The sequence below is a fragment of the Paenibacillus dendritiformis genome (assembly GCF_021654795.1).
Classification (GTDB): Bacteria; Bacillota; Bacilli; order Paenibacillales; family Paenibacillaceae; genus Paenibacillus_B.
Genome location: NZ_AP025344.1, coordinates 2,304,556 through 2,419,898, shown reverse-complemented (window position 1 = coordinate 2,419,898; position 115,343 = coordinate 2,304,556). Strand labels below are relative to the sequence as shown.

The 115,343-nt window shown below is 56.9% G+C and carries 107 protein-coding genes and 2 riboswitches (2 of these 109 only partly in view); of the genes, 13 read left to right on the top strand and 94 right to left on the bottom strand.

Annotated elements, in window-relative coordinates; genetic code table 11:
• Positions 1-169, top strand: the end of a protein-coding gene (locus tag L6439_RS10570; RefSeq protein ID WP_213469666.1) for an NAD(P)-dependent oxidoreductase. The gene continues 470 nt to the left of window position 1, outside the view; 169 of the gene's 639 nt are visible here — the last part of the coding sequence; its start codon lies beyond the left edge, outside the window; its stop codon occupies positions 167-169.
• A 239-nt stretch (positions 170-408) separates the two neighbouring features.
• On the opposite strand, the gene L6439_RS10565 is transcribed toward L6439_RS10570, so the two are convergent.
• Complete coding sequence (locus tag L6439_RS10565; protein WP_213469665.1) at positions 409-597, bottom strand: hypothetical protein; 189 nt, start codon at positions 595-597, stop codon at positions 409-411.
• 183 nt (positions 598-780) lie between these two features.
• On the opposite strand from L6439_RS10565, the gene L6439_RS10560 reads away from it, so the two are divergent.
• Complete coding sequence (locus L6439_RS10560) at positions 781-1,656, top strand: DegV family protein (protein WP_168180301.1); 876 nt, start codon at positions 781-783, stop codon at positions 1,654-1,656.
• A 62-nt stretch (positions 1,657-1,718) separates the two neighbouring features.
• Here the strand turns inward: L6439_RS10560 and L6439_RS10555 are convergent, their stop codons facing one another.
• Positions 1,719-3,068, bottom strand: a complete 1,350-nt coding sequence (locus tag L6439_RS10555; protein ID WP_213469664.1) for a nucleobase:cation symporter-2 family protein — start codon at positions 3,066-3,068, stop codon at positions 1,719-1,721.
• Complete coding sequence (locus tag L6439_RS10550) at positions 3,065-3,661, bottom strand: xanthine phosphoribosyltransferase (RefSeq protein WP_168180303.1); 597 nt, start codon at positions 3,659-3,661, stop codon at positions 3,065-3,067. The genes L6439_RS10555 and L6439_RS10550 overlap by 4 nt, the downstream gene beginning before the upstream one ends.
• 204 nt (positions 3,662-3,865) lie before the next feature.
• A riboswitch (purine riboswitch) is annotated at positions 3,866-3,966 on the bottom strand.
• Positions 3,967-4,328: 362 nt separating this feature from the next.
• Here L6439_RS10550 and L6439_RS10545 point away from each other — a divergent pair.
• Positions 4,329-4,970 (top strand): NAD(P)-dependent oxidoreductase, encoded by a 642-nt coding sequence (locus L6439_RS10545; protein WP_213469663.1) that lies wholly within the window; start codon positions 4,329-4,331, stop codon positions 4,968-4,970.
• An 81-nt stretch (positions 4,971-5,051) separates the two neighbouring features.
• Here the strand turns inward: L6439_RS10545 and L6439_RS10540 are convergent, their stop codons facing one another.
• The 4 genes from L6439_RS10540 to L6439_RS10525 form a co-directional block, all read right to left on the bottom strand.
• Entirely contained in the window at positions 5,052-5,384 is a 333-nt protein-coding gene (locus L6439_RS10540; protein WP_213469662.1) for a four-helix bundle copper-binding protein, read from the bottom strand.
• Positions 5,385-5,561: 177 nt separating this feature from the next.
• Positions 5,562-6,455: a DUF72 domain-containing protein gene (locus L6439_RS10535; protein WP_213469661.1), complete on the bottom strand. Its 894-nt coding sequence runs from the start codon at positions 6,453-6,455 to the stop codon at positions 5,562-5,564.
• Positions 6,456-6,525: 70 nt separating this feature from the next.
• Positions 6,526-7,587 (bottom strand): dihydrodipicolinate synthase family protein, encoded by a 1,062-nt coding sequence (locus L6439_RS10530; RefSeq protein WP_213469660.1) that lies wholly within the window; start codon positions 7,585-7,587, stop codon positions 6,526-6,528.
• 1 nt (position 7,588) lies between these two features.
• A complete protein-coding gene (locus L6439_RS10525) occupies positions 7,589-8,605 on the bottom strand; it encodes an NAD-dependent epimerase/dehydratase family protein (protein WP_213469767.1) in 1,017 nt (338 codons plus the stop codon).
• Between the two features lie 310 nt (positions 8,606-8,915).
• Between L6439_RS10525 and L6439_RS10520 the strand changes: the two genes are divergently transcribed.
• The gene (locus tag L6439_RS10520) at positions 8,916-9,563 is read left to right on the top strand and encodes a nitroreductase family protein (RefSeq protein WP_168180308.1); all 648 of its coding nucleotides are present in this window, start codon (positions 8,916-8,918) and stop codon (positions 9,561-9,563) included.
• A 97-nt stretch (positions 9,564-9,660) separates the two neighbouring features.
• Here L6439_RS10520 and L6439_RS10515 read toward each other — a convergent pair whose 3' ends face one another.
• The 5 genes from L6439_RS10515 to L6439_RS10495 form a co-directional block, all read right to left on the bottom strand.
• Positions 9,661-10,053 carry a YuzC family spore coat inner layer protein gene (locus L6439_RS10515; RefSeq protein ID WP_213469659.1) on the bottom strand — a complete coding sequence of 131 codons (393 nt, stop codon included), beginning with the start codon at positions 10,051-10,053 and terminating at the stop codon, positions 9,661-9,663.
• A gap of 111 nt (positions 10,054-10,164) precedes the next feature.
• Complete coding sequence (glsA, locus tag L6439_RS10510; protein ID WP_168180310.1) at positions 10,165-11,106, bottom strand: glutaminase A; 942 nt, start codon at positions 11,104-11,106, stop codon at positions 10,165-10,167.
• Between the two features lie 121 nt (positions 11,107-11,227).
• Positions 11,228-11,620 carry a DnaJ family domain-containing protein gene (locus tag L6439_RS10505; RefSeq protein ID WP_213469658.1) on the bottom strand — a complete coding sequence of 131 codons (393 nt, stop codon included), beginning with the start codon at positions 11,618-11,620 and terminating at the stop codon, positions 11,228-11,230.
• 11 nt (positions 11,621-11,631) lie between these two features.
• Positions 11,632-12,471, bottom strand: a complete 840-nt coding sequence (locus L6439_RS10500) for an alpha/beta fold hydrolase (RefSeq protein ID WP_213469657.1) — start codon at positions 12,469-12,471, stop codon at positions 11,632-11,634.
• A 179-nt stretch (positions 12,472-12,650) separates the two neighbouring features.
• A complete protein-coding gene (locus tag L6439_RS10495) occupies positions 12,651-13,121 on the bottom strand; it encodes a DUF3939 domain-containing protein (RefSeq protein ID WP_168180319.1) in 471 nt (156 codons plus the stop codon).
• Between the two features lie 220 nt (positions 13,122-13,341).
• Between L6439_RS10495 and L6439_RS10490 the strand changes: the two genes are divergently transcribed.
• Positions 13,342-14,145 carry an SDR family oxidoreductase gene (locus L6439_RS10490; protein WP_213469656.1) on the top strand — a complete coding sequence of 268 codons (804 nt, stop codon included), beginning with the start codon at positions 13,342-13,344 and terminating at the stop codon, positions 14,143-14,145.
• Positions 14,146-14,362: 217 nt separating this feature from the next.
• On the opposite strand, the gene metE is transcribed toward L6439_RS10490, so the two are convergent.
• The 5 genes from metE to L6439_RS10465 form a co-directional block, all read right to left on the bottom strand.
• Positions 14,363-16,681 carry a 5-methyltetrahydropteroyltriglutamate--homocysteine S-methyltransferase gene (gene metE, locus L6439_RS10485; protein ID WP_213469655.1) on the bottom strand — a complete coding sequence of 773 codons (2,319 nt, stop codon included), beginning with the start codon at positions 16,679-16,681 and terminating at the stop codon, positions 14,363-14,365.
• A 331-nt stretch (positions 16,682-17,012) separates the two neighbouring features.
• A riboswitch (cobalamin riboswitch) is annotated at positions 17,013-17,201 on the bottom strand.
• Between the two features lie 113 nt (positions 17,202-17,314).
• The gene (locus L6439_RS10480; protein ID WP_213469654.1) at positions 17,315-17,605 is read right to left on the bottom strand and encodes a HesB/YadR/YfhF family protein; all 291 of its coding nucleotides are present in this window, start codon (positions 17,603-17,605) and stop codon (positions 17,315-17,317) included.
• Positions 17,606-17,682: 77 nt separating this feature from the next.
• Positions 17,683-20,085: a heavy metal translocating P-type ATPase gene (locus L6439_RS10475; RefSeq protein ID WP_213469653.1), complete on the bottom strand. Its 2,403-nt coding sequence runs from the start codon at positions 20,083-20,085 to the stop codon at positions 17,683-17,685.
• Positions 20,086-20,207: 122 nt separating this feature from the next.
• Positions 20,208-20,411: a copper ion binding protein gene (locus L6439_RS10470; protein ID WP_213469652.1), complete on the bottom strand. Its 204-nt coding sequence runs from the start codon at positions 20,409-20,411 to the stop codon at positions 20,208-20,210.
• Between the two features lie 66 nt (positions 20,412-20,477).
• A complete protein-coding gene (locus tag L6439_RS10465; protein ID WP_374043140.1) occupies positions 20,478-20,858 on the bottom strand; it encodes a metal-sensitive transcriptional regulator in 381 nt (126 codons plus the stop codon).
• 206 nt (positions 20,859-21,064) lie between these two features.
• Here L6439_RS10465 and L6439_RS10460 point away from each other — a divergent pair, with 206 nt between their 5' ends.
• Entirely contained in the window at positions 21,065-22,018 is a 954-nt protein-coding gene (locus tag L6439_RS10460) for an L-lactate dehydrogenase (RefSeq protein ID WP_168179662.1), read from the top strand.
• A 40-nt stretch (positions 22,019-22,058) separates the two neighbouring features.
• On the opposite strand, the gene L6439_RS10455 is transcribed toward L6439_RS10460, so the two are convergent.
• Complete coding sequence (locus L6439_RS10455; protein ID WP_168179663.1) at positions 22,059-23,084, bottom strand: P1 family peptidase; 1,026 nt, start codon at positions 23,082-23,084, stop codon at positions 22,059-22,061.
• A gap of 227 nt (positions 23,085-23,311) precedes the next feature.
• Between L6439_RS10455 and L6439_RS10450 the strand changes: the two genes are divergently transcribed.
• From L6439_RS10450 to L6439_RS10435, 4 genes are all read left to right on the top strand, one after another.
• Positions 23,312-24,166: a carbon-nitrogen hydrolase family protein gene (locus L6439_RS10450; protein ID WP_213469651.1), complete on the top strand. Its 855-nt coding sequence runs from the start codon at positions 23,312-23,314 to the stop codon at positions 24,164-24,166.
• A 14-nt stretch (positions 24,167-24,180) separates the two neighbouring features.
• Positions 24,181-24,843 carry a GNAT family N-acetyltransferase gene (locus L6439_RS10445; RefSeq protein ID WP_168179665.1) on the top strand — a complete coding sequence of 221 codons (663 nt, stop codon included), beginning with the start codon at positions 24,181-24,183 and terminating at the stop codon, positions 24,841-24,843.
• Positions 24,844-24,927: 84 nt separating this feature from the next.
• Positions 24,928-25,608, top strand: a complete 681-nt coding sequence (locus L6439_RS10440; protein WP_213469650.1) for a GNAT family N-acetyltransferase — start codon at positions 24,928-24,930, stop codon at positions 25,606-25,608.
• A 109-nt stretch (positions 25,609-25,717) separates the two neighbouring features.
• A complete protein-coding gene (locus L6439_RS10435; RefSeq protein WP_213469649.1) occupies positions 25,718-25,909 on the top strand; it encodes a hypothetical protein in 192 nt (63 codons plus the stop codon).
• Positions 25,910-27,297: 1,388 nt separating this feature from the next.
• On the opposite strand, the gene L6439_RS10430 is transcribed toward L6439_RS10435, so the two are convergent.
• The 5 genes from L6439_RS10430 to L6439_RS10410 form a co-directional block, all read right to left on the bottom strand.
• Positions 27,298-28,152: an SMP-30/gluconolactonase/LRE family protein gene (locus L6439_RS10430; RefSeq protein WP_213469648.1), complete on the bottom strand. Its 855-nt coding sequence runs from the start codon at positions 28,150-28,152 to the stop codon at positions 27,298-27,300.
• Positions 28,153-28,559: 407 nt separating this feature from the next.
• Positions 28,560-30,059 carry a nicotinate phosphoribosyltransferase gene (locus L6439_RS10425; protein ID WP_168181455.1) on the bottom strand — a complete coding sequence of 500 codons (1,500 nt, stop codon included), beginning with the start codon at positions 30,057-30,059 and terminating at the stop codon, positions 28,560-28,562.
• A 57-nt stretch (positions 30,060-30,116) separates the two neighbouring features.
• Entirely contained in the window at positions 30,117-30,659 is a 543-nt protein-coding gene (locus L6439_RS10420; protein WP_168181454.1) for a cysteine hydrolase family protein, read from the bottom strand.
• Between the two features lie 88 nt (positions 30,660-30,747).
• Positions 30,748-31,167: a PaaI family thioesterase gene (locus L6439_RS10415; RefSeq protein ID WP_213469647.1), complete on the bottom strand. Its 420-nt coding sequence runs from the start codon at positions 31,165-31,167 to the stop codon at positions 30,748-30,750.
• 149 nt (positions 31,168-31,316) lie between these two features.
• Positions 31,317-33,047: a long-chain-fatty-acid--CoA ligase gene (locus tag L6439_RS10410; RefSeq protein ID WP_213469646.1), complete on the bottom strand. Its 1,731-nt coding sequence runs from the start codon at positions 33,045-33,047 to the stop codon at positions 31,317-31,319.
• A 578-nt stretch (positions 33,048-33,625) separates the two neighbouring features.
• Between L6439_RS10410 and L6439_RS10405 the strand changes: the two genes are divergently transcribed.
• A complete protein-coding gene (locus L6439_RS10405; RefSeq protein WP_168181451.1) occupies positions 33,626-34,624 on the top strand; it encodes an electron transfer flavoprotein subunit alpha/FixB family protein in 999 nt (332 codons plus the stop codon).
• 102 nt (positions 34,625-34,726) lie between these two features.
• Here L6439_RS10405 and L6439_RS10400 read toward each other — a convergent pair whose 3' ends face one another.
• The 59 genes from L6439_RS10400 to L6439_RS10110 all read right to left on the bottom strand — a co-directional run bounded on the left by L6439_RS10400 (position 34,727) and on the right by L6439_RS10110 (position 100,445).
• Positions 34,727-35,143 carry a YlbF/YmcA family competence regulator gene (locus L6439_RS10400; RefSeq protein WP_168181457.1) on the bottom strand — a complete coding sequence of 139 codons (417 nt, stop codon included), beginning with the start codon at positions 35,141-35,143 and terminating at the stop codon, positions 34,727-34,729.
• Positions 35,144-35,294: 151 nt separating this feature from the next.
• Complete coding sequence (miaB, locus tag L6439_RS10395; protein ID WP_213469645.1) at positions 35,295-36,848, bottom strand: tRNA (N6-isopentenyl adenosine(37)-C2)-methylthiotransferase MiaB; 1,554 nt, start codon at positions 36,846-36,848, stop codon at positions 35,295-35,297.
• Between the two features lie 267 nt (positions 36,849-37,115).
• On the bottom strand, positions 37,116-37,685 hold the full coding sequence (locus L6439_RS10390) for a phosphate propanoyltransferase (RefSeq protein WP_213469644.1): 570 nt from the start codon (positions 37,683-37,685) through the stop codon (positions 37,116-37,118).
• A gap of 1,091 nt (positions 37,686-38,776) precedes the next feature.
• On the bottom strand, positions 38,777-39,643 hold the full coding sequence (locus tag L6439_RS10385; RefSeq protein ID WP_168181042.1) for a 2-oxoacid:ferredoxin oxidoreductase subunit beta: 867 nt from the start codon (positions 39,641-39,643) through the stop codon (positions 38,777-38,779).
• Positions 39,644-39,645: 2 nt separating this feature from the next.
• On the bottom strand, positions 39,646-41,379 hold the full coding sequence (locus tag L6439_RS10380) for a 2-oxoacid:acceptor oxidoreductase subunit alpha (RefSeq protein ID WP_168181041.1): 1,734 nt from the start codon (positions 41,377-41,379) through the stop codon (positions 39,646-39,648).
• Between the two features lie 209 nt (positions 41,380-41,588).
• Positions 41,589-42,548 carry a dipeptidase gene (locus L6439_RS10375; RefSeq protein ID WP_168181040.1) on the bottom strand — a complete coding sequence of 320 codons (960 nt, stop codon included), beginning with the start codon at positions 42,546-42,548 and terminating at the stop codon, positions 41,589-41,591.
• 109 nt (positions 42,549-42,657) lie between these two features.
• On the bottom strand, positions 42,658-42,918 hold the full coding sequence (locus L6439_RS10370; protein ID WP_006286829.1) for a stage V sporulation protein S: 261 nt from the start codon (positions 42,916-42,918) through the stop codon (positions 42,658-42,660).
• Positions 42,919-43,288: 370 nt separating this feature from the next.
• On the bottom strand, positions 43,289-44,083 hold the full coding sequence (locus L6439_RS10365; RefSeq protein ID WP_213469643.1) for a TIGR00282 family metallophosphoesterase: 795 nt from the start codon (positions 44,081-44,083) through the stop codon (positions 43,289-43,291).
• A gap of 71 nt (positions 44,084-44,154) precedes the next feature.
• A complete protein-coding gene (gene rny / locus L6439_RS10360) occupies positions 44,155-45,702 on the bottom strand; it encodes a ribonuclease Y (RefSeq protein ID WP_168181038.1) in 1,548 nt (515 codons plus the stop codon).
• Between the two features lie 326 nt (positions 45,703-46,028).
• Positions 46,029-46,691: a RecX family transcriptional regulator gene (locus tag L6439_RS10355; protein ID WP_168181037.1), complete on the bottom strand. Its 663-nt coding sequence runs from the start codon at positions 46,689-46,691 to the stop codon at positions 46,029-46,031.
• Positions 46,692-46,845: 154 nt separating this feature from the next.
• Entirely contained in the window at positions 46,846-47,904 is a 1,059-nt protein-coding gene (gene recA, locus L6439_RS10350; RefSeq protein WP_168181036.1) for a recombinase RecA, read from the bottom strand.
• Between the two features lie 244 nt (positions 47,905-48,148).
• Positions 48,149-49,405 (bottom strand): competence/damage-inducible protein A, encoded by a 1,257-nt coding sequence (locus L6439_RS10345; protein WP_213469642.1) that lies wholly within the window; start codon positions 49,403-49,405, stop codon positions 48,149-48,151.
• A 129-nt stretch (positions 49,406-49,534) separates the two neighbouring features.
• Positions 49,535-50,113, bottom strand: coding sequence for a CDP-diacylglycerol--glycerol-3-phosphate 3-phosphatidyltransferase (pgsA, locus tag L6439_RS10340; protein WP_168181034.1), 579 nt, complete (start codon positions 50,111-50,113; stop codon positions 49,535-49,537).
• Positions 50,110-51,438 carry a 30S ribosomal protein S12 methylthiotransferase RimO gene (rimO, locus tag L6439_RS10335; protein ID WP_213469641.1) on the bottom strand — a complete coding sequence of 443 codons (1,329 nt, stop codon included), beginning with the start codon at positions 51,436-51,438 and terminating at the stop codon, positions 50,110-50,112. Before rimO ends, pgsA begins: the two co-directional genes overlap by 4 nt.
• A gap of 364 nt (positions 51,439-51,802) precedes the next feature.
• Complete coding sequence (locus L6439_RS10330) at positions 51,803-52,297, bottom strand: YajQ family cyclic di-GMP-binding protein (RefSeq protein WP_213469640.1); 495 nt, start codon at positions 52,295-52,297, stop codon at positions 51,803-51,805.
• A gap of 103 nt (positions 52,298-52,400) precedes the next feature.
• Positions 52,401-52,565 carry a hypothetical protein gene (locus L6439_RS10325; RefSeq protein ID WP_006678365.1) on the bottom strand — a complete coding sequence of 55 codons (165 nt, stop codon included), beginning with the start codon at positions 52,563-52,565 and terminating at the stop codon, positions 52,401-52,403.
• Between the two features lie 155 nt (positions 52,566-52,720).
• Positions 52,721-53,638: a helix-turn-helix domain-containing protein gene (locus L6439_RS10320; RefSeq protein WP_213469639.1), complete on the bottom strand. Its 918-nt coding sequence runs from the start codon at positions 53,636-53,638 to the stop codon at positions 52,721-52,723.
• Positions 53,639-53,688: 50 nt separating this feature from the next.
• Entirely contained in the window at positions 53,689-54,453 is a 765-nt protein-coding gene (locus L6439_RS10315) for a DUF3388 domain-containing protein (RefSeq protein WP_168181030.1), read from the bottom strand.
• A 237-nt stretch (positions 54,454-54,690) separates the two neighbouring features.
• Positions 54,691-54,945, bottom strand: a complete 255-nt coding sequence (locus tag L6439_RS10310) for a DUF3243 domain-containing protein (RefSeq protein ID WP_168181029.1) — start codon at positions 54,943-54,945, stop codon at positions 54,691-54,693.
• A gap of 101 nt (positions 54,946-55,046) precedes the next feature.
• Positions 55,047-55,793 carry an elongation factor P 5-aminopentanone reductase gene (gene ymfI / locus L6439_RS10305; protein WP_168181028.1) on the bottom strand — a complete coding sequence of 249 codons (747 nt, stop codon included), beginning with the start codon at positions 55,791-55,793 and terminating at the stop codon, positions 55,047-55,049.
• 116 nt (positions 55,794-55,909) lie between these two features.
• Positions 55,910-57,193, bottom strand: coding sequence for an EF-P 5-aminopentanol modification-associated protein YfmH (gene yfmH, locus L6439_RS10300; protein WP_213469638.1), 1,284 nt, complete (start codon positions 57,191-57,193; stop codon positions 55,910-55,912).
• 3 nt (positions 57,194-57,196) lie between these two features.
• Entirely contained in the window at positions 57,197-58,480 is a 1,284-nt protein-coding gene (yfmF, locus tag L6439_RS10295) for an EF-P 5-aminopentanol modification-associated protein YfmF (protein WP_168181026.1), read from the bottom strand.
• Between the two features lie 270 nt (positions 58,481-58,750).
• On the bottom strand, positions 58,751-59,500 hold the full coding sequence (gene sleB, locus L6439_RS10290) for a spore cortex-lytic enzyme (protein ID WP_168181025.1): 750 nt from the start codon (positions 59,498-59,500) through the stop codon (positions 58,751-58,753).
• 236 nt (positions 59,501-59,736) lie between these two features.
• Positions 59,737-62,334, bottom strand: coding sequence for a DNA translocase FtsK (locus L6439_RS10285; RefSeq protein WP_213469637.1), 2,598 nt, complete (start codon positions 62,332-62,334; stop codon positions 59,737-59,739).
• A 181-nt stretch (positions 62,335-62,515) separates the two neighbouring features.
• Positions 62,516-62,725, bottom strand: a complete 210-nt coding sequence (locus L6439_RS10280) for a YlzJ-like family protein (protein WP_168181023.1) — start codon at positions 62,723-62,725, stop codon at positions 62,516-62,518.
• The gene (locus L6439_RS10275) at positions 62,725-63,549 is read right to left on the bottom strand and encodes a ClpP family protease (protein WP_213469636.1); all 825 of its coding nucleotides are present in this window, start codon (positions 63,547-63,549) and stop codon (positions 62,725-62,727) included. The genes L6439_RS10280 and L6439_RS10275 overlap by 1 nt, the downstream gene beginning before the upstream one ends.
• 185 nt (positions 63,550-63,734) lie before the next feature.
• Complete coding sequence (locus L6439_RS10270; protein WP_168181021.1) at positions 63,735-65,411, bottom strand: ribonuclease J; 1,677 nt, start codon at positions 65,409-65,411, stop codon at positions 63,735-63,737.
• 223 nt (positions 65,412-65,634) lie between these two features.
• On the bottom strand, positions 65,635-66,507 hold the full coding sequence (gene dapA, locus L6439_RS10265; RefSeq protein ID WP_213469635.1) for a 4-hydroxy-tetrahydrodipicolinate synthase: 873 nt from the start codon (positions 66,505-66,507) through the stop codon (positions 65,635-65,637).
• Between the two features lie 53 nt (positions 66,508-66,560).
• Positions 66,561-67,778: an aspartate kinase gene (gene dapG, locus L6439_RS10260; protein ID WP_168181019.1), complete on the bottom strand. Its 1,218-nt coding sequence runs from the start codon at positions 67,776-67,778 to the stop codon at positions 66,561-66,563.
• A gap of 76 nt (positions 67,779-67,854) precedes the next feature.
• Positions 67,855-68,895 carry an aspartate-semialdehyde dehydrogenase gene (locus tag L6439_RS10255; protein ID WP_213469634.1) on the bottom strand — a complete coding sequence of 347 codons (1,041 nt, stop codon included), beginning with the start codon at positions 68,893-68,895 and terminating at the stop codon, positions 67,855-67,857.
• Positions 68,896-68,985: 90 nt separating this feature from the next.
• Positions 68,986-69,576 carry a dipicolinate synthase subunit B gene (locus L6439_RS10250; RefSeq protein ID WP_168181017.1) on the bottom strand — a complete coding sequence of 197 codons (591 nt, stop codon included), beginning with the start codon at positions 69,574-69,576 and terminating at the stop codon, positions 68,986-68,988.
• Positions 69,573-70,475, bottom strand: a complete 903-nt coding sequence (gene dpsA / locus L6439_RS10245) for a dipicolinate synthase subunit DpsA (RefSeq protein WP_168181016.1) — start codon at positions 70,473-70,475, stop codon at positions 69,573-69,575. Before dpsA ends, L6439_RS10250 begins: the two co-directional genes overlap by 4 nt.
• Positions 70,476-70,658: 183 nt before the next feature.
• On the bottom strand, positions 70,659-71,117 hold the full coding sequence (gene dut / locus L6439_RS10240) for a dUTP diphosphatase (RefSeq protein WP_168181015.1): 459 nt from the start codon (positions 71,115-71,117) through the stop codon (positions 70,659-70,661).
• A complete protein-coding gene (locus L6439_RS10235; RefSeq protein WP_213469633.1) occupies positions 71,092-72,360 on the bottom strand; it encodes a M16 family metallopeptidase in 1,269 nt (422 codons plus the stop codon). The genes dut and L6439_RS10235 overlap by 26 nt, the downstream gene beginning before the upstream one ends.
• A gap of 59 nt (positions 72,361-72,419) precedes the next feature.
• Positions 72,420-73,433: a polysaccharide deacetylase family protein gene (locus L6439_RS10230; protein WP_213469632.1), complete on the bottom strand. Its 1,014-nt coding sequence runs from the start codon at positions 73,431-73,433 to the stop codon at positions 72,420-72,422.
• A gap of 155 nt (positions 73,434-73,588) precedes the next feature.
• A complete protein-coding gene (pnp, locus tag L6439_RS10225; protein ID WP_168181012.1) occupies positions 73,589-75,790 on the bottom strand; it encodes a polyribonucleotide nucleotidyltransferase in 2,202 nt (733 codons plus the stop codon).
• Between the two features lie 296 nt (positions 75,791-76,086).
• On the bottom strand, positions 76,087-76,356 hold the full coding sequence (gene rpsO / locus L6439_RS10220) for a 30S ribosomal protein S15 (protein WP_087441395.1): 270 nt from the start codon (positions 76,354-76,356) through the stop codon (positions 76,087-76,089).
• A 172-nt stretch (positions 76,357-76,528) separates the two neighbouring features.
• The gene (locus tag L6439_RS10215) at positions 76,529-77,506 is read right to left on the bottom strand and encodes a bifunctional riboflavin kinase/FAD synthetase (RefSeq protein ID WP_168181011.1); all 978 of its coding nucleotides are present in this window, start codon (positions 77,504-77,506) and stop codon (positions 76,529-76,531) included.
• 171 nt (positions 77,507-77,677) lie between these two features.
• The gene (gene truB / locus L6439_RS10210; protein ID WP_213469631.1) at positions 77,678-78,592 is read right to left on the bottom strand and encodes a tRNA pseudouridine(55) synthase TruB; all 915 of its coding nucleotides are present in this window, start codon (positions 78,590-78,592) and stop codon (positions 77,678-77,680) included.
• Positions 78,589-79,587 (bottom strand): DHH family phosphoesterase, encoded by a 999-nt coding sequence (locus L6439_RS10205; RefSeq protein ID WP_213469630.1) that lies wholly within the window; start codon positions 79,585-79,587, stop codon positions 78,589-78,591. Before L6439_RS10205 ends, truB begins: the two co-directional genes overlap by 4 nt.
• A 69-nt stretch (positions 79,588-79,656) precedes the next feature.
• Positions 79,657-80,013: a 30S ribosome-binding factor RbfA gene (gene rbfA / locus L6439_RS10200; protein WP_168181008.1), complete on the bottom strand. Its 357-nt coding sequence runs from the start codon at positions 80,011-80,013 to the stop codon at positions 79,657-79,659.
• A gap of 58 nt (positions 80,014-80,071) precedes the next feature.
• A complete protein-coding gene (infB, locus tag L6439_RS10195) occupies positions 80,072-82,654 on the bottom strand; it encodes a translation initiation factor IF-2 (protein WP_213469629.1) in 2,583 nt (860 codons plus the stop codon).
• Positions 82,647-82,970, bottom strand: a complete 324-nt coding sequence (locus L6439_RS10190) for a L7Ae/L30e/S12e/Gadd45 family ribosomal protein (RefSeq protein WP_168181006.1) — start codon at positions 82,968-82,970, stop codon at positions 82,647-82,649. The genes infB and L6439_RS10190 overlap by 8 nt, the downstream gene beginning before the upstream one ends.
• Positions 82,963-83,274 carry an RNase P modulator RnpM gene (rnpM, locus tag L6439_RS10185; protein ID WP_168181005.1) on the bottom strand — a complete coding sequence of 104 codons (312 nt, stop codon included), beginning with the start codon at positions 83,272-83,274 and terminating at the stop codon, positions 82,963-82,965. The genes L6439_RS10190 and rnpM overlap by 8 nt, the downstream gene beginning before the upstream one ends.
• A gap of 81 nt (positions 83,275-83,355) precedes the next feature.
• Positions 83,356-84,459 carry a transcription termination factor NusA gene (gene nusA, locus L6439_RS10180; RefSeq protein ID WP_168181004.1) on the bottom strand — a complete coding sequence of 368 codons (1,104 nt, stop codon included), beginning with the start codon at positions 84,457-84,459 and terminating at the stop codon, positions 83,356-83,358.
• 119 nt (positions 84,460-84,578) lie between these two features.
• Positions 84,579-85,040, bottom strand: a complete 462-nt coding sequence (rimP, locus tag L6439_RS10175; protein WP_168181003.1) for a ribosome maturation factor RimP — start codon at positions 85,038-85,040, stop codon at positions 84,579-84,581.
• A 210-nt stretch (positions 85,041-85,250) separates the two neighbouring features.
• Positions 85,251-89,561: a PolC-type DNA polymerase III gene (locus L6439_RS10170; protein ID WP_420540579.1), complete on the bottom strand. Its 4,311-nt coding sequence runs from the start codon at positions 89,559-89,561 to the stop codon at positions 85,251-85,253.
• Between the two features lie 279 nt (positions 89,562-89,840).
• Entirely contained in the window at positions 89,841-91,289 is a 1,449-nt protein-coding gene (proS, locus tag L6439_RS10165; RefSeq protein WP_213469628.1) for a proline--tRNA ligase, read from the bottom strand.
• Between the two features lie 70 nt (positions 91,290-91,359).
• A complete protein-coding gene (rseP, locus tag L6439_RS10160; RefSeq protein WP_213469627.1) occupies positions 91,360-92,634 on the bottom strand; it encodes an RIP metalloprotease RseP in 1,275 nt (424 codons plus the stop codon).
• Between the two features lie 161 nt (positions 92,635-92,795).
• Entirely contained in the window at positions 92,796-93,944 is a 1,149-nt protein-coding gene (locus tag L6439_RS10155; protein ID WP_168181000.1) for a 1-deoxy-D-xylulose-5-phosphate reductoisomerase, read from the bottom strand.
• Positions 93,945-94,013: 69 nt separating this feature from the next.
• Positions 94,014-94,811, bottom strand: a complete 798-nt coding sequence (locus tag L6439_RS10150) for a phosphatidate cytidylyltransferase (protein WP_168180999.1) — start codon at positions 94,809-94,811, stop codon at positions 94,014-94,016.
• Positions 94,812-94,829: 18 nt separating this feature from the next.
• Positions 94,830-95,597, bottom strand: a complete 768-nt coding sequence (locus L6439_RS10145) for an undecaprenyl pyrophosphate synthase (RefSeq protein WP_168180998.1) — start codon at positions 95,595-95,597, stop codon at positions 94,830-94,832.
• Between the two features lie 102 nt (positions 95,598-95,699).
• Complete coding sequence (gene frr / locus L6439_RS10140; protein ID WP_168180997.1) at positions 95,700-96,254, bottom strand: ribosome recycling factor; 555 nt, start codon at positions 96,252-96,254, stop codon at positions 95,700-95,702.
• Positions 96,254-96,982 (bottom strand): UMP kinase, encoded by a 729-nt coding sequence (pyrH, locus tag L6439_RS10135; protein WP_133380667.1) that lies wholly within the window; start codon positions 96,980-96,982, stop codon positions 96,254-96,256. Before pyrH ends, frr begins: the two co-directional genes overlap by 1 nt.
• A 118-nt stretch (positions 96,983-97,100) precedes the next feature.
• Entirely contained in the window at positions 97,101-97,754 is a 654-nt protein-coding gene (gene tsf, locus L6439_RS10130) for a translation elongation factor Ts (protein WP_168180996.1), read from the bottom strand.
• 142 nt (positions 97,755-97,896) lie between these two features.
• On the bottom strand, positions 97,897-98,595 hold the full coding sequence (rpsB, locus tag L6439_RS10125) for a 30S ribosomal protein S2 (RefSeq protein WP_168180995.1): 699 nt from the start codon (positions 98,593-98,595) through the stop codon (positions 97,897-97,899).
• 168 nt (positions 98,596-98,763) lie between these two features.
• Entirely contained in the window at positions 98,764-99,357 is a 594-nt protein-coding gene (locus L6439_RS10120) for an endolytic transglycosylase MltG (protein ID WP_168180994.1), read from the bottom strand.
• Complete coding sequence (locus L6439_RS10115; protein WP_168180993.1) at positions 99,350-99,955, bottom strand: hypothetical protein; 606 nt, start codon at positions 99,953-99,955, stop codon at positions 99,350-99,352. The genes L6439_RS10120 and L6439_RS10115 overlap by 8 nt, the downstream gene beginning before the upstream one ends.
• Positions 99,956-100,115: 160 nt before the next feature.
• Positions 100,116-100,445 carry a hypothetical protein gene (locus tag L6439_RS10110; protein ID WP_168180992.1) on the bottom strand — a complete coding sequence of 110 codons (330 nt, stop codon included), beginning with the start codon at positions 100,443-100,445 and terminating at the stop codon, positions 100,116-100,118.
• 510 nt (positions 100,446-100,955) lie between these two features.
• On the opposite strand from L6439_RS10110, the gene L6439_RS10105 reads away from it, so the two are divergent.
• The gene (locus tag L6439_RS10105) at positions 100,956-101,276 is read left to right on the top strand and encodes a transposase (RefSeq protein ID WP_172879205.1); all 321 of its coding nucleotides are present in this window, start codon (positions 100,956-100,958) and stop codon (positions 101,274-101,276) included.
• Positions 101,273-102,208, top strand: coding sequence for an IS3 family transposase (locus L6439_RS10100; RefSeq protein ID WP_213471791.1), 936 nt, complete (start codon positions 101,273-101,275; stop codon positions 102,206-102,208). Before L6439_RS10105 ends, L6439_RS10100 begins: the two co-directional genes overlap by 4 nt.
• Positions 102,209-102,699: 491 nt before the next feature.
• Here L6439_RS10100 and L6439_RS10095 read toward each other — a convergent pair whose 3' ends face one another.
• From L6439_RS10095 to flhB, 12 genes are all read right to left on the bottom strand, one after another.
• Positions 102,700-104,106, bottom strand: coding sequence for a flagellar assembly protein A (locus tag L6439_RS10095; RefSeq protein ID WP_168180991.1), 1,407 nt, complete (start codon positions 104,104-104,106; stop codon positions 102,700-102,702).
• 55 nt (positions 104,107-104,161) lie between these two features.
• Positions 104,162-104,947 carry a FliA/WhiG family RNA polymerase sigma factor gene (locus L6439_RS10090; RefSeq protein ID WP_168180990.1) on the bottom strand — a complete coding sequence of 262 codons (786 nt, stop codon included), beginning with the start codon at positions 104,945-104,947 and terminating at the stop codon, positions 104,162-104,164.
• A 15-nt stretch (positions 104,948-104,962) separates the two neighbouring features.
• Positions 104,963-105,394, bottom strand: a complete 432-nt coding sequence (locus L6439_RS10085; protein WP_237096810.1) for a hypothetical protein — start codon at positions 105,392-105,394, stop codon at positions 104,963-104,965.
• 2 nt (positions 105,395-105,396) lie between these two features.
• Entirely contained in the window at positions 105,397-105,891 is a 495-nt protein-coding gene (locus L6439_RS10080; RefSeq protein ID WP_213470337.1) for a chemotaxis protein CheD, read from the bottom strand.
• Positions 105,884-106,474, bottom strand: coding sequence for a chemotaxis protein CheC (locus L6439_RS10075; protein ID WP_168181043.1), 591 nt, complete (start codon positions 106,472-106,474; stop codon positions 105,884-105,886). The genes L6439_RS10080 and L6439_RS10075 overlap by 8 nt, the downstream gene beginning before the upstream one ends.
• 37 nt (positions 106,475-106,511) lie before the next feature.
• Positions 106,512-106,973: a chemotaxis protein CheW gene (locus L6439_RS10070; protein WP_168180987.1), complete on the bottom strand. Its 462-nt coding sequence runs from the start codon at positions 106,971-106,973 to the stop codon at positions 106,512-106,514.
• A 33-nt stretch (positions 106,974-107,006) separates the two neighbouring features.
• On the bottom strand, positions 107,007-109,103 hold the full coding sequence (locus L6439_RS10065; RefSeq protein ID WP_213470335.1) for a chemotaxis protein CheA: 2,097 nt from the start codon (positions 109,101-109,103) through the stop codon (positions 107,007-107,009).
• 102 nt (positions 109,104-109,205) lie between these two features.
• On the bottom strand, positions 109,206-110,540 hold the full coding sequence (locus L6439_RS10060; RefSeq protein WP_213470333.1) for a protein-glutamate methylesterase/protein-glutamine glutaminase: 1,335 nt from the start codon (positions 110,538-110,540) through the stop codon (positions 109,206-109,208).
• A 137-nt stretch (positions 110,541-110,677) separates the two neighbouring features.
• On the bottom strand, positions 110,678-111,583 hold the full coding sequence (locus L6439_RS10055; protein WP_420540590.1) for a MinD/ParA family protein: 906 nt from the start codon (positions 111,581-111,583) through the stop codon (positions 110,678-110,680).
• A gap of 7 nt (positions 111,584-111,590) precedes the next feature.
• Positions 111,591-112,952 (bottom strand): flagellar biosynthesis GTPase FlhF, encoded by a 1,362-nt coding sequence (gene flhF / locus L6439_RS10050; protein ID WP_213470329.1) that lies wholly within the window; start codon positions 112,950-112,952, stop codon positions 111,591-111,593.
• Positions 112,949-114,982, bottom strand: a complete 2,034-nt coding sequence (gene flhA, locus L6439_RS10045; protein ID WP_168177920.1) for a flagellar biosynthesis protein FlhA — start codon at positions 114,980-114,982, stop codon at positions 112,949-112,951. Before flhA ends, flhF begins: the two co-directional genes overlap by 4 nt.
• A 26-nt stretch (positions 114,983-115,008) precedes the next feature.
• A protein-coding gene (gene flhB / locus L6439_RS10040; protein ID WP_168177919.1) for a flagellar biosynthesis protein FlhB crosses the window boundary here: on the bottom strand, positions 115,009-115,343 show its final stretch. 802 nt of this gene lie beyond the right edge of the window; 335 of the gene's 1,137 nt are visible here — the last part of the coding sequence; its start codon lies beyond the right edge, outside the window; the stop codon is at positions 115,009-115,011.

Genomic DNA, 115,343 nt, shown 5'->3' with positions numbered 1-115,343 from the left:
GCTTGTTCGCTTGCCGTTCGTCAAAGATGGGCCCTGCAAAGGCAATATCAAAGTCAATCTGTACGATATGCCCGGGTCGTCGATAACGAACTCGGATATTGCGGCTTTCCTCATCCGTGAGCTAGAGGACCCTGCTTGGATAAGACAAACGCCTTTCATCTCACATTGAAGATCTGACGGCATCTGCATGCTTCTTACCAGGCTCTTGTACATATAACATATAGACAGAGGCAGCGGAATTCCAACCGAATTCCGCCGCTCCTGCTCTTCCCCTCGTGCCGCTTCAGGCTGAGCCGAGGGGAGAATGATGCTAAGCGCCGCAGGCAGCATTCCTTCCCCGGAGGGCCCCCCTCCGCGCGCTTATAAGCTATCCTCCGGCACGCATTGCCGCATTGCCGTTGCGCGCCTTCAAGCGGTGCACGCGTCAATCCGTTCCTGGACGGCTTGATAGCATTTCTTGCATACCTTCAATTCCTTGCCGTCGGACTTCGCCCGGCTGTAAAGCAGCTTGATTCGCGTGCTGGCGCAGACGGGACAGGTTCCTCTCCCGCGCGCCGGCAGCCTCCAGAGCGATTTGCCCCGTTTGTTTTTCGCCATGCTCCCTCTCACCTCCCCTTCCCCATTCTCCGCGCGAGGACACCCCGCAACCGGTTCGTTTACGGGTATGAGGAAGGAGCGCCGAATATGACGCGGGATTTCGCCGTCCGCGCATTTTTCGCATCGAATCCGGGCAAGTCATGGTATGATAAGAGAAAAAGCTTGTTAAGGAGAGGTATCCTCATGAATCAAGTTCGTATCCTTACAGACAGCGCGATCGATCTTCCCCGGTCCGTCCTCGAGGAGCTGAACATCACGGTGCTGCCGATCATCGTAACCCTCGATCAGAATCAATACGAGGACGGCGTTACTATACAACCGAAGCAAATGTTCGACGGCATGCGCCAGGGGCTCGTGTACAAAACATCCCAGGTTCCGATGGAGCGGTTCCAGCAGACCTTCGCGGCGATCGCGGAAGCCGGCGAAGAAGCGATCTACATTGCCTTCTCTTCGGAGTTATCGGGTACATACGCGTCCTCGCGGATGATGCTCGAGATGGTGCAGGAGGATTATCCCGACGCATCGATAGATATCATCGATTCCAAATGCGCCTCATTGGGCTTCGGCCTCGTCGTCGAGCAAGCGGCGCGCTGGGCGGCCGAAGGCATGTCCCGCGAGCGTCTCGTGTCCAAGGTGCGCGCCTTGGCCGCCGGGATGGAGCATGTATTCACCGTAGATGATCTGGAATACTTGTACCGCGGGGGGCGGGTCAGCAAATCTTCCGCCGTGATCGGCGGCCTGCTGAACATTAAGCCGGTGCTGCATGTGGAGGACGGCAAGCTTATCCCTGTGGACAAGGTTAGAGGGAGGAAGAAATCGATTCAGCGGCTGGCCGACCTGATGGAGCAGCGCGCCAACCTGGATGACAAGGATCAGCTTATCGGGATCGCTCACGGCGACGACCCGGAAGCGATGGAGATGCTGAAGCAAATCATCAACGAACGGTTCGGCATGCATAACATCATGACCGGCTCGATCGGCTGCGCGATCGGCGCCCATTCCGGTCCAGGCACGCTCGCCCTGTTCTTCCGCAACCGCGCCTATACGGAAGCCGAATAATCCGGCAAAAACAGAAGCCCCGCTCCAGAAGAAGGATGCGGGGCTTTGCTTTATTTTCGGCTTCAGGCGACGATGATCTCCTCTTCGGACTCCTCCGTCTTCGCCTCCGCCGGCTGCGGCTTCACGCCGTTGAACAACAGATTCATGACGAGCGCGGTGAACGTCCCTGCGACGATCCCGTTATCGGTGAGAATCCGCACCGTGTCAGGCAAGCTGTCGAAGATGCCCGGCGCTACCGTGACGCCAAGTCCCATCCCGACCGAACAGGCGATGACGAACAGATTCTCGTGACGGTTCAGGTCCACTTGGGATCCGATCATGCGCAGGCCGCTGGAGATGACCATGCCGAACATCGCGACCATCGCCCCGCCCAGCACCGAATCGGGAATAAGCAGCGTGAGCGCCGCGATTTTCGGCACGAAGCCGAGCAGCATGAGCAGGCCGCCCGCGACGACGATGACGTCCCGCGTCTTGACGCGGCTCATCTGGATGAGGCCGACATTTTGCGAGAAGGTCGTGTACGGGAACGCGTTGAACAGTCCCCCGATGAAGATGGCCAGCCCTTCGGCCCGATAGCCGCGGGCCAAGTCTCTCGAATCGAGATCGCGGTCGACGATCTTGCTTAGGGCCATAAATACCCCGGTGGACTCGGCGATGCCGACCATCGCGACGATAATCATCGTCAAAATCGCGGTCGGATTGAACTTCGGCGTCCCGAAATAGAAGGGCTGCACGGCATGGAACCAGCTCGCGTCCAGCACGGGGGCGATATCGACCTTGCCCGTCAGCGCCGCGGCCAGCGTCCCGATCAGCAAGCCGATCAAGACCGAGATGGCGCGCATGAAGCCCTTGGAAAATTTGTTAAGCAGCACGATAAAAATAAGCACGCCGAACCCGAGCAGCAGATTGTCCGGGCTGCCGAAGTCCGGACTTCCCTGTCCTCCGCCCAGATTGCCGAAGGCGACCGGGATGAGCGTAATGCCGATGATGGTGACGACCGACCCGGTCACGACCGGCGGGAAGAAGCGAATCATCTTCCCGAACCATCCGCCGAACAGAATGACGAACAGCCCCATCGCCAATATCGACCCGTAAATATACGGTATGCCGTACTCCGAACCGATGGCGATCATCGGCATCACCGCCTGGAAGGCGCAGCCGAGGACGACCGGCAGGCCAATTCCGAAGAAGCGGTTCGTAAAGACTTGCAGCAGCGTCGCGATGCCGCACATAAGCAGATCGATCGCGACGAGGTAAGTGGTCTGTTCCTGGGTGAAGCCGAGCTGGCTGCTGACGATCAGCGGCACGATCACCGCGCCGGCGTACATCGCCAGCACATGCTGGAGACCGAGCGAGAAGGTCTTCAGCGGATGGCGGTGCCTTTGGAACACCTTGTTGTCCACCATGCTCATTCGGCGGCCACCTCCTGCGCCTCATCGACGAAGGTCACGGTTCCGTCCTCAAGCGAGGCGACGCGGACCAGCGATTCGACGCGGTAGCCGGCAGCCAGCAAATGATCGCGGCCAGGCTGGAACGACTTCTCGATCACGATGCCGAAGCCGACGACAGCCGCCCCGGCTTGCTCGACGATGCGGGCCAGGCCGGAGGCCGCTTCGCCGTTCGCGAGGAAATCATCGATGATGAGGACGCGATCATCCGGCGAGAGAAATTTTTTGGATACAGTCACTTCATTCGTCTCTTGCTTCGTGAAGGAATATACCTTCTCGACAAAAATATCGTCGCGCAGCGTCAGCGACTTCTGCTTTCTCGCGAAGATGAGCGGCACATTGAGCACCAGCGCCGTCATTAAACCGGGCGCGATGCCGGACGATTCGATCGTCAGCACCTTCGTAATCCGCTCGCCGCCGTAGCGCTTCACGAATTCTTCCCCGATTTCCTTCATAAGCACCGGATCCATCTGATGGTTCAAAAATGAATCCACCTTGAGCACGCGGTCGCTTAGCACCAATCCCTCTTGCAGCACTTTGTCCTGAAGCCGTTTCACTGTTCATGTTCCCCTTTCGATATTGGCAGCCTGTCCATCTTTTCCGCATTTGATGCACCCTGCAATGACAAAAAAGCCCGCGCCGCCCATTCCGCAAGGAAATGAGAGGCACAGGCTGAGGGAACCGGCCGCATCATGCCGGCTGACGGCATGATCGGCAACGGCAGCGGGCCGGCCGAGCGGCGCGGACGCCCCTCGCGGCAAGCTGTCGAATCGGGTTCCCGTAGTCCAATCATTTCCGGTGATCGGGTAGAAACATGCAGGCCGATTCCTGCACATATACGAGAATAAAGAGTCGCTGCTAATAATAGGCGTCTCCCCTGCCTGGCATCGGCAAAGGAAGCCGCATGGTGTCGAATGAATATGTCGAGAAGTATACAACAAGTTTGCTGGAATGGGAAGAGAAAATTTCTGAAAATCCAGCGCGCCCGCATGAGGCGCTCTTGCCTGAGACCGAACCGGGATTGGCCTGCATCCGGTTATGCTCCGCATTCGGGGGAAGGAATAAAAAATGAAGCTTGACAGCAGCGACGAGATGTAACTATAATGGTTACAACAAATGACTTTCATAGGCCTGATGCAAAGTGAGTTTGTGAATATGTTGTATCTGAATGGGTTACAACATAGGTAGCATAATGTACCAATGACAAGAAAAGGAGCGATTTCCATGAACATCGGAATTATCGGAGCGACCGGCAAAGCCGGCAGACGCATTATGGCAGAAGCATTGGAGCGGGGACATCAAGTAACGGCTATCGTGAGAGACGCGTCCAAGCTGGCGGATCTGTCCACCCCGCGCGTATTGGAGAAGGACGTGTTCCAGCTTACCGCTAACGACCTGCAGCCCTTCGACGTCGTCGTCAACGCGTTCGGCGCGGCGCCGGGCAGCGAGCATCTTCATGTCGAAGCCGGACGGGTGCTGATCGAAGCGCTGAAGAATGCGCCGAACACCAGATTGATCGTCGTGGGGGGAGCAGGCAGCCTGTTCGCCGATGAGCAAGGAACGGTCCGGGTCATGGATACGCCGGACTTCCCGGCGGAATACCTTCCAACGGCGAAAAATCAAGGACAGAACCTGGAGGATCTGCGCGCCAGCTCCATCAATTGGACGTTCATCAGCCCTTCCGCCTTCTTCGATCCGGAAGGACCGCGCACAGGCAAGTATGTAACCGGCAAGGAACAGCTTCTCATCAACTCGGCGGGCCAAAGCTATGTCAGCTATGCCGACTACGCGATCGCCCTCGTGGACGAAATCGAACAGCCTCGCCATCTGAAGCAGCGGTTCACCGTCGGCTCGGAATCCAAATAAGGAACCTGGACAAGGGGGGCGGCATGCCCCTCTTTTTCCTTGTCTTTGTGCAAAATATCCGCTTCCCTAACACTATTCCGCCTATGCGGCCGCCATCTCGCGGCATTTCTTCGCGCAAGCCTCGCAGGCCTCGGCGCAAGCCTGGCAATGCTCATAAGCATGGTTCCGGCATTCGTCCGCGCATCGCTCGCAAATATCGGCGCATAGCGCGCAGGCCTCCTTCAAATGCTCGCTATTCCGCGTCATGAATTGGTCGGCCAGGACGCAGGCGTCCGCGCAATCCCGCGTCAGCCGGATGCAGTCGGTCATCGGCCTCACCTCTTCCTCCTGCAGGCATGCATCATAGCACTGGTTGCATTTCTTCATGCATTCGAGACATTCCCGGATGCATCTCATCATCGGTTCGGTCGTCATATGGTTAGGCCTCCTGTTCATGGCTGTCTCTTTCCGTGATGCGGCTTCGTCATCGTGCCTATATCCTTTTTACACCGTGCTACCGGACATGAAACCTCGCCCATCCCGCAAGCCTGGCCACGCAGAACAGGGATGGCCCTCAGACCATCCCTTCCCCTATAGCTGCCGCCCCTTCGGTTACGGCGTATCCCCGAACAGGCTCATCTGCTCCCACTCCGGTCCGATGGACGGAGGTTCCATGCCGAGCAGACGCATCAGCTGGAGCGCATTCGGAGCGGCGTCCCCGCCGGAGTTATTGTTGAAAATAACGCAGCACTGCTCCGTCTCGGCCAGCATAGCGAGCAGCCGCTCCTTCCAATCCAAGAGTTCCTGCTCGTTGTAGCGGTACAAATAGCGGACCTCCCGCCAGTTCGCCTGGCCTTGCCCTTGCCAGCCGGATGCGTTCCGGCCATGCAGGCGAACCAGCGTCTGTCCTTTGTCGGTCGGCACCGGCACGATCGGAATCGAGCCTTCGCCGGCTTGCGGCTCGTCGCAGACGCTGTGAATCCAGCCTTCCTCCCGCATGAACGCCAACGTCCGCTCGCGCATCTCCGGCGCGAACCAGCTCTGATGCCGGAACTCGAGCGTGATCGGCAGCGAGCCCATCCACTGCCGGGTGCGGCGCAGGATGTCGACATGCTTCCTCACGCAGTGGAACCAGGGCGGGTACTGGAACAGCACGGAATGGAGCTTCCCGGCGGCATGCAGCACCTCGGCCGCCTCCCGGCAGGCCCGGAACATCGCTTGCGCATTATCATACGGGATGCGGCCCCGCGTATGGCCCGTCATCCCTTGGTACGCCTTGACGACGAAGCGGAATCCGTCGGGAGTCTGGGCCGCCCAGCTCTCCATCCGCTCCGGCGACGGGAGCGCGTAGAAGGAGCTGTCCATCTCGACGACAGGGAAGCGCTTGGCGTATTCCGCCAGCTTCTCCGGCCCTTTCGTTCCCGGCGGGTAGATATCATGATCCCCCCAGCCGGCCAATCCAATCTGAATGCGATCCGAGACGGGTTGTTCGGTCATGTCCGGCATAGCATCGACACTCATTTCCTGAAGTTGTTGTCCGCATCATGCAGATACCCGTATCATATCATATTCGCATTCAGGACAGCCATTGCTGCAGATGCGCCTTCACGAACGCATCATCGCTCCAATGCGGATAATCCCGCTGGATGCGGTCGATCTCCTCCGCCTGGCCGGGAGAGAGCGTCTCCTCCGGATCGAGGCACCATATGCCCGGAAGGAGCCCCTGCCGGCGCAGCACCTCGTGAATGCCGGGAATGCAGCCGGCGAACTGATGGGCCGCATCGAACAGCACCGCGTTGCAATCGGTCACCTCGATATTGCGGGTCAGCCATTCCGTAGCGATCGAGCCGGAAGTCCGCACCGTCTTGATCGACTGGAGCAGTTCCGCCGCCTTGCGGGTCCAGACGGCCCAATGGCCGAGCAGGCCGCCGACGATGCGCTTCTCCACCGTCTCACCGTTCACCTGGAACCTGAACACCGTCAGCAGATCATTGATAATGTTGTCGTCATTGCCGGTATAGAGCGCAATCTCGTCGCACCGCGGCGACTCGCATACCGCGCGCGCGACATCGATCGTCTGGTACCGGTTGAAGGGCGCCATCTTGATGGCGACGACGCCGGGAATGTCGGCGAACGCTCTCCAGAACGAATAGCTGAACACCCGCCCCCCCACCGACGGCTGCAAATAAAAGCCGAACACCGGCAGGACCGCGGCAACCCGTCTCGTCCGCTCCAGCAGTTCCTCTTCGGAATAGCCGGATAGCCCGCCCATGCTGAGCAGACCGGCATGGTAGCCCAGACGAAGCGCCGTCTCGGCTTCCTGCACCGCCTGCTCCGTCGGCCCGCACAGTCCGGCGACCATCAGGAACGGCCTAGCGAGCCGGGCCCGTTCGACCTCCTCCGCGGCCAAAGCCAGCACCTTCTCATAGAGACGGTGCTTCGGGTCGCGGATTTCGAACTGCGTCGAATGCACGCCGATGGCGATGCCCCCGGCGCCCGAAGCCGCATAATAGCGGGTCAACGCCCGTTGATAGCGCACATCCAGTTCCCTGCGTTCGTTCAGAGCCAACGGATGGGCCGGAATGCACAGGCCGTCGTGCAGCGCTCGCGTCAGCTCTTCTGTCCAGTTCGAAGCCATATCAGAATTTTCCCTCCCGCTCCTGGAAATGCGTCGGCTTGTTGATCGTCTTGCCGTCCCGCTTCACCCATGCCGCCGTCCAGTCGAACAGCGTCTGCAGAGCTACGGACGGATACCCGAACCGCTGCATGGCCGCTGACGCGTTGCTGAGCAGCGCCTCGGAAGACTCCTCGGACGTATAGATCGGCTGCTTGCCGAGCCGTCTTCCCAACTCTTCGGCCGCATAACGGACCGATACCGTCTCCGGACCCGTCACGTTATAGACGGCCGGCGGCGTACCGCATGCGAGCAGCGCCCGGATCGCAATCTCATTCGCATCCCCCTGCCAAATGCAGTTGAAATGCCCCATCGTCAGATCGACCGGCTGTCCGGAAGCGACCGACTTCGCGATTTCCAGCAGCACCCCATAGCGCAAATCGATAGCATAATTCAACCGGTAAATGCAGATTGGCGTTCCGTACGCTCGCGAAAAATGCTCGAACATCCGTTCACGGCCAAGGCAGGATTGTCCGTACTCCCCGACCGGCGCGGGGGACTGGCTCTCGCAAGCTCCCCCCTGCTTCACCGGCGTAAGCGGATACACATTGCCGGTCGAGAAGACGACGATGCGGGACGACCTGAACTTCCGGGCAACCCGTCCCGGCAAGTACGTGTTCATCGCCCACGTCAGATGCTCCTTCCCCGTCGTTCCGAACTTCGTGCCGGCCATGAAGATGACATTGGGCACATCCGGAAGCGCTTGCAGTGCCTCGTCATCGAGCAGATCGCAGGAGATCGCTTCTACCCCGCCCGCAGCCAGCTTATCCATCAGACCCGGTTCCGAGAAACGCGATACGGCGTACACCTTTTTATCCACGCCGGCTGCGCGCATCGCCTCGACCGCCAGCTTCGCCAGCGTGGGGCCCATTTTGCCTCCCGCTCCAAGCAGCATAATATCGCCGTCCAGACGGCGCACATCCTCGATCAGCCGCCGGGATGGAGTAGACAGCATTTGTTCCAATTGTTCTTCCGAATGAATCAACGGTTGCTCCGTTTGCATCAACACGGGTAATTCCTCCCTCCGATGAGTAGCTTGATAAGCATTGCCTCTGCTTCCATCATACGGGGGGCCCGCGAAGGAAAACAAATCTTTAAATCGTCTATAAATGGCTCCGCGGCAGTATGGGAGACAATGATGGACGAATCAACGACAGCCCGCTTCCTCCCCTGCCATAGCGTAATTACATTACATATGTTACTATAATATAGTTAGTATTGAGCAAATGGATTAACCGGGGCTGCCTCAGCCCATGCTACACACGTAGACATTAGGAAGGATGATGATTAGGATGAACCAACAGCACCCTGCGGCCACGGCCGCCGAGACGATGCGCGCCCGGCATTCGGTGCGCAAATATGTTCCGGGCGTGCGCATCCCGGAAGCAGCCATGAATGAAATCCTGCGCTTGGCCGGAACGGCCCCGTCCTCATGGAATTTGCAGCATTGGCGCTTTCTCGTGATCGAGGAAGAGGAGAACAAGCGGGCCCTGCTGCCGATCGCGAACAATCAGCAGCAGATTGTCGACTGCTCCGCCGTCGTTGCCATTCTGGGCGACACGCAGGCGAACTTGGTCGCTGCCGATATCTACGGCGCCCAACTGGCGGCCGGCTCGATTACGCAGCAAGTGCATGACACGCTGGTCGGCAATATTAACCGGGCCTATTCGTCATCGCCTCAAGTGGGCGTGGAGGAAGCGATCCGCAATGCCTCCCTCGCCGCCATGCAGCTTATGCTCGCGGCAACCGCCGCAGGCTACGCCTCATGCCCGATCGGCGGCTTCCGCCGCGACGAGCTGATCAAGACGTTCCGCATTCCGGAGCGCTATGTCCCGGTTATGCTCGTCACGATCGGACAAGCGGCTGCCCCTGCCCATCCGACCGGGCGCTTCCCGCTGGAGCAGACCGTCATTCGGGAACGGTTCCCGGAACAGCCTTAATCTTTTCTCGCGCAGAACGAAGCGCCGGCACCCTGTTGCAGGGCGCCGGCGCTTCTGCGCTTATGACAGCCGGGAGGGGCACACCCGGGTTCACGCGTCACTCCGGTTCGCTCCACCGCATCTTCACATCCAGCTCGCAGCAATCGTTCGGGTCGGTATCGGGCCGCAGCGCGATCCGGATGCCGCCCGGCGTCACTTTGACCGCGATCGGGACCGAGATCCCCGTTGAGCGGAGCAGCCGCAGCACCTCCTGCTCGTGGCCGCGCTGAGCCGCATCCATCACCGAGGCGGCCAGCCTTCGATCCCTCTCGATGCCGGACAGCAGCTCCATCGCCTGCCGGGACAGCTGCTTCGAGATCGAGGCGGAGGCGACGAACTTATCGGGCTTCACCGCCGGATAAGGATCAGGCCGGGAAATCGGCGAGGTTCCGCTCGCTGCCGCGCTTCCGGACGCGGATGGATAGCGGGGTCCGGGCACATAAGACGCCATGGCGGACACTCCTTCCGTAGACAGGAATACACCAGCCTATGCGCCAGGCGGCCGGGCCGTGCGGAACGAGGGCCAGACGGCGCCCCGCCGGAGCGCAATCACCGCGGCCGCTCAGAAGATGCTCCATTCGAATCGTTCGGACAGCAGAGACAGGATGTGCACGCCGGCTACGCTATTCCCCTTCTCATTGAGCGCCGGGCCATAGACGCCAATGCCCAACTGGCCGGGAATGAGGGCCATGATGCCCCCGGACACGCCGCTTTTCGCCGGAATCCCGGCTTCAAGCGCAAATTCGCCCGACGCGTTGTACATCCCGCATGTCGTCATGAACGAGGTCGCAATCTGAACGTATCTTCTCGGAATATAGCAATGCCCCGTATCCGGGTCGCACCCCCGGTTGGCCAGCACGAGCGCCATCCGCGCCAGCTGGCATGTCCGAACCTCGATGGCGCATTGCCGGAAATAGACGTCGAGCGTCGCTTCCACGTCCCCGTCCAAAATGCCGTTATCCTTCAAATAGTAAGCCAGCGAACGGTTCCGGTAAGCGGTCTCCCGTTCGCTCTCGTAGATTCGCCGGTTCCAGGTGATGCCGGGATCATCGGCCAGCATCCGGATAAATTCCAGCAGCCGCTCCGACTTCTCCTCGGGAGTCCGGCCTTCGATCAGCGAGGCGATCGCGATCGCGCCCGCATTGATGAACGGGTTGAAAGGCTTCCCGGGATCGACCAGCTCCAGCTTCAAAATCGAATTAAAATCATCCCCGGTCGGCTCTTTGCCCACCTTGGCGAAGACCCCGGCCTCGCCGCTGTCCAGGAGCGCGAGCAGCAGCGAAAACACCTTCGAGACGCTCTGCATCGTGAACGGCTCCTCCGTCTCGCCGGCCCTCAACCGTTCTCCCCGTAATCCGCACAGCGAAATGCCAAGCGCATCCGGTCTTGCTTCGGCGAGACCCGGAATATAGGTCGCCACCTTGCCGGCATCCGCCATCCGCCGGCTCTCCTCCAGCCACTCCGGCAGCATCTGTTCCAATTCATTCCAATGTGCTGCTATCACACCGCGTCATCCTTCCCTTGCTTCACGCATTGATGTCCATAGCGTGTCTAGGCAGGCGGCATTCCATACGCTCCCTGCGCGCCGCTCGCGCCATTCGAGCGAGGGACAGCCGCCCTCCCCCCTAACGCTTCTTCCGGCCGGATCCGGACAGCTTGTCGCGGATGCGGCCCTCGTATCGGTAATATGCTTCATTCGCCGCCCAACCGCGATCCTCCGACATCTTGGCCAGCCGCACCTGGCGCTCGCTCAGACGCCGGCGGATGCCGTCGCGGGCCTCCTCATCCGTGCAGGCCGCCAGCAATGACTCCAGCCGGACAATGTCCTGGCGCAGTTTTTGCCGCTCGGGCAGCAGTCCCGCGTTATCCAGCAGCAAATAACCCGCGCGAAGATGCTCCGGCACATGCGACAGATCCCGCAGCTTCAACGGCTTGCCCTTGCCTTGCAGATCGTCGAAGAACCCCTCTTCCATCGCCTCTTCGATTTTGCGTTCGGCAATCCAACTCAATATGCTCATCCGGGTTCCTCCTATAGCTTTCTAAATTCCTTGACCAGATTGATAAAGAGAGGCTTTTCCTCCAAATAAGGGAAATGGTTGCTGTCATGGAACACAACCAGTTGCGAATTCGGCAGATGCTCCTGTATTTCCTGCGAAAAAGGAAGAGGACATTGGGTGTCATGTTCCCCGCAATAAATGATCGACGGCGTCAGAACGCCAGTAAGCATGCCGGTAATATCGTAATTCGGCAGTTCGGCATGCGAATAATAGTCCAGCCTGCGCTGAACGACTCGCCCGCTGCTCGGTTCAGAGAAATAATAATCGAAATGTTCCGGCTTGTGCAAAGACATTTCCGTCCATTCTCTCCCAGCCCTCGCTCGCTCTTCTCTGGTCGATTCCGCGGATTTCATGATCGCAAATAATTCGCGCAGCCTTGCATTCAGCGGGCTTCCCGGGCAGTACATGCTGCCTTCATGCTCCATATACCGGTTCGAGGCCGCTGCGCCGCCAACCAGCATTTTCGTCAACGAACCCGGGTGGCGGATCGCATACACCAGTCCAAGCATTCCGCCTGTCGAATGACCGGCATAGCTCCATTGTTCCAGCCCTAACGCTTCCCTGACCGCTTCTAAATCTGTGCATGTCTCGTCCATGCCAAGCTCATGCTCGGATTTTATTTTACACGAATTGCCCGCCTCTTTTAAATTGATGAGATACACCCGAAAGTGTTCCGTGAACCTGTCTGCAAAATAGTAGCCTCGCTCATTAAATTCGCTGTACAAATGCGCAATGCATAACGGCTCGCCCTGACCTTGCGTAAAGATCTCGAATACGCCTCTGGCCGTATCCAGCAGTTCTGCGGTCCACATCAGCTATTCACTCCATTCGTTCTCGCCTGTCCGGCCTGACCGGATGATATATCAAGCCGTCATGTCCCCATAAAAAACCGAAGCTCCCGTGGCGGGAACTCCGGTCTGCTGGTCTTGACGCAATGAGCGGCGGGAGCCGCTTGTTCCGGCTTTGGCCGCGCCGCTGCCGTGCGCCAAGGTTATTGCAGCCGCCCCGGCCAGTCCGGCTCATGGGTCAGCATGAACTGCTCTGTCGTCAAGTAGAGCGGAATCGGCGGCTTCTCTTTTAAATAATGCCGTTCGATCAGCTTGTCATAGTGGACTTGGCGGTTCCGGGTGCCCGGAATGACCGGCAAATCGTCGTGATTCTCCAAATAATCGTCAACTGCCGCCTGCACGGTGTCAAGAGACAGCGGAATATGCTTGTCTTGTTCCTCAAAAATCTCATAGGTCATACGGGACATATAAAAGCGCTGATCCGAAATTCCGCCGAGGTAACGCTTCAATCGGGACAAATCAATGCTTTGGTCGGGACGGAGCAGCGTGGTTCGGGGTATCTGCTCCTGCATATCCTGCTCATACTGGAGCACCGCCCGCTTCACCTCGTCCAACGTGACATGAACCGCTTCGTGCCGGGGGGCAGAAGGCTTGCGCCGCTTGAACCACCGCATCATCGAACCCACCTTTCTCCCGTTCCTGTAAAGTCTTCAGGAAGCAAGTATATTGTATTCGCTTACAGTTCCATTATAACATGGAATGCCTTTGCTTTCCTCTATTTTCGGACCTATTTACAGAGGTCATAGGCAGCAATACGAAGGGGCGGTCCGATCGCGGCAGGCAGCCTGCCGGTATGATCGGCCTCCCGCGGAAGCAGCGAGAGGAGTTGTGGATATGGACCAGCAGCAGCCCCAGCAAGAGCACGCGCCGATGGAAGGCGTCGCGATCGTAACCGGAGCCGGGTCAGGCATCGGACGCGCCGCCGCCCTCCGCTTGGCGGAAGCGGGCATGACCGTCGCCCTGCTCGATCGGAAGGATGATCGTGCCTATGAGGCGGAGCGGCAGATGAACGCCCGGTATCCCGGGCGGGCCATTGCGTACGATGTCGACCTGAAGGAGGCTTCCCGCGTCGAGAACGCGATCGAGGAAGCCGCATCGCACGGGCCGATCCGGGCCGTCTTCGCGAATGCGGGCATCAACGGGATGCTGTCCTCGATCGAGGACATGGAGGTGGAGGATTGGGAGGATACGATCCGAACCAATCTGACCGGGACCTTCGTTACCGTAAAATACGCTCTCCCCTATTTGAAGCAGCATGGCGGCAGCATCGTCATAACGAGCTCGATTAACGGCAGCCGCAAGTTTTCCGGGTTCGGGATGAGCGCCTACAGCACATCCAAAGCGGGCCAGGCCGCCTTCGCCAAGATGGCGGCGCTTGAGCTGGCCCGCTATCGGATTCGCGTGAATGTCATCTGCCCCGGGGCCATCGAGACCCATATCAGCGAGAATACGGACCGCAGACCGTCCGTAGACCGCATCTCGATTCCGGTCGAATACCCCCAGGGCAGCCAGCCTCTTGCGCATGGGCCCGGCAAGCCCGAGCAGGTCGCCGATCTGGTGGCGTTCCTCGTATCCGACGCCTCCAGCCATATTACGGGCGCCCAGATCGTCATTGACGGAGCGGAATCGCTCCTGTAGCCAGCGGGCCGCCCAGCCGCCGCATAGCCCCGCGCAGGCGGAAGCTCCGTGACGGGAAGCGCCATGGCTCGAAGCGCGGCCGGCCAGGCAAGCGCGGGCTATCCCCATCGCGGCTGTCACGCGGCTCCGGGTCCGCCGCTTCATCGTGAGCCGGAACCCGCCTCGCCCGTGGCCGATCCGCCCGCGCTTGGCTGCCCGTGGCCGGAGCCCGCCCCGCTTACCGCTTCGCCGACGCGGAATGGGCCTGCCGCACCGCTACCGTCGCTTCCACCATATTCTTCAGCGCGGCAACGGTCTCCGGCTCATTGCGCGTCTTGAGTCCGCAATCCGGGTTAATCCAGAACGATTCGGCCGGCAGCACCGTCAGCGCGGTCTCAATGAACCGCTTGATCTCCTCGACCGGTGGAACGCGCGGGCTGTGAATATCATAGACGCCCAGGCCAATGCCGAGCTCATAGCGCTCCTTCCGCAGCGTGTCGACCATGTCGCCGCCGCTGCGAGCCGTCTCCAGCGAGATGACATCCGCATCCATGCGGCGAATCGTCTCCACCATATCGGAGAAGTCGCAGTAGCACATATGCGTATGAATCTGCGTATCCGGACCGGCTCCGTTCGTCGCCAGCAGGAAGGCGAGGACCGCCCATTCCCGGTAGCGCCCCGCATCCTCGGGCTTCAGGGGCATCCCTTCCTTCACGGCCGGCTCATCGACCTGGATCATGCCGATTCCCGCCCGCTCCAGCTCACGAATCTCCTGGCGCAGCGCATAGGCCAATTGATAAGCGCACTGCTCGCGCGGTACGTCGTCGCGCACGAAGGACCAGTTGAGAATCGTGACCGGGCCGGTCAGCATTCCCTTCACGGGACGCTTCGTCAATGATTGGGCGTATGCCGTCTCCGTCACGGTCATCGCCTCGCGGAAGGCGACATCGCCGTACAGAATCGGCGGCTTGACGCAGCGCGAGCCGTATGATTGCACCCACCCGAACTTCGTGAAGACGAAGCCGTCCAGCTTCTCTCCGAAATATTCGACCATATCCGTCCGCTCAAATTCCCCGTGCACGAGCACATCGAGGCCGATCTCTTCCTGAATTCGCAGCCAACGCTCGATTTCTTGGCGCAGGAACGTCTCATACGCCTCGGCGCTCGATTCTCCCTTGCGGAAGCGGAGCCGGGCCTTGCGAATCTCCGCCGTCTGCGGAAGACTGCCGATGGTCGTCGTCGGGAGCGGCGGCAGCTCCGGCCAACGGAGGCGCTGCGCTTCGCGCCGCTGCTCATACGGCGCGCGGCGGCCGCCATCGGCTTCCGCATCGCGGATGAGGCGCTCGACCGCCTCGACGGCATGCGGTCGCTTCCGCGCCGGCTCCTCGCGCCAGGCGAGCACGTCGGCCGCGCTCGCTGCCAGCTGCGCGGCGCTGTCCGCCGTCGGCTCGGACAGATGGGCGGCCAGACGCGCCGTCTCGGCCAGCTTCTCGTCCGCGAACGCGAGCGCGCCGCGAATATAGCCCGGCAGATCCCGCTCCCGCTCTGCCGTCAACGGCACATGCAGCAGACTGCAGGACGGCTGCACGATCCAGTGCGCGCGCGGCACGATCGGCTCGATCGACTCCAGCCAGGTTGCCGCGGCAAGCAGGTCGGTCCGCCAAATATTGCGCCCGTCGATGAGGCCGAAGGCGATGCGCTTCCCGGCCGGAACCCCGGTCTGGCGAAGCGCCGCTTCGTTCCGTTCCTTCCCGTGGACGAAGTCGAGGCCGCAGACATCGACCGGGAGCTGCAGGAACGAATCGAGCCCCGAGACCGAATCGAAGTATGTCTGCACCCAGAGGGTCAAGCCCGGCGCCGCTTGACGGAGCCGCTCGTACACGGCCTGGGCCGCCTGCCAATCGTCCGCCGTCATCGGCTTCACGAAGGCCGGCTCATCAAGCTGCACGCAGGAGACCCCTTCCGCCTCCAGCTCATGCAGAATCCGGCCGTATACCTCGGCGAACTGATCAAGCACCTGCCGGAGCTCGCCCTGCGGGATGCCCTTGATGGAGCGGACATAGGTGTACGGTCCGACCAGGACCGGCTTCCCTTCGATGCCCAGCTTCTCCTTCGCTCTCCGGTACGAGGCGAGGGGACGGTTCTCGGTCAACACCGGCCGCTTCCCTTCCCACTCCGGGACGATATAGTGGTAGTTCGTGTTGAACCATTTGGTCATCTCGCAGGCGACGGCCTTCTCCGTGCCGCGAGCAAGCGCGAACATCAGGTCCGCCGTCACCGGGCCGCCCTTATAGCCGAACCGCTCCGGGATCAGTCCGAACATGACGGTCATATCGAGAACATGATCATACCAGGAGAAATCATTGACGGGAATATAGTCGATGTCTTCCTCCTTCAACTTCGCGAGACGCAGCAATTCGACCCGTTCCATTTCGGCCTCCAGCTCGGCCCGCGTCAGCTTGCCTGCCCAATACTGCTCCAACGCTTTCTTCCATTCCCGGTCGTATCCGATGCGCGGATATCCGGACACACTCGTCTTCACTTGCCCTTTCGCCATGTCGCTTCTCCTCTCCTTATGCGGAACTTCCTGCCGGGAGTGCAGGGAAGACATATTCAATAATTCTCATCTGTTAACAAGGAATTAAAATCGCAATGCACCCTGCCGCAGGTGTTCGCACTCCTTCGGGACCGGCTCTCTCCCGCGACCTCCACGCAGAGGGCCGTTATCCCAATACGCAAGCAAAAAAGGACATCCCTGCTCTAAGAAGCATAGAGATGTCCCGCAAACGTCCATAACGGAGCAACGAATAAGACCCGTGCGTGCTCATACGTGCATGCGAACCGAGTTATCCAGTCTACGAACACTTCCCTATCTCCCGTAGGTACATACAGTGCTGTCAGAACAGGCAGGTCTCCTGGCTTCAGCATCATCGGTGACGGCAGCCTTCCCGGTCGTACGACCAGTGGCTTCCCGAGCCGCACCTCGTCTGTTACAGTGGCGGGACCGCGCCGGCTTCGAACCGGCTTCCCTATTAAGCTTTGCCGTGACGCAAAGCACCTGTTCCCCTTATGTGGCTGAATCGGACTGCGCCTCAGCACAGGCCGCAGTCCGATTGAGAATGATTATATACGCAAGCGCGCGGAATGACAAGTACTTTTTGCCAATGGTTTCCTGTCGCGGACGTGCCCGTCAGATCGTCATTCCGTCATGGACGATGACGATGTCCTCGCCGTTCGCATCCAGCACCAGCTCGCGGTTGTCCAGGAACCACAGATCGTTCTCCTCCATGAAGAACGTAATTCCCTCAACGGTCTCCGACACCGCCGGATGCCGCGGCTGATCCTTCATAATCCCGAAGGAATAGGGACCGGATGCGCTGAATCCGCTGTATCGCACGAAGATGCGCACGGTATCCCCTGCTGAATAGCCCCACTCTGATTGAAAGCGTTGAATCGCTTCCGCTGTCACCCGTAAGTGCATGCTCGTTCCCCCTCATTCTAATGACCGTATTCCGATCATACCATGCGGGCCGGGCGTTGAAAACCTCGACTTTCCGGTTACAGCTTGACGCGCTGCAGCCGGAGCGCATTGAGGACGACCGATACGGAGCTGAAGGCCATCGCCGCTCCCGCTAGCCAAGGCGCCAGCAGGCCGGCCGCCGCCACCGGGATGCCGAGACTGTTGTAGACGAGCGCCCAGAACAGATTCTGCTTGATGTTCCGCATTGTCCGCCGGCTCATCTCCATCGCGTCCGCGATGCCGTTCAAGTCTCCGCGCATCAGCGTCACGCCGGCCGTCTCCATGGCCACATCGGTGCCCGTGCCGATCGCGAACCCGATATCCGCCGCGGCGAGCGCCGGCGCGTCGTTGATCCCGTCGCCCACCATGGCGACGACGGCCCCGTTCCGCTGCAGCTCGCGGACATGCTGCGCCTTCTGTTCGGGCAGGACCTCGGCGAACACGTCGTCCAGCCCGACCTGGGCGGCGATGGCCTGCGCCGTTCGCTCATTGTCTCCCGTCATCATGACGACGCGGATGCCCATGCCGTGCAGGCGGCTGATCGCGGCCTTCGACGATGCCTTCACTTGATCCGCTACGGCCGCGATCCCTTCCCAGCGCCCGTCAACCGCGATGAGCATCGCCGTCTTGCCCTCGATCTCCAGCCGCTGCAGCTCCGATTCCGCCTCCTCCGCGTCAATGCCCTGCTTGCGCAGCAGGTTTCGCGTGCCGATGACGATCTCATGCCCGTCAACCTGGGCCATAATGCCGAAGCCTGGCTCCGCCTGGAACGATTCCGGCGTGACGGCCGGCAGGCTTCGGGCGTCAAGGCCCTTCACGATCGCCTGAGCGAGCGGGTGCTCGGACCGCCGTTCGGCGGCCGCGACCCAGATCGCCAGCTCTCGCTCGCGTTCCGGATCATTCGCGATGAAATCGGTCAGGGAAGGCTCGCCCTCGGTTACGGTGCCCGTCTTGTCAAGCGCGACGGTCTGGACGCGGTACGCTCCTTCCAGCTGCTCGCCCCCGCGGAAGAGGATGCCGTATTCCGCGGCACGCCCCGTTCCCGCCATGATCGAGGTCGGCGTAGCGAGCCCCAATGCGCAAGGACAGGCGATCACGAGCACGGCAATCAGCTTCTCCAGCGCCTCCCCGAAGTTGCCCGGCGCAATGGCGAAGTACCACAGCCCGAAGACGATGACGGCGATGCCGACGACGATGGGAACGAAGACGCCGGATATTTTGTCGGCAATGCGCTGTATCGGCGCCTTCGAGCCTTGCGCTTCCTCGACGATGCGGATAATTTGCGCCAGCGCGGTCTCGGCGCCGACCTGCGTCGCTTCCATCGTGAAGGCGCCCTGTGCGTTCACCGTCGCGCCGTACACCCGGTCGCCAGGCTGCTTCTCGACCGGCACGCTCTCGCCGGTCAGCATCGATTCATCGACGGTCGACGTACCGTCGATCACGATGCCGTCGACCGGTATTTTCGAACCGGGGCGCACGATGACACGGTCGCCGGCCTGCACGTCATCCACCGGCACCTCTTGCTCGATGCCGTCGCGGATGACGGTGGCCATCTTCGCCCGCAGGCCGATCAAGGCGCGTATCGCCTGCGAAGAGCGGCCCTTGGCCGCCGCTTCGAACCATTTTCCGAGCAGGATAAGCGTAATCAGCACCGCGCTCGTCTCGAAGTACATGTCCGGATGATGAGATCCCCCCCGTACCCATTCCCATACGAGATAGACGCTGTAGAAATAGGCCGCCGACGTCCCGAGCGCCACGAGCACGTCCATATTCGCGCTGCCGTTGCGCAGCGCCTTGTAGGCTCCGCTGTAGAAGCGTGCGCCGATAATGAACTGGACGGGCGCGGCCAAGATCATCTGCACCCAGGGGTTCATGAACCATTCCGGCACCCAGATCCACGAGGTGAAGGAGAAATGCCCTACCATCGACCAGAGCAGCGGCACCGACAGGATAGCGGAGACGATGAAAGAATTGCGCAGCCGCACCGCAGTCCGGTTCGGCGCCGCCTCCGCCCCCGCTTCGCCCGTCTTCACCTTGCCCTTATAGCCGAGCTGCTCGATCTTGCGCAATATATCTTCCGGACGCGAGCCGGTGAAGGTGATGCGGGCCGATTCGGCGGCCAGATTGACATTGGCGGAATCGACCCCCGGCAGACGCTTCAACCCTTTCTCGATCCGGGTCGCGCACGCCGCGCAGGTCATCCCCTCGATGTCTACATCAATCGTCTCCGCCGGAACCTTGTAGCCCAGCTTCTCGATCTTATCCGTTACCTGCTGAAGCGAGAGCTGGCCATCGTCATATTCCACCGTCGCTTGCTCTGCCGCCAAATTCACGTTCGCCTTCACGACGCCGTCCATTCGGCTCAGCCCCTTCTCGATTCGGGTCGCGCATGCGGCGCAGGTCATTCCTTCGATTTTTACGGTCTGCTGCTTGGATGCCATTCTGTGTCACTCCTTTATGTCAGTATACCCCTATACCCTATATATCAATCGAAAAAGAAAACTCCCCGCAAGGAGTTCCTGTATCACGGATGAGGCGAGCCTCCCAACTCCGGTTCGCCGGCTCAGGAGACGACATCGTAGCCTTGATCCTCGATCGCTTCCCGGATGGTCTCCGGCTGAACCTTGGCCGCATCGTACGTAATCTTCACCTGCTTGGAGCCGAGATCGACCTGCGCCTCGCCGCCGGCCTCCCGAACCGCCTTCTCCACCGCCTGCTTGCAGTGTCCGCAGGTCATGCCTTCCACTTTCCAAGTTACTTCAGTCATTGTCAATTCCTCCCCAGATTGGATTAGAGGTGTTCACAAAAGGTCCGGCCTTTTAAACACGCCCTCTTATTTCAATAATTTGTGTATCGTAACCAGCAGTTCGTCAATGACTTCATCATCGCCTTCCTGAAGACGTTCGACGACGCAGCTCTTCATATGGCCTTCGAGCAGAAGCCGCCCGACGGAGTACAACGCCGATTGAATCGACGCGATCTGATGCAGCACATCATCGCAATACGTATCCTTGTCGATCATCGACTTGACGCCGCGCACTTGCCCTTCAATGCGGTTCAGACGGTGAATCAGCTTCTTCTTCATCTCGGCCGAATGATGGCTCTTCCGTTCGCCCGTTGCCTCCGGACGATGGCATTCTGCCTCGCCGTCCGCAGCCTCCATAGCGTTGGCTGATTCCTCGTTGCCGGTTAACGCGTCTTCTCGGGAACTCATGTTATCACCACCTCTTGTTTTCATCATAGCATACCCCCCTACCCTATTCAACATTTGTTTTTGATTTTTTTTCAGCTCAATTTGAATTGTTACCCGCAAATTGTTTACAATTTAAACTATCAGCATGACTGCCGATTCGTTGCATACGGCCCCGTATATGCTTGAATTTACATGCGTACATACGTACATAAGGAGGCACTATCAGCATGAGTGAAGTCACGAAAGTATCACGCGTAGCGCTCGTCGGGTCCGGCTTCGTCGGATCGAGTTACGCCTTTGCCCTGTTCAACCAAGGGCTTGCGGCCGAGCTGGTTATTATCGACGCCAACCGGCCGAAGGCCGAAGGAGACGCCATGGATTTGAACCACGGGCTGCCGTTTGCGTCGAATATGCGCATTTGGGCCGGCGACTACAGCGATTGCAAAGACGCTGATCTGGTCGTCATCACCGCAGGAGCCAATCAGGCTCCCGGGGAGACAAGACTCGATCTGATCGGCAAGAACGCGAAAATCTTCCAGTCGATCGTCCAATCGGTCATGGAGAGCGGCTTCAACGGCCTGTTCCTTGTCGCGACGAATCCGGTCGATGTGTTGACCTATGCGACCTGGAAATATTCCGGCCTGCCGGCAAGCCGCGTTATCGGGTCGGGCACGATTCTGGACACCGCCCGGCTGCGCTATCTGCTCGGCGAACGTCTGGAGGTCGACCCGCGCAACGTTCACGCTTATATTATGGGCGAGCATGGGGACACGGAGCTTCCGGTATGGAGCAACGTCAGCATCGGCGGCCAGCCGCTGGCCGACTACCGCAAGACGCACGGCAAGCCGACCGATGAGGAGCTGAACCGCATCTTCATCAATGTGCGCGATGCGGCCTATCACATCATCGAACGTAAAGGCGCCACCTACTACGGCATCGCCATGGGGTTGGCCCGCCTCACGAAGGCCATCCTGAAGAACGAGAATTCCGTGCTCTCGGTCTCGACGCTGCTGACCGGAGAATACGGGCTCGAGGATGTCTATCTCGGCGTTCCTGCGGTCGTCAACCGCCAAGGCATCCGCGATGTGTACGAGCTTCATCTCTCCGAAGAGGAGAAGCAGAAGCTTCACCACTCCGCTTCCGTGTTGAAGCAAGCGATCGCATCCATCTTCCCGTCCTGAGCCTGAGCGCGCCGGCAACATATCCGGCGCGCTTTGCCCTTTATTGCGGCGGCTGCGCCGTCCAGTCGCGCGCCGCCGGAACCCCTCCCGCGGATTCGGCGGCCGTCGCCGCATTGATAATGGCATAAGCCAGCGTCTCCGCGGCCCACATGCCGGCGAGATCGACCGAGGCGTCCACGCCCCCTGTCGTCATGGCGAACACCGTATCGCCGTCGAACATCGTATGCACCGGGAAAATGGTTCTCGCGAGCCCGTTATGCGCCATCTCCGCCATCTTGTTCATCTCTGTCTTCGTGAGATTGGCGTTGCAGGCGACGACGGCAATCGTCGTGTTGGTGCCCGGCTTCACCGCGGCAAAAGGCTTGTCCAATCCGGACAGATAGCGAAGCGGCGCGAGGAAGGTGCCCGGCTCGTCGCCCCTGGCTCCCGCCGCCGTCCCGCCATGCCCGGGATGCCGGATCTCGCCCACCGCGTTCACGGCGACCGCCGCTCCTACGACAAGCCCATTCGGCAGCTTCACGGAAGCGGTGCCGAAGCCGCCCTTCATCGCCCGTTCCGGCCCCGCATATTTGCCGACCGTCGCTCCCATGCCCGCGCCGGCGTTCCCTTGTGCCGGTGGGGAGGAATTGGCCGACGACGCAGCGGCGTAGCCCATCGCGGCTGTCGGCGCCGCGTCGGGCCGGCCGATCGCGAGATCGAACAGAATCGCGCTTGGCACGATAGGGACCCGCCCTACCCCGACATCGAACCCAATGCCGCGTTCCTGCAAATACCGCATGACCCCGTGAGCGGCTTCAAGCCCGAACGCGCTCCCCCCGCTCAGGCAGACCGCATGGACATGCGGCACCATCGCGGCAGGCTGAAGCAGCTCGGTCTCGCGCGTGCCGGGGGCGGAGCCGCGCACATCGACGCCGCATACCGCGCCCTCCTCCGCCACGATGGCCGTGCAGCCGGTCAGCGCGGTCTCGTCCTGCGCATGGCCGACCCGAATGCCCGGCACATCCGTGATGCTGCCGGGATAAGGCAGGACCTGCCGCGCTTCATGATGCCCGTATTGTGATGTCATGTATGAACTTCCCCTTCCGCCTGTCGAAATGATCCTCTTTATAGCTTCGCGATAGCGGCCGCCGCCTCCTTTTTTTCGGAACGAGATCGGCTCTGTGTCGGCCTTCGAACCGGCCCGGCCCGCGATAGCAAGCTCCAGGCGCCCGCCCGCAAGAAATGGTTGCTCTCCGCGGCCGTTCTGGTCATAATGAGAGAGATCTTTATTTTTTCCTTGTTGGAGGTGTTCCTATGAAAATGCGCGTATCTGCCGTCCAGTACCATCTGCATACGATTGCATCCTTTGATGAGTTCGCGAGACAGGTAGAGCACTATATCCGGACCGCGGCGGAATTCGAGGCGGAATTCCTGCTCTTTCCCGAGTTCATGACGACCCAGCTCATGTCGATTGGAACCGAAGGTCGCGAGGCGCTCGCAATTGGCGAGCTTCCGGGCTATACCGATGCCTACCTTGACCTGTTCAGACGGTTGGCCAAGCAGTACGGTATGTATCTGATCGGGGGCACCCATGTCATCGAGCGGGAAGGCAAGCTGTACAATATGGCTCACCTGTTCCGCCCTGACGGCACCGTCGAGGAGCAGGCGAAGCTCCATATTACTCCGACCGAGGTCACGGAATGGAATATGGCCGCCGGGGAGGGCGTGCGCGTCTTCCATACCGAAAAGGGCACTATCGCCATTCTCACCTGTTATGATATCGAATTTCCCGAGATCGTCCGCATGGTGCGCGCCCAAGGAGCCGATGTCATCTTCTGCCCGTCATGCACCGATGATCGGCAGGGCTTCTACCGGGTCCGCTACTGCTGCCATGCCCGGGCGATCGAGAACCAAGTATACGTCGTCGCCACCGGAACCGTCGGCTCCTTGCCGACCGTTGATTTCATGCGGGCCAATTTCGGCCAGGCGGCCGTTATCGCCCCGAACGACATTCCGTTCCCGCCGCGCGGCATTCTCGTCGAAGGAGAGATCAATAACGATATGATCGTGACCGCGGATCTGGATCTGTCCTTGCTGAAGCAGGTAAGAGAACGCGGCTCGGTGACGACATGGCGCGATCGCCGCACGGATCTGTACCCGGATTGGTAAAGGGGGCAGCGGCGATGCTCCGGCAATCGATGTATGTGCTGCATGAAGGCAAGCCGAAGGGAGTAACGATTCGCAATTACAGTCTGGCCGATGCCGACGCGCTCATTGACATCCAGCGGGCCTCGTTCCCGCCGCCCTTCCCGGAGGAACTGTGGTGGAACCGAGAGCAGATCGGGGAGCATGTGTCCCGCTTTCCGGCGGGGGCGCTCTGCGCCGAGATGGACGGGCAGCTCGTCGGGTCGATGACGGCCCTTGTGCTTCCGCCTGCCGCCGATGCCGAGCACCTGTCCTGGGAAGCGGCGACGGACAACGGGTATATCCGCCACCACGATCCGGCGGGGCGGACCTTGTATGTCGTCGATCTGTGCGTCCGTCCCGAATACCGCAAATATGGAATCGGGCAGTGGATGATGCAGGCGATGTACGCCACGGTCGTCCATCTCGGACTGGACCGGCTTCTGGGGGGAGCCCGCATGCCCGGTTACGGTGCCGTCGCGAATGAGATGAGCGCCGAACAGTACGTGCGGGAGGTCATGGAAGGCCGGCGGCGCGATCCGGTTGTCAGCTTTTTGCTCCGCTGCGGCCGCACGCCCGTCGCGGTCGTGCCCGATTATTTGGAGGATGGGCAGTCGGCCAATTACGGCCTGCTGATGGAATGGCGCAACCCGTTCTTGTGATGGCGTTCCTTGTTGACCCATTGGAACACGCATTCGTAATGATTCGATTTGAAGAGAGATAATGAGGAAAGGTGTTGAATCCGCATGACCCAGCTTCGCTATGAACGTATCCAATCGATCGAAGATCCGCTGTTTGCCCAAATGCATGCTTTGATGGGCCGAATTTTTCCGAAGGAAGAGGTGCTGGAATTCGATCTGTGGCGGGAACCGCTGGAGGACCCCGATATCCGCGTCTTTGTCGCCGTGCTTGACGGACGTGTCGTCGGCGCGACCGAATACCGCTATGTGGAAGCGCTGCAGGTGGCGATGACCGATTTCACTATCATCGGCGAGCCGGGGCTCGGCATCGGGCGCTTCCTGTACAAGCAGCGCGAGCGCGATTTGCTGAGCGTGGCGGAATCGGCTGGCCAGCCGCTCATCGGCATGTTCGCCGAAATCTACGACCCCTACCGGGTAGGCGACTTCTCCTTCGGCGGCATTCGTCCGATGGACCCGGTCGTCCGGCGCGAGGTGCTCTCCCATCTCGGATACGAGCGCCTCGACTTCCCTTACGTTCACCCGTCCTGGTCGAACGACGGGGAGGCCGTCAGCGGACTCGACCTCTGCTTCATGCCGATGCAGGACGGGATGAGTTCCGTTCCGGCCTCGCTCGTGGCTGAGTTCCTGCAATGGTATTACGCCGTGCTGCCGAATAAACCGCAGGCATGGCTCGCTATGATGGAAGGCTTGAAGCAAATGGAACAGATTGCCCTGCGCCCGCTCTAAGACGGCCGCAGGCAGAGATTGGCGGCAGCTGTGCAGCCGTGCCCGCGTACCGGGAATGACGCTGTGGGGCATTGCGAGAGCGCTGCTGCCGTTCCCCCATGGCGGGACCATGAACCGACATCGTCTGATCCGGTTCATCGCTGGCGTCCGCCCCAGCCCGTCGATACCGGTCAGCAGATGGGGAACGCTGGAGTATTTTGCGCTTTCCCGAGAAATAGTCCATTTCCCGCTCCTCCTGCTGACCGTACGCAAGAAGAGGCGCCGCGAGTCGTGGCGCCTCTTTCAGATTATCGAACAATGATTTTGGCGAGATAGGCCGCCGGACAGCAAAAAGTCGAACAGTTGATCCGCGAAGTCGAACAACTGGTCCACGAACCGCAAATTAGATAGGGCTGACCCGTTTCGTCCTCATCGTATCCCCTCATCTCATCGTCGAAGATGATATAAACTCGCAAATAGCGTAAGGGGCACACCCTCTCCCCATGCTGCAGTTGATCCTGAACGCCGGCATGGAAGCCTCCTTGGCTTTGCCGATCGTAATAAGTGCTTCCACGTACGCCGGATCGGCCCGCCGGGGACGGAGAGGTCCACTTCGCAGGCGTACTCTCCCGCCCCGCACCTCCGGTCATCCACTCCACTAAAGCTGCAGTATCTCACGCCACTCTATTCATCCACTCCACTAAAGCTGCAGTATCTCCCACCACTCTAGTTACTGCTTCACTATTACTGCAACATCTCACGCCACTCTAGTCACCTGCTCCACTAAAGCTGCAGTATCTCACGCCACTCTATTCATCCACTCCACTAAAGCTGCAGTATCTCCGACCACTCTAGTTACCTGCTTCACTATTACTGCAACATCTCACGCCACTCTAATCACCCCGCTCCACTAAAGCTGCAATATCTCCCACCACTCTAGTCACCTGCTCCACTAAAGCTGCAGTATCTCACGCCACTCTAGTTACCTGCTTCACTATTACTGCAACATCTCACGCCACTCTAGTCACCTGCTCCACTTAAGCTGCAGTATCTCACGCCACTCTAATCATCCCGCTCCACTAAAGCTGCAGTATCTCCCACCACTCTAGTCACCTGCTTCACTATTACTGCAACATCTCACGCCACTCTAGTCACCTGCTCCACTTAAGCTGCAGTATCTCACGCCACTCTAATCATCCCGCTCCACTAAAGCTGCAATATCTCCCATCACCCTTGTCACCTGCTCCACCAATACTGCAAAAATGCAGCATTTTCATTGACACGAAGCTGTGAAAATAGGATTGCTGCAAAACTACAGCAATTACCCTAAGGCAAGGCATAAATAGCGCCCAAAATGGCGAAATAATGTAATTTTGCAGGAATTCCCCGGGATTTAGCCTCTTGAGGTTAAAAATGCTGCGCCTGTGCAGCAATTTCTTACGGGGGCTAGCTTTCTTCATGCGCAGACTATCTAGCTTCATGCAGGGAGCAGCACGCCCCAACCTGACCTAACCTAAACTGTCCTGCCTCCCCCGTCCCCCCCTTCATAAAGAAAAAAAGACTGTCGACAGGACTTTATCGACAGTCTGGAGGAGGCGCCACGACCCGTGGCGCCTCTTTTCGTGTATTCGCTTGGTTGTCTCATATCATTCTTCGCCCGGTTGTCCGGGCACGGTTCACAGCACGAATCCGCCGCCGTGCCGGAGGCCGCTAGACAAGCCCGAACAATCTCCGGCAGCGGCCCGGACGATCGGCAACGAAGCGTTCGATATTGCCCTTATCCTTGATCGTGACATATACGGTCCGCCCGTCCTCGCCTCCGAACGTCAGGTTCGTGCACTCCTTGCCCAGCAGTTGAACCTCTTCGACCAGTTCTCCTCCCGGCGACAAAATGGCTACAGTTCCTTTGCCGAACCGGGTTACATACAGATAACCCTCGACATCGCAGCGCATGCCGTCAAGACCGTAATCCGGGAACTGATGGAATAAGCGCTTATTGGATACGTTCCCGTCCTCCGACAGATCATACACCCATATCCGGCGCTGCACCGACTCGTTCACATACAGCAGACGGTCGTCGGGGCTGACCTCGATTCCGTTCGTCGTTCCCATTCCCGCTTCCAGGCGCGTCGTCTTCCCGTCGGGATCGATCCGCCACAGCTGTCCGGTGTTGTCTCCCCAATTCGGATCGCTGGCGAACAGCACATCGCGCGATGAGATCGCGATATCATTCGGCTGATTCATCGCCGGCTCCTCCGCCAGCACGTCCAGCCGGCTCTCCGCCCAAGAATAGCGGTAAATGCGGTGCCTTTTATAATCCGCCATGAACATGTCGCCGGCCCGATTGAACCGGATCCCGTTCGCGACGCTTCCTTCCGGAAGCTCCAGAAAGACGCTGCTGACGCCTTCCGGCGTGACCTTCCCGATCGTTCCCTCGCGTTCGTAATTCACGGCATACAGATTCCCTTCCTTGTCGCAGGCCGGCCCCTCGACGCCGCCCGTAAATCCATGCGGCGGAGTGAACTGCTCGCTGCGGCGTCCTTGCCCCAGATCCTTCATACTCATCGTCCTCTCTCTCCGGTTCGGACGAGAGAAGTTCGGCTGTCTGCGCTATCTCGTCTGTCTCTATCGAACATCCCGTCCGCTGATATGTTCCTTTGTCGTTGCCGGATGCTGCATTAATCGGCAAGACCAACCTTTTCCCCACGAATTACCACAAGTTAACACTAATACAGTATACATTGCTGCGTTATCGAAAATTACAGGATTGTCACGCTATCGGTTCTCCTGCCATTCATGACATCCCGGAAGATGCGTACTTCCCGCCTTTGCATGTGAATTTCATCACCTTATCGGCCAACCGAACCGAAATCACAGGCGGCGATGGAAAGACGTACCGGAACCTCCAAGCAAACACTCCGGGCCAGGCTTCCAGCAGGATTCGCATTTCCGCTTCGGCCCTTCGATTCCACTTAATGGCCGTTGGCGCCGTCGTCCCCGTTCTCCCGCAAAATACGCGTCCGTTGCTCTTGCTCCTGCACGTAAGACTCGATCATGTCATGCTTCAACTGCCATGCCTTCGTGCTGATGTCGACGTGGTAGCGCTCCGGATTCGTCTTGCGCAAATATTCCGGCCAGAACAGCTGCAGCTGCTCACGGTGATACTCGCGTATCTCGTCCAGCGGCGGCCGTTCATACACCAGCATCCCGTCCCGGTAGATCGGATGCAGCAGCTTCTCGGCGTCGTAATGCTCCACATATTTATGAAGATATGGATGTATCGGATCGAAAAGCTTGATCTTGGCGCGGCGCTCGACGTCATCCTCTTCCGTCAGGCAGATGTAATCGGCGATCGCTTTTTTCTTTTTCTTATGGATGATGCGATAGACGTCCTTCTTGCCCGGCGTCGTCACTTTTTCCGGATTGGCCGAAATCTTGATCGTTGGCTGCATTACCCCGTCGACCTCGCGGGATACCAGCTTGTACACCCCGCCGAGAGACGGCTGATCCGCCGCGGTAATCAGTTGCGTGCCGACGCCCCACATATCTATGCGGGCCCCCTGCAGCTTCAGATCCGAGATTGTGTACTCGTCCAAATCGTTGGAAGCGACGATCTGAACCTCGTTCAAGCCGGCCTCATCCAGCATCCGGCGGGCTTCGATCGACAAATATGCCAAATCGCCGCTGTCGAGGCGGATCGCCTGCAGCTTCTTGCCTCGCTTCTCCAATTCCTTGCCGATCTGGATCGCATTCGGAATGCCGCTGTGCAGCGTATCATAGGTATCCACCAGCAGGGTCACCTGGTTCGGGAGCGCCTCGGCGAATGCCTGGAACGCCTCTTGCTCGTTCTCGAAGCTCTGCACCCAGGCATGCGCGTGCGTTCCCTTCGTGGGGATCCCGAAGCGGCGGCCCGCCAGCATGTTGGAGGTCGCATGGAAGCCCGCCAGATATGCGGCCCGAGCTCCCCAGAGGGCGGCATCCGCTTCCTGAGCACGTCGCGTTCCGAATTCCATCAAAATGTCATTGCCTGCCACATATTTGATCCGGGATGCCTTCGTCGCGATTAAGGTCTGGAAATTCATAAAATTAAGTAGTGCCGTCTCGATCAGCTGCGTCTCGAAGATGCGCCCTTCCACGCGAATCAGCGGTTCATTCGCGAACACGAGCGTTCCTTCCCGCGCCGCATCGATGTTGCCGGTGAAGCGGAAGTTGCGCAGTTCCTGCAGAAACGCTTCCTCGTACTCCTCCTCCTGTTCACGCAAATACGCGATATCCTCCTCCGTGAAGCGGAGCTGTTCCATATACTCGATAATCCGCTCGAGGCCGGCGAACACGGCGTACCCGTTATGGAAGGGCAGCTTCCGGAAAAAGGCTTCGAACACCGTCTTCTGATTATGCGTGCCATGCTTCCAATGCGCATACATCATATTGATCTGATATTTGTCGGTATGCAATGCCATTGATGCATTCATTTATTCATCCTTCTTTCTGACATCCTTTGCCTATCCTCGGCCGAAGCCGCAAATCCATCAGTATCCGCTGACGACTTGAGCGCCCAGCGTATTGCGGACATGCTCCAGCGCCCAGCGATGCGCGTCGGCATTGAATGAAGCGACCGCATCCTCATGCACGACGATCCGATAACCGAGATTATACGCTTCAATCGCCGTATGCAGCACGCAAATATCCGTGCACACCCCAACCAGGTGGACTTCCTTCACCCCGCGCGCCCGCAGCCGCATGTCGAGATCGGTGCCGCAAAAGGAGCTGTACCGGGTTTTGTCCATCCAGTATATCGCCGAGGCATGGCGTTCATGCACCTCCCGCAGCGCGCCGTACAGCTCGCGGCCTTCCGTCCCGCGAATGTTGTGCGGCGGGAATAGCGCGGTCTCCGGATGATACGGGTCCTGCTCGTCGTGAACGTCCACGGCCATGACCACGAATTCGCCTTGGGCGGCGAATTGCTGGGTCAGTTCCGCAATCCGGCGTTCAATGTCAATAGCCGGCTGTCCGCACGGAAGCCGGCCGATGACAAAGTCATGCGTGTAATCAATGACGACTAACGCTTTCATCGTGAATCGTCTCCTCTCCAGCCCAGTAAGGGTAATGATAAGCTTAACGTCATTATGACAAATTGATGTCAAATGTTCAACTCGCCAATTACCCTTTGACCCGGAAGGAACCCGTTCCAATCGTCCCTAATCGGCCGTCTTCGCCCGTTACGCTCCCGTATACCGTCATCGTCCGGCTCGTGGAATGAAGGACGTGGGCCCGGACTTCCAGTAAGCCCGCCTGCAGCGGATGAACGTAATGAATGTTCAGATTGCTCGTGACAACTTGATCATCCGGCCGGTTCGCCGACGCGGCAATGCCCATCGTCGTATCCAGCAGAGAGGCAAGCACCCCGCCATGGACCATTCCCATTATATTCAAATGACGCTCCCGCGCCTGCAGCCGCACAATCGTTTCCCGTTCGCCGACGCTGGCCAGTTCGCAGCCCAGATGTCCCCAGAATGTCGCCGCGGCCAGCTCCTCGAGCTTCGCCCACCGCTGCATCGCGTCCCCGCCCGTTCCGCTCATCGGCCTTGCTCCTCTCGCCAAAAAAGTGTCCTGGGACCGCTTGAAATTGCGCGTCTCGCCATCTAGTCCGTATACGGCAAGCACTGGCCCGGCCGCGTCAGCCGGACGGGCCGGCTCCCCCCTGAACCGGCCCGTCAGCCGAACGCGCGCTACTCTTGCTTGCCGGATTCGGGCGGCTCCGCCGGGCCGCCCCCGGCCTGCCGCTGCCTCTCGTCTTCCGCCAGCCGGCGGCGCAGCACTTTGCCGACCATCGTCTTCGGCAGCTCCTCGCGGAACTCGTACAGCCGCGGAACTTTGTAGGCGGCAAGCCGCTCCCGGCACCACGCTTCCAGTTCCTCCGCCGTCGTCCCGGCCGCTTCGGCCCGGACGACGAACGCCTTCACCGTCTCCCCGCGGTACGGATCGGGCACCCCGATGACCACGGCCTCCCTCACGGCGGGGTGCTCGAACAGAACCTCCTCGACGTCGCGCGGATATACTTTGAAGCCGCTGGCATTAATCATGTCTTTTTTCCGATCGACGATCATGAAATAACCGTCTTCATCCATCTTCGCCATGTCCCCGGTCAGGAGCCAGCCATCCTTCAGCACGGCTGCCGTATCCTCCGGCCGGTTCCAATAGCCCTTCATCACCTGCGGCCCCTTCACCGCCAGCTCTCCAATCTCGCCGGGCGGAAGCGGCTCGAACGTCTCGGGGTGGACCACCTTCGCATCCGTGTCCGGGAACGGGATTCCGATCGTCCCGGTCTTGCGCAGACCCCAGATCGGGTTCGCATGCGTGACTGGCGAAGCCTCCGTCAGCCCATACCCTTCGATCAGCCGGCCGCCGGTCAGCGCCTCGAAGCGCTCCTGCACCTCCAGCGGCAGAGCCGCCGATCCGCTTACGCACACTTTGACGGAGGACAGGTCGAAGCGCTGGACTTCCTTATGGTGGTTGATGGCAATATACATCGTGGGCGCCCCGGGGAAAACCGTAATCTTCTTCTTCTCAATCGCGTCCAACACCTGCAGCGTATCGAACCGGGGCAGCAGGACGAGCTCCCCTGCCAGATGCATTGCCTGATTGAGCAGCACCGTCAACCCGAACACATGAAAACAGGGCAGCGCCGCCAGGAACCTCTCCCCTCCCCGGTTCGCCTTGTAGCACCAATTCGCGGTCTGAACCGTGTTCGCGACGAGATTGTAATGCGTCAGCATCACGCCTTTGGCCGTGCCTGTCGTGCCGCCCGTATATTGCAGCATCGCGATGTCATTTTCCGCGTCGACCGGACAGAGCACGGGCTGGGGCGTATGGCTTTTCAACCATGATTTGAAGCGGAACAGGCCCGGCTCATGCGGGATGTGCAGCGAATGTCCTTCCTTCTTGGCCTTCAGCGGATACAAGAACCGCAGCGGGAACGGCAAATATTCGCGCAGCGAGCCGCAAATGATGTACGTCAGCGGCGTGTGGCGTTTGACCTGCCTGACACGCGGCAGCAGCATATCGAGGGTAACGATCACCTTCGCCCCGGCATCATTGAGCTGGTTGATTAACTCTCCCTCCATATAGAGCGGATTGGTCATGACGACCACGGCCCCGGCCAGCAGGGACCCGTAATAGGCGATAACCATTTGCGGGCAATTCGGCAGCATCAGCGCCACCCGATCCCCGGATTTGATGCCGAGCGCGTGCAGGCCGTTCGCGAAGCGGTAGGCCGCATCCAGCAGTTGCTGATAAGACAGGTTCCCCCCCATAAAATGGACGGCAGTCCGGCTCGGATACTGAACGGCCGCTTGAATCAGCAGTTGCGCCACATTGTGCTTCGGATAATCGGCAGTCGGTGCCACTTCTTCAGGGTAATGGCGAATCCAGGGGCGTTCGCCGTTCTCTATGACATGCATGACACCCTCCCTTTCTTCTCGCGGAATTCATCTCTTCTGCGGTGGCCGCCTAGATGACGTGTTAACGCATTTCGTGCCGCTTGCCATCGCTGAAAAGGAACGCTGCTGACACCCGAATTTCGCTTCGTGTGCCTCCTGCTTGATGGATATGTTTTTCGGGGCTAAAAAATGCAATCCCATACCCATGTTGACCGATAGTAAATAGATATGTTCCCTCCCGACTCACGCCGAAAAAGTGCAATAACTTTCACGTCCGAGCCATATGATGGATAGCAGCGATCCGGCACTGAGGCGAGTCCGTGAGGATTTCCTAATCAAGCAGACAACCGATAGGGAAAGAAAACATCGTCATTCAAGCGGGGAGCGTCCGGAAGAAGGAGTCCGATGGAGAACGCGATTAGGCCGACGGCCTTATAAATAACCACATTTTTTCGGCTCGCATCCTTGATGGTGGTAAATAGCGGCAGGGAATCCGCCTGCCAAGGGAGAAGTCAAATGTACAGAGCATGGCGTGCAGCCCGGCATCAGCTTCCATTATTTTGGAATGACGAGAGAATGAACGAAAGGAGTGAGTGCGCATGGGACGCACATTTGCCGTTATCGCGGAAATGCGTGGCAATCAAGTGAGGCAAGTGACATGGGAAGCGCTTGGTGCAGTCGCGCAAATGGCGAAAGTCGAGGATCGCGTCATCGTGCTGGTCATCGGGCATGCCATCGGGAAAGCCGCCGACGCGCTGTCACTTCCCGGCATCCACGCGATCGTTGTGGCAGACAGCGATCGATATCAGTATTATGAGGCAGAAACCTATTTTGCCGCCGCACGCACCTTCGTCGATCGGGAGAAGCCCGATGTCGTCCTGCTTGGGCATACGGCGATGGGCCGGGATCTGGCCCCAATGCTGGCCTCCCATTTGCAGTCCGGTCAAATCTCCGACGTTACTTCTATCGAAGCATATGAGGACGGCTTCGCCTTCCATCGACCGATTTATGCCGGCAAGGCGTTCGAGACGAAGCGGTTCACCCGAGCATCGCGGTGCTGGGTTCTCACCGTCCGGCCCAACATCTTCCCGCCTGGCGGGAAGGCGGGAGCGCTGCTTCCGGCGTCCGCGGCCGTGCCGGAACGCCGCTACCTTCCCGCTCCTTCGCCTACGCTGCGCTCAATCGTGCGAGAGGTCGCCACGAAAATGAGCGGCTCCATTGATCTGACGAAGGCGAAAATCATTGTGTCTGGCGGGCGCGGCGTCAAGAGCGCGGACGGGTTCAAGCCGCTTCGGCAGCTCGCTCTCGTCCTGAACGGAGCGGTCGGCGCCAGCCGCGGCGCCTGTGACGCCGGCTATTGCGATTATGCGCTGCAGATCGGACAGACCGGCAAGGTGGTGACGCCGGAGGTCTACTTTGCCTGCGGCATCAGCGGGTCGATTCAGCATTTGGCCGGCATCAATCAATCGCGCGTCATCGTCGCGATTAACACCGATCCGGAAGCTCCGATTTTTCAAGTGGCGGATTACGGAATCGTCGGCGATCTGTTCGAGATCGTCCCGCTCCTTACCGCCGAATTTCGCAAGCTGCTCTCCTAATTAGACCCTCCCCCGATCATCAAAAAAAAGGCTTCCTTCCCTTGTAAAATCAGGGACGGAAGCCCGCTTCGGCTGTATCTGTCGTATCGCTTTGTTGTCAGCTTAATCGCTGCAAGTTTCCGGGTCTTCGGGGGACGCCGCTTCGACTTCAATCTTATCGGCCACCGTATCCCGAATGACGGACATGACGAGTTGCAGCAAGTAGTTCACATCGGTCTGGCTCTGCTGGAATTCCACGACAAGCGGAATATTGTCGAGTTCCTGCTGCAGCTCATCGATTTCCTTCTCGATTTTGTTCACCATTTCCTGATTCTGAAATGACTCGAAGGCGACAATTTCCTTCTGCTTCTTCTTCATGGCCGAGATAAGCTCCTGCACCCGCTCATGCTTCTGAACGAGCTTCTCCGCTTTTTGGTAATGGATAACCTCATCCGTCGTGCAAATCATCTCGGCAAGCTGCTTCGCCTTCGCCATAATATCGTCGCGGACCAGCAGATCACGCGTATTATAGGAAGGCATGCTGCTGCACGGTGAAACCTTGGACGAATCATGTGAATGTTGCGTCAATGCGAACCTCTCCCATCTGGATTATCGTATGGTTGCAAAATTAAGGTGCAGGGCATGCGATCATCACGCCTCCGCCCCGAGTTATGCCGTAAGCTCACGACGGCTAGGAGCTGATTTGCACCGGCTCCGGCACCATTTCGCCCTTGATATAGTAGGACAGGGCATCGTCGATACGCACGTAAACGAAGCGGCCGATCAGCTCTTCCGAACCTGGAAAATGAACCAGCTTGTTTGTGCGCGTGCGGCCGGATAAAATGTTGGCGTTGTTTTTGCTTACGCCTTCCACCAGCACCTCGACAGTCGTGCCGATCAGCTTCTCATTGCTCTTGCGGCTCAGATCCGTCATGAGCTCGTTCAGACGGTGGAGACGCGCTTTCTTCACCTCGAGTGGAACATTATCTTCCATCTGAGCGGCAGGAGTGCCTTCCCGCGGCGAATAAATGAAGGTAAAGGCGGAATCGAAACCGACCTCCTTCACCAGAGTCATCGTCTCCTCGAACTGCTCGTCAGTCTCGCCCGGGAATCCGACGATAATGTCCGTGGTCAACACGACATCCGGGATCGCCTTCTTAATCTTGCCGGCCAGTTCGAGGAAGCGAGCCCGATCATACTTCCGGCTCATCTTTTTCAAGACCTCGCTGCTGCCCGACTGCACCGGCAGATGGATATGCTCTACCAGATTGCCGCGCTTCGCGAGCACCTCCACGAGCCGATCATCGAAATCGCGCGGATGAGATGTCGTGAAACGGACGCGAGGGATATCGATTTTGCGGATGTCATCCATTAGATCGCCGAACGTATAGTTCCGGTCCGTGAAGTCTTTGCCGTAGGCGTTGACATTTTGCCCGAGCAGCGTGATCTCCCTGAAGCCTTGCCGAGCCAGTTCGCGCACTTCCGCGATGACATCCTCCGGAAGCCGGCTCCGCTCCTTGCCGCGCGTATAGGGCACGATGCAATAGGTGCAGAACTTGTCGCAGCCATACATGATGTTCACCCAGGCGCGCATCCCCTCCCGCTTCTTCGGCAGGTTCTCGATGATGTCGCCTTCCTTCGACCATACTTCGATGACCATCTCTTTGTTGAACAGGGCATCGCGGATCAGATAAGGCAGGCGGTGAATATTATGCGTGCCGAAGACGAGATCGACGAACGGATGCTTCTGCATAATCCGGTTCACGACCGATTCTTCCTGAGACATGCAGCCGCATACCCCAAGCAGCAGGCCCGGCCGCTCGATCTTGAGCGTCTTCAGATGGCCAAGCTCGCCGAATACCTTATCCTCGGCATTTTCCCGGATCGCACAGGTATTGAGAAGAATAATGTCCGCCATCTGGCGATCTTCCGTCTTCCGGTACCCCATCTGTTCGAGCAGCCCGCTCATCGTCTCGGAGTCATGCTCGTTCATCTGGCATCCGAACGTATAGATGAGATAATGCTTGCCTGTACCTAACTGCTGCAGCTCTGCGGGAACCGCCTCTTCATAATGGACAACGATGTCCTGCTTCCCCCGCTGTTTCTCTGCTCGATGATTAGGCTCCGAAATAATGTTGATTTCGCGACCATTGATACGAATGCGCTTACCGTGTTCATCCTCCGAAATCACTTTTGCGTTCGAGAAATCAAAATATTTGGAGTAATCCTTCGACTCTTTGCTCATGCTGCCGGTCACTCCTTCATATCGTAATGTCATAGGTTTAAGGTGAATGATTGATGCCTATTCCAAAAAAAGCATTACAACAAATTATAGCATTATTCCATGTGCGGAGCCAAGCCAAGAAAAACCTCTGCCGCCGTTCCCGTCCAGCCGAACGCCTTGTGCGCAAGGAAAGTCCTTGCCCCTTGCTGCCGGCTCGGCCTCTGAAAAGGAACACAGCAAAAATGCAGCCGCCCTATCGAGCAGCTGCATTCCATGTTTCCGCTTCTATTAATCAACGATTTCAGCCGTGTCTCCATTCTTCACGCCGGCTGCATTCGCTTCATCCGTATCAATATGCATGTCCAAGGCGAAATTGTCATGGACCCGCGCAATCACATTTTCAAAGATAACGCCCCGATCGCCGCCTACGCGAACCCGAAGCTTAGCTTTGTCTTGAATGCCCCAATTCTCGGCATCCGAAGTATGGAAGTGAATATGGCGTGCCGCCACAATAACCCCTTGCTTCAGTTCCACTTCACCTGCAGGCCCTTTAACCAGAATGCCTGGTGTGCCTTCGATATTGCCCGATTCCCGGACTGGCGGGTTGACTCCGAGCGTAAACGCATCCGTGCGCGACACTTCCAATTGGGAAGCCGGACGCGCAGGGCCCAAAATGCGAACCTTTTTGAACGAACCTTTCGGACCGATTACTTCAACCGTCTCATTGGCCGCGAATTGCCCCGGCTGGGACAGCGGCTTGAACTCGGTCAGTTGATAGCCCGCTCCGAACAGAGTCTCAATATCTTGTTGTGTTAAATGAATATGACGTCCTGACACGCCGACGGGTACAGTTTTCATTTCTCATCCACCTCACGTTGTTGTGATCTCTCTATCTTGTACCACTCCATATTATACTCCCGCCCGCGCAAAAAGTCGACTTTTCACCCTCACCGTCTTCTCCCTTCTTCTTTACTCGGCCCGCCGGCATGCGTATGGGAAAAAGAGCGTCCAGCGAACATTTGCAGTCCCTGTCGGCGTACACCCGTATTTTTTCCAAAATCCATCCCAAAGCGTCAAGTGTGTGCCCTTTTGGTCATTGTCCCATGCCATCAGGCGTGTACCCTGCCTTTTGCTCAATATCCCCTTCCGTCAGGCTTGTACACGGCCTTATTGCTCCGTTCCGTCAGGCGCGTACATTTCCTTTTGCTCAATATCCCGTTCCGTCAGGCTTGTACATTGCCTTTTGCTGAATATCCCGTTCCGTCAGGCTTGTACATTTCTTTTGCTGAATATCCCGTTCCGTCAGACGTCTACCCTGCCTTTTGCTCAATATCCCGTTCCGTCAGGCTTGTACCCTGCCTTTTGCTAGATATCCCGTTCCGTCAGGCTTGTACATTGCCTTTTGCTTGATATCCCGTTCCGTCAGGCTTCGCCCTCTTTCTAGTATCCATACCGCCAGTGGGCATTCTGCTTTCAAAACGACTTTCCTGCACCTATGGGAGAATGATGAATGGAGTTTGAAGGACCTGCATCCTTTACGACAGCGAGACTGAACAATTCATAAACTTTTCTCTTCTATGGCGACTCACCTGCCCCATGGGGATAACGTGCATAAGAACCGAGACGGTGAACTCCCAATCCCTTCACTACCTAGCGTACTGAACATTTGGTGAACGTTCACTTCACAGCAGTTTTCCTGCCTCATTGGGATAGCGCACAAAAGAACCGAGACGGTGAACTCCCAGTCCCTTCACACCTAGCGTACTGAACATTTGGTGAACGTTCACTATAAGGCCACTTTCCTGCGCCTATGGGATAGCGAGCATAAGAACCCAGCGTCGGAGGAGGCGTCGATTTTCTGCAACAGCGGCGGTAAGCTGGTAAGAAGCCTTCTCTCATCTCAATAAAATAAGGCACGCGCCCTACGACGCATGCCTTAATGGGATTTGTTATTTGAATTCCGATACCAATTGGTCAAACTGCTCAGGCGTGATCCGCAGATCTTGATGGGCGAGCGGCTCTTCCCGGAAGCCGGGGACGAGATTCTCGTAGGAGCGGCGGGAAGTATCCTGATAGATGAGTCCCGTTATCATGCCGCCGGTCTCCATCAGCTTCGTCATTGCCATCACGCGATTCGACGGGTCATAGTTCTCGATGGTGTCGAGATTAATGATGTGCTCCTTGAACCAGTCGTACGTGTTGATTTTGTTGAACGTCACGCATGGGCTGAACACGTTAATAAGGGAAAAGCCTTCATGCTGTATGCCTGCTTCGATCAGCGCGGTCAACTGCTTCAGATCGCTGGAGAATGACTGGGCTACGAATGTCGCTCCGGAAGCAAGCGCTATTTCCAGCGGCGACAAAGTCGATTCGATTGCGCCTTCCGGGGTGCTCTTCGTCTTGAAGCCGACGGCGCTGCGCGGAGAGGTCTGCCCCTTCGTCAGGCCGTAAATCTGGTTGTCCATCACGATGTACGTAATATTGACGTTCCGGCGAATAGCGTGGACCGTATGCCCCATCCCGATCGCGAAGCCGTCTCCGTCTCCACCGGAGGCGATAACGGTCAGATCCCGGTTCGCCAGCTTCAAGCCCTGGGCAATCGGCAAGGCGCGTCCATGGATGCCGTGGAAGCCGTAAGCGTTAATGTAGCCGGAAATTCTGCCCGAGCAGCCAATCCCGGATACGACAGCCAACTGCTCCGGCTCGAGTCCGACATTGGCCGCAGCCCGTTGAATGGCCGCCTGTATCGAGAAATCACCGCAGCCCGGGCACCAGTTCGGCTTCACATTGTTGCGGAATTCTTTAAACGTAGCCATTCTTAGACCAGCTCCTTGCTATGATTGTACAATTCGGACGGCAGGAACGGAGTGCCGTCATATTTGTTGACACGGCGCAGCTTCTCTCTGCATCCGACATGCAGCTGAATCTGATCCGCCAATTGTCCGGTGGCGTTGTTCTCGATGACGACCACTTGACGGGCCCGATCCGCATGCGGCTTGAACAGTTCCGCGGGGAACGGGTGGATCTGGCGAACGGTGATATGGTTCGTCTTGATTCCTTCCGCTTCCAGTCTCCGGCGCGCCTCGTCTATGGTTCCGCCGATGGAACCCATGCCGACGAACAGCAGATCCGGCTCATCGTGCGGCGTATCCGCATGAATCGCGTTCGTGATTTGCAACCCCTTGATCTTCCGCAGCCGCTTATCCATCATCTTCTTCCGGTTCGCCGCGCTCTCGGACGGGCGACCGACCTCGTTATGCTCCACGCCGGTGACGTGATGAAGACCGCCCTTCTCCCCAGGGATAACGCGCGGGGAAATGCCGTCCTCCGTCCATTCATAGCGCTTGAATTGTCCGTGTTGCTCCAGAGGCGGCAGATCGGATGTCAGCTTGCCGCGATCGATGACGATGCGGTCGTAATCGAGCAGCTCGCACGACTGTTTGCCCAGCGAGAGCTGAAGATCGGTCATGACGATAACCGGACATTGGTATTTCTCCGCGAGGTTAAATGCCTCGATCGTATCGTAGAAGCACTCTTCGATGGAGCTCGGCGCCATGACGATCTTCGGAATCTCGCCATGGGTTCCGTATACCATCGCATTCAGGTCGCTCTGCTCTTGCTTGGTCGGGAGGCCGGTGCTCGGACCGCCGCGCTGCGTATTGACGATAACGATCGGCGTCTCGGTCATCCCGGCCAGCCCGATCGCTTCCGCCTTCAGCGACAGCCCCGGTCCCGCGGATGCGGTCATTGCCCGGACGCCGCCGTAGTTGGCCCCGATGGCCAACGTAACCGCAGCGATCTCGTCCTCGGTCTGAATGACCGTTCCGCCGAACTTCGGCAGCCTCTTGATTAAGTATTCCATAATCTCCGATGCCGGCGTAATCGGATAGGCCGCCATCAAGCGGCAGCCTGCGGCAATCGCCCCCAAGCCGATCGCATCGTTGCCAATCATGAAGAGCTTCTGCTTCCCGTCGGCCGGTTCAAGCTGGAACTCGGTCAACGGGCCGCCGGCCTGCTCCAGGATAAATTCCGCCCCGCGGCGGGAGGCCTCCACGTTCTTCTCGACGACGGCCGGCCCTTTGCGCCCGAATTCTTCTTCCAGCGCCTTATTGAATACGTCCAGCGGCAACCCGAGCAAGGCCCAGGATGCACCGGAAGCAACCATGTTTTTCATCAAAGATGCGCCCAGTTCATCCGCGATGGCGGTGAAGGGAACAGCAAATAGCCGTGCATCGATTCCTTCCGGCACGACTGGCGCGAACTTCGCATCGGCAACGATAACGCCTCCCGGCCGCAATTCCTTCGCGTTCAGATCGATCGTCTCTTGATCGAAAGCGACGAGAATGTCCAAGTCGTCCGATATCGCCCGGATTGGCTCTGTGCTGATGCGTATTTTGTTATTCGTATGTCCACCCTTGATTCGGGAAGAAAAGTGACGATAACCGTATAGATAATAGCCTAGACGATTCAATGCCGTTGAGAAAATACGATCTGTACTTTCTACACCCTCTCCTTGTTGACCCCCGATTTTCCAAGATAATTGACTAATCAAGCTCGCCCACTCCTTTTGCAAAGTGACTCGCATCCATATTCACTGCCGCGATATAAATAGTTTCAAAAAAATATAACAAGTAAAATATTAGAAAATAGTTGAGTCACTCTCATTCTATGTCCGGGTACTTGAAAAAGCAAGCGATTTCTGCCTCTCCCCCGATAGCGAGTTGCGATGGATATGATACCCGGCCGAGATGAATATCCATGTTAGTGCTCGCGCTCGGGAAGATGGGCTGCGAGAAACGATAATGCATTGGCAGAAGAAATCCGCTCTACAAAATCCGGACTGTATCTTTTATGCAGTTCATTTAATAAGTTCGTATATTGCCCCGCATGCTCCAAACGCTCGACCTTTTTGTCGATCCCGTCGAAGTCTGATCCGAACATCAGATGCCGCTCGCCGCCCAATGCGGCGATATGCTCGATATGGCGGAGCAAATGATCAATGGAAGCCTTGTCCCCTTCATGGATGAAATGCGGCACGAATGTAACGCCGATTCTTCCGTCCCGAGCGATTATGGCCCGGATCTGCTGGTCCGTCAGATTGCGCGGATGTTCGAGCACAGCCGCCGCATTGGAATGAGAGGCGAAGATCGGCCGCTCTGTCAGCTCAAGCAGCTCCCAAAATGCCGTCCGGTTCAAATGCGATACGTCAATGACAAGTCCCAAGCGATCGCATTCCCGCACGAGGCTTCGGCCCAGCGCAGTAAAGCCGGCTTGCCGATCCTCCAACGTCCCGTCCACCGCCCAGTTCGCATGATTCCAGGTCAGTCCGATGAAGCGGACCCCCAGCTCGTAAGCGGTGCGGAGATATATCAAGTCCCCTTCCAGCGCGTCCACGCCTTCCAGCGACAGCAGCGTACCGATCTGCTCCGGCTGCCGCTGCCACTGCTCGAGATCGTCCCGCCAACGGATGAGACGCATACCGGGAAGGGTGTTGATGCGCTCGCGCAGCAGATCGATGCTCCGCAATACCTGGGCAAACTTCGGCGGCCCGGCCAGCGCGGAATCTTCCAGGAAAACCGCGAACACCTGCATGCCGACACCCCCTTGCTTCAGGCGCGGCAATGTGACGTCAAAATCCGCTTCCCGTTCGAAGCAGCCTGTACCGCGGTAGAGCATCTTGTATAAAACATCGCAATGAAAATCGATAATACGGGCGTTCATTTGGCATCATCCTTTCTGCGTGGCGTGTCCCATCATGGAAAGCAAAAAACCTGCTTACATCGTAAACAGGCAGAGTAAGGTTCCCCGGTCATTTCCATGTATCCGTTTTTTATCTGGGCTCGACAATTAATTTAATTGCCGTACGGTCTTCGCCGTCAATGACAATATCGGTGAATGCAGGAATGCAAATCAGATCAACCCCGCTTGGAGCGACGAATCCTCGTGCAATCGCAACTGCTTTAATCGCCTGATTCAATGCGCCCGCTCCGATCGCCTGCAGTTCGGCCGCTCCGCGTTCACGCAGCACCCCTGCCAATGCGCCCGCGACGGAATTCGGGTTGGATTTAGCTGACACCTTTAATACTTCCATGGAAAGTACCTCCTCGGGAATGATGGTTGACTCCACTATTACAATCTATTCACAAGCGAGCCAAAAATTCCTGTCATCTTCAGTCCCTGTGCAGAGAAGGTGCGGTGACAGCATTATTCCGTTCCTAACCATGCGAAAGCCGGACAGCGAACGGGCTGATCCGTGTCTATTCATGAAAAAGCCGGGCTCCTCTGTTCCATCCACGCGAATAGCCGGGCGAGGCCGGCTCCTCTGTTTCTTTCCAGGTCATTTCCGGGCGCAAGGCCAAGCTATCGGTTCCTGTTCACGCAATAGCCGGGCGGCGGCCACCTGCCGGGATAGGGCAGCCCCTCCGTACGACACCATCGCCGGCGCCGGGTTCCAAACTGTCCTAGCTCATCACCCATTCGCCTTCGCGAATGCGGATTTTATCCAGCTTCGTCGCTTTGCCGGTCGATTCATCAATTTCAACGACCAGCGCGTGGAACTGCCACTTGCCTTCATCGACGACGAACCTTACCGGAAGCTGCGTCCTGAATTTGCGCAGCACCGCTTCCCGCTCCATGCCAAGCACGCCTTCCCGCGAACCGACCATGCCGACATCGGTCAAATAGGCCGTACCGTTCGGGAGTATCGTATCGTCATTCGTCTGGACATGCGTATGCGTGCCTACGACCAACGAAGCGCGGCCATCAAGATGCCAGCCCATCGCAATCTTCTCCGATGTCGCTTCGGCATGGAAATCGACGAGTATGGCGCGCGGCTTTTTGCCGACGCCTTCTAAAATATCGTCCGCCTTTTGGAAGGGACAGTCAATGGCCGGGAGGAATGTCCGCCCCTGCAAATTGATAATGACAAGCTCCTTGCCATTGGCTTTGATGACGCAATGCCCTCTGCCAGGCGTACCTTCCGGAAAGTTGGCGGGACGGACCATCCGCGGCTCCTCGTCAATCCATTCGAAAATATCCTTATTGTCCCACGTATGGTTCCCCATCGTAAAGCCGTGAATCCCCAGATCAAGGAACTCCTTCACGATCGCGGCCGTGACGCCCCGCCCTCCGGCGGCGTTTTCCGCATTGGCGATAATGATATGCGGGTTATATTTCTGCTTCAGCTCCGGGAGCAGCTGCTTCACGGCCTTGCGTCCCGTATTGCCCACAATATCGCCGATAAATAAGACTTTCATGACTGGGTCCTCCTTAAATCAGGAGAAGTGGCCCAGAAGGCCACTTCTCGCACGTACGCTATAGCTTTTGCTTATTTCGCATATTCTACCGCACGGGTCTCGCGGATGACCGTTACCTTGATATGACCCGGATAGTCCAGCTCGCTCTCGATTTTCTTCGTAATCTCCCGAGCGAGACGGTACGCTTCCGCATCGTCAATCTTTTCCGGCTGGACCATGACGCGAACTTCGCGTCCAGCCTGGATGGCATACGATTTCTCCACCCCTTCGAACGACTCGGAAATGTCTTCCAGCTTCTCCAGTCGTTTGATATAGGTTTCGAGCGTCTCACGACGCGCTCCCGGTCTGGCCGCAGACAGCGCATCCGCCGCTGCCACCAGCATTGCGATAACCGATGTCGCTTCGCAATCCCCGTGATGGGATGCGATGCTGTTAATGACTACAGGGTGTTCTTTATACTTTTTCGCCAACTCTACGCCGATCTCGACATGGGATCCTTCCACCTCGTGATCCAGCGCTTTTCCGATATCATGCAACAGCCCGGCACGGCGTGCCAAGGTTACATCTTCGCCCAGCTCTCCCGCCATCAAGCCGGTGAGATAAGCCACTTCCATGGAATGCTTGAGCACATTCTGACCGTAGCTCGTACGGAACTTCAGACGTCCCAGAATCTTGATCAGATCCGGATGCAAACCATGCACTCCGACCTCGAACGTCGCTTGCTCCCCGTATTCGCGGATGCGCTCGTCGACTTCCTTGCGGGACTTCTCCACCATTTCCTCGATTCGAGCCGGGTGGATGCGCCCGTCGGCGACCAGCTTCTCCAAGGCCGTCCGCGCGATCTCCCTCCGTATCGGGTCGAATCCGGACAGAATCACCGCTTCCGGCGTATCGTCAATAATCAGATCGATTCCTGTCAGTGTCTCAAGCGCACGGATATTCCGGCCTTCGCGGCCGATAATCCGGCCCTTCATCTCTTCGTTCGGCAATGCCACGACAGAGACCGTCGTCTCTGCTACGTGATCGGCGGCGCAGCGCTGGATTGCAAGCGTAATAATCTCGCGTGAGCGCTTGTCCGCTTCTTCGCGTGCCTGCTGCTCGATATCTTTGATCATCTGCGCGGTCTCGTGCCGCACCTCCTGCTCCGCATTAGAGAGGATAATGCTCCGCGCATCTTCCATCGTCAGATTCGAGATCCGTTCCAACTCCGCAACTTGCTGCTGCAGCGTCCGTTCAACCTGCTGCTGGGTCTCCTCGATGCGCTTTTCTTTGGAAGTGATTTGTTCTTCTTTGCGCTCCAGCGACTCCAGCTTTTTATCCAGTGACTCTTCTTTTTGTACGACGCGTCTTTCCAGACGTTGAACTTCATTTCGGCGCTCGCGAATGTCTTTCTCCGCTTCCGTGCGCAGTTTATGGATGTCGTCCTTTGCTTCGAGCACCGTTTCCTTCTTCAGTGCCTCCGCTTCCTTGCGCGCGCTGTCCATAATCTGCTCTGCGGCATGCTCGGCACTCGTTATCTTCGCTTCAGCAAGCGATTTGCGAATCAGGTACCCGATTCCAAACCCCAAGATCAATGCGGCCACAACGAGAGCGAGCGCGAGCCAAATGTTCATCTCCATTGCCTCACCTCCCCGTTGGTTGCTCCAAGCACTGCTTGGGACAGGTTTCATTTGTTCAGTTGTTCACGTGTTTCATTACAAAATTCAGGTTCGTATCATGGACCGACGCATGAGCGCCGGCGAAGTGCACGCCCGAAGGCGAGCGCCGCCCGAAAGCGGCCAATCGGAAATCATGATATTGGCGAAATGAATCATGTAGAAATCAATTTCTGGAAGTGGAAACTGATTTCGCGATAATAAAGATACATGTTCATTTTATTATTCATGAAAAGATATTGTCAAGCAAATGACGGCGAAGAGCGATATCTTTAACCGGAGCCGCTCGCTTAGAAGCCGTCCTCCGCATCGGCTTCCTGCGCCGCCTCCTCGGCAGCCCGGCGGGCCAGGTCCATCGGATAGCCGCGCCGTAGCAGGAAAGCAATCACTTTTTGCTTTCGCATATGCGTCTCGCCCTGCGTCTGGCGCCATTTCTTGGCCGCAGCGCGCTGAGCTCCGTCCCGCTCCTCCTCCGGATCGAGAGAAGTAAGGGCGGCGGCGATATGCTGCTCCGGCACGCCCTTCTGCTTCAGCTCCTGCTCAATGAAGCGGCGCCCCTTCGCATGCATTGCCGTTCGTTCGTATGCCCACTGTTCGGCGTACGCCCGATCGTCCACCAGACGCTCTTCCTCCAGACGCGAGACGACTTCCCGTACGATTCCTTCTTCATAGCCCTTCTGGCTCAGATGGCGGATGATCTCCATCCTCGTTCTCGGCTTGCGCTGCAGATGGCGCAGCGCCTGCACATAGGCCTTGTTCCCCTCATCGGCCCGCACGATATCGTCAAGCGCGTCGAGAGCGATGTCCGCTCCCTTCAGAAGCCGGTACTTGATCATGACATCCTCATGCACGTTGAGGGACTCGCCGCTGTCGAAATGCAGGACATAGCGCCCTCGCTGGGTTCGATCCTGCTCCACCCGCATGATCGTCAGGATGCGTTCCTGCTTGTTCATCCGTCTGCTCCTCCTGTCTGCGCCCTCGCCCGCAAAGCCATCATTCATTGACTTCGCCGCATCCGCGCATGATTTCGCGTTCCCCGCATCCTTATGTACACGGACATGACAAAACAAGCGCCCTCACAGGAAGGCGCTTGTTCCAGAAACAGGCTTACGATTCCAGTTCCAGCTCCAGAGCATCCTCCGCCTCTTCGGCATCATGCTCGGAATGGTTCCGGACCACCGTCGACAAATTGCTTGCTTCACGAACCTTGTTCTCGATCGTCAGCGCGATCTCTGGATTTTCCTTCAGGAACTGCTTCGCATTCTCACGGCCTTGGCCCAGACGCTCGCCCTCGTACGAATACCAGGCCCCGCTCTTCTGAATAATGTCCATCTCCGTGCCGATATCTACGATGCTTCCTTCGCGGGAAATCCCTTCGCCGTACATAATATCGATGTCCGCCTGCTTGAATGGAGGCGCGACCTTGTTCTTCACGACCTTGATGCGTGTCCGGTTCCCGATCATGTCGTTGCCCTGCTTGATCGTCTCCACCCGCCGGACATCCAGCCGGATCGTGGAATAGAACTTCAATGCGCGGCCGCCCGGCGTCGTCTCCGGGTTGCCGAACATAACGCCGACCTTCTCGCGAAGCTGGTTGATGAAGATCGCGATCGTCTTGGACTTGCTAATCGCCCCGGACAATTTGCGAAGCGCCTGGGACATGAGACGCGCTTGCAGACCGACGTGGGAATCTCCCATCTCCCCTTCAATCTCCGCCTTCGGCACGAGAGCCGCGACGGAGTCGATGACGATAATGTCCACCGCGCCGCTGCGAACGAGCGCTTCGGCAATCTCGAGCGCCTGCTCCCCAGTATCCGGCTGGGACAGAAGCAACTCGTCGATGTTCACGCCAAGCTTGCTCGCGTATGCAGGATCGAGCGCATGCTCCGCGTCGATGAACGCAGCTTGTCCGCCAACCTTCTGCACCTCGGCAATCGCGTGAAGCGCAACCGTCGTCTTACCGGAAGATTCCGGTCCATAGACTTCAATAATCCGTCCTCTTGGCAATCCGCCGATTCCAAGAGCTATATCAAGTGCCAACGATCCGCTCGGCACAATCTCAACCTGCATGTGGTTGGACTCGCCAAGTTTCATGATCGAACCTTTACCGAATTGTTTCTCGATTTGGCGCAATGCCATTTCTAATGCAGCGCGGCGATCTGACACATACTCACTTCCTTTGTTCCATTTGATACCTCTATCATACCGTCTTTCGATCCGTTTGCCAAGCTTTTTTTCGAACATACATTCGTTTTTTTCACGGCAGTCTTTACCTTAAGATTCCATAAAAGGAACGTTCTTCAGCATCCTCCTCCCCTTGGACGCAAAAAACCGCAACAAAAGCGGCATGCGCCTTGCTGCGGTTCTTCCGTCCATTCAATTGTAACGGCTTCCGCCAAACCGGTCAAGCTTAGCCATGCTGACGGGCACGGCTCCACAGCCGGTACATGACCGCATTCACCGTTCTCAGACGAATCGTCGAACGGTCTCCCGTCAAGCGAAGCTCCTCGACCTGCGTGTCTCTCCCCTTCTCGGCGATGGCGATATAGACGAGGCCGACCGGCTTCCGTTCGGAATGGCCCGGTCCGGCGACGCCCGTGATCGCGATCGCGAAGTCGGTGTCCGCGATGTCCTGCATCCCTTCCGCCATCGCCTTCGCCGTCTCGGCGCTGACGGCTCCAGGCGCCTGCTCCCCTTCGAGAAGCTCGTGCGGAACGCCGAGGATTCGCTCCTTCATCTCGTTCGAGTACGTGACGGCACCCCCCTGGAACACCTCAGAGCTTCCCGGCACGGACGTCATCATCTCGGCGAACAAGCCGCCGGTGCAGCTCTCGGCCGCAGACAGCGTAAGGTTCCGTTCGCTCATCAGGTGGAGCAGCGCCTCGGGCAGAGAGATATCTTCCGCCGCGAACATATATTCCCCGATACGGCTTATAATGGCCGACTCCGTCTCTCCGAGACGCTGCGCCGCTTCCTGTTCATCCGCCGTCTTCGTCGCGAGGCGGACCAGCACTTCCCCTTCCTTCGCATAAGTGGCAATCGTCGTATGGTCCTGCGCCTCAATCAGGTCGCGGAGCATATCCTCCAGCTTCGACTCGCCAATTCCCGCGAATTTGAGCTTCCGCGTATGCAGCACCGAATGGTCCAGCAATCCGCTGCCGCGCAGCCACGGAATGACTTCCTGCTCGAACATCGGCTTCATCTCGCGCGGCGGTCCCGGCAGCAGGATGAAGGCCGTTCCGTCCGCCAACAGCGCGCTGCCAAGCGCAAGCCCCGTCGCATTCGGCAGAACCGCGGCCCCCTCGATCACCATCGCCTGGCGCTTGTTGCTCTCCACCATAGGCGTGCCCCGGCGGGAGAACATTTGCTCCATCCTGCCCACCGCCGCTTCGTCCAGGAAGGTTCTCCGTCCCAGCAGTTCGGCCACGATATCCTTCGTAATATCATCCATCGTCGGCCCAAGGCCGCCGGTCAAAATAATGAGCCGCGAACGGGTTCTCGCTGTCTCAAGCACATGGCGAAGCCGATGCGGATTATCTCCGACCACCGTCTGAAAATAAACGTCGATGCCAAGCAGCGCCAATTGCTGCGAAATAAACTGCGCATTCGTGTTGACGATTTCGCCGAGCAGCAGCTCGGTGCCTACGGCAATGATTTCCGCATTCATCCCACATCATCCCTTTTCTGTTCAGCATACGTGCACATTTCGAATCATACCGCACTCCATCCAAGAAAAAATAGGCCTTTTTCCACACTGGTCCAGACGGGAAAAAGCGCCTATTGTCCTGCAGACAGGCTACGAGAAATGAAGCACACTTTTATTTTTGACAAAATAATCAATACCCGAATAGATCGTAATGATAGCAGCGATCCAGGTAGAGATCACGTCGAACGGAATGCCCACCAGAACAAACGGAAAATTGTTCAGCAGCATCGCGACGATGGCGGTAATCTGGGTGGCCGTCTTCCATTTCCCCCACTTGCTCGCCGCCATGACCGTCCCTTCCAGCAGAGCTACCTGGCGAAGCCCCGTAACGGCGAACTCGCGGCTGATGATGACGATCGCGATCAAGGCGTCGCATTTGCCCATCTCTACCAGCGAGATGAGAACGGCGGCCACCAGCAGCTTGTCTGCCAACGGATCCAGCAGCTTGCCCAGGTTCGTCACCATCTTGCGCTTGCGGGCGATATAGCCGTCCACGCCATCGGTGCTGGCCGCAATAATGAAGATAAGAGCCGCGATAATCTGATTATACGTTATATAGAAGTCTTCTATCTGAATCGGCGGCAAATAATCAAAATTCACCAGCAAGAAGAACATCATGATCGGCACAAGAAATATGCGAGTTAACGTGATCTTGTTCGCCAGATTCACAAGACACCCTCCCCGGCCAAATCAAATTCCAGTGCATGCGTAATTCTAACTTTGGCGATCTCCCCGATGTTCACTTTGCAGTTCGAGATGAATACCTCGCCGTCAATCTCCGGCGCATCGTACTGCGAACGTCCGATATATACGTCGTTGCGGCCGTCATAGCGCTCAACCAGCACGTCCAGGGTGCGGCCGACATGGCGTTCATTCACGTTCTTCGACACTTCGCGCTGGATCTCCATCAGCGTATTCGCGCGCCATTCCTTCACTTCATCCGGCACATGATCCGGAAGCCTGGTGGCCGCTGTCCCTTCTTCCGGAGAATAAGTGAAGACGCCGAGGCGATCGAATTTCATTTCGCGGACGAAGGAAGCCAAATTTTCAAAATCTTCGTCCGTCTCGCCCGGAAAGCCGACGATAATCGAAGTGCGGAGGGCCACTTCCGGAATCCGGGCCCGGATTTTGCGAACCAGCTCGCGGGAATCGCGCTGGCGGCCTGGCCGGCGCATCCGCTTCAGAATCGTGTCCGCGCTATGCTGCAGCGGCATATCGACATATTTGCAGATCTTCGGATTCACGGCGATCATGTCGATCAGCTCTTCCGTGAAAAATCCCGGATACGCATAATGCAGGCGAACCCACTCGACGCCGGGCACTTCGCTCACTTTGTTCATTAATTCCGGCAGCTTGAAGCCGTCATACAGATCGACGCCATAGTTGGTGGAGTCTTGCGCAATCAGACTGATCTCCTTGACGCCTTGCTCCGCGAGTTGCTTGACCTCGGCCAGAATCGATTCCATCGAGCGGCTGCGGAATTTGCCCCGCATAATCGGAATGCTGCAGAAGGTGCAATTGTTATCGCAGCCCTCCGCGATTTTGACATAGGCGGTATAGCGCGGCGTGGCGACTTTGCGCGGCAAGATCTGCTCATAATTGAATACCGGATTGCCAACGCGGACCGGTTTCTTGCCTTGGAGCGCTTCAGCGACGATATCGTTAATCTTGTGGAAATCCCCCGTGCCGACGATCCCGTCGATTTCCGGCATTTCCTCCAACAATTGCTCCTTGTATCGCTGCGTCAGACATCCGGAGACGATGAGCGCCTTCAGGCGGGCGGTCTCCTTCAAGTCTGCCAGTTCCAAAATCGTATTGACCGATTCTTCCTTCGCTGCATCGATGAAGCCGCAAGTATTGACGATAATGACGGTCGCATCCTCCGCGTTTTCTACCAATTCATGCCCGTACTGATCCATTATTCCGGACATAATCTCGGAATCCACCAAGTTTTTGTCGCAGCCCAGCGTTACGATTTTGATTTGTTCTGTCATGTATACATCCCCCAACCCATCTGCAGCAGCAATAATAAAGGCCGTATATAAGGCTCTTTGAATAGCAATAAATGTGTATAACGGCTCAAGAACAATTATGGATGTTACGCATCTTCATAACCAATCCATGTATATTTATTCTAGCAATAAGAGACGATATTTAAACGCCTTTTCTATCTCATCAGTATAATACACGGTTCACTCCTCGTCAAAAAAACAGGAGAAGCCCACCATCTCTCTCCTATAGACAGGGATGAAGGGCTTTGTCCGATTATGATCACGAAGTTATGCAGGAAGGCAATCGACATGGAACCTTGGATTCACTCTCCAAAAGCATATGCTTTCCCGGCATGTTTCCATTATCTTAGCGGTAATTCGTAAATTGCAAATCCAATGGAATATCGGCTTCTCTCAGCAATTGCATAACGGCCTGCAAATCATCTTTGTTTTTGCCGGTTACCCGAAGCTGGTCGCCCTGAATTTGACTTTTCACCTTCAACTTGGAGTCTCGAATCAAGATGTTGATTTTTTTGGCGATATCCTGCTCGATGCCTTGCTTCAGCTGGATGCGTTGGCGGACCGTACCGCCCGAAGCCGGCTCGATTTTGCCATATTGCATATTTTTGGGCGACAATCCCCGTTTTATCATTTTCGATTGAAGAATATCGAGCACGCTCTTCAGCTTATATTCGTCGTCGGACAGGACGACCAGTTCATTTTTGTCCAGCGAGATGTCGCTTTTGCTGGACTTGAAATCATACCGTCCCCCGATCTCCTTCACCGCTTGCTGGACGGCGTTATTCAACTCCTGCATATCCATCTTCGATACGATATCAAATGAGTACTCGGCCACGTTCATCTCTCCCTTTCTCTAAAGTACATGAACAACCATAGTATAAATACAGCACAAAGGCACTCCTCCGCGGTTCAGCATAAAGGAATGCCTGTGCTGTTAACGGCATTTAGTAACGGCTGCGCGAAGGAGCGCGGAACATATCCAGCACGCCAAGCACAATATGCGCCAGCCCAAAGCCCAAAATTCCGTAGCCCCATGCGCTCGGAGTCAAGTAATAACCCAACAAGCTGACAATGACGCCCAAGCCTGTAACGATCCAACTTACTGCCATGTTCGACACCTCGCTTCCGGAGAGAATAAACGTAAGCCGCAACATTATTCTCTCCCGTTCAGGTGGGATTATGCGATCGCCGAGGAAGGCGCGGGCGCCAGCTCCTCTTTCTTTGAATGAGCTACGGTCCAAGCCGGTTGCGCTCTAGTTACTGGTTACTGGCTTCCGGAAGCGTCCCCGCCTTCCGCCGCCAGCTTCTCCGCCTCCTCATAGGAGACGACCTTGACGATGACATTGGTTGGGTTATTGGAGGAATTACCGTCATCCAGCGTCTGGCCGAATACCGTAATGGACGTATTGTCCGTTCTTCCGGATCGGAAATACAATCCCGCTTCCGGGATTTCAAAGGTTTGCTTGAAATCGGCGTCAACCGTGTCCTCGAACAATATCTTGCCTTGGCCGCTGCCTTCCCGCACCGAGATCCAGCTTCGGCCTGTCGCGGCAATCTCGGCCTCTGCCTTGCCGGCTTCCGGCGATGCGACGGCATAGTCAAATGCGTTGGCCGACGTGCGCACGACGATTGGCTCCTTCTCCGGTTCGACCGGCGGCGCCGTTGTCTCCGGCTCCTTCGTTCCGCCGCCGCTGCCCGTGGACGGAGTCTGAGCGCCGTTGCCCGGCGTGGTCTGCCCAGGAGCAGGAGTGCCGCTTATAATTCCGGAATTGTCAGATGTCTGATTATCCGGCGTTTTGTTGTTCACCACATAAAAATACACAATCACGATGATCAGGGCCAAAAATGCCCACATTAAAATCGTCGTCGCCCAGCGCCCGAATTTGTCCGAATGAACAGCACGGCGCTTCTTCCGAATCATGGGCTCTACCGTTGTCTCCACTTCCGGAGCGGGAATATCGTTGCGATAAAATTGCAGGAGCTCATCCGGATTCAAGCCCACCGTCTCCGCGTACGTCTTAATGAAGGCGCGTACGTAGAACGAGCCCGGCAGCACTTTGTAATCCCCTTCTTCTATCGCTTCCAGATAACGCTTGCGGATTTTGGTCGCTTCTTGAACGTCATCCAGTGTGAGGCCCTTTTCAAGCCTGGCCTTTTTTAACAACTGCCCCAATTCCGACACATTTTCACCTCCTGCGCAAAATCTCTGTCCGGTTGGTGCTTTTATCCTATTTAAAAATCATAATAATTCGCCGTAAAAGACTCATATGTAATCTCTTCATCCGGGCTGTTCCGCAATTCAATGATATAATCGAAGAAATCATAGTCGTAGCGGGTTTCCTTCACGAAAATATCCGGGTGCTCGATGACCTTCGTCGACGGCATCCCGAGAATTTCCTGCAGCAAGGCCGCGTGGCGTTCATTGGACCGAATGGTGCTCACGATGCCGTCGATAATGAAAATATTGTTGACATTCATCTCGTCCTCGGACATCTGGCTTCGCACCGTCTGGCGCAGAAGCGTCGAAGAAACGAAGGACCAGCGCTTCATGGAGCAGACGCTTCCGGCAATGATGGACTCCGTCTTGCCTACTCTCGGCATGCCGCGAACGCCAATCACCTGATGGCCGTCGCGTTTGAAAATTTCGCCAAGGAAATCGACGAGCAGGCCAAGTTCGTCCCTTGTAAAGCGGAACGTCTTCCGATCGTCCGAATCGCGCTCGATATAACGCCCGTGGCGCACCGCCAAAATATCCACCAGCCGAGGCTGCCGCAGCGCGGACACCGTAATATTGTCGACTTTTTTCAACATCTTGCCCATGATTTCGATTTTCTCGTCGTCATCGGTCTGAAGAAGCATGCCCCTGGTCTTATCTTCTACCCCGTTAATGGTCAAAATGTTGACCTCCAGCATCCCTAGGAGAGACGCAATGTCACCCAGCAATCCGGGGCGGTTCTTATGTATTTTATATTCCATATACCACTGTTTGTACTCCATGACGCACCTCGTCCGCGGATACAGTTCCGCCGTTTTCATTCTACAATACTCGGCACGCAAATTCCACCTGGCTTCACCGAACAAATAAGAAAAAGCGGTCACAAATTACCGCTTGGCGGACATATCCATTATAGCAGATTGTCAGCTTATATGACATGTATTCCCGATCATATTTTTTTGAGATGAAAAGAAAGAAAGCTCTTTACAGAACTTCCTTCCTTTATTCAACAGTGCTTTTTAACTATGGCGTTCTGCCAATTTGACCATCAAGCTTGCCAGCACTTTCCGCTCCTGCTCGTTCCCGACTTCCCACAATTCCTTAAGCGCCCGGTTTTCCTGACTTTGCGGGTCAACCTTCTCCTCCAGGAAAGAACCGATTTCATAGGCCAGATTGGAGATGGTATCTTCGCTCATTCCGAGTCCTTTTGCCTGCTTGACGCGCTCGCCGAGAAACTTTTTCCACGTGTCGAAATTTTTCAATACAGATGACATGAGAACGCCTCCTTGTGGCTAATTAAAATAATGCGTCAACAGTCGTAATATGGTCCTCCGGAGCAGGAATTATGCATGGAGCAAGCTGGCTGCCGCTCGGGTTACGTCTGCCAGCCCCCGTTCGGGCTGATGATCTGGCCGGTAATGTAGCCGGACTCCGGCAGAGCCAAAAAATAAACAAGCGAGGCAATTTCGTCCGGCGTGCCTAAGCGGCCAGCAGGGATATCTTCCTCCAGAGCGCTTCGTTCCGACGTATCCAAATGCTTCAGCATATCGGTATCCACGGCCCCGGGAGCCACGGCGTTCACGGTGACGCCGGATGGAGCCAGCTCCTTGGCCAATGATTTCGTGAAGGCATTGACGCCTCCTTTGGCCGTGGAGTACATCACTTCGCATGAAGCCCCCGTAATCCCCCATACCGAGGAAACGTTAATGATTCGTCCGTACTTTTGCGAGATCATATGGGGTGCGAAGCGCTGAGTGCAGAGGAACATTCCCTTCAGATTGATGTTCATGCAGTCGTCCCACTCCTCCTCCGTCACATCGGTGAACAAGCCATAATAAGCGGTTCCCGCGTTGTTCACCAAAATATCGGGAGTATAGCCCAACTCGTCCAGCTTGGCCTTCATGCGATCGATCTGGCCGGCGGAACGGAGATCCGCCCGTATCGTAATGGCATCGCCGCCGCAGGCAAGACAGGTTCTCGCGACTTCGTTGGCGGCTTCATGCGAGTTCAAGTAATGGATGATAACCTTCATTCCGACGGAAGCGAACCTGTGCGCAATCGCGGCGCCAATGCCGCGGCTTGCTCCGGTAATGAGCACCGAGGTGTCTGCCAAAGCTTTCATCTGTCATGCACTCCTTTGTTCCCGCCCACCTGGCAATCAGAACAGAAGGCGCGCCCCCAGGCACGCCTTCCTCCTTCACCTTCGAAGAGCCGCGCCATTCGAAGTGTATTCATGCTTCAGTCCGGCTTCTCTACGATCGAGATCGCCAGACGGTTCCAATCGAAATGATCCTGCAGCCGTTGGTGAATCTGTTCCAGTGTCAGCGATTCGTATACGGAAAGTATATCAAATAAATCCGCATCCCGGAACTTAAACTTCGTGAATTCATTCGCAATTGTCTCAGGCGAATTCAGCATTCGCAAATAGGCGCCGATCGCTTTGTTGCGGATGCGTTCGAAGGAATCTGGCTTGAACCCCGTCTTCTTCGCATCGTCCACCAGCTCGCGGACCCGCTCCACCAGGCTATCCGGATCCTTCGTCTCCCCTCCCATTATCGAGAAGGCGTAATCGGGACTGCAGTTGAACTCGCTTCCGAAGGAATCCGTCGTCAGCCCTTCTTCGTATAAGATTTGGTTCAACTCCGAGCTGGAGCCCAGGAGCAAATCCATCATAATGCGCGTCGCAATCTCATACTCCAGCAGCGCACGGCCGTTCAGGCCGGGCTTCGGCTCCTTGCAGCCGAAGTAGCAGCGCGGCAGCGAGACCGGCAGCTTCGCTACTTTGCGGGCTTCGCGCACCGTCTCGGGCTCGGCGTCAAAAATGCGTTCGATCTTGCCCTGCGGCTCAAAAGATTTGCGGGCTTGGTTCTCGCGGATTAAGGCCATCATTCGTTCCGGTTCGACGCCGCCGACGATAAAGAGAAGCATATTGGTTGGGTGATAGAACGTATGGTAGCAGGTATAGAGCGTTTCTTTTGTAATGGTGCCGATCGAGTCTACCGTGCCGGCGATATCGATGTGGACAGGATGAATCTGGTACATTGCTTCAATGAGCCCGAAGTAGACGCGCCAGGTTGGATTATCGCGGTACATATTGATTTCCTGGGCGATGATTCCCTTTTCCTTCTCCACATTTTCATCCGTAAAATAAGGACGCTGCACAAAATCGACAAGCGTTTCCACATTTTTCTCGATATTGCTGGTGGAAGAGAATAAGTAGACGGTCCGATCGAACGTCGTGAACGCATTGGCCGAAGCCCCCTGCTCCGCGAAGGTGGAGAAGATGTCGCCTTCCGGCTCTTCGAACATTTTATGCTCCAGGAAATGGGCAATCCCGTCAGGCACCTTGACGGCCTCCTGTCCTTCTACCCGAAAGTGATTGTCAATCGAGCCGTACTTGGTTGAAAAGGACGCGTACGTCTTCTGGAAGCCGGGCTTCGGCAGCACATAGACGTCGAGCCCATTGTCCATCCGCTCGTAATAGAGCGTCTCCTGTAGTTGGGAATAACGGCGTTGTTCCATGCCTTATACCTCCTCCCGGTTGCGCAAAAAATAAATCGTATCGACATGAAACGTCTCGGCGGCGGCCTGGATGGCCGATGCCTCCATCTGCTCCGTGGCGGCGATCAACTGCGATGTCGTCCGCTCCTTGCCGGACAGCACGCGGTTGAAGTCGAACCCGATCATTTCGAAGGCCGAATCCCCGATTTCCCGGAGCTGATTGGCAATCATCGCCTTTGTCTGCTTCAGCTCCTTCTCGTCGATGCGTCCCGACTTCATCGCTTCGATCTGCTCCAAAATAATCTGCTTCGCCTTCTCATAATTCTGGAATTCAATTCCCGATTGAATGGCGCAAATCCCTTTATGGCCATCCAGCCTTGACGATGCGTAGTAAGCGAGACTGTTCTTTTCTCTGACATTGATAAACAGCTTCGAATGCGGGTATCCGCCAAGAACGCCGTTGAACAGCAGAGCGGCGGGGTATGCGTCGTCGGCATAGGTTATCGTGGAGCGAAGACCGAGATTAAGCTTGCCCTGGGTCACTTCCAGCCTCTCGACAACCGTGTTCGGTTCTCCCGTGCGCGGCACCGGAATCGAGCGGGCATAAGGCGTCTCTCCTGCGCGGTTGATGCGGAAAGATTCCGTGACCAGCCGTTCGACCTCCTCCAGGCTCGTATCCCCGATCACATAGACATCGATCGCCGAATGCTCCAGCCATTGCTGGTAATGCCGGTAGAGCGAGGGGGCATCGATGCCTTCAAGCTCGCGGCGGTTGCCCAGAGCATGAAGACGGTAAGGCTCCTCCTTGCACATTTCTTCGATGCAGCGCTCCGCCGCGTAACGGATCTTGTCATTGACGATCGCTTCGATTCGCTGCGTCAGCGTCACTTTTTCTTCCTTCACATATTTCGAACGAAAGACGCCGTCCTGGGTTACCGGCGCGGTGATGCATCCGCCCAAAAATTCAAATGCTTTCTCCAGCAAGGAATCGGCCGATTGCACAAAAGCATCGTTGATGACGTCCATTCGGAACTGCACGATTTGATAATCGCCGCGCTTATAAATATCGAAGCCGAAGCCGGCTCCATATAATTCATCCAATCTCTCGCGGAACCGGATCGTCTCCGGGTACGCTTCCGTTCCCCGGCGGAGCACGAACGGCGTCAGCGCCAGCGGAGTAACCGTGTCTTCCTGCAGCGGCGCGCCCATGTAGACGGCGATCGCATAGGTCTTGAACCGCTTTGTCGGCATGACGTGAATGCGAATCCCATTGACCGTTCCTCGTTCGAACGTCGGTTGCTTCTCCATGTACTTACCCCTTTTCTTCCGTGTACGATGCACGGCTGATGTCATGCATGTTATATTCGCTGCGCACCCGATGTATACCTGTTTTGCATGAGCATGTCCTATAATAAATTGCGGGCAGCGGCGAGACAAGCAGAAACGCCTTCGCCTTTGCAATGACGGAAAGCGTTTCTGGGCCAAAAAACAAGCAAAGCCGAGACAGGATCCCGGACTCGCTTCTATTTGAACAAAAGAAGCAAACGGCCGCTCAGACCATTGCTTCTTCGTCATGGATTACATACAGAAGATATGTTTTCCAATCGTCTTCACCTGCGGCCGTGTCCAGATCCATTTGGACGTCGCGGTCTCCGGATTGAAGTAGTACAAGCACCCTCCGGAAGGATCCCAGCCATTGATCGCATCCTGGACGGCCTGACGCGCCCGCTCATTCGGCTCAAGCCAGATCTGTCCGTCCGCTACGGCGGTGAAGGCTCCCGGTTGGAAGATGACGCCGGATGCCGTATTCGGGAAGCTTGGCGACTTGACTCGATTCAAAATCACCGCAGCAACCGCTACCTGGCCTTCATACGGCTCCCCCCGGGCTTCGCCGTACACCGCATTGGCCATCAGCTTCAGATCGTTCTCTGACAATCCCAGCGCATTCGAGCCGCTAATATTGCTTGGCTTGCCGCTCGGTGCCGGCTTGCCGCTCGGGGCCGTCTCCGGCTTCCAGTTCTTCGTCGCCTTGACGAGCTTGTCTTTCGTTTTCGGTCCGACAATGCCGTCCACCGTAAGTCCGAACTCCGATTGGAACCATTTGACGGAGTCCCCCGTCTTACTGCCGAAGATGCCATCAACATTGCCGTAATAGAAGCCGAGGAATTTCAGGCGGCCCTGAAGCTCAATTACGTCTTCTCCCTTGAAACCGTACGTTAGCACCGCGCCGCTGAAGGTGGGCGCGTTTTCCGTCATATGCTTGTACTGGTAAGCGCCGAACAGAACGAATACCATACACATCGTAATCCAAATCATGTGTTTTCTCATGGCCTAACGTCTACCTCTCTCTTGTGAATTTGACAGGATTGGCAACTTTATTATGAGAAAACCAAGCATTTTCTATTCACCCTGACCGCTTCGGCGATGCGGCGGGCGGGCGCTAAGCCGGGATGGATCATGCGATATTGCATGTATCCGAAGACACGGCTTGCAGGCTTTCCTGGCTGCAAAAAAAAGACGCCGCAGCGTCTTTTCAAGAATGGTTCTTTTTATGTGCCGTCTTCTCATGAGGACATCTTGCTCTGTTCAAATTGCTCCAGCGTCATGAGCACTTCGCGCGGGCGGCTTCCTTCATGGGGGCCGATAATTCCCTGCATATGCATGTAATCGATCAACCGGCTCGCGCGATTATAGCCAATGCGCATCCGCCGCTGCAGAAGCGAGGCCGATGCTTGCTGGGCCTCCAGCACAATCTGCAGGGCCTGGTCATACAATTCATCGACCGGCTCGTCCGAAGCTATCCCGTTCTCATCCAGTTCGGGAACAAGCTCTTCGTTGTACTCCGCTTCTCCTTGGCTGCTCACAAAGGAGACAACCGCCTCTACCTCCTGATCGGACAAGAAGGCGCCCTGGACTCGAACCGGCTTCGACGCGCCTACCGGCAGGAATAACATATCTCCCCGTCCGAGCAGCTTCTCCGCTCCGGCCGAATCGAGAATCGTTCGCGAATCGACCTGCGACGACACGCCGAAGGCAATCCGGGAAGGAATATTCGCCTTGATAAGCCCGGTAATGACATCGACCGACGGCCGCTGGGTTGCAATAATTAGGTGGATGCCCGCTGCCCGCGCCATCTGGGCGAGACGGCAGATTGCGTCCTCTACATCATTCGCGGCCACCATCATCAGATCGGCCAGCTCGTCCACAATGACGACGATATACGGCAGCAGCATTTCCGGCTGCTCCGCCATCAGCTTATTATAGCCTTCAATATTTCGCGTTCCGGATTTGGAGAACAGCTCATAACGCTTTTCCATCTCGACCACGATTTTTTTGAGGGCCAGCGAAGCCCGCTTCGGATCGGTGACGACCGGAGCAAGCAGGTGCGGAATGCCGTTATACACATTCAGCTCGACCATCTTCGGGTCGACCATAAGGAACTTGACCTCATCCGGCTTCGCCTTGTACAGAATGCTCGTAATAATGCCGTTAATGCAGACCGACTTCCCCGACCCCGTCGCCCCCGCCACAAGCAGATGGGGCATCCGGGCGAGATTGCCTACGATCGGCATCCCGGAAATGTCGCGGCCAAGCGCGATGGACAACCGGGAAGGCGCCTCGGTGAAGGTTGGCGTCTCCATCACTTCCCGCATCGTGACCACCGACACTTCATTATTCGGCACTTCAATGCCGATCGCCGATTTCCCCGGGATCGGCGCCTCCATACGGATATCTTTCGCTGCGAGCGCGAGGGCGATATCGTCAGACAGGCTCACGATGCGGCTCACCTTGACGCCGATATCCGGCTGAATCTCGTAACGGGTAACGGCAGGTCCCCGCACCACTTCCAATACTTTGGCCCGCACTCCGAAGCTCTCCAGCGTCGCCTCCAGCTTGCGCGCCGTCTGCATGAAGTCGGAATGCTCCCCGCCCTTGCCGGCGTTCTGCTGCTTCGCCAGGAGCGAGAAGGAAGGGAGCCGGTACGGCTTCGGCGGCTTCTTGACGGGCGCGGGCGAAGCTCCGGCGGCGTCCGGCTCCTCTTCGTCCGCTGCATCAGGTCCGGCATCCGCCTGAACGGGATCCGAGGCAGCCATCTCTTCCACGTCCGCCTGATCGCCCCCCTGCGGAATGGGAGGGTCGAGCACATGGCTGCCCTCCTCATCGGCTTCGTCATGCTGCCAGCCGGCCTCATCCGATGTCTGCTGGGCGGTGAAATCGCGGAACAGCGGCGCGGCTTCCTCCTCGCCAGCGGCTGGGGACGGATCTTCCGTCTCCGGATTCACCGGGATCGCGCTTGGCGCGCCAGCCGTGAATACGGCCGGATCTTCGGCATATTCTTCGTCCTCCATGTCGTTCCGGCGCTTCCCGCCGAACAATTGCACGAAGACAGGAGCCTTTTTCCGGCGCGGTGGACCGTCCTCGTCCTCATCCTCTTCTTCCACCGGATCAGGAATTCGATCGCGCGGACGCTTCGCCTTTGCGGCCGTTCGGCTCTTGCTCTCGGCCACCCTCAGTTCATTGAGCCGCGCTTTGCGCTTTTTGTTGATAATGGCCGCCCATTTCTTGATCTGGGCGCGTATCAGACGCACGAGCTCGACATAGGACAACTGGGTCGCCAGCATGAAGCCGATGAACAGCAGCACGATCGTCAGCAGCTTCGTGCCCAGACTGCCGAACAGCACGAACAGGACGCAATACAGCGCCGCCCCGATATATCCGCCGCTAATATCCTTTTGCAGCATCGTCCCTGCCGTTCCCGTGTCCGGGGACTGCAGCAATTCCACTTTCAACGCGTTATGTATGTCTTGAAAAATGATGCCCGCGCGAACCTCCTCCGCGCCGGGAAGTATGCGCTGCTCCACCGTATTGACCGTGCTTATCATCGTCAGAGCCAGTATGATGCAGAGCAGCCCCGTCTTCCGCGGATTCCAGCCGGAAGGCCAATGGCGCTTGATCATTACGGCAAGTCCGATATATATGAACACAAGCGGTATAATAAAGTACCATTTTCCCAGCAGCATGCCCGCAATCTTGGACAAGGAGCGGCCGAATGCCGCGCCGCCTGCAAGGGCAATGACCGAACATGTTATCAGTAAAATACCGTAGATTTCATATTTCAGACTCTTGCTGAAGGACGCCTTTTTTTTCTTCCTCCGTGGCAAATGCGCTCACCTCCATCGATCCATTATATCACAGAACAACCGTTCTTCCTATCGGGATTAAAGAGGGGCCGCGGCGGGAAAAATCTGCTTTCATTGGTTCAGTGAGTATGTCCTCAGAACAGGCGCAAGCACGCTCCAATCATGAAGCGTGCTTGTCATCATCCGTATCCCCGATTCCGTCTCATCCGAGAGAAATCATCGTGCCCGGCATATATTCGGGTTGAAGAAAATCCTGGATATCCTGCTCCTGCAGCAGCCGTTCAACCCGGACCGTTCTCGCATCGACCGCTTCGACGAGCAGGGTTCGTCCGTTCCGCTTCATCTCGAAAAAACGAGGCTCTTTCTCATAGCCTCGCCATATTTCTTCCATCGGAATGATCGAATGGAGCATCAGATTTGCCCCCCCTCGAATGGCGGCTGCTGGACTTGAGGCGGGAGGGTTCCTCCGTTCCCGGGTCCCGGGGTTTTGCTCATTTTACGCTCGTCAATCAGACGATTGAGATGACGCAGGGCCGCTCCGACTCCGCCCACCTCATCGATAAGACCGTAGCGCACCGCATCGTGCCCGATAACCGTCGTCCCGATATCCCGGGTCAGTTCCCCCGTCGTGAACATCAACTCCTTGAATTTATGCTCGGAGACGCGGGAATGGGAAGTGACGAACCGGACGACTCGCTCCTGCATTTTATCCAAATACTCAAACGTCTGGGGCACGCCGATGACAAGTCCGGTCAACCGGATCGGATGAATCGTCATCGTGGCGGTCTCGGCAATAAAACTCATCTGCGAGGCAACGGCGATGGGCACGCCAATGCTATGTCCTCCGCCCAGTACGAGCGTGACGGTCGGCTTCGACATGGAGGCAATCATTTCCGCGATCGCCAAGCCCGCTTCAACGTCGCCTCCCACCGTATTCAAAATAATCAGGACGCCCTCGATTTTGGCATTCTGCTCGGCGGCGACCAGTTGCGGAATGACATGCTCATATTTCGTCGTCTTATTTTGAGGCGGCAGCACGATATGCCCTTCAATCTGCCCGATAATATTCAGGCAATAAATATTCGATTCTCCCGGCGACGGAGTCGAGGCGGTGCCCAACTGTTGAATATTCTCGACTGGGGGCGGGGTATTGGCGCCGGATGGGTTGGTTCCGTCGGGCGGCCCCTCATTCTGATGCAGTGACGGCTGATAAAGATGTATGTTCGGATCAGGCATCTGTCTTCCCTCCATGTGGTCTAGTGGGTGCCGTCATAGGTTGTGCAACTCATTCCGGCGTTATGCCCGTTCCCCCTCCCTGGCATGCAAAAAAGCTGACAGCCCGCCGAAACAGGGATGTCAGCTCTTCATGAAATAAGCCGGGACGAGAATAACTGGTGACTGGGATTCTCGTCCCCTGCTTATTATACTTCCATAATAATAGGCAGAATCATCGGACGGCGGCGGGTCTGCTCATACAGGAACCGGCCCAGCGCATCCTTCACATTCGTCTTGAGCGAAGCCCATTCGTTCACATTCTCGTTCATCAGCTTATGAAGCGTCGAGGTGACGATGCGGTTCGCTTCGTCCAGAAGGCCTTCCGACTCACGGACATAGACGAATCCGCGGGAAATAATATCCGGACCGGACAGAATCGTGCCGTCCTGCTTGCTCAAAGTGACAACGACGACCAGAATGCCGTCTTGAGAAAGCAATTTGCGATCGCGCAATACGATATTGCCGACATCGCCGACGCCGAGTCCGTCAATGAGGACGTAGCCCGATTGCACCTTCGATCCGCGCCGGGCGACGCCATTCTGAATCTCGACGGTATCTCCGATGTCCGTAATGAAAATGTTTTCCTTCTCAATTCCGACCGACTCCGCCAGCTGAGCGTGATGTCTCAGCATCCGGTATTCGCCGTGAATCGGAATGAAATATTTAGGCCGCATCAAGTTGAGCATCAGCTTGAGCTCTTCCTGACTGCCGTGGCCGGATACGTGGACGCCGGCTCTCATGCCGCTATAGATGACATGAGCACCCAAGCGGGACAATTCATCGATAGTTCGTCCGACATACTTCTCGTTCCCCGGAATCGGAGTAGCGGCAATGACGACGGTGTCTCCCGGCAAAATATCAACCTTGCGGTGCGTCGAACGCGCCATCCGCGTCAGAGCGGACATCGGCTCGCCTTGGGAGCCGGTTGACAGAATGACTACCCGGTCAGCAGCCATCTTGTTCACTTCATCCGGTTCAATCAGCATGCCGTCCGGAATATATAAATATCCGAGTTCCGAAGCGATCGTAACGACATTGACCATGCTGCGGCCGACCACGGTGAGCTTCCGGTTCGTCGCATGCGCTGCCTCAATCACCTGCTGAATCCGGTGAATGTTGGAAGCGAACGTCGCCACGACGACGCGCTGCTGAGCGCTGCGGAAAATCTCCTCCAGCACCACGCCGACGCTGCTCTCCGAAGGCGTATAGCCTGGACGCTCCGCATTCGTGCTGTCGGACAGCAGGGCGAGCACGCCCTTGCTCCCGATCTCGGCCATACGCTGCAAATCGGCATATTGCCCGTTAACCGGCGTGTGGTCGAACTTGAAATCGCCCGTATGGACGACATTGCCTTCCGGCGTCTCCAGACATACCCCCACCGAATCCGGGATCGAGTGATTCGTCTTGAAGAACGTCGCCCGGATCGTTCCGAGCTGCACTTCGGAATCTGCCGTAATCAGGACGCGCTTCGTCTCGCCCAGCAGATTGGCTTCACGCAGCTTGCTCTCAATCAAGCCCAACGTCAAGCGTGTGCCGTACACTGGCACATTCAAATGCTTCAGTACATAGGGAAGACCACCGATGTGATCTTCATGTCCGTGCGTAATGAGGATTCCTCTTACTTTGTCACGATTATCGGTCAAATATGAAATATCCGGAATGACAATATCAATTCCGAGCATATCTTCTTCCGGGAACTTCAACCCTGCATCGATGACGACGATATCGTTTCCGTATTGGACGACGTACATATTTTTCCCGATTTCGCCCACGCCGCCCAATGCGAAGATAGATAATTTATCAGCGGTGTTTTTCTTCGACAAGTGGATCTTAACCTCCTACTATATTCAGTTGGCCGTCAACCAATGAACATCTTTCATTTCAAAATTATACCGCACCCAGTCACTTGATTCTCATTATACATGAACAAAAGTGAAAAACACAAGTCAGCGATTACCCAGCCCTATTGTCTCCGAAAAACAAAAACCGATGCCCCGCAAGGCATCGGCTCCTGAAACCGTTCATTTGTTTCGTTAAAATAAGACATCAATTGAGCGATTCAACCAGCTCGCGAATAAATGCGGCCTCGCTCTCGGACGGCTCTACCAGCGGCAGACGGACACCGCCGACATGATAGCCCCGGAGCTGAAGCGCGTACTTCACGGGAACCGGGTTCGGACAATGGAACAGGCCCTTGAAGACCGGATACAGGCGGCGATGCAGCCGGGCCGCTTCCGCATTATCCCCGTTCAGATACGCTTCGATCATCGTCTTCATCTCCGCGCCGACAAGATGGCTCGCTACGCTAATGATGCCGTGGCCGCCCACGGCCAGGAGCGGCAGCGTCAGAGGGTCGTCGCCGCTGTAGACGTAGAACCCTTCCGGCGCGCCATCGACGATCAGCGTCATCTGCTCAATCGAAGCGCATTCCTTCGTCGCGACGATATTCGGTATCTCCGCCAGCCGAAGCGTTGTCTCGACCGACAGGCTTACGGCGGTCCGTCCCGGAACGTTATACAGGATGACCGGCAGCTTCGTCGATTCGGCAATCGCTTTGAAATGACGGTACAGCCCTTCCTGATTCGGTCTGTTATAGTAAGGAGCGACCAATAGAACGCCGTCGACGCCGGCTTCCTCGGCCAGCTTCGTCAGATGAATCGAGTGGGCCGTGTTGTTGCTGCCTGTTCCGGCAATGATCCGAGCGCGTCCGGCAGCCTTTTCCACAGCGAACTTGAACAGCTCCACCTTCTCCTCATCGGTCAAGGTCGGGGATTCGCCCGACGTTCCGCATATGACCAGACTGTCGTTCCGCTGCACCTCGATCAAATCATGAATCAGACGCTCCACTTCAGGCCAATGAATCCGTTCGTTGGCGTCGAACGGGGTCACCATGGCGGTTATCAATCTTCCGAACTCCACTGTTAGACTCCTCCTCTTGCAACTTCAGATCAATGCCTGGACGGCATCTTCTATTACCGCTCCAAATGGAACTTCGAATGCAGCGCCCGCAGCGCCCGGACCATATCTTCCTTCCGTACCAGAACCCATATCGTCGTGTTGGAATCCGCGGATTGCAGTATCTGTATCTCTTGCTCCGTCAATGCTTCCACGATCGTGGCCATTATGCCCGGCACACCGTTGATCCCGCCGCCGATAACCGACACTTTGGCGCAGCCGGACAGGAATTGGGGTTCAAAGCCCATCTCCTCCAGCACTTCCCGCGCTCTCGGGGCATCGGTATCGAACACCGTATAAACGGCGCCAGACGGGGTAACATTAATAAAGTCTACGCTAATATGATTTTGCGCCATCGCCTTGAAGACTTTGAGCTGCAAATCATAGACGCCCGCCTCGGCTTCCACCGAGATTTGCGTCACATTGCTCACGTAAGCTATCCCTGTCACGTAGCGATCGACGAAGCCCGTCTCCATCGCTTGGAAGCCTTCCGGATGAGTGACAAGCGTCCCCTCGTCTTCGCTGAAGGTGGAGCGGACGCGGACAGGCACCTGAGCCTGCATCGCAATCTCGACCGCGCGCGGATGGATGACTTTCGCCCCGTGATGGGCCAGATTGCACATCTCTGTATAGCTTACGACCGATAACGGCTTCGCATCTTCCACCAAGCGCGGATCGGCGGTCAATATGCCGTTCACATCGGTATAAATATCGACAATTTCCGCATGCAGCGCCGCACCCAGCGCCGTGGCGGATGTGTCGCTTCCTCCCCGGCCGAGGGTCGTCATATCGCCCTCATCGGTCTGTCCCTGGAAGCCGGTGACGATAACGACATCGGCATGGTTCCAGCCTTCGACGACCCGCTCGGGACATACGTCCAGTATGCGGGCATTGCCGAACTGGCGATCCGTCCGGAATCCGGCCTGAGCTCCCGTCAGCACGGTCGCCGAGATGTCGTGGCGGCGGAGCAGGCCGCATAAGGTCGTTGCCGATATGATTTCACCGCAACACAGCAATAAATCCTTCTCTCGCGCAGGAAGATCGCTTCCGTTCTCTTGAATCCAATCAAGCAGGGTATCGGTTGCATAGGGTTCTCCCCGTCTGCCCATCGCGGAGACGACGACGGCAAGGCGGTAGCCTCGATCCAGCTCCCGCCGTATATGTTGAACTACTTTTTCTCTTGCTTCAGCGGTAGACAAAGAAGTGCCGCCGAATTTCTGTACTAATATACGCATAGCGTTTCCTCCAACCATGAAGACTAACTGCCAGATAACGTGCCGATAGACAAAAAAGGGCAGGAGCAGCCTGCCGTTATGGCCGCTCCGACGCAATATGTTCAGCAATTTGAACCGCGTTCCATGCAGCGCCTTTCATTAAGTTATCGGATACAATCCACATGTTAAGAGCGCGCGGTTCGTTCAAGTCCCTGCGCAGCCGCCCGACAAATACGTCCGGCTTCCCGGCGCATTCGGTCGCCAGCGGGTACTGTTGTGCTTCCGGATTGTCCACCAAAGTGATGCCCGGTGCGTTCGCCAACAGCTCTTTGACTTCATCAAGCTGGAAGTCTTCCTTCAATTCGACATAAACGGACTCGGAATGGCCGTATACGACAGGGATGCGCACGCATGTTGTCGTAACCTGTATATCTTCATCCCCCATAATTTTCTTCGTTTCCCGAATCATTTTCATTTCTTCGAGCGTAAAGCCGTTGTCTTGGAATTTATCGATTTGCGGGATCGCATTAAAGGCAATCTGGTGCTTAACCGGCAAGGAGCCCACCGGAAGAATATCCGGATTCACGTCCCGGCCCTCCAGCGCTTCCTTCGTCTGGCGCTCCAGCTCGTCAATCGCGCGGCTTCCCGCTCCGGATACCGCCTGATAAGTCGAGACGATGACTTTGGAGATGCCGTACCGGTCATAGAGCGGCTTCAACGCGACAACCATCTGGATCGTGGAGCAATTCGGATTGGCAATGAGGCCCTGATTTTCTGCCACTTTGTCTATATTCACTTCAGGAACGACGAGCGGCGTATTCGGATCCATGCGGAAGGCGTTCGTATTGTCAATACATACCGCTCCCCGCTTAATCGCTTCCGGAGCAAGCGCCTTCGACACGTCGCCGCCTGCGCTGAACAAGGCAATATCGATTCCCTCGAAGCTCTCCGGCTTCGCTTCCTGCACCGTAATCTCCTGACCGTTAAATACAATCTTCGTTCCGGCGGAACGAGCGGATGACAGCAATGTCAGCGTCTCAATGGGAAATTGACGTTGTTCCAGCAATTTGATAATCTGTTCCCCTACGGCGCCAGTTGCGCCGACTACTGCAACATTGTACCGCTTCTGATTCGTCATATGTCGTTTCTCCCCTCTTGCCATCGTCTATATCAATCTGTCGAGGGATGCGTGATAGCGTCCCTCGGCAGATGATCCGCTAAGTTATGTTCATTGGCAACGTTCCACCAGCAGCGGCTGAAGCTGTCTCCCCTCCAGCGCCGCAAGACAGGTCTCGGGCACGAGATCCATGCGGGCGACCAGCGAATTCGGCTTCTGAACCGGATTGTCCTGCCCGAATGGAACGAAGTATATGTTCTTCGCCACTAACAGCTTGGCGATATTGGCCGCATTCAAGCCAAGGCCGTCATTCGTGGAGATGGCCAGCACGAGCGGACGCTGATTGCGCATCTGGGCCTTCGCGGCCATCAGGACGGGGCTGTCTGTCATCGCGTTCGCCAGCTTGCTCGTCGTATTGCCCGTGCAAGGCGCGATAACCATGACATCCAGCAGCTTGGACGGGCCAAGCGGCTCAGCCTCGACAATTGTAGAAATGATATCATTCCCCGTTATTTCTTTCAACTGCTTTTGCCACCCTTCGGATGTTCCGAACCGGGTGTCCGTCGTCATTACCGTATTCGAAGCGATAGGTATGACTCGCGCTCCCGCATCGACGAACCGCTGAATCTGGGGCATCACTTCCTCGAACGTGCAGTGAGATCCCGTCAGCGCGTAACCTACCGTGATTCCCTTATAATTCATTGCCCTATAATCCCCCGTTCCACCATGGACTCCTGCAGCAGCTGTGAGATGCTCTGGGCCAAGATGCGTCCCGCCGTCTTCGGCGCCACGATCCCCGGCAATCCGGGGGCCAGCATCGCCTTGATTCCGCGCTTCTCGGCGAACCGGAAGTCGACGCCTCCAGGCATGGAGGCCAGGTCGATAATGACCGCGCGATGGGGTATTTGGGCAATGACCTGCGCTGTGACTATCATAGTCGGTATCGTATTAAAAAGCAAGTCGATGTTCGACACTTCCCGCGCCAAATCGCTTATATAGAAAGGGTTGAACCCCATCTCCGTCGCCCGGGCGAAATGCTCGTTCCGCCTTACCCCAATCCGCACCCGCGCTCCGACGCCAAGCAGCGTCCGCGCCATCGTAAATCCGGTCCTTCCCATGCCAAGCACGACCGACTCGGAGCCGTGAAGCGTAATATCGGTATGCTGAATCGCCATCATCAAGGCGCCCTCGGCGGTCGGAATCGAATTATAAATCGCCACGTCATCCCTGTCGAACAGCTCGAACAGCTTCAGCCGGTATTTCGTGCACAGCTTGCTTAGATACGGCTTAGCCATTCCGGTAAACAGCACGGCATGCTCCGGCAAGGCGGCCACATGCTCTTCCGCCAGCACCAGCTCTTCCGACGTAAATATGGCATGAACCTTGCCTTTGTCATCCGTTCCTACCGCCGGCAGGACGACCGCATCGGCCTTCCTCAGCAGCTCCGGTGTCAACGGCTGGCGCTGGACGCCGTGGAACGGATTTTGCAGCTGTTCATAGCCCACAAGAATAACGGTGGCATCCAACTCGGACAGCTTCTGAATAATCTCAAGCTGCCGGGCGTCGCCGCCGATGAACACCACTTGAACTCCGGTTAACATGCTTGCCGTTCACTCCTTATCCCCGCAGTGTATAGAACATCATATTCGGGAGCCCAAAAAAGGTGCACCGGGCAGACGGAGGAAGACATGTCTTGCTGCCGGCGGAGAGGCTGCTGCAGGCCGTCCGGCTTGCCTGCGCGATCAAAAAAGCAGCCACTCCGCGAGAGTGACTGCATTGCCGACCTATTTCGTTCCGGTGTGGCCGAAGCCGCCTTCGCCGCGCGCGGTGTCGGACAGTTGTTCAACCTCCGCGAGTTCGATCTGCGGCACGAATTGGAAGACCATCTGCGCAATCCGCTCCTTGCGCTCAATCGTGAAATGCTGCTGTCCGAGATTGACAAGCAGCACCTTCACCTCGCCGCGGTAATCCGCGTCAATCGTTCCCGGGGAATTGAGGCAGGTGATGCCATGCTTGAAGGCGAGCCCGCTGCGGGGGCGAATCTGCGCTTCCAAATAAGGCGGCATCGCCATCGCGAATCCGGCGGGCACCAGGGCGCGGTGGCCGGGAGCCAGCGTCAGCGGCTCCTCTACCGCCGCATACAGATCGAAGCCCGCGGCCAGATCGGACATCTTCTGCGGCAGCGGAATGTCTTCAGTTCCGGGCAACTTTTTAATCTCAACTTGATGGACTTGCTGTAACAAAGTAATCCCTCCTGAAAGCCGAAATTGCGCGATCGTTCGCCCCAACCATGGCCGCGGCAAACGGCTCGGACAGCATGCGGGATAAAACATATGTAATGTCATCCATCGTAATCGAATCGATCCGCGCAATGATTTCATCTAATGTATAGTGCCGGCCAAGCATCAACTCGTTCTTGCCCAACCGGTTCATTCGGGCGCCGGTACTCTCCAGCCCCAGAATCAAGCTCCCTTTCAACTGCTCCTTGCCCTTCCTCAATTCATCCTGGGTCAGACCGTGCGCTGCGAGATTGCCAAGCACCTCTAGCGTAATGTCCAGCACGTCTTGCGTCTGCTTCGGAGCCGTCCCCGCATAGATGGTGAACAGTCCGCAATCGGCATGAGACGAATGATAGGAATAGACTGCGTAGGCTAAGCCCCGCTTCTCGCGAATCTCCTGGAACAGGCGGGAGCTCATGCCGCCTCCGATAACGTTATTCAATAAGATCATGGCATAGAGCCGCCGATCGGTCATGGAGCAGCCGGGCAAGCTCAAGCATATATGATTCTGCTCCGTCTTCTTCTGATGGAAGATCGAGCTTCCGTCGAATATCGGCGCAGACACCTGATGAGACGGGCGGGAATTGCGGAAATGCCCGAAATGCTTCTCCAGGAGCTCCAACAGAGAGGCGTCGAAATTGCCCGCCACGGCAATTACCGTATTTTCAATCGTGTAGTGCTCCTGCATGTATTGGCGCAAGTCGGCAGACCCCATCGGCTCCAGACGTTCCCTCGTCCCGAGAATCGGATAGGCGAGCGGGTGGCCGCCAAATGCGGCCCGCGTGACGAGATCGTGCACCGTATCGTCTGGCGTGTCTTCATACATCGCGATTTCCTCAAGGATGACGTTCTTCTCCTTGCTCAGCTCTTCTGCCTGGAGAGCCGATCGGAAAAACATGTCCGACAACACATCGACGGCTATCGGAAGATGCTCATCCAGCACTTTGGCATAGTAGCACGTATATTCCTTCGAAGTAAATGCGTTCACATTCCCTCCGATTGCGTCGAACGAATCCGCGATCGCCTTGGCATCGAACCGCTCCGTACCTTTGAACATCATGTGCTCAATAAAATGAGAAATACCGTTGGTCGTCTCATTCTCATTGCGTGAACCGGTCTTCACCCAAATGCCGAATGATACGGAACGGCAGGTTGGTATTTTTTCCATAACGACCCGCAGGCCGTTACTTAACTGCACTTTCTCCACCGGCAATCCTCCTCATCCGAAGTTCAATCCTTGTTGCCCCTCTAATCCTACCAAAAAACTTAGCGCGGCTCAACCGCCCCCGGGTCGAGCCGCTTCTCGGACAGCGTCTCGCTGACCGTTCCGGGCAAAATCCCTTTGTTGCGAATCGAGCGGATGATTCCTTGCAGCGCGGCCTTGGAGGCAGGCGTAGGATGCATCAGGATGAGGGAGCCCGGCTCGACCTTCGCGTCGATTTTGCGAATGACGTCGGAAGGATTCGGATTTTTCCAATCCACGGTGTCGACCGTCCACAGTACGGTCTTCAATCCGTACGCATGCGCGGTTTGAACCGTCAGCTCGTTGAAATCGCCGGATGGAGGCGCGAACCATTTGTTCTTCACTTGGAGCGTCGTTTCGAGCAGGCGCTTCGTTTTCTCGATTTGCTGGGCCTGCAAGCCCGCGCTCAGTTCGCTCATGTTCGGGTGGGAATAGGCATGGTTCTCAAGTTCATGCCCTTCCTCCTGTATCCGCTTCGCCATCTCCGGATTTTTTTTGAGCCAGCTTCCGTCGAAGAAAAAGGTCGCCTTCACTTTCTCTTCCTTCAGCGTCGCCAGCATCGGTTCGATATGCTCGTTCCCCCATGCGACATTTATCATGAGCCCCGCCATCTTCTTGTTCGGATTCCCGCGATAAATCGGCTGCGGCCCCAATTGGTCGAGCGTCACCCGCGGCGGAATTTCTCGCATAACCCATGTAATATCGGCCCCCGCCGGCTTCGATTTATTGGCTTCGTACGTTCGATCGAGATCCGCCTCCAGCCCGTTATAACCGGGGATGGCTTTCCAGACCCGGTCGATGCGCGCATCGATCGGCGCGACATATTTGCTCTTGGCTTCCTCCGCTATCCGCTCCCGCAGCGGGAGCTGCTCCATCGCTTCCGCCCCGTTCCCCTGATACGCGCTGCTGATGGCGAGCACCGCTTTGCGCTCTTTAATGAAAGAACCGGCTTCCGTGCCCGTTCCGATATATAGCACCCCTATGAAAGCAGCGATGATGAACATCCATTTTCGCGTGACTGGTCGCATTGAGTCCATTCCTTTCCACAGTTTGTCCTTCTGATTCTATGCCAAATCGGACTTAGTTATGCGGCGGAAAGCGAGACGGGCTTGAACCAATTAAAAACAGAAACGCAAAAAAAGAGCCAGAAACCAGTCTGCCTCTTTCCTTGTATCTATGCTGTTTTTCTTGATTACGATTGCGGCCGTGGCGGACGCGGGCCTCTTGGACGCGATCCGCCATGCGGCGGACGACCTCCGCTGCGCGGGCGGTCCGTTCCGCTTCCGTCTGCATTCCCTGCCCCTTCCGGCTGTGCCGGCTCTAGCAGTACGCGGCGCGACAGATTGATGCGGCCTTGTTGATCAATCTCGACCACCTTGACTTCGATCTTGTCGCCGATGGAAGCGACATCCTCCACCTTCGCGATGCGCTCGGCCGCCATTTGCGAAATATGAACGAGTCCTTCCTTGCCTGGAAGAATCTCCACGAACGCGCCGAACTTCTCAATGCGCTTCACCGTTCCGGTATAGACTTCGCCGACGACGACTTCCTTGACGATCGCTTCGATCATATCGCGGGCGCGAATATTGGACTCTTCATTCGGCGATGCGATGAAGATGCGGCCATCCTGCTCGATATCGATTTTGACGCCGGTCTCATCGATAATCTTGTTGACCACCTTGCCGCCCGCCCCGATGACGTCACGGATTTTGTCCGGATTGATCTGCATGATCAAAATCTTAGGCGCATACGGAGACAGCGTCTCGCGCGGCTTGTCGATGACCTCAAGCATCTTGTCCAGGATGAACAGGCGCCCTTCGCGCGCTTGCGCCAAGGCTTGCGTCAAGATACTGCGGTCAATGCCGTCGATTTTGATATCCATCTGAATGGCGGTAACCCCTTCGGCGGTCCCTGCCACTTTGAAGTCCATATCGCCGAGATGGTCTTCCATCCCTTGAATATCGGACAGAATCGAGAAATGCTCTCCGTCCTTGATCAGTCCCATCGCAATGCCTGCGACCGGCGCTTTGATCGGCACGCCCGCATCCATCATCGCCAGCGTGCTCGCGCAGATGCTGGCCTGTGAGGTGGAGCCGTTCGATTCCAGCACCTCGGAGACAAGACGGATCGTGTACGGGAAATCCGACTCTGGCGGGATAACCTTGGAGAGCGCACGTTCGCCGAGCGCGCCATGCCCAATCTCGCGGCGTCCCGGAGCCCGCAATGGACGAGCTTCCCCGACGGAGAACGGCGGGAAGTTATAGTGATGCATGAAACGCTTCGATTCTTCCAGCGAGATGCCGTCCAGAATCTGCACATCGCCCAGCGCGCCAAGCGTACAAACGCTCAACGCCTGCGTCTGGCCCCGCGTGAACAAGCCGGAACCGTGCGTGCGCGGCAGCAGGCTCGTATCGCACTCAATCGGGCGAATCTCATCCAGCTTGCGGCCGTCCGGGCGCACTTTATCATGCGTAATCAAGCGGCGCACTTCTTCCTTGACAATGTCGTACAGCGTCTCCTTCACATCATCCATCCGCTCAGGCGACTCGATATACTGCGCTTCAAAATGCTCGACCGCTTCCTGATTGATGGCGTCGATCGCATCTTGGCGGGCATGCTTCTCCGGTATGCGGATCGCTTCCACCAGACGCTCCTGCGCAAAGGCGCGGACCGCGGCATTGACCTCAGGGTCAACGGCATGGAGCTTGACCTCCATCTTCGCCGTTCCGGCCGTCCCGGCAAAGCGCTCGATCGCGTCGACAATCTTGCGAATCTCTTCGTGGCCGAACATGATCGCTTCCAGCATCACTTCTTCCGGCACTTCGTTCGCTTCCGCTTCGACCATCATGATCGCATCCTTCGTGCCTGCGACCGTAACGTGAATGTCGGTCTTCTCTTCCTGTTCCACGGTAGGGTTAATGATGAATTGACCGTCAATCCGGCCGACGATAACCCCTCCGATAGGGCCGTTGAACGGCACGTCGGAGATCGACAGCGCAGCGGACGTTCCAATCATGGCCGCTATCTCCGGCGAGCAATCCTGATCGACGCTCATGACGAGATCGACAATCTGAACGTCATTGCGGAAGCCTTCCGGGAACAGCGGGCGAATCGGACGGTCAATGAGTCGGCTCGCGAGGATCGCCTTCTCGCTCGGACGCCCTTCCCGCTTGATGAATCCCCCGGGTATCTTGCCCACGGAATAGAGACGCTCTTCATAATTCACGGTTAGCGGAAAAAAGTCTAAATCTTTTGGTTCCTTCGAAGCGGTCACGGTACACAAGACGACCGTGTCACCGTATTGAACCTTGACGGCGCCGTTGGCCTGCTTCGCCAAGCGTCCCGTCTCGAGTACAAGCGGTCTTCCGCCAAGTTCCATCTCGATGCGGTTCATCGGATCCCTCCTTAAGTTCTACGCATATGTTATCTTCGTTACACCTACCATTATCTCCTGCATCCCGGCTTAAAAAACAAGAAGGAATGCGCGAGCCCGGAAACAATCAGCAGATCGTTTATAAGATGTAGGATTATGTATCAACAGACTTCGGGCCGGGGCTCGTCCAGCCTTGCGCCTGATATCATCTCCACAGGTCAAACAGGTCAAAAATAGGCCCATCGTTAAAAAGCAACCCGGCTGCATGCCGCACTGTCAGGCGGGATGAACAACCAGGCTGCTAGAGGTTCTTGCTATTAACGGCGCAGTCCGAGCTTCTCGATCAATGCGCTGTAACGCTTAACGTCCTTCTTCTTCAAGTAAGCAAGAAGCTTACGGCGTTGACCGACCATTTTCAACAATCCGCGGCGGGAATGATGGTCTTTCTTATGTGTCCGCAAGTGATCCGTCAAATTAACGATGTTCTCAGTAAGGATAGCAATCTGCACTTCCGGAGATCCAGTATCCGATTCGTGCGTCTTGTGCATGTCAATGAGCTGTTGCTTGCGCTCTTGAGTCAATGCCATCCTATTCACCTCCCAATATGTTATCGATTCAGCCAATAGCCTCGTTGCCGTCGGTGAGATCGTGCAACCAAGCTAAGGCTATTGCCGCATAGTCACGACAACGTTACTAGTATATCACTATCAGATTGAAAAGTAAACGCAGATTCTCGATCACTTTCGGCAGCGGCGGCCGCTATCCCTGAAACACGCTCTCCAATGCCGCCTCTCCCTCAATCGATGCCAGGCGGCGGCGGGCCTCCTCCGCGTCGGCCGTGATCTGGGCCACAAGCGCCGCGATGCCGTCGAACTTCTGCTCGGCCCTCAGGAAATCCATGACGGCCACGGCCACTTCCTCGCCGTAAATGTCCGCATCGAAGTCGAAGAGATGCGCCTCGATCGAAGGTCTCGTCTCCCCGCTCTTGAAGGTTGGCTTCAAGCCGATGTTCATCACGCCGTCATGCCACTTCCCGCCAACCTTCACCTTGACCGCATAGACACCGTTCCTTGGAATGACATACGGCTCGTCCGGATCCACGTTCGCGGTCGGGAAGCCGATCGTGCGTCCGCGGGCATCGCCATGGATGACCGTGCCGCGCAGCAGATAAGGGCGGGCCAGCAATTGGTTCGCTTTCGCGATATCGCCTTCGGCCAGGCACTGGCGAATGCGGGTGCTGCTGACCTTCGCGTCGTCTTCGTTGTGGGCCGGCACAATATCCACCGAGAAGCAGCCTTCGCCCCATTCGGCCAGCAGCTCGGCCGAGCCTTCCCCGCGATGGCCGAACCGGTTGTCGAAGCCGACTACGGCATGCTTCACGCCGAGAGCGCACAGGCAGTCCGCGAAGGTGCGGGCCTTCAGCCGGGCGAAGCTCAGATTGAAGTCTATGATATATAAGCGGTCGATTCCGAGCCGGGCCAGAATCCGTTCCTTCTCCTTCGGCGGAGTCAAGCTTCTTGTATACCGTTCGTCGCCGAAGACCGCCTTCGGGTGAGGATGGAAGGTCATTAGGGCGACAGGCAAGCCATGCTCCCGCCCATACTGGAGACCCCGCTCTATCACCTTCACGTGTCCGGCGTGAATGCCGTCGAAGTGACCGAGGATCACCACTTGCGGCTGCTGCCACGCCATCCAGTCCGCATGTCCGTCTGTTGCATGTAGCACTATCTTTTCCATTTGTAATCAGAGCCCCTGCATTCGTATTTCCGGTTGCACCCAACCGCCGTTCCCATCTTGAGCAGTTGTTCCCGCAATTCCGGTCAAGCATACATTTTCGGTATGTTATCTGTTTCACAAAACAGGGCAAAGACCAGCGCAAAAAGGGTCTCCCCTCCTTGCGCGGAACGATTAAGGCACAAAGACCTTGATCGGACGCAGCACCTGCTCCGTGTCCGGCTTGTGATACAAGCCGAAAAAAGTTCCTTCTTCATCATACAACCGATAGATGCAATTCGTCAAAGGCGGAGCGCTCAGCCCCCGCTCCGGTATCCCCTTGCCCTGAACCGCGTGCCGCGCGAAGGCGGGCGCCACCCGCAGCTCGGGAAAATGCGAGACGGCCCGATCCATCGGAATCAACAGCTCCGCCAGCGTGCCGGCCTCCATCGCTTCTTCGATCTGGGCGAAGGTGAAGCTGTCCTCTTGCCCGAAATTGGCGGAGCGGGTCCGGATCAATTCCGCCATCGCCGCCGGCACCCCCAGCTTGCGTCCGACGTCGACGCACAGGGTTCGTATGTATGTCCCCTTGGAGCATCGCACCCGGAACCGCACCTCCGGTTCAGCGCCGCCAAGCGCCATTCCGATCAGCTCGATGTGATGAATCGTCACTTGCCGCGGCTTGCGCTCGACAGTCTTGCCTTCCCGCGCCAGCTCGTAGAGCCGCTTGCCGTTCACCTTGACGGCGGAGTACATCGGAGGAACCTGTTCGATGGGACCGAGGAACGACAGCAGCGCTTCCTTGACCATCGCTTCGGTCACGTGAGAGGCATCGGCGCGTTCCGTCTCTTCGCCCGACAAATCCTCCGTATCGGTCGCTATGCCAAGCCGCAGCGTCGCTTCATACTCCTTCGGCATTTCCTGCAAATATTCAACCAGCCGGGTCGCTCTGCCGACGCATAACGGCAGAACCCCGACGACTTGAGGATCGAGCGTTCCCGTGTGCCCGATCCGCTTTTCCCGAATGAGCCGGCGGACTTTGGCCACGACATCGTGCGAAGTCCAGCCTGCCGGCTTCCATACCGGAAGAACACCATGAAGCTCTGTCATAGTTCTTGTTTCACCCGTTCCAGTACTTGTCTAATGATATCTTCCAGCGCGCCGCTTACTTTGCAGCCGGCGGCCCGGACATGGCCTCCGCCCCCGAACGATTGCGCAATCGCGGAGACATCGACCCGCTCTGAAGAACGCATGCTCACCTTGACGCTCTGCTCATCAATTTGCTTGAAGAGCAGCCCGACGTCGACGCCTTCGACATTGCGGGCATAATTGACGAGCCCTTCCAGGTCTTCATTGACCGCCCCCGTGTCCCGCATATCATCCGGCGTAATGAAGAGCCAGCCGATTCGCTGATCGGGCGTAAAGGCGAGGCGGGACAAGCCCCGCTGAATCAGCTTCAACTGGGCCATCGACATCGTCTCCAGCAGCCGTTCCGCGATGGTGTTCCCTTCCACCCCCAGCTTCAGCAGCTCGGAAGCCACGCTCATCACATGCGGAGTCGTATTGCTGTACCGGAAGCCGCCCGTATCGGTCAGCAGCCCGGTATAGAGCATTGTCCCGACCTGCTCGTCAAGCTCGACGCCCGCTGCCAGCAGAAGATCGTACAGAATCTCCGCCGTCGCCGCGGCATTGACGCGAATCAGCGCCGCTTCGCCGTAGCGATCATTGGTCGGATGATGATCGATGTTCAGAATGCGGGCATCAGACGCAATCCAGTTCGCTATCTTGCCGATGCGCGCATAGTCGGCGCAGTCCACGCAGATAACCGTCTCATATTTCTTCTCCGGCGGTTCTTCTGCATCCGTGTAGCTGCCAATCTGTTCGGCCATCGGCAATTCCCTCAGCCGGCCCGGCACGCCATTTTCATTGACCAGCCGATATGTTTTATTCCATTTATTCAGCAGCCAACCGATGACGAGCGTGGAACTGATCGCATCCCCGTCCGGCTGCACATGCGACACGACGAGCACATCGTCGCAGGTGCGAAGGAATTCGCATGCCCGCTCGATATCTTCCGCGTAGCGCTCGGATAACATTTCTGCCATAGGCACCTCCGTGAAGACAGGCAAATCGAGCCGGAAGCTCGATTTGCCTGTTCAGTCCTTCATTTGCATTTATGTCGTCTCGCGATCGTCGCGAATATCGTCAAGCAGCTTTTCTATCCGGCTGCCGTATTCTATCGAAGCATCGATCTTGAACGACAGCTCCGGCGTATGGCGCAGACGGATTCGCTTCCCGATCTCCGAGCGGAGAAAGCCGCTGGCCTTTTCCAGTGCTCTGATCGTATCTTCCTTCTCTTCTTCCGTCCCCATCACACTGAGATAGACTCTGGCCAGCGACAGGTCATTCGTTACATCGACGCCTGTCACCGTGACAAACCCGATTCGAGGATCTTTTAATTCCAATTGGATGAGCTGGCTCAGCTCCTTCTTCATCTGCTCGCCAACCCGTCCGGATCGGAAGTTTGCCATGGGATACACCTCATTTCATTAGTTGGTTCTCAATATGCCGGCAAGGGCGGCTCCGCGCTTATCGCTCTACGGCTTCCATGACGAATGCCTCGATAATGTCGCCTTCCTTGATGTCATTGAACTTCTCCAGCATAATTCCGCACTCGTAGCCTTGCGCCACTTCCTTGGCATCGTCCTTGAAGCGCTTCAAGGAGTCGATCTTGCCGTCGAACACGACGATACCGTCGCGAATCAGGCGAGCATCGGCCGAACGCGAGATCTTGCCCTGCGTAACCATGCAGCCGGCGATCGTTCCGACCTTGCCGACCTTGAACGTATTGCGCACTTCCGCGTGTCCGATGACGACTTCCTTGTACTCCGGATCGAGCATCCCCTTCATCGCCTGTTCAATCTCTTCCACGATGGAGTAGATGACGCGGTGCAGGCGGATATCCACCTTCTCTTGATCGGCCGTCGCTTTCGCTTGCGCGTCCGGACGCACGTTGAAGCCGACGACAATCGCGTTGGATGCCGTGGCGAGAATGATATCCGACTCGGTAATCGCCCCGGCGCCGGAATGAATGATCTTGACGCGCACGCCCTCGACATCGATCTTCTCGAGCGATCCGCGCAGCGCTTCTACCGATCCTTGAACGTCCGCCTTGATGATGACGTTCAGTTCCTTCATCTCGCCTTCCTTAATATGCTTGAACAGATCGTCCAAGGTGACGCGGGAGTTCGCGCCCCACTGGCTCTCCCGAAGCGTCGTCGCGCGCTTCTCGGCGATGGAGCGGGCTTTGCGCTCTTCCTCGAACGCCATGAATGGATCGCCTGCTTGCGGAACATCCGTCAGACCGGTAATCTCGACCGGCGTCGACGGGCCTGCCTCCTTGAGGCGGCGTCCCTTGTCATTGACCATCGCGCGCACCCGCCCGAAGCAGGTGCCTGCGACGAACGCGTCGCCGACGCGCAAGGTGCCATGCTGCACGAGAATGCGGGCAACCGGGCCGCGTCCCTTGTCGAGTTCGGCTTCAATGACGGTGCCGCGGGCCAGTTTGTCCGGGTTCGCCTTGAATTCATTGACCTCGGCGACGAGCAGAATCATTTCAAGCAGTTCTTCCAGACCCATGCGCTGCTTCGCGGATACATTGACGAAGATCGTATCTCCGCCCCACTCCTCCGGAACGAGCTCATACTCTGTCAATTCCTGCTTCACGCGATCCGGATTCGCCTCGGGCTTGTCAATTTTGTTGACAGCGACGATGATCGGAACGTTGGCCGCCTTCGCGTGGCTGATCGCCTCTACCGTCTGCGGCATAACGCCGTCATCTGCAGCGACGACGATAATCGTAATGTCCGTTACCTGGGCGCCGCGCGCCCGCATCAGCGTGAACGCTTCGTGGCCCGGGGTATCCAGGAACGTAATCTTTTTCTGATTGAATTCAACTTGATATGCGCCGATATGCTGGGTAATGCCGCCCGCTTCGCCGCTAGTAACGTTCGTCTTGCGGATAGCGTCGAGCAGCGTCGTCTTCCCGTGGTCGACGTGGCCCATAATCGTAACGACCGGCGGACGCTCCATCAGATCGGCCTCGTCGTCCATTTCTTCCTCTGCTTCGAACGGATCCTCGATCGCCGGAAGCTTCAGATCGACTTCGACCTTGAACTCATCCGCAATCAGCTGGATCGTGTCCAGATCGACTTCCTGGTTGATCGTCGCCATAACCCCGAGGAACAACAGCTTCTTGATGACCTCGGAAGCGTCCTTATGAAGCAGCTTCGCCAGTTCTCCCACCGTCATCGCGCCGCGAACGATAATTTTCTTTGGTGTGTTGTCGATTTTCTCGCGGCGCTCCTGCTGCTGATTGTTGTGCTTGCCTTTATTGCGGCCGCGGCCTTGTCCGCCCCGGGAACCGCCGAACTTGTTGTTGTCGTCGAAGCGGCGGTTGCCTGGCTTATTGTTCCGCTTGCCGTCCTTCGCGTTGGAATCCTCGAAGCGGCGCGGCGGGTTGGAACGGTTCGAAGCCGCCGCATTGCCCGGCTTCCCTTGCCGTTGTCCCTGGCCGCCTTGGCCGCCTTGGCCGCCGCCGCGGTTCGAATTGTTCGCTGGTCCGCCCTGAGGCTTGCGTTGTGTGGAATCCTGTCCGCCCGGTCTGTTATTGGTTTGGTTCGGTCTCGTATTCATTGTCGTTTGCTTCTCGCCCTGTCTTTGTTGATCTCGTTGACCGCCTCCGCCACGCTGCGCATTGCGATCGGAATTGCGTCCCGCTTGCCCGCGATTGCCTTCGCGCTGCTGCTCGCCGCGCTGCGGTTGACGCTGGCCGTCGCGCGCGCCGCGCTGGCCTGACTGTCTGTCGTTCGATTCTTTGTGCTGCTCCGGCTTTTTCGCCGCTTCGGTCTGCTTCGTTCCCGCTTGGCTCGTCTGCGCTTGCGGCTTCGAAGGTTGCCCTCCTTCTCGCTTGGCTTGCGCATTTGCTTTTACATCACGGAAAAACTGTTCGACCTTCTTCACGGCATCATTCTCCATTACGCTCATATGGTTGTTGACTGGAATGTTCAAACGCTTTAGTATCGTAATAATTTCCTTGCTGCTCATATTGAGCGATTTGGCATATTCGTAAACTCTCAATTTATCTTTATTGTCCTTCTCTTGTTTACTCAATATACTCCACCTCCGACATAGTTTTCAGTCCGTTCCGCATCATGGCCGCAAATCCGCTGTCCAATACAGCCAGCACGACCCGCTCCGGCTTGCCGATGCTTCCTCCCAGCCTGTCTCTGTCAAATCCGATGGCCAACGGAATACCGTACGATTTGCACTTATCCCGAAACTTCTTCTTCGTGTTCTCGGATGCATCCCCCGCTACGATGACAAGCTGAGCCTGGCTGCCGCGAATCGCCTTGAGGACAATCTCGTCGCCCGTCACCAGCTTGCCCGCCCGTTGAGCAAGGCCGAGCTGGGACATCAGCTTACTCATCATCGTCCACCTGTTCCTTCATTGCATTGAATTCATCTTCCACCTTGATGAAATCTTGCGCAAGCTGCTCATAGATTTCAGGCTGCACCTGATGCTTCAACGCTCTGTCCAAAGCCCGCGATTTATGCGCCAGCTTGAAGCAGGACAGCTTCCCGCACAAGTAAGCGCCGCGGCCCGATTTCTTGCCGGTCAGATCGATGAGAACTTCGTCTTCCGGCGTCCGGACGACGCGAATCAGTTCTTTTTTCGGCATCATTTCTTGACAGGCGACGCATTTGCGCAGCGGAACCTTCCTTGTTCTCATGACTCATTCCCCCTTACGATCCGATCGAGCTTCCGGCGGAGGCTGCGACCGTAACATATGGCGATGGTCGCGCCTTCGGTGTTATTCTTCGAAGCTGTCGAAGCTGTCTGTGTCTGTACCCGCTATGCCGCTCTCTTCCTGAACAGGCTCTTGCTCGGCCTGGGACTCGCTCTTGATATCAATCTTCCATCCGGTCAGCTTGGCGGCGAGGCGCGCGTTCTGGCCTTTGATGCCGATGGCGAGCGACAATTGATAATCCGGCACGATCACCCGCGCCATCTTCTCGGATTCATACACGGTGACATCGACGACTTTGGAAGGGCTGAGCGCATTGGCGACATACTCCTTCACATCGTCCGACCAGCGGACGATATCGATTTTCTCGCCGCGCAGCTCATTCACAATCGTCTGCACCCGCATCCCTTTCGGTCCGACGCAGGAACCTACCGGATCCACCTCTTCGTTCCGGGAGTGAACCGCGATCTTGGAGCGCTGTCCCGCTTCGCGCGCGACCGACTTGATTTCGACGACCCCGTCGAAGATTTCGGGCACTTCCAGCTCGAACAGGCGCTTCAGCAGGCCCGGATGCGTCCGGGACAGCACGATTTGCGGGCCTTTTGTCGTATTTTCCACCTTCGTAATATATGCTTTCACCCGATCTCCGTGCTTGAACTTCTCGTTCGGCATCAGCTCATTCAGCGGGAGAACCGCTTCCACCTTGCCCAGATCGACGAAGACGTTGCGCATATCTTGACGCTGCACGATACCTGTCACGATATCTTCCGCTTTGTCGATAAACGCGTTATAAATAAGGCCGCGCTCCGCCTCGCGAATGCGCTGGGTAACGACCTGCTTCGCTGTCTGGGCAGCAATGCGGCCGAAATCGCGCGGCGTCACTTCGATTTCGCAAATGTCATCGAGCTGGTAATTCGGGTTCATCTCGCGGGCGGCGTGAAGCGAAATTTCCAGGCGAGGGTCGAGAACCTCATCCACTACCGTCTTGCGGGCGAATACTTTAATGACGCCCGTCGCGCGGTTCACGTCGACGCGCACGTTTTGCGCGGTGTTGAAATTGCGCTTGTAGCTGGAAATAAGAGCAGCTTCAATCGCTTCAATCAATACATCTTTGCTAATTCCTTTTTCTCGTTCAATTTCGGTCAACGCTTCAATAAAATCCATACTCATGATTGGTTAGCTCCCCCTTTCGACCGGTCACGGCCTGATTCCTGTTCAGTTCAACAAGGATGCGCGTTCAAACATCCTGCCGGCGATGAAAACCGGCCTATTTGAATGCATATTGAATGTTAAAAGACAATCGCAAGTCTCGCGCTGGCTACCTTGTTATACGGGATGGCGCGGTCTTTGCCGCCAACCTGCACAACCATCGTCTCGCCGTCGAACGACACCAATTCCCCCTCGAACTCCTTCAATCCGCCAATCGGCTCGTATGTAGTGACAAATACATGCTTGCCTACGGATTTGGCAACATCCTGCGGTTTTTTCAACGGGCGTTCCGCCCCCGGAGACGATACCTCCAAGAAATAAGCATCCTCGATCGGATCGGCCTCATCCAGCTTCTGGCTTACGTACTCGCTGATGCGCCCGCAGTCCTCGATATCGATGCCGCCCTCTTTGTCTACAAAAATGCGCAAATACCAGCTGCTGCCTTCTTTGACATACTCGATGTCGACCAGTTCGAAGCCGTTCTCCTCCAAATATGGCGTGATCATGCTTTCGACTACCGATTTAATGTTCGGTGAACTCAAATTCAAGGACCTCCTGCTTAGTTGGAAATAGTTGCTCTATATTTCAGAATCCGCACGCAAATATGAAAGAGTGGGTTTCCCCACTCTTTGCGCAACGGATTTATCCACATGATTACCAAAAAAATTATATCATAGCCCTATATGGAATGGCAAGGGCCATCCCAAGCTCCGCTTTCCGGGAATATGCCTGCCGCTTCTCGAAGCGCCCGGTCAGAACAGTGACAGCTGATTGCTCTCCGGCAGTCCGCGGAAGCAGCCCATCTGGCTCAACAGCTCGACGATCGTTTTCGTCGCCTTGGAGCGGTTCTGGAAGTCTTCGACGGACAAGAATTCTCCCGCTTCGCGGGAAGCCGCAATATTGCGGGCCGCATTCTCGCCGATACCCTGCACGGCCGAAAAAGGAGGGATGAGCGCGCCATCGTCCACCTGGAATCGGGTCGCGTCGGACCGGTACAGATCGATCGGCTTGAACGTGAACCCGCGGGCGGTCATTTCGAGCGCCATCTCCAGAATCGATACCATGCTTTTCTCCTTCGTCGTGGCCTGGAATCCCTTCGCTTCGATCTCGCTAATCTTGCGGTTGATCGCATCATAGCCCTGGCAGCACAGCTCGATATCGAAGTCTTCCGCGCGCACCGTGAAGTAAGTCGCATAGAATTCAATCGGATGGTAGAGCTTGAAATACGCGGTCCGCACCGCCGAGATAACATACGCCGCGGCGTGGGCTTTCGGGAACATGTACTGGATCTTGAGACAGGAATCAATATACCATTGCGGCACGTTGCACCGCTTCATCTCTTCGATCCATTCCGGAGTGAGCCCTTTCCCTTTCCGCACGCTCTCGGTGATTTTGAAGGCGAGGCCGGCGTCCATTCCCGCCTTGTAGATCAAGTACAGCATAATCTCGTCCCGGCACCCGATGACCGTCTTGATGGTGCAGACCCCGTTCTTGATGAGCTCCTGCGCATTGCCAAGCCATACGCCCGTGCCATGGGACAAGCCCGAGATTTGCAGCAAATCCGCGAAGGAAGAAGGCTGGGCTTCCACGAGCATCTGCCGGACGAAGCGCGTTCCCATCTCGGGAATCCCGTAGGTGGCGACCGGCGTGCGAATCTGCTCCGGCGTGACGCCCAGCGCTTCCGTCGAATTGAACAAGCTCATCACCTTCGGATCGTTCATCGGTATCGTCGTCGGATCGACGCCCGTCAGATCCTGCAGCATCCGCATCATCGTCGGATCATCGTGTCCGAGAATATCAAGCTTGAGCAGGTTCGCGTCGAAGGCGTGATAATCGAAATGCGTCGTCTTCCATTCAGCCGACGTATCGTCCGCCGGATATTGGACCGGCGTGATATCTTCGACTTCCATGTAATCCGGAACGACAACGATCCCGCCCGGATGCTGGCCGGTGCTCCGCTTCACCCCGGTACAGCCGGCAGCAAGCCGGTTAAGCTCGGCGCCCCGCCACGACTTCCCGTGCGATTCCTCATATTTCTTGGCGAAGCCGAACGCCGTCTTCTCCGCCACCGTTCCAATCGTCCCTGCGCGGAAGACGCTCTTCTCGCCGAACATAATCTTCGTGAAGTTATGGGCATGCGGCTGATACTCCCCGGAGAAGTTCAGGTCGATATCGGGAACTTTATCGCCCTTGAAGCCGAGGAACGTCTCGAACGGGATGTCCTGGCCTTCGCCCTTCAGCATCTGGCCGCATTGCGGGCACGGCTTGTCCGGAAGATCGAAGCCGCTCGGCACGCTTCCGTCCGTAATCCACTCGCTGTGCTTGCATTCCGGATTTTTGCATATATAATGCGGCGGCAGCGGGTTGACCTCGGATATGCCGAGGAAGGTCGCGACGACCGATGAGCCGACCGACCCCCGGGAACCGACGAGATAGCCGTCTTCATTCGATTTTTTGACGAGCCGCTCGGAGATCAGATAGTTGGCGGAGAAGCCGTATTTAATAATCGGCTCCAGTTCCTTCTCCAGCCGCTTGACGACGATATCCGGCAGCGGGGTGCCGTAGATCTCTTCCGCCGTCCGGTAGCAGGTCGTCCGAATCTCTTCGTCTGCCCCTTCGATAATCGGCGTGAACAGCTTGTCCGGGAACAGAACCAGTTCCTCGAACCGATCCGCGAGCTCATTCGTATTGCGGACGACGACATCGTAGGCCGTCTCTTTGCCGAGGAACTCGAATTCCTGCAGCATTTCCGTCGTCGTGCGGAAATGGGCATCCGGCTTTCGCATATCCTTGAGCGGGCTGAAGCCCGTGATGCCGTGAATGGTGATGTCGCGGAACAGCTTGTCTCTTGGGTGGAGATAGTGCGCGTTGCCCGTGGCGACGACAGGCTTGTTCAGCTTTTCCCCGATCCGGACAATTTTGCGCAGCGCTTCCTCGATGTGCTGCTTGGAGGCGACGAGTCCCTTTTCCACCAAATGCATATACATCGTCAGCGGCTGAATCTCCAGCACATCGTAAAACTCCGCCACCTGCTCGGCCTCTTCGATCGATTTGTTGAGCACCGTCTCGAAAAACTCGCCCTTCTCGCAGCCCGACATCAGCAGCAGCCCTTCCCGCATCTCCACGAGCTTGCTCTTCGGAATGCAGGCGACCCGATTGAAGTATTCGGTATGAGACAGCGAGACCAGCTTGTACAAATTTTTCTTGCCGACGCCGTTCAACGCGTAAATATTGCAGTGGAACGGCCGCGCGTTCTTGAGGTTCTGACCCACGTAATCATTCAAGCGGTCGAGCATGTCAATGCCGTAAATCGCCTGCGCGTCCTTGAGCAAGCCGTTCAAAATGCCGAAGAGCGCAATCGTGTCGTCAATGGCGCGGTGATGGTTTTCCAGCGACACCTTGTATTTATCCGCCAGCGTATTCAGGCGGTGGTTCTTCAGCGTCGGGTGGATTAGCCGGGCCAGCTCCAGCGTATCGATGACCGGATTGGTCAGTTCCGGCATGCCCAGCTTTTTCAGATTGTACTGCACATACCCGACATCGAATCTCGCATTATGCGCGACAAGGATCGCATCGCCGACGAATTCCGTGAACTCGCGCAGCACCTGATCGATTTCGGGAGCGTCCTTCACCATCTCATCCGTAATATTCGTGAGCTGCTGAATATGGTACGGAATCGGCTCATGCGGATTGACGAAGCTGGCGTACCGATCGATCTCCTTGCCGTCCTGCATTTTGACGCCTGCGATCTCCGTCATCTTCGTATTCGTGACCGACAGACCGGTCGTCTCGATATCGAACACGACATAGGTCGCTTCCTTCAGGTTGCGCGGCTCGGCGTTCATGACCACTTCCAGATCGTCGTTGATAACGTTCGCTTCCAGGCCGTAGATCATTTTCAAGCCATGCTTCTTGGCCGCCTTGGCCGCTTCCGGATAGCATTGCACGTTAGCGTGATCCGTGACCGCGATCGCTTTATGCCCCCATTTGGCCGCCTGCTTGATGTAGGCGTCAATCGGCGCCACCGCATCCATCGTGCTCATCGTGGAATGGAGATGGAATTCGACCCGTTTCTCCTCGGCCGTATCCTGCCGCTCCGCAGGGGGCGTGATCTCGTTCAGATCCGAAGGAATCATCACGAGCTCCGGCACCATCATGAAGCGATCATACTCCACGCGTCCGCGCGCCTTCACCCACTTGCCGTTGGCGATGAGGCTAAGCATGGCAAGGTCCTCTTTCGTCTTCGCGAACATCTTCATCATGAGCGAATCGGTGAAGTCCGTCACATTGAACGTGAACAGCGTGCTGCCGTTCCGCAGCTCCTTCATTTCCAATCCGAAGACGGTTCCCTGGATCGTGATCCGCTTCTCCTCATCCTGAATATCCATAATCGGCGTCGCATCGTCCTTGATATCGTAGCCGACATGGAGACGTTCCGGCGCTTCCCCGGGAGCGGCCGCTTCGGCGGCCTCTCGTTCGGCTTCCACCATCATCTGCTGGACAACCTGCCGCTCTTCCTCAATAAGCTTGGCCTGGAAGGCCTCATAGGCATCCGCGTCGAAGCTGCCTTTCTGCATCGCGAAGCGCAGGGATCGGGAGAAATACGTCTGGAAAAATTGAACGGCATAACTGTCGATCTGCTTCTTCTTGGCAAGCTCCAATGTCGTCGCTTCGGCCAGCGCCAGCTTGACCAGATCGCCTTCCACATCGACCTTGGCGCGATGCAGCCAGCCGTTGACGGAAGCCACTTCTCGCTTCACCCATTCGACGAACAGCCCCCAATAGGAATCGACGATCTCCGCGTTGCTCACATTTTCATCGTAATGAAAAATAATACGGATCTTGGCAATATGGGACAGCTTCTCCTGCACGCGGAGACAAAAGGTGCGGTACGCCTCCGCCGGCGCTACCGACGCCTTCCCGATATGGATCGTCCATTCCCGATTGGAACGGCTGCATTCCACCCGTTCGATTCTGGCGTCATGATAGCTTCCTTCCGCCAGCTCCGCAGGAATGCCCGCCTGCTTCATTAATAATTCGAATCGCATTCTGTTATCCGACATGCCGATTATTCCACCCCCATGACAACCGGTTGTATCGGTTCGTAATCTTGCTGAATATAGAACGGACTGTACCGCTTCGTGATCAAACTCGGACTTTATAAACTACCACTTCTAAAAAGAAAAGCTTCCTGCACTCGAGCCATCGTCCGGTGTTCCGTTGGATGTTCCCGCGGAGGAAGCTTCCTTCTCATTCATTCCGCAACCCGGCGGCCGGGCACGGCCGTATTGCCGGACCCCTGCCGAATGACAAGGGCTGCGCGGCACACGGATCTGCCCTGCTTAATACGCGCGGGCGAACACGACAGTGTGTTTCGCCTCTTCTCCGCATACGAGGCAGGTTTTCTTGCTCTCTTGCGCCGCGAACGGGATATTGCGGCTTGTGGCGCCGGTCTCGTCCTTGACATGCTTCTCGCAGGCTTCCGAGCCGCACCAGCCGGCGAGCGTGAAGCCGCGCTTCTCTTCCATCAGCGCCTTCATCTCGTCGATCGTGTCGACCGAATAGAAGTGGTCGTCGCGGAACCGGCGCGCACGATCGTACATCTCCCGGTGCACGTCATCCAGCATCCGCTTCACTTCTTCGGCCAGCTTGCTCTGCTCCACGATCCGCTTCTCGCCGGATACGCGCGACACGAGCACGCACACGCCGTTCTCCATATCCCGCGGTCCGATCTCAAGCCGGACCGGAACGCCGCGCATTTCATATTCATTGAACTTCCAGCCCGGGCTGATATCGCTTCGGTCGTCCATCCGGACGCGGATGCCGGCCCGCTTCAATTCCGCGAACAGCTCATCGGCTCGTCCGACGACTTGATCGCGCATCTTCGCCGGACCGATCGGGATCATGATGACTTGGGTCGGAGCAACCTTCGGCGGCAGGACGAGTCCCCGATCGTCCCCATGCACCATAATGAGCGATCCGATAAGCCGGGTGCTTACGCCCCATGATGTCGTATGCGCATATTCAAGTTCGTTCTCCCGCCCCAGGAATTGAATCTCGAAGGCGACGGAGAAGTTGGTGCCCAAATAGTGGGATGTCCCCGCCTGAACGGCGCGCCCGTCCTTCATCATCGCTTCGATGGAGAAGGTATCCACCGCGCCGGCGAATTTCTCGGACGGCGTCTTCTGGCCTTCGATTACCGGAATCGCCAAGAAATCCTCGACGAACTCGCGGTAGATCGTAAGCATGCGCATCGTCTCTTCGCGCGCTTCTGCTTCGGTCTCATGCGCCGTATGGCCCTCCTGCCACAGAAATTCGCTCGTACGCAAAAACGGAAGCGTTCTTTTCTCCCAGCGGACGACGTTCGCCCATTGGTTGATGAGCACCGGGAGATCCCGGTACGATTGGATCCACTTCGCATACATGTGCCCGATCATCGTCTCGGACGTCGGGCGGATGGCCAGCTTCTCTTCCAGCGGCTCGCCGCCTGCTTCCGTTACCCATGGAAGCTCCGGATTGAACCCTTCGACATGCTCCTTTTCCTTCTGGAAAAAGCTCTCGGGAATGAAGAGCGGGAAATACGCGTTGCGGTGTCCCGTCTCCTTGAAGCGGCGATCCAGCTCGTCCTTGATATGCTCCCAAATCTCGTAGCCGTCCGGGCGGAAGACGATGCAGCCGCGCACTGGCGAATAATCCATCAGCTCCGCTTTTTTGATAACGTCAATATACCAACGGGAAAAGTCCTCCTGCTGGGGCGTAATTTCCGTAACGAACTGCTTCTCTTTCGACATAACCGTTAAAATCCTCCCGAAGACACAACCCCATCGCCCATGATGTTGCGAATAATGATCGTGCCGATAGTCAACCTTTTACTAATCGCAAAATATCGTTGTAGGTCACCGCCAGCATCAGCAGCATCAGCATGGCGAAGCCGACAAAGTGGACCATGCTCTCCCGGTTCGGATCGACGGGCTTGCCGCGCAGTCCTTCAATGCCAAGAAAGACGAGGCGGCTTCCGTCCAATGCCGGAATGGGAAGCAGGTTGAATATGCCCAGATACAGGCTAAGTATAGCGGTCCATAACGTGAGCTGGCCAATCCCCTGCTTGGCGAATTGTCCCGTCACTTCGAACGTCCGCACCGGTCCGCCCAGATCATCCAGACTGAACTGGCCAAAAATCAGCATGCGGAATCCTTCAAAAATGCGCTGTGTCGTATCGACCATGGATATGCCCGCATATTTGACCGTCTCTCCGATTGAGGCGCTGCGGGTCGGGAATACCGGCACGATGCCGACCTTGCCGCCTTCCTGGCCTTCCACCTTCACCGGCGTCAGCCGGACAGTGAACCGTTCTTCTCCCCGGACAATCGTCATCTCCACCGGCTTGCCTTCCGATTTCTCGATGATGTCGATCATCTTGTCCCGGTTGCCGCCGACGGCGAAATCATTCACCTTCTCAATAATATCGCCCTTCTGCAAATTCGCTTCCGCCGCAGGCATATTCGGTGTCACGTCGCCAATCTTGACATAAGACGGGTTCTCGACGGGCATGCCGACCATCTGTATGTAGGCTCCGAACAGGATAAACGCCAGCACGAAGTTCATGAAAGGGCCGGCGAAAATCGCCAGCGCGCGCTGTCCGACCGTCTTGCTGCCGAATTGGCGGTGGTAAGGCGCAATTTGCGTGTCCTCGCCCTTCACAATCATCTTCGCTTGCGGATGAACGTCATAGGTCACTTCCTCCCCTTCCACGTCCATCGTAAGCTTCAACGCATGCTCCAGATCGATCTCCTTCACTTCGCCGCGCACGACTTGCTTGCGCATATCCAGCTGATCCAAGTACAGCTTGGTGACTTGATTGTCCTTCAGCCGGACGGCAATCGTCTGCCCGGGCTGGATCTGCACCAGATCCGGATCTTCCCCCGCCATCCGGACGAAGCCGCCGACCGGCAGCAGCCGGAGCGTATAACGGGTCTCTCCGCGCGTATGGGAGAACACTTTCGGACCAAACCCGATGGCGAACTCTCGAACGAGAATGCCCGCACGTTTTGCAAAGATAAAATGTCCCCACTCGTGAATCGTCACGATGATGAAGAAGACAAGTATCGTCAATATCACAATCTGTACCATCTGCACGCGATGCATCCTCCTTTACGTTTCGGGTCGCGGTCTTGTCCTATAACGTATGTTCAAAAAGACCGGCTCTCGGCACCGAACTCGAAGAACGGACGTTTTGAACAACCTCTTATAGATTATCATTATTCTCCGATCCCGCACAAGAGAATCCACCGGCACCGTCAAGGCCGTAAAATTTGCCGCGCTTCCGCGCGTGCCCGCCGATCCGCTTCCTTAATCTCCTCAAGCGAAGGATGCGGGATGCGCTCATGTCCGGAAATGATCTCGTACACGATGCGCTCGATGTCGAGGAACTTGATCTCGCCCTCCCGGAAGCGCGCCACGGCCACTTCGTTCGCGGCATTGAACACGGTTGTCGCCGTTCCGCCGGCTCGTCCGCACTCATAGGCCCAACGCATCATCGGAAAGCGTTCCAAATCCATCTCCCGGAAATGAAGCTTGCCGATCTCGGCCAAATTAAGGCGGGCCGCAGGGCTGTCCAGACGCTTCGGATACGTCAGCGCGTATTGGATCGGAACCCGCATGTCGGGCACGCCCAACTGGGCGATGATGCTGCCGTCCACATATTCCACGAAGGAATGGATGATGCTCTCCGGATGAATCAGGACATGAATGCGGTCATACGGCACCCCGAACAGCCAGTGCGCCTCGATCACCTCCAGGCCCTTGTTGGCCATCGTCGCCGAGTCGACGGTCAGCTTCGCGCCCATCGACCAGTTCGGATGATTAAGCGCCTGCTCCAGCGTCACGTTCTCCAGCTCATCCCGCGAATAATCGCGGAAGCTGCCGCCGGAGGCCGTGACCGTAATCGAATGAACATCCGCGGCTGCTTCTCCGTTCAAGCATTGGAAGATGGCGGAATGCTCGCTGTCCACAGGCAGGATGCTCACGCCCTTGTCCCCGGCCAGCTCGGTCACCAGGTGTCCGGCGGACACCAGCGTCTCCTTGTTCGCCAAGCCGATGTTCTTGCCTTCGGCGATCGCCGCCAAGGTGGAGTCCAGCCCGACGCTGCCGACAACCGCCGTAATGACGGTATCGGCTTCCGAGGCAGCCGCCGCTTCAATCAGGCCCTCGTCTCCGTAATAGAGCTCCGTTCCGGCGGGAAGATCATGGCGGATCCGCTCCGCCGTCTCCCGGTCTTGCACGGATACTTTGCGAGGCCGGAATTCGTTCGCCTGCTGAACGATGGCATCCGCATTCCGCCCCGCCGCCAAGGCTTCAACCTTGAACTCATCCGCATGATGGCGGACAACATCCAGCGTCTGTGTACCGATGGATCCCGTCGATCCTAGCACTGCAATCCGTTTCATTCCTGCACCTCATCTGCAATCAAATTTAATGTAAGCGCCCGTTCGTTGCCCGGACTGCCCGTCGACCTGCTATAACGTCAACAAGCCGATCAGATGAACGAACGGGAATACGACGATCCAGCTGTCGCAGCGATCCAGAATGCCGCCGTGCCCGGGCAGAATCGTGCCGGAATCCTTCACCCCGCGGACCCGCTTGTAGGCCGACTGGATCAGATCGCCCAGCTGCCCGATGACAGCTGCCGAAGCCCCGATCGCAAGCGCCGTGCGCCAATCGAGAATATCCGGCCGCGCGAGGATGAACAGGAACGACACGATAATCGATGCCGCGATTCCGCCGAGCGCCCCTTCCACCGTCTTGTTCGGGCTGATGGCGGGCCACAGCTTATGCTTTCCTAGGGCTCGTCCCGTGAAATAAGCTCCGATATCGGAGGACCAGATGGCCGCGAAAAGCAGCAGCGTCCAGAACAGGCCCTCTTCCATCGAAGTGCGGGTCAGCATCATATATTTAAATCCGATGCCGATATAGAAAGCCCCAAGCCACATTTGGGCGGCGTTCTCGATCGGCACCCGGTTTTTGGTCAAAACTGTCATGCACAGCAGGATGAACATGCTGAACCATAGAAGCGTCTCGAACGAGACCGGCCATGAGATGGACCAGCGCTGCCAAGGCACAGCCACAGCAAGCAGCGCAGCATAGCCGATGATGGATGTGAGATCGAAGGGCCGGGAATGATGCATGCGGGCAAACTCGTAGTAGCCGATCAGGGCCAATGCGAGAAGAAGCAGCTCATACGGCATGCCGCCCATGACGCACAGTCCGCCGAATACGATACCGGCTGCAAGCCCCGTAACGATACGCTGTTTCATAACGAATGTTCCTCCAACTTATTGTAATCCGCCATATCTCCGGGTTCGGCGCTGGTACTCCAGCACGGCTTCCTTCAAATCCCGTTCCGTGAACTCCGGCCAGTACAAATCGGTAAACCACAACTCGCTGTAAGCCAGCTGCCACAGCATGAAATTGCTCAGCCGCAGTTCCCCGCTGGTGCGAATCAGCAGATCCGGATCCGGCAAGCTGCCGGACAACAGGTGATGATGGATCAGTTCCTCATCGATATCCTCCGGCCGCACCACGCCGGCTGCGACGTCCCGGGCAATCTCCCGGAAGCCTTCGATCAATTCCCGCTTCCCGCCGTAATTCAACGCAAAATTGAGTATGAGTCCCGTATTGTTCTTCGTTCTCTCCACGGCTTCTTCCATCGCCGCAAGCGTATGATTGGGAAGGCGGTCCCGATAGCCCATCATGCGCACCTGCACGTTCTTCTCCACCAGTTCATCGAGCTCGATGGCGAGGAACTCTTGGGGAAGCTTCATCAGAAAGTCCACTTCTTCTTTCGGGCGCACCCAGTTCTCTGTGGAAAAAGCGTACAGGGTCAGTATTTTGATTCCGATGTCATTGGCAGCGATGGTGGCGCGCTTCACCGCTTTCATCCCCGTATGGTGTCCCGCGACACGCGGCAATCCGCGGTTCTTGGCCCAACGTCCGTTGCCGTCCATAATAATCGCCACATGCTGCGGGATATTGTCCGGCAGCAGCTCAGGCCCCAGTCTATCCTTCCTGCGCTGCACCCACGCTTGGAATCGCTTAATCATTCGGTCTCCTCCAACCTGTTGATAAGAACCGGCACCGGAAAAAGACAATAAACCCCACCGTGCGGAGGGGCATAAAGATGTCGCACATTCGGTGCGCCTTCATTAGACTTCCATAATGTCTTTTTCTTTTGCTGCCAATACTTTATCGACTTCCGCGATATATTTGTCCGTCGTCTTCTGGATATCTTCCTGGTGACGGCGGGATTCATCTTCCGAAATATCGGTTTTTTCCAGCTTCTTGATGTCATCGTTCGCATCGCGGCGGATGTTCCGGATCGCTACCTTCGCGTCTTCGCCGAATTTCTTCGTCTGCTTCACCAGCTCCGCACGGCGTTCCTGCGTCAATGCCGGTATGGAGATGCGGATGATAGAGCCGTCATTGGCCGGCGTCAAGCCGAGATCCGACTTCATGATCGCGCGCTCGATCTCACCGAGCGAGCTTTTGTCCCAAGGCTGAATAACCAGCGTGCGCGGATCCGGCGTGCTGATGTTCGCCAATTGATTGAGCGGCGTCAGCGCTCCGTAATATTCGACTTGAATGCGGTCAAGCAGCGCTGCAGAAGCGCGTCCGGCGCGCAGCGTAGCCAGATCTCGCTTCAAAGCCGCAATTGCCTTTTCCATACGTTCTTCTGCGTGTTTTTTTACCGATTGTGGCACTAGTCTACACTCCCTTTTACAATGGTTCCAATCTTCTCACCGAGCACGACTCGCTTGATGTTGCCGTTCTCAGTCATCGCAAACACAATGAGTGGAATGTTGTTGTCCATGCAAAGTGAAGAAGCGGTCGAGTCCATGACGCCCAGATTGCGGTTCAGCACTTCCATGTAAGTCAATTGCTCGAATTTCTCCGCGGTCTCGTCTTTGAACGGATCGGCAGAGTACACGCCATCAACCTTGTTCTTCGCCATAAGGATGACATCGGCTTCTATCTCTGCCGCACGCAAAGCTGCTGTCGTATCCGTCGAGAAGAACGGATTCCCGGTTCCTGCCGCAAAAATGACGACGCGCCCTTTCTCCAAGTGGCGGATGGCCCGGCGCCGGATATAAGGTTCAGCGATCTGCTGCATGGCAATCGAAGTCTGCACGCGTGTCGGCACGCCGATTTGTTCGAGCGCATCCTGCAAGGCAAGTGCGTTCATAACCGTGGCAAGCATCCCCATGTAGTCAGCCGTGCCGCGGTCAATCCCTTTTTCGCTGCCTGCGATGCCGCGCCAAATGTTGCCCCCGCCGCATACGATGGCAACCTCAACGCCAAGCTCCACAACTTCCTTCACCTGTTCTGCAATGGAATTGATGACGCCGGATTCGATCCCGTAGCCTGCCTGACCTGCCAGCGATTCCCCGCTTACTTTTAGCACGATGCGTTTAAAAACCGGTTCTTTCAATGTTTACCCTCCACTTTTGACAACGTGCTAAAAAAGAAGGAACACTATGTGTTCCATCTTTTCCAGCGCGTCTGTTGATTGCTAGCAGCTTATGAACTGAAGCGCCCTGTGGCCCGTATTACTTCAAGTTCGCTTGCGCCATTACTTCTTCAACAAAGTTATCTTCTTTTTTCTCCAAGCCTTCGCCCAGCTCGTAACGAACGAAGCGGCGGATCGAAATGTTCTCGCCGATCGCTGCGATTTTTTCGTTCAGCAGCGTTTCGATTGTCTTGTCCGGATCTTTGATGAAGGATTGCTCCATCAAGCAGAACTCTTCAAAGTACTTGTTGATGCGTCCTTCAACCATTTTTTCAACGATTTTTTCAGGCTTGCCTTCGTTCAGCGCTTGCGCCTTCAAAATTTCTTTTTCTTTCTCGATCTCTTCTTGAGGCACTTCTTCGCGGCGAACGAATTTCGGAGAAGCCGCCGCGATTTGCATCGCGATATCGCGCGCGAATTCCTTGAATTGATCGGTCTTCGCGACGAAGTCCGTCTCGCAGTTGATCTCTACCAATACGCCGATGCGTCCGCCGGCATGGATGTAGGATTCAACGACGCCTTCCGTAGCTACGCGGCCCGCTTTTTTCGCCGCTGCCGCCAAGCCTTTCTCGCGAAGCAATTCAGCCGCTTTTTCCAGGTCGCCGTTCGCTTCCTCCAACGCTTTTTTGCAATCCAGCATACCTGCGCCTGTTTTTTCACGCAATTCTTTAACTGCACTTGCACTAACTGCCATGTCCAATTCCCTCCATCATTTAGATATGCCCCAGCGCGATGCCGGGCGGATTCAAGCTATCGTACAGCTTAAAAAAAGGGCGGTGAGAGGTGAACCACCTGCCAACCACCCTTATTTGTTCATCCAAATGTAAGCCGCTGTATTACGCGGATGTTTCTTCGCCTTGATGCGCTTCGACAATAGCGTCTGCCATCTTCGAAGTGAGCAGCTTGACTGCGCGGATCGCATCGTCGTTACCAGGGATAACGTAATCGATTTCGTCCGGATCGCAGTTCGTGTCAACGATACCTACGATTGGGATGCCCAATTTGCGAGCTTCCGCCACCGCGATGCGCTCTTTGCGAGGATCGATGACGAACAATGCGCTTGGCAAGCCCTTCATGTTTTTGATGCCGCCCAAGAATTTCTCGAGGCGCTCTTGCTCTTTGCGGAGCAAGATAACTTCTTTCTTAGGAAGCACTTCGAATGTGCCGTCTTGCTCCATCGCTTCCAGCTGCTTCAGGCGATCGATGCGCTTCTGAATCGTCTGGAAGTTCGTGAGCGTGCCGCCCAACCAGCGTTGGTTGATGTAGAACATTCCGCAGCGCTCTGCTTCTTCCTTGACGGAATCTTGAGCTTGCTTCTTCGTGCCGACGAACAGGATTGTCCCGTTCTCAGCCGCGAGGGATTTTACGAAGTTGTAAGCTTCCTCGACTTTTTTCACTGTCTTTTGCAGGTCGATAATGTAAATGCCGTTACGTTCGGTGAAGATATATTTGTCCATTTTCGGGTTCCAACGACGAGTCTGGTGACCGAAGTGTACCCCAGCTTCCAAAAGCTGCTTCATGGAGATAACTGCCATCTTCACTGCACCTCCCAATATGGTTATTTGTCCTCCGCCGATGTCATCTTCCTCCAAGACTCTATCCGGTGAGACAGAGCACCCTTGCAGAAATTGATCGGCGTGTGTTCTTAACACCGTCAATTAATATACCATAATGACCCATGAGTTGCAACCACTTTTGGCCGACTAGCCATTCGGCTTGCTGGTCAGGATGCGAAGCGCTTCCTCCAACGTGGAGGGAACCGGGAACCGGAACGTGCCCGTCCGCAGCTTTCCTTGCTTCTTCTGCTTGGCTACATAGCGTTCGAATTCCTCCGCGCTCTCGACAATTCCCGCCTCGGCCAGCTGCTTGGCGATTGTCCGGGAACCGCTGCCGTAGGCCACCTTAACCGTCGCCTCCTGCTCCGCCTCCGCGGGGGGAGGAGACTGCTTCTTCGCGGCGGATGAATCCGGCTTCGCAGCCGGCCCGCTGCCGCCGGACGCTTGCTTCTCCCCGCCCTTCTCCTGACGCGGCGTTCCGCCGCTGGCAGGCGCCTGCGGTTGGGCCGCGCCTCCGCCCTCTTCCGTTCCTTCCGCCATCGCGCCTCCGCCTTCACCCGTTCCATTCGCCATCGCGCCGCGCGGAATCAGCTCGTAACCGGCCCGTTCCGCCTGTCTGCGCAGTTCCGGCTCCGACAGCGGCTCGGCGGCGCGCTCGCCGATAAGCGTCAGCTGAAGCAGCACGCTGCCGCAAATTATCCCTGCGCCAAGTCCGATAAGAAACCGACGATCTTTAAACACGGCCGCCCTCCTGTATCTCAAGCTGGAGAATAAGCTGAACCTCGCCTATCGGCATGGACAGCCGCTCGGCAATCTGGCCCGCCGGCACCTGCTCATCGGCCAGGGCGAACAGCGCCGGGTACCGGCTGCGGATCGAAGGAGGCTCAGGCGTCTCGGCTTCCGCTTGCGCTTCCGCATCCGGGATTGTCTCCGCCTCCGAAGGAAGGGAAGCTGCATCCGCCATGGAATGCTGGGCTGCCGCCTGCGCTGCTTCCTCCATCTGCGGCGCGGAAGCCTGTTCGTTCCACAAGCGGACCGCCTGCTGCTCCGCCACACGCGCTTCCAGCGCCGCATGCCGTTCCTCGCTTCGGCTCCATCTTTGTTCAAGCTGGTCGATTCGCTTCCTCAGCGCCTCGTCCGTCATTTGCCCTTCCTTTTTCATCCGCTCAATCATGCTGATCAATTTCTCGTTATCGGTTTCCAGCTCTCGCATATAATGCTCAAGCGTCTCCTCCATATTGCGCCGAAGCTCGGTGCTGTCGTTCCCTGTTCTCGGCCTGAGCAGGCCAAGCACGACCAGGACCGCCCCCAGCAGCGCTACATAGATCCAAGGCCCCATCGCGGGCACCTCCTTTTCGGCTGCGTTCAGACTTTTGGCGGCCCAATGCGTATGCGGGGGGGTCTCGCCTCTTGGGGTAAGCCCCCGCCCGCCAAGGCCGCCAACACGGCAAAAAAGGCAACGCGGCACCTTGTCCGACAAGGCGGTCAGCGTTACCGATTCAGCACGTGAAATCAATATGCTTTCCTTTGTAAGGGTGCTCTGCGGGAACAGCCGCAGGAGGAGCTGCCGTCTCCCCTTCCGCCGGATCCGGCTCGGGGCCGGCTCCATCCGCGCGCGATTGGTCGCGCTTGCCCTCATCCCGGATCCGGGCTTCCTGCGCGGTTTCTACCTGCTCATTGCGCTCCCGCCGCTTTTTCGTCATCTTCTCCGCTTGTTCGTTCAAGAGCAGCTGTTCGGTAGCAGGCCGCTGCTGCTGCTGCTGATGAACCGCCGATGCCTCTTGTGTCCGGGTTAGTGCGATTTGCAGCTCTACCGGCTTTACATTCATCTCATCACCCCAGCCTTTCCCCAATAGACGCGGAACACATCTAAACACGAACTAGCACTTACAGTGAGATTGCGAAGCCCTCGATTTGGGGCGCCCTCTGGTTTATTGCCGCTATGCGTTGCCGTACGCAGCAATACCCTGCCGCATGCTTGCCATTTGCGCCGATATGGCGCTGTACGCTGCCGTACCTTTGCCGTTGGCGCCCGTATGACGCTGTACGCTGCCGTACGTCTGCCGTTGGCGCCCGTATGACGCTGACCGCTGCCGTACGTCTGCCGTTGGCGCCCGTATGACGCTGACCGCTGCCGCATGGCCCCCCCATTTGTTTCCATAGGCGCTATGCGTTGCCGTACGCCGCTCTCAGTAGCTCAAAAATCCTGCAAAACTGCAGTATCTTGGGGAACGCACTGACAGTGCGCCGGGATTCCTGCAAAAACTCCTAGGCCCCCTAATTAAACTGGAGCTTCCGGCTCCAATATTATAAGCTGTTATCAGAGGGGGACAACTAGTATGGGAAAGCACTTTAGCAAGGAAAAACGCCTGCAAATTGTAAAGGAAGCAATGGCCGGCATTAAGGTGGGAACACTTGCCCGAATGTACGGTGTCCATCCGGAGACGGTACGTGTTTGGGTTAGAGACCACCGTGACGAAATTAGCCAAGAGGAGATACCCGCAGCAGACGAGCATCTGCAAGAACTCCGTCGACTTCAAGAGGTAGAGGCAAAGTTCGAGCAGGCAAAAAAGCTCCTGGGTGAAAAAGAGCTTGAGATCGAGATCCTACGAGAAGTCGTAAAAAAGAAGAACCCCGCTTATCTGAAAGACTTGAAATAGCAGAACCGTTTATTAAGCGGGGGCATGCAGCAGCTAAAGTTCTGCGTATCCTGAAAGTTCGCGAATCGACGTACTATGGCCGGAAGAAACGAGAGGCATCCAGTACCGAAGAACAGGCTTCATGCGCTCTAAAAGGGCGTCCTGTGCCTGGATTTTCCTCTACGAATACGGGCCGGAAAGTTTCAGATGAACAGATTAAAGAATGGATGCTCGAACTCCTGGAAGGAGAAGAGCACATTTATGGGTATAAGAATTTGGCGCTGTGCCTCCGCAGACAACGTGGATTGATTCTAAACAAGAAAAAGGCGTACCGCATTTGCAAAGAGTTAGGAATTCTTCAGAAACAACGGAAGAAAACAAGCAAACATCCTCGAAGAGTACCGAGAAACCGGACGGTAACCGGGGTGAACCAGCTATGGCAAATTGATATTAAATATGGGTACGTGATTGGGCGCCAGCGTTTCTTTTTCGTGCTCAGTATCATCGATGTATTTGACCGCGTCGTCGTCGGACAATACCGGGGTTCCGTGTGTGAGGCCAAGCACGTCGTACAGACACTATGCCGGGCGCTACAAGAACGCCTGAATCCCGGCGATGAGTTGCCCACCGTCCGCACCGACAACGGGCCTCAGTTTGTCAGCAAGTTGTTTGGTGATACGTGCGAGAGTCTGGAGATCGTCCATGAACGCATCCCGCCACGCAGTCCGAATATGAATGCCTACATTGAGTCATTTCATAGCTTACTCGAACGTGATCTGTTCAGCCTGACGGAATTTATGACATTTGAAGAGGCCTATGAAGCACTTGATCGTTACATGGATTTCTACAACAACCGCAGAATGCATGGTAGCCTAAAGAGCATGTCACCATCGGAATACTCAAAGTGGGTCATGACGCTGGAGGACCGATCAAAATATCATCGGGCCGTGTAACCACGCGAAATAGGAAGCAATTCTAAGAACGCATCTTTTTTGGTGGACATGACTCCAGATATAGGGGGCCTAGCCGAAAATGCAGGAATTCTCACCGTATCGCTTATAAACTAGAGAATTTGAGTAAAAATGATGTAAAATAGCAGCAATTTCTTCGAAATTCCGTTTCATCGGCGTAAATTGCTGTACAAATGCAGGATTTGCTTCGCGGCCGACAGGGTTTTGGCCCTAGTCTCTACACTAGTCACCACGCTAGTCATCATGCTAGTCATCATGCTAGTCACCGCGCCAGTCATCATGCTAGTCATCCCACTAGTCACCGCGCCAGTCACCATGCTAGTCATCCCACTCGTCACCACGCCAGTCACCATGCTAGTCACCGCGCCAGTCATCCGCCAACCATCACGCCAGGCATGAGCGGCCACGAGCAAGCCGAGACGAAACGCATGACGAAGCGGCCCCGTTACACGCTCCCAAGCTAATGCTAACCCTTATAAATATGAAGACATCGTAATGTCGCCGTCTAGCATCCGGAAGGAGACCCTCTTCGCGGCATCCTTCACGTACCGCGTGTTGCGGCCGATTACAATTTTTGCCCCGCCATATATCACATTGAACACATCGACCGAAGCCGAAGCGGTGTCTTCCAACATCTTCTCAATCTCGAACATGCGCTCGCGCATCTCCGATTGCTGCTCCACGGCCTGCTTTTTGGTGGAAGTCAGCTTGATCCGCATCGCCAATTTTTCGCCCGTCAGTTGGCCTGCGGACGCCATCTGATCCAAAATGCGAAGCGCTTTCTCCGTTTTCTCTAAATTTTCCAGGCTAGTTTTGAATTTGTGGCGAAGCTCCATCAGTTCGTTCCGCAGCTCCGGCTGCACGCCCACCTCGATCGTCGTCGCGGTGGACATCGAGTTGCCGATCGTGCGGGCGATGACCTTTTCTCCCGCCTGAATCAGGCCTCCGACGATAAGTCCTTTTGTTCCTTGGCAGATGACCTGCTTGCCTGCCCGTATCGTGGCATGCATAATGCTCTGCGTGACCATGACATCGGTCGCCGCAAAGACGTTCGCTTCCTGAATGAAGGTGCACTTTACATGAGTGCCCGCCTTGACGTAGCCTTTATTCCCCGCAATGATGCCTCCGCTGATCTCGACGCAGCCGTCGGCCTCGATCTGTGCCCCTTCTACGCCGCCGTATACGCGGACATCGCCCGACGCTTTGACGCGAAAACCGGTTAGAACGTTGCCTCGAATCACGATGGTGCCGATAAAATCGATGTTCCCTGTCCGGTAGTCGACATCCCCGTTCACTTCATAGACCGGGAAGACATTCAGCTTGTCCCGGTCCGTTAGCGAGACGAGGCCGTCAATCGCGGAATAGATCGCTCGTTCTTCCGGATCGACGACGACGTTCTTCCCGATTTTGAATCTCGCGTCGCGTCCCCGCTTCGACTTGATCGGTTCTCCCGTTACGGAGATGCCGGGGATGCCGTCGGTTGGAGGGATGCGCTGGGCAATCATCTGCCCTTTTCTTACATTATCCAGTTGCTTGACTTCCTTAAGATTAACGGTTCCATCCTCCTGCTCAACCGGCTTGTGATCCTGCTTGCCCGTGCGTACCAGGAGACGAACTGAGCCGTCTTCACCGTCTACGGGTGCCTTCCCATGAGCAATCATCGTTGCGCCGCGCGCAAAGGCTTGCGGATTCGAAGCAATCTCCTGGAGTACCCGCGTCTGAATGCCGAAGCGTATATTATTGCTGTGAAGCAATGTCTCCAGCTGTTCCGCAGTGCATTGAAACGTGGGCTCGAATTTGGCAAATTGAATATAGCCATATAGCTTGTCCTCAGAAATCGTAACTTCTACATAGTCTTCCAAAGCCACTGCCGTACTCACGAAAAATCCCCCTTTCGGTTTTATCGGTTTGCCTTCGTGCCCCTCTAGTTGTCATTTACGCTTCCAGCAGCATGCTCTTATGCTTTTCCAATGCCGTTCGGAGACGCAAAATCGCTTTGGAATGAAGCTGGGAAATACGGGAAGGAGACAGCGACATCACTTCGGCGATCTCGCTGAGAGACAGATCCTCGTAGTAGAAGAGCGAGATGACCATCCGCTCCTTCTCGGTCAGCTTCTCGATTCCATAGATAAGCGATTCCTTCAAGTAGTGCTCATTCACTTTGCTTTCCGGGTTCTTCGCCTTTTCATCCACCAATAGGGACAGGCGCGTCTCCGATTCATCCTCCCGGATCGGGTCCTCCAAAGAGCAGACGGACATAATATTCACGTCATGCAGCATCCCCTGGAATTCTTGCTCGGTCACATTCAAATATTCGCTCATCTCACTATCCGATACGGACCGCAAATACCGCTGCTCCAGCTGCTGGTAGGCTTCCTCGATTTTCTTCGCCTTCTCCCGCACCGAGCGCGGGACCCAATCCCCCTGCCGCAGACCGTCCAAAATGGCTCCGCGCACGCGCCAGGAGGCGTATGTCTCGAACTGGAGGCCGCGCTGGTAGTCGAACTTCTCGATCGCGTCGATTAAGCCCATGACGCCGTGGCTGGATAGATCGTCCTTGCTGACGTTGCGGGGCAGCCCGGCGGCGAGCTTATTGGCGACGAATTCGACGATGGGCAAGTGAATTTCGATTAGTTGTTTCTTCGCCTCGACATCCCCATTATCCTTCCACTGTTCCCAAAGCTCATAATGAGAGCACGGTTTGATTTTCTGAACGCTCACCGACAGTCAGCCTCCTTACTTTTGTGTCAGGTGACGAACAGCTTGTGCCAATTGCCCCGCATCCGGCAGCGGTTCTTTGGTCACGAGCTTGGGCGGGTTTAACGGTTGAAATGCTGTTCCGTCATCGTCTTCCCGCTCGGTTGGCTTCTCCTCGTTCGACATCGTTCGCAGCATCTCGTGGAGCATATCGCTTTCATCCGGCGTCGTCATATCGACCAGATTCCCTTTGTCCTCCCCGTTCGGCGCCGGCGAAGCCGCCTGGGCGCCAGGCTCGCCCAGCACGCCCGCCGCGAAGCGGATCGCGAAGCCAAGCGCGAACCAGGCGGCAAAGGCGATCGCCGCGCGAATCAGGCTGGTTGTCCATAAATTGCCGCTCCAAGAAAGTAATAAAGTGATGACAAACCCGACGATTCCGACTATGAAATTCCAACGAATTGTTCCTCTCATCGTCATATTTCCTTTACTCCCTGTTGAACGCTTCGAATATGGAGAACGCCGTCATCACAGCGCAATTCAATCGTTCGCCCGTATGAACCGCCCGTATCCTCCGCCAACAACGGAATCCCGTATTGATCCAGCAGCTGTTTGCAAATTTCCACATTGCGCGGACCGATTCGCATCATTTCATTGTTGGAGGTAAAAGCGAACATCTGGGCTCCGCCCGCCATTTTGGCCTGCAGTCTCGCCTGCCTGGCTCCTTCGGCTTCCATGCGCCGCAGCAGTTCGGGAACGGCCGTATCGGCATATTTGGCGATATTGACCGTCCCTTCCCGCGCTATAGCCGAGGAAGGCAGCATAATATGAGCCATGCCCCCAATCTTGGCGACGGGGTCGTACAACGTGAATCCGACACAGGAACCTAGCCCGGTCGTGCGTATGGCTCCGATGCGGCATACATTCAAATCGGCCATACCTACTTTGACAATCGTGGACTCTTCAATCATGTAAAGGCACTCCCAAGGCGGCAAAAATTTTGGAAAAAGAGTCCGGATCGGGAATCAGGAAAAAGGTGCCCTGCACTTCGTCGCAGCCTTCCAAAAATTTCGTGTCGATGAGCAGCGCGCTGTCTCCCATTTCCCCGTATTGAAGTATGCCGTAATTCAACACCGCTCCCGCCATGTCAATCGCAAGCTGAGGTACCGTCGGAGACATCGTCATTCGGGTGAAGTCTGCCAGCGAGGACAAGTACGAGCCGGCCAAAATATTGCCGATCTCGGCCAAGGCCGACATCTCCATCTCCGAAAACCATTCCCCATCCTCCAGCGGCACCGCTGCCAAATAGGAGAGCAGCATCTTGGCCGCCTCCGGATCGAACATGAAGAAAAGATGGCCGGGCGCATCGCCCTCAACCCGGAAATAAATCGCGATAACCACCTGCTCCGGACCGCCCACCTCGTCGGCGATGCAATCAAACGGCATCAGGCGCACTTGGGGCACCTTCATATCGATGGTCCGGTTCAGCAAGCGGGACAGCGCCGTGGCGGCATTGCCGGCGCCGATATTCCCCACTTCCTTGAGGACATCCATCTTGAAGGCGCCCAGATGTTCATACAGATGCACTGGGCTATGCCTCTAGTTGCTCAAGCTTAATGATTTCGCTTTTGTTGAGCACTTCGGCCAGATTGAGCATGATGAGAAGGCGGTCCTCCCCGAATTTCGCTACGCCGCGCAAATATTTCGCTTGAATGCCGCCCACGATTTCCGGTGCCGGCTCAATGTGATCCTCGTTAATGTCGATGACGTCGCTCGCGTTATCGACGATGAAGCCGACTTCCAGATCGCCGTGCGCCACGATGATAATCCGCGTCTGATCCGTCGCTTCCACCTCCGGCAAGCCGAAGCGCCCGCGCAGATCGATAACCGGAATGACGACCCCACGCAGATTGATGACTCCTTTGATGAAATCATAGGTTTTCGGCACGCGGGTAATCGGCATCATCCGCTCAATCGTCTTCACTTTCTCCACTTCGACGCCATATTCTTCCGTCCCCAACATAAAGACCACGACTTTCATATCCTCTGCCATGACCGTTCCTCCTCATAACTTGATATCTAGCGGTTATTTCAGCAACGCATTCGTATCGATGATGAGCGCCACCTGGCCGTCGCCGAGGATGGTCGCGCCCGAGATGCCCGGGATGTTCTTTAAATAGTTGCCGAGCGGCTTGAGCACAATCTCGCTCTGGCCGATGAATTCCTGGACGGCGAGCGCGGCGAGGCGATCGCCCTTGCTGATGATGATGATCTCCACTTCGTCTTCGTCGAAATCAGAGTAGCCTTGGCAATCGAACAAAGCGCTTAGCGACAGCAGCGGAATGACGCTGTCCCGGTAATCGATCATACGAATGCCGCCGTGCACGCGCCGGATTTTGTCCTTCGTGACAAGGCCGGTCTCCACGATGGATGTCAGCGGAATCGCGTATTTCTCGTCGCCCAACCGGAACAACATCGCTGACATGATGGACAGCGTAAGCGGCAGCTGGACGATGAACTTCGTGCCTTGCCCCAACTGCGATTCGACGACGACATGGCCGCCGAGCGCCGTAATCTTGGACTTGACGACATCGAGTCCGACCCCGCGTCCCGAGACGTCCGATATTTTCTCCGCCGTACTGAAGCCCGAGGAGAACAGCAGCTGGTACACCTGCTCGTCGGTCATTGAGGCGGCCTTGTCCTGCGTGACGACCCCATTCTTGATCGCTTTGTTCAGCACCTTGTCCCGGTCAATGCCATGCCCGTCCTCCTCGATCTCGATGAAGACATGGTTGCCGCTGTGATAGGCGCGAAGATGTACCGTCCCCGTCTCCGGCTTGCCCTTCTCCAGGCGCTCGGCCACCGGCTCGACGCCATGGTCGACCGCGTTCCGGAGCAAGTGGACGAGCGGGTCTCCGATTTCATCAATGACGGTACGATCAAGCTCGGTTTCCGCACCGGTTATGATGAAATCGATCTTCTTATCCAGCGATTTGGCCAAGTCGCGCACCATGCGCGGGAAGCGGCTGAATACGGTGTCCACCGGAACCATGCGCATCTTCAGGACAATGTTCTGGAGGTCCGAGCTGACGCGGACCAGATGCTCGACGGTCTCCGTCAATTCCGATTTTTTCAATTCTCCCGCGATTTGCTCCAGCCGCACCCGGTCGATGAGCATCTCGCTCAATAGATTCATCAGGACATCAAGACGCTCGATATCTACGCGAATCGTCCGGCTCTGCACAGGCTTGGCCCCATTGCCCGCACCCGCGCGGGCCGCCTCCCGCGGCTTGGCCGCAGCCGGCTTCGGCGCTTCTTGGGCCGGGGCAGGGCTCGCTTGGACCGCCTCCGGAGCGGCCGAAGCGGCTGCCGTCTCCTGGGCCGCCTTCATGACGCCTTCCACATGGCGGTTCCAGTCGCGAATATCTTCGGCGCTCATCGAGACGACCGCAACGGATTCGAGCTCCGATACTTGGTTGATTTCGCGCTCCAGTTCGCCCTGTTCGGTCGTGCTTACAAAAAAGACGGTAAACTCGGAGTCGAATTTGTCCTGCTCGATATCTTGTGCCGGCGGAGTGGACTTCACCACTTCGCCATGCTGGCCGAGTACCTGGAATACCATATAGGCGCGTACCGCCTTCAATACGCAATCGTCCCGCAAGCGGACGCGCAGATGATACACGTTCATCCCCGATTCCAGCGATTGCTCCAGGATGCTGCGCTGGAATTCATCCAGCGTCTCGCCGGACGGCTCTTCGCCGGCGCCCGCGTCCTCCTTCTCATGCGAGGACGCGGTGCGGTATTCTCCCGTCTCGATCGACTTCAAGGCGGCCAGTATTTGCGTCACGTCTGCTTTTCCTTCGCCGCCTTGCGTAATGTCCGCCACCATCGCCTCCAGCGAATCAAGACTGCGGAACAGCGTATCGAATATGAATTCGTCCATTTTCAGCTGATGGTTGCGAATCATATCCAGCACATTTTCCATCTGGTGGGTCAACGACGCGAGATCTTCAAACCCCATCGTTGCCGACATGCCTTTCAAGGTGTGTGCGGAGCGGAATATGATCTGGACGATGCCGATATCGTCCGGATTGTTCTCCAGTTCCAGCATGTTCTCGTTCAATGCTTGCAAATGGTCGTTCGCTTCGTCAATAAACATGGATAAATATTGATTCAGATCCATGTTCGCCCCCCCTTCCGATATAGAGGTCGTTCAAAAAGTCCGCTGCTCCTCGCAAGCTCTAAAATCGGCCTCCTTGAACACACACTCATACACAGCCTCACGCTACCCTGACGTAGCCGTTACAATAGCGCCAGCCATGTCTTGCAATGGAATGACCTGGGATACACATCCGAGTTCGATCGCTGCGCGCGGCATTCCGAATACGACACAGCTCTCTTCACTTTCCGCGAAGGTCGATGCGGCGCCGTCCTCGGCCAGCCGCTGCATCATTTTGGCCCCGTCGCTGCCCATTCCGGTCAAGATCACGGCATGGCGCTTGAGCTGCCGCAAAGGGAGCAGTGACTCGAACAGCCGATCCACGGAAGGCCGGTGCCCGGATACGGGCTCCGTCCGGTTCAAGGCAATGGCGTATGTCCCGTCCGGACGGGCGACGGCCGTCATGTGAAGGCCGCCGGGCGCGATATAAGCCGTTCCGCTCACAAGCACCTCTCCATCCTCGGCTTCCTTCACCTTCAGCCCGCTGTAGCTGTCAAGCCGCTCCGCCAGCGAACGGGTGAAGTTCGGCGGCATATGCTGGACAATGAGCACGGGCGCCGGCAGATGATGCGGCAGGGCGGACAACAGCGTCTTCAGCGCCCGGGGGCCGCCTGTGGAGGTCCCGATGGCGACGATATGCCGGAACCGCGCAGACCGTTCCGAATCGGCCGCCTTGACGGAATCCGCGCCGCGAGCGGACAGGCTGCCGGCCGCTCTGCCCGGCGCCTCGGCGGGAGGAGCCGGCTTCGGCCGGCTGCCTCCCTCGGCCGCGGTCGGTGCCGCGGACATCAGCGGCGGCGCTTCCCCTCTTCGCCGCGCAGGCTGGCCGTCCGCCGCAGGCGGTGCGCCGCTCGTACGCTCGCGCCGTGCCGGATCCGCAGGGCGATGATCCCGGACCGGCGGCGGCACAGCCCGCTTTGCCGTCGGGCGAGTGTCCGGGCTATCACCGCCAGAACCGATGAGAAGCTTCAGCCGTTCCATCTGCCGTCTGCGTTCCGCAGAGGCGATAGCTGCATGAAGCTTGTCAACCAGCATCTGTCCCACTTCTTCAATCGTGCCCGCTCCGCCCGTTGGGGACGGCTTGCACACGAAGTCGATCGCACCCAATTCCAGAGCCGTCAGCGTCTCGGACCGCCCGTCTTCGGTCGAGCTGGAGAGCATGATGACCGGCGTCGGACATTGAACCATTATTTGTTGAAGGGCCTGCAAGCCATTTTGAACGGGCATCTCGACGTCCAGCGTAACCGCGTCCGGCTGAAGCTCCTTCACTTTGCGCACAGCTTCTTCCCCATCCCGGGCTGTGCCTATCACCTCAAAGGTCGATTCGCGTGAGATCAAATCCGATATGATGGCGCGCATGAAGGCCGAATCGTCTACGACGAGTATTTTCTTGGTTGTCACATTCCATCACGCTCCCTTATCGAGCTTATCGAGGTTGTTCTAAAAGTACGAATTTGAGGATCGCCGGCATGCGAGCCCCCATGCCGGTTGTTCGCGAGCAAGCTGCGCGCGTGAGCCCGGCGCTTAATTCTTGCGGTTTAGAGCGGCCAGCGCCGCAGCCATTTCCGCACGAACGCCTTGACTCCCCCTGACGCGCCCCCGGCGTCCGTCTGCTTGATGCCTTGGGTATAGACCCGCGCCAATTCCCGGATCTGCGACGATGCCCTGCATTGCGGGTAGAGGAGGGTGAAGGGCTCCTGCTTCTTCACGGCCTGCATCACATGCGGATCGTCATAGATGTACCCGAGAACCGGCAGGCTCCGGTTCAGGAAGCGCTCGCTGACCGAGATCAGCCGTTCGGACGTCTGCGTCCCTTCCTTCCAGTCGGAAGCGCGGTTCACGATAAGCCGGAGCGGAGAGTTGTGCCCTAAGCCCGACACCAGCTTCAGCACGGCATATGCATCCGCGATCGCCGTCGGCTCCGGCGTCGTCACGATCCACGTCTCGTCTGCCGCCATGATGAAGCGCAGCGTCTCTTTGCTCAATCCGGCTCCCGTGTCGAACAGAATCACGTCATACTGCTCCGACATCGAATCCATCTCGGTCAGGAAGCTGTCGATCTGTTCCACGGGCATATCGAGCAGATCTTGAAGCCCGGATCCTCCCGGCACGTAATGAAGGCCGCCGGGGCCGATCTGGATAATGTCCCGGAGCGTCTTCGTCCCGTGCAGCACATGAGCGAGATTATAGGGCGACGGCGACCCGATCAGCACATCGATATTCGCCATTCCGATATCGGCGTCGAAGACGAGCGTGCGGCAGCCGAGCTGCTGCAGCGACAAGGCGAAGTTCAAGGTGACATTCGATTTGCCGACGCCGCCTTTGCCGCTCGTGACGGTAATGATGCGGGCCAATCGCGGCTGGCCCGGATCCGCCGAATCCGGCGGCCCGCTCTGAAGCTTCCTGCTGACAAGTCTGCGTAGCGCTTGAGCTTGGTCATTCATCATGAGGTCAATCTCCCATTATCCATCGGACCGCGTCATTCGCTTGAAAAGGCTGTATATCATCGGGTACGTTCTGCCCTGTCGTCATATAGCTGCAGGGAATCTTCACCCGGGACGCCAAGTTCAATATCGTTCCGTATGTCGCGGTCTCATCCGCCTTGGTCAGAATCAGGCTGTCGATGCGCTGATGCTCGAACCGTTCCCAGATGGCCAGCATGTCTTCGGTCTTGGACGTCAGGCTCAGGACGAGGAAGGTCATGCTGAACGGAAGCGGCTTGAGCATCGTGTTCAGTTCGTTGACATACATGTCATTGCGGAAATTGCGTCCGGCCGTGTCCATCAAAATGAGGTCGCATCCTTCAAGCGCGTTCAACGCCCGTTCCGTATCGCCGGGCGAAGTGACGACCTCCAGCGGGACATTCAGGATGGAAGCATAGGTCCGCAGCTGCTCCACGGCCGAGATCCGGTATGTATCTGCGGTAATAAACCCGACTTTGCGGCCATGGTGAAACATCTGATCCGCGGCCAGCTTCGCAATCGTCGTCGTCTTCCCGACGCCCGTCGGTCCGACGAAGTAGACGATGCGGGTAGCCTTCGTAATGCCGTCCCCCTGCCAATTCAGCAGCTGCCCGCTCACCTGCTCCGCCACGAGCCGCTTCGCCTCCGCGGCCTCGGCGTCCTGCGGGCGCGGGCATTGCTCGGCGGCAGCCTCGATGAAGCGGCAGACCAGTTCGCTGCCGACGCCCTGCCGGAGCAGATGCCGCTCCATCTCCTTGAACGGTGCAGGCCAGCTCTCCTGGTAGACGCGCTGCATCACCTTGTGCATCATCTGCTTCATCTCGGCCATCTCGATCTGCCAGTCCGCGTCCAGCAGCGGCCGCCGGGATGCTTGGGAGACGGCCGCCTCGAGCTCGGAGGCGAACGCCAGCGGCGCCGCGGCCGGCGTTCCGGTCTCCTCCCGCGGGGCCGGTCGCGTCCGCTCTTCGGCTGCGGCGGCCGAAGCCTCCTCCGGCGGAGCCGGACGCGGCCCGGCAGCGTAGCCGGGAGCCGTGTCCTTCGCCTGCGGAGCGGGAGGCCGCTGCTCCGCAGGGGCGCCGCCATAGGCGCTGCGCGCCGCCGTCGGCGAGACATAGACCCGCGCCGAAGGCTCGGCGGGAGCAGCTGCCCTGGCGGAGCCGGACGGACGAGCCTGCTGCGCCTGTTCATCCACTGCCGCGACCACCTCGATCGCCTTGCGGCTGAACATGCCGAGGAAGCCGCCGGCACGGACTTCCTTCGTGCTGATGATGACCGCATCCTGCCCCAATTCTTGACGAATTTGGCTCATCGCTTCGGGCATCGTCTCCACAATGTACTTTTTTACTCTCATACATTCACCACTCCGACACTTTGAATTTCTACGCTAGGCTCAAGCTCATTGTAAGAGAGTACCGGTATATCCTGCATGGCGCGCTCCAGCAGCTGGCGCAAATACATGCGAATCGACGGGGACGCGAGCAGAACCGGCGAATGTCCCGATTGCAGGAGACGCTGCACCTGATCGCTTATCCGCTGGAAGACCTGCTGCGTCGTGCCCGGATCCATGACGAGATAAGATCCATGCTCGTTCTGCGTTACGCTCTCCGCAATTTTCTTCTCCAGCGCGGGACCGACCGTAATAACCCGAAGCGTCTCTCCCGGAGTCACGTACTGCTGGGTGATCTGGCGGGCGAGCGCCTGGCGGACATACTCCGTAAGCACATCCGGATCCTTCGTATAGGTTCCGTAGTCGGCCAGCGTCTCGAAGATGGTGACCAGGTCGCGAATCGATATCTTTTCACGCAGCAGCTTCGCCAGCACCTTCTGCACCTCGCCGATGGAGAGCACATTCGGGATCAGATCGTCGACCAGCGCCGGATACTGTTCCTTGACGGTCTCCACGAGCGCCTTCGTCTCCTGGCGGCCGACCAGCTCATGCGCATGCCGCTTGATGATCTCGGTCAGGTGCGTCGCGACGACGGACGGCGGATCGACGACGGTATAGCCCGCCAGCTCCGCCCGTTCCTTCATCGTCTCGTCGACCCACAGGGCCGGAAGGCCGAACGCCGGCTCGGTCGTCTCGATGCCGGAGACGGAATCATCCTCATAGCCCGGGTTCATCGCCAAATAGTGATTGAGCAGCAGCTCGCCCTGCGCAACGGCATTGCCCTTGATCTTGATGACATATTCATTCGGCTTCAGCTGAATATTGTCCCGGATCCGAATGACGGGAACGACCAGACCGAGCTCAAGCGCGCATTGCCGGCGGATCATGATGATGCGGTCCAGCAGGTCTCCGCCCTGTTGGGCGTCGGCGAGCGGTATCAGCCCGTAGCCGAATTCGAATTCGATCGGATCGACCTGCAGCAGGTTGATGACGCTCTCCGGACTGCGGACCTCCTCGATCTGCTGCTCCTCTTCGAGCTGTTCCTCCTGAACCTGGCGCTGGTCCATCGTTCTCTGCATCCGGTAGCCGGCGATGGCCAGCACGGCCGCGAACGGCACGGTCGGCTTCAGTCCGATCGGCGTCAGCAAGCCGAGCAGCCCGATCGTCCCGGCGACGATATAGAGCAGCTTCGGATAAGCGAGCATCTGCGTGCTCATATCCTCGGCCAGATTTCCTTTGGAAGCCGCCCGCGTGACGATGAGACCGGCCGCGGTCGAAATCAGCAAGGCCGGAATCTGGCTGACGAGGCCGTCCCCGATCGAGAGGATCGAATAGGTCTCTGCCGCTTCTTTGAAGACCATGCCGTGCATCGCGATTCCGATGACGAAGCCGCCGATCAGATTGATGAGCAGGATGATGATGCTGGCGATGGCGTCCCCTTTGACGAATTTGCTGGCGCCGTCCATCGCTCCGTAGAAATCGGCCTCTTTCTCGATTTTCTCCCGGCGCTCGCGCGCCTGCTGTTCATTGATCAGCCCGGCATTCAGATCCGCATCGATCGCCATCTGCTTCCCGGGCATCGCGTCGAGCGTAAAACGTGCAGCGACTTCAGCGACCCGCTCGGAGCCCTTCGTGATGACAATGAATTGCACGATGACGAGAATGAGGAATACAACCATGCCGACGGCGATATTGCCCTGTGTTATCCACTGGCCGAATGTGGCGACGACATCTCCCGCTTCTCCATTCGCCAAAATCTGCTTGGTCGTCGAGATGTTGAGCGCAAGCCGGAATAACGTCGTGATGAGCAGCATTGCCGGAAATATCGAAAACTGTAGAGCTTCCTTCGAATTCATGGCAATCAGAAGAATCATCAGCGCCAATGAGATGTTGATCACCAGCAGGATGTCCAACAGCCATAACGGAATCGGCAGGACCATCATGAGCACGATGCCGATGATGCCGACCAAGACGAATAAATCTCGCGTTTTCACGGATTGCTTCCCCCAAACTTGTTAGCTCAATTGACTTTGCCTTTCAATTTGTATACATAAGCCAGAACTTCCGCCACGGCCTGGAACAAGTCGGCTGGAATGGCTTCGCCAATCTCGGTCCTCTCGAATAAAGCCCGGGCGAGCGGCTTGTTTTCCATGGTCAGTACGCCATTCTCCTTGGCGATCTGCTTAATGCGCAGGGCGACGTAATCCTGCCCTTTCGCAATCACTTGCGGGGCTTCCATCTCGGAACCGTCATACTTCAGCGCGACGGCGAAGTGAGTCGGGTTCGTGATGATCACGTCCGCCTTTGGCACTTCCTGCATCATCCGCATCATCGCCATGCGGCGTTGTCGTTCTT

Bases quoted from the DNA above. Each gene is read 5' to 3' on its own strand.
- L6439_RS10565 (WP_213469665.1), bottom strand. From the start codon at position 597: ATGGCGAAAAACAAACGGGGCAAATCGCTCTGGAGGCTGCCGGCGCGC.
- L6439_RS10560 (WP_168180301.1), top strand. From the start codon at position 781: ATGAATCAAGTTCGTATCCTTACAGACAGCGCGATCGATCTTCCCCGG.
- L6439_RS10555 (WP_213469664.1), bottom strand. From the start codon at position 3,068: ATGAGCATGGTGGACAACAAGGTGTTCCAAAGGCACCGCCATCCGCTG.
- L6439_RS10545 (WP_213469663.1), top strand. From the start codon at position 4,329: ATGAACATCGGAATTATCGGAGCGACCGGCAAAGCCGGCAGACGCATT.
- L6439_RS10540 (WP_213469662.1), bottom strand. From the start codon at position 5,384: ATGACGACCGAACCGATGATGAGATGCATCCGGGAATGTCTCGAATGC.
- L6439_RS10535 (WP_213469661.1), bottom strand. From the start codon at position 6,455: ATGCCGGACATGACCGAACAACCCGTCTCGGATCGCATTCAGATTGGA.
- L6439_RS10530 (WP_213469660.1), bottom strand. From the start codon at position 7,587: ATGGCTTCGAACTGGACAGAAGAGCTGACGCGAGCGCTGCACGACGGC.
- L6439_RS10520 (WP_168180308.1), top strand. From the start codon at position 8,916: ATGAACCAACAGCACCCTGCGGCCACGGCCGCCGAGACGATGCGCGCC.
- L6439_RS10515 (WP_213469659.1), bottom strand. From the start codon at position 10,053: ATGGCGTCTTATGTGCCCGGACCCCGCTATCCATCCGCGTCCGGAAGC.
- L6439_RS10505 (WP_213469658.1), bottom strand. From the start codon at position 11,620: ATGAGCATATTGAGTTGGATTGCCGAACGCAAAATCGAAGAGGCGATG.
- L6439_RS10500 (WP_213469657.1), bottom strand. From the start codon at position 12,471: ATGTGGACCGCAGAACTGCTGGATACGGCCAGAGGCGTATTCGAGATC.
- L6439_RS10495 (WP_168180319.1), bottom strand. From the start codon at position 13,121: ATGCGGTGGTTCAAGCGGCGCAAGCCTTCTGCCCCCCGGCACGAAGCG.
- L6439_RS10490 (WP_213469656.1), top strand. From the start codon at position 13,342: ATGGACCAGCAGCAGCCCCAGCAAGAGCACGCGCCGATGGAAGGCGTC.
- metE (WP_213469655.1), bottom strand. From the start codon at position 16,681: ATGGCGAAAGGGCAAGTGAAGACGAGTGTGTCCGGATATCCGCGCATC.
- L6439_RS10480 (WP_213469654.1), bottom strand. From the start codon at position 17,605: ATGCACTTACGGGTGACAGCGGAAGCGATTCAACGCTTTCAATCAGAG.
- L6439_RS10475 (WP_213469653.1), bottom strand. From the start codon at position 20,085: ATGGCATCCAAGCAGCAGACCGTAAAAATCGAAGGAATGACCTGCGCC.
- L6439_RS10470 (WP_213469652.1), bottom strand. From the start codon at position 20,411: ATGACTGAAGTAACTTGGAAAGTGGAAGGCATGACCTGCGGACACTGC.
- L6439_RS10465 (WP_374043140.1), bottom strand. From the start codon at position 20,858: ATGAGTTCCCGAGAAGACGCGTTAACCGGCAACGAGGAATCAGCCAAC.
- L6439_RS10460 (WP_168179662.1), top strand. From the start codon at position 21,065: ATGAGTGAAGTCACGAAAGTATCACGCGTAGCGCTCGTCGGGTCCGGC.
- L6439_RS10455 (WP_168179663.1), bottom strand. From the start codon at position 23,084: ATGACATCACAATACGGGCATCATGAAGCGCGGCAGGTCCTGCCTTAT.
- L6439_RS10450 (WP_213469651.1), top strand. From the start codon at position 23,312: ATGAAAATGCGCGTATCTGCCGTCCAGTACCATCTGCATACGATTGCA.
- L6439_RS10445 (WP_168179665.1), top strand. From the start codon at position 24,181: ATGCTCCGGCAATCGATGTATGTGCTGCATGAAGGCAAGCCGAAGGGA.
- L6439_RS10440 (WP_213469650.1), top strand. From the start codon at position 24,928: ATGACCCAGCTTCGCTATGAACGTATCCAATCGATCGAAGATCCGCTG.
- L6439_RS10435 (WP_213469649.1), top strand. From the start codon at position 25,718: ATGAACCGACATCGTCTGATCCGGTTCATCGCTGGCGTCCGCCCCAGC.
- L6439_RS10430 (WP_213469648.1), bottom strand. From the start codon at position 28,152: ATGAGTATGAAGGATCTGGGGCAAGGACGCCGCAGCGAGCAGTTCACT.
- L6439_RS10425 (WP_168181455.1), bottom strand. From the start codon at position 30,059: ATGAATGCATCAATGGCATTGCATACCGACAAATATCAGATCAATATG.
- L6439_RS10420 (WP_168181454.1), bottom strand. From the start codon at position 30,659: ATGAAAGCGTTAGTCGTCATTGATTACACGCATGACTTTGTCATCGGC.
- L6439_RS10415 (WP_213469647.1), bottom strand. From the start codon at position 31,167: ATGAGCGGAACGGGCGGGGACGCGATGCAGCGGTGGGCGAAGCTCGAG.
- L6439_RS10410 (WP_213469646.1), bottom strand. From the start codon at position 33,047: ATGCATGTCATAGAGAACGGCGAACGCCCCTGGATTCGCCATTACCCT.
- L6439_RS10405 (WP_168181451.1), top strand. From the start codon at position 33,626: ATGGGACGCACATTTGCCGTTATCGCGGAAATGCGTGGCAATCAAGTG.
- L6439_RS10400 (WP_168181457.1), bottom strand. From the start codon at position 35,143: ATGCCTTCCTATAATACGCGTGATCTGCTGGTCCGCGACGATATTATG.
- miaB (WP_213469645.1), bottom strand. From the start codon at position 36,848: ATGAGCAAAGAGTCGAAGGATTACTCCAAATATTTTGATTTCTCGAAC.
- L6439_RS10390 (WP_213469644.1), bottom strand. From the start codon at position 37,685: ATGAAAACTGTACCCGTCGGCGTGTCAGGACGTCATATTCATTTAACA.
- L6439_RS10385 (WP_168181042.1), bottom strand. From the start codon at position 39,643: ATGGCTACGTTTAAAGAATTCCGCAACAATGTGAAGCCGAACTGGTGC.
- L6439_RS10375 (WP_168181040.1), bottom strand. From the start codon at position 42,548: ATGAACGCCCGTATTATCGATTTTCATTGCGATGTTTTATACAAGATG.
- L6439_RS10370 (WP_006286829.1), bottom strand. From the start codon at position 42,918: ATGGAAGTATTAAAGGTGTCAGCTAAATCCAACCCGAATTCCGTCGCG.
- L6439_RS10365 (WP_213469643.1), bottom strand. From the start codon at position 44,083: ATGAAAGTCTTATTTATCGGCGATATTGTGGGCAATACGGGACGCAAG.
- rny (WP_168181038.1), bottom strand. From the start codon at position 45,702: ATGGAGATGAACATTTGGCTCGCGCTCGCTCTCGTTGTGGCCGCATTG.
- L6439_RS10355 (WP_168181037.1), bottom strand. From the start codon at position 46,691: ATGAACAAGCAGGAACGCATCCTGACGATCATGCGGGTGGAGCAGGAT.
- L6439_RS10345 (WP_213469642.1), bottom strand. From the start codon at position 49,405: ATGAATGCGGAAATCATTGCCGTAGGCACCGAGCTGCTGCTCGGCGAA.
- rimO (WP_213469641.1), bottom strand. From the start codon at position 51,438: ATGACAGAACAAATCAAAATCGTAACGCTGGGCTGCGACAAAAACTTG.
- L6439_RS10330 (WP_213469640.1), bottom strand. From the start codon at position 52,297: ATGAACGTGGCCGAGTACTCATTTGATATCGTATCGAAGATGGATATG.
- L6439_RS10325 (WP_006678365.1), bottom strand. From the start codon at position 52,565: ATGGCAGTAAGTTGGATCGTTACAGGCTTGGGCGTCATTGTCAGCTTG.
- L6439_RS10315 (WP_168181030.1), bottom strand. From the start codon at position 54,453: ATGGAGTACAAACAGTGGTATATGGAATATAAAATACATAAGAACCGC.
- L6439_RS10310 (WP_168181029.1), bottom strand. From the start codon at position 54,945: ATGTCATCTGTATTGAAAAATTTCGACACGTGGAAAAAGTTTCTCGGC.
- ymfI (WP_168181028.1), bottom strand. From the start codon at position 55,793: ATGAAAGCTTTGGCAGACACCTCGGTGCTCATTACCGGAGCAAGCCGC.
- yfmH (WP_213469638.1), bottom strand. From the start codon at position 57,193: ATGGAACAACGCCGTTATTCCCAACTACAGGAGACGCTCTATTACGAG.
- yfmF (WP_168181026.1), bottom strand. From the start codon at position 58,480: ATGGAGAAGCAACCGACGTTCGAACGAGGAACGGTCAATGGGATTCGC.
- sleB (WP_168181025.1), bottom strand. From the start codon at position 59,500: ATGAGAAAACACATGATTTGGATTACGATGTGTATGGTATTCGTTCTG.
- L6439_RS10280 (WP_168181023.1), bottom strand. From the start codon at position 62,725: ATGCTCCATTCGATCATTCCGATGGAAGAAATATGGCGAGGCTATGAG.
- L6439_RS10275 (WP_213469636.1), bottom strand. From the start codon at position 63,549: ATGCCTGATCCGAACATACATCTTTATCAGCCGTCACTGCATCAGAAT.
- dapG (WP_168181019.1), bottom strand. From the start codon at position 67,778: ATGCGTATATTAGTACAGAAATTCGGCGGCACTTCTTTGTCTACCGCT.
- L6439_RS10255 (WP_213469634.1), bottom strand. From the start codon at position 68,895: ATGACGAATCAGAAGCGGTACAATGTTGCAGTAGTCGGCGCAACTGGC.
- L6439_RS10250 (WP_168181017.1), bottom strand. From the start codon at position 69,576: ATGAATTATAAGGGAATCACGGTAGGTTACGCGCTGACGGGATCTCAC.
- dpsA (WP_168181016.1), bottom strand. From the start codon at position 70,475: ATGTTAACCGGAGTTCAAGTGGTGTTCATCGGCGGCGACGCCCGGCAG.
- L6439_RS10230 (WP_213469632.1), bottom strand. From the start codon at position 73,433: ATGGACTCAATGCGACCAGTCACGCGAAAATGGATGTTCATCATCGCT.
- pnp (WP_168181012.1), bottom strand. From the start codon at position 75,790: ATGAACCGCATCGAGATGGAACTTGGCGGAAGACCGCTTGTACTCGAG.
- rpsO (WP_087441395.1), bottom strand. From the start codon at position 76,356: ATGGCATTGACTCAAGAGCGCAAGCAACAGCTCATTGACATGCACAAG.
- L6439_RS10215 (WP_168181011.1), bottom strand. From the start codon at position 77,506: ATGGAAAAGATAGTGCTACATGCAACAGACGGACATGCGGACTGGATG.
- truB (WP_213469631.1), bottom strand. From the start codon at position 78,592: ATGACAGAGCTTCATGGTGTTCTTCCGGTATGGAAGCCGGCAGGCTGG.
- L6439_RS10205 (WP_213469630.1), bottom strand. From the start codon at position 79,587: ATGGCAGAAATGTTATCCGAGCGCTACGCGGAAGATATCGAGCGGGCA.
- rbfA (WP_168181008.1), bottom strand. From the start codon at position 80,013: ATGGCAAACTTCCGATCCGGACGGGTTGGCGAGCAGATGAAGAAGGAG.
- L6439_RS10190 (WP_168181006.1), bottom strand. From the start codon at position 82,970: ATGAGTAAGCTGATGTCCCAGCTCGGCCTTGCTCAACGGGCGGGCAAG.
- rnpM (WP_168181005.1), bottom strand. From the start codon at position 83,274: ATGAGAACAAGGAAGGTTCCGCTGCGCAAATGCGTCGCCTGTCAAGAA.
- nusA (WP_168181004.1), bottom strand. From the start codon at position 84,459: ATGAGTATGGATTTTATTGAAGCGTTGACCGAAATTGAACGAGAAAAA.
- L6439_RS10170 (WP_420540579.1), bottom strand. From the start codon at position 89,561: ATGTCGGATAACAGAATGCGATTCGAATTATTAATGAAGCAGGCGGGC.
- proS (WP_213469628.1), bottom strand. From the start codon at position 91,289: ATGTCGAAAGAGAAGCAGTTCGTTACGGAAATTACGCCCCAGCAGGAG.
- L6439_RS10155 (WP_168181000.1), bottom strand. From the start codon at position 93,944: ATGAAACGGATTGCAGTGCTAGGATCGACGGGATCCATCGGTACACAG.
- L6439_RS10150 (WP_168180999.1), bottom strand. From the start codon at position 94,811: ATGAAACAGCGTATCGTTACGGGGCTTGCAGCCGGTATCGTATTCGGC.
- L6439_RS10145 (WP_168180998.1), bottom strand. From the start codon at position 95,597: ATGATTAAGCGATTCCAAGCGTGGGTGCAGCGCAGGAAGGATAGACTG.
- tsf (WP_168180996.1), bottom strand. From the start codon at position 97,754: ATGGCAGTTAGTGCAAGTGCAGTTAAAGAATTGCGTGAAAAAACAGGC.
- rpsB (WP_168180995.1), bottom strand. From the start codon at position 98,595: ATGGCAGTTATCTCCATGAAGCAGCTTTTGGAAGCTGGGGTACACTTC.
- L6439_RS10115 (WP_168180993.1), bottom strand. From the start codon at position 99,955: ATGGGGCCTTGGATCTATGTAGCGCTGCTGGGGGCGGTCCTGGTCGTG.
- L6439_RS10110 (WP_168180992.1), bottom strand. From the start codon at position 100,445: ATGAATGTAAAGCCGGTAGAGCTGCAAATCGCACTAACCCGGACACAA.
- L6439_RS10105 (WP_172879205.1), top strand. From the start codon at position 100,956: ATGGGAAAGCACTTTAGCAAGGAAAAACGCCTGCAAATTGTAAAGGAA.
- L6439_RS10085 (WP_237096810.1), bottom strand. From the start codon at position 105,394: ATGAGAGGAACAATTCGTTGGAATTTCATAGTCGGAATCGTCGGGTTT.
- L6439_RS10080 (WP_213470337.1), bottom strand. From the start codon at position 105,891: ATGATTGAAGAGTCCACGATTGTCAAAGTAGGTATGGCCGATTTGAAT.
- L6439_RS10075 (WP_168181043.1), bottom strand. From the start codon at position 106,474: ATGGATGTCCTCAAGGAAGTGGGGAATATCGGCGCCGGCAATGCCGCC.
- L6439_RS10070 (WP_168180987.1), bottom strand. From the start codon at position 106,973: ATGGCAGAGGATATGAAAGTCGTGGTCTTTATGTTGGGGACGGAAGAA.
- L6439_RS10065 (WP_213470335.1), bottom strand. From the start codon at position 109,103: ATGGATCTGAATCAATATTTATCCATGTTTATTGACGAAGCGAACGAC.
- L6439_RS10055 (WP_420540590.1), bottom strand. From the start codon at position 111,583: ATGAATGACCAAGCTCAAGCGCTACGCAGACTTGTCAGCAGGAAGCTT.
- flhF (WP_213470329.1), bottom strand. From the start codon at position 112,952: ATGAGAGTAAAAAAGTACATTGTGGAGACGATGCCCGAAGCGATGAGC.